The 81,631-nt window shown below is 66.2% G+C and carries 83 protein-coding genes, 1 other RNA gene and 1 pseudogene; 34 read left to right on the forward strand and 51 right to left on the reverse strand.

Annotation, left to right across the window (positions count from 1 at the left end):
- Window positions 1-113: 113 nt before the first annotated feature.
- From A5650_RS00875 to A5650_RS00960, 18 genes are all read right to left on the reverse strand, one after another.
- Window positions 114-887 carry an enoyl-CoA hydratase gene (locus tag A5650_RS00875; protein WP_067285366.1) on the reverse strand — a complete coding sequence of 258 codons (774 nt, stop codon included), beginning with the start codon at window positions 885-887 and terminating at the stop codon, window positions 114-116.
- A gap of 48 nt (window positions 888-935) precedes the next feature.
- Window positions 936-2,510, reverse strand: coding sequence for an NADH-quinone oxidoreductase subunit NuoN (gene nuoN, locus A5650_RS00880; protein WP_067285369.1), 1,575 nt, complete (start codon window positions 2,508-2,510; stop codon window positions 936-938).
- Window positions 2,507-4,075: an NADH-quinone oxidoreductase subunit M gene (locus A5650_RS00885; RefSeq protein WP_067285371.1), complete on the reverse strand. Its 1,569-nt coding sequence runs from the start codon at window positions 4,073-4,075 to the stop codon at window positions 2,507-2,509. The genes nuoN and A5650_RS00885 overlap by 4 nt, the downstream gene beginning before the upstream one ends.
- The gene (gene nuoL, locus A5650_RS00890; RefSeq protein WP_067285374.1) at window positions 4,069-5,949 is read right to left on the reverse strand and encodes an NADH-quinone oxidoreductase subunit L; all 1,881 of its coding nucleotides are present in this window, start codon (window positions 5,947-5,949) and stop codon (window positions 4,069-4,071) included. The genes A5650_RS00885 and nuoL overlap by 7 nt, the downstream gene beginning before the upstream one ends.
- Window positions 5,950-5,956: 7 nt before the next feature.
- A complete protein-coding gene (gene nuoK, locus A5650_RS00895) occupies window positions 5,957-6,256 on the reverse strand; it encodes an NADH-quinone oxidoreductase subunit NuoK (RefSeq protein ID WP_067285375.1) in 300 nt (99 codons plus the stop codon).
- Window positions 6,253-7,023: an NADH-quinone oxidoreductase subunit J gene (locus A5650_RS00900; protein WP_067285377.1), complete on the reverse strand. Its 771-nt coding sequence runs from the start codon at window positions 7,021-7,023 to the stop codon at window positions 6,253-6,255. The genes nuoK and A5650_RS00900 overlap by 4 nt, the downstream gene beginning before the upstream one ends.
- Complete coding sequence (gene nuoI / locus A5650_RS00905; protein ID WP_067285379.1) at window positions 7,020-7,565, reverse strand: NADH-quinone oxidoreductase subunit NuoI; 546 nt, start codon at window positions 7,563-7,565, stop codon at window positions 7,020-7,022. The genes A5650_RS00900 and nuoI overlap by 4 nt, the downstream gene beginning before the upstream one ends.
- Window positions 7,558-8,814, reverse strand: coding sequence for an NADH-quinone oxidoreductase subunit NuoH (gene nuoH / locus A5650_RS00910; RefSeq protein ID WP_067285382.1), 1,257 nt, complete (start codon window positions 8,812-8,814; stop codon window positions 7,558-7,560). The genes nuoI and nuoH overlap by 8 nt, the downstream gene beginning before the upstream one ends.
- Window positions 8,811-11,201, reverse strand: coding sequence for an NADH-quinone oxidoreductase subunit G (locus A5650_RS00915; protein ID WP_067285385.1), 2,391 nt, complete (start codon window positions 11,199-11,201; stop codon window positions 8,811-8,813). The genes nuoH and A5650_RS00915 overlap by 4 nt, the downstream gene beginning before the upstream one ends.
- A 52-nt stretch (window positions 11,202-11,253) precedes the next feature.
- Entirely contained in the window at window positions 11,254-12,570 is a 1,317-nt protein-coding gene (gene nuoF / locus A5650_RS00920; protein ID WP_067285387.1) for an NADH-quinone oxidoreductase subunit NuoF, read from the reverse strand.
- Window positions 12,567-13,430 (reverse strand): NADH-quinone oxidoreductase subunit NuoE, encoded by an 864-nt coding sequence (gene nuoE / locus A5650_RS00925; RefSeq protein ID WP_067285389.1) that lies wholly within the window; start codon window positions 13,428-13,430, stop codon window positions 12,567-12,569. The genes nuoF and nuoE overlap by 4 nt, the downstream gene beginning before the upstream one ends.
- Window positions 13,427-14,797 (reverse strand): NADH dehydrogenase (quinone) subunit D, encoded by a 1,371-nt coding sequence (nuoD, locus tag A5650_RS00930; protein ID WP_067285392.1) that lies wholly within the window; start codon window positions 14,795-14,797, stop codon window positions 13,427-13,429. Before nuoD ends, nuoE begins: the two co-directional genes overlap by 4 nt.
- Complete coding sequence (locus tag A5650_RS00935; RefSeq protein WP_067285394.1) at window positions 14,797-15,486, reverse strand: NADH-quinone oxidoreductase subunit C; 690 nt, start codon at window positions 15,484-15,486, stop codon at window positions 14,797-14,799. Before A5650_RS00935 ends, nuoD begins: the two co-directional genes overlap by 1 nt.
- Window positions 15,483-16,037, reverse strand: a complete 555-nt coding sequence (locus tag A5650_RS00940) for a NuoB/complex I 20 kDa subunit family protein (protein WP_067081948.1) — start codon at window positions 16,035-16,037, stop codon at window positions 15,483-15,485. The genes A5650_RS00935 and A5650_RS00940 overlap by 4 nt, the downstream gene beginning before the upstream one ends.
- Window positions 16,028-16,402, reverse strand: coding sequence for an NADH-quinone oxidoreductase subunit A (locus A5650_RS00945; protein WP_064402946.1), 375 nt, complete (start codon window positions 16,400-16,402; stop codon window positions 16,028-16,030). The genes A5650_RS00940 and A5650_RS00945 overlap by 10 nt, the downstream gene beginning before the upstream one ends.
- 166 nt (window positions 16,403-16,568) lie before the next feature.
- Window positions 16,569-16,970, reverse strand: coding sequence for an Rv3143 family two-component system response regulator (locus tag A5650_RS00950; RefSeq protein ID WP_067285397.1), 402 nt, complete (start codon window positions 16,968-16,970; stop codon window positions 16,569-16,571).
- Between the two features lie 15 nt (window positions 16,971-16,985).
- Complete coding sequence (locus A5650_RS00955; RefSeq protein ID WP_067285400.1) at window positions 16,986-17,519, reverse strand: YceI family protein; 534 nt, start codon at window positions 17,517-17,519, stop codon at window positions 16,986-16,988.
- A gap of 34 nt (window positions 17,520-17,553) precedes the next feature.
- Window positions 17,554-17,946: a nuclear transport factor 2 family protein gene (locus A5650_RS00960; RefSeq protein WP_067285402.1), complete on the reverse strand. Its 393-nt coding sequence runs from the start codon at window positions 17,944-17,946 to the stop codon at window positions 17,554-17,556.
- A 49-nt stretch (window positions 17,947-17,995) separates the two neighbouring features.
- Here A5650_RS00960 and A5650_RS00965 point away from each other — a divergent pair, with 49 nt between their 5' ends.
- Window positions 17,996-18,625: a class I SAM-dependent methyltransferase gene (locus tag A5650_RS00965; RefSeq protein ID WP_067285405.1), complete on the forward strand. Its 630-nt coding sequence runs from the start codon at window positions 17,996-17,998 to the stop codon at window positions 18,623-18,625.
- Window positions 18,626-18,679: 54 nt separating this feature from the next.
- Here the strand turns inward: A5650_RS00965 and A5650_RS00970 are convergent, their stop codons facing one another.
- The 11 genes from A5650_RS00970 to A5650_RS01020 all read right to left on the reverse strand — a co-directional run bounded on the left by A5650_RS00970 (window position 18,680) and on the right by A5650_RS01020 (window position 28,688).
- Entirely contained in the window at window positions 18,680-19,057 is a 378-nt protein-coding gene (locus A5650_RS00970) for a DUF6285 domain-containing protein (RefSeq protein ID WP_067285407.1), read from the reverse strand.
- The gene (locus tag A5650_RS00975; RefSeq protein ID WP_067285410.1) at window positions 19,054-20,025 is read right to left on the reverse strand and encodes a phosphotransferase family protein; all 972 of its coding nucleotides are present in this window, start codon (window positions 20,023-20,025) and stop codon (window positions 19,054-19,056) included. The genes A5650_RS00970 and A5650_RS00975 overlap by 4 nt, the downstream gene beginning before the upstream one ends.
- Window positions 20,022-21,260: an acyl-CoA dehydrogenase family protein gene (locus A5650_RS00980; RefSeq protein WP_067285411.1), complete on the reverse strand. Its 1,239-nt coding sequence runs from the start codon at window positions 21,258-21,260 to the stop codon at window positions 20,022-20,024. Before A5650_RS00980 ends, A5650_RS00975 begins: the two co-directional genes overlap by 4 nt.
- Window positions 21,261-21,280: 20 nt before the next feature.
- Window positions 21,281-21,901, reverse strand: coding sequence for a TetR/AcrR family transcriptional regulator (locus A5650_RS00985; RefSeq protein WP_067285412.1), 621 nt, complete (start codon window positions 21,899-21,901; stop codon window positions 21,281-21,283).
- A 6-nt stretch (window positions 21,902-21,907) separates the two neighbouring features.
- A complete protein-coding gene (locus A5650_RS00990) occupies window positions 21,908-22,822 on the reverse strand; it encodes a hydroxymethylglutaryl-CoA lyase (protein WP_067285414.1) in 915 nt (304 codons plus the stop codon).
- Entirely contained in the window at window positions 22,819-24,021 is a 1,203-nt protein-coding gene (locus tag A5650_RS00995; RefSeq protein WP_067285415.1) for a CaiB/BaiF CoA transferase family protein, read from the reverse strand. The genes A5650_RS00990 and A5650_RS00995 overlap by 4 nt, the downstream gene beginning before the upstream one ends.
- The gene (locus tag A5650_RS01000; RefSeq protein WP_067285416.1) at window positions 24,018-25,211 is read right to left on the reverse strand and encodes an alpha/beta hydrolase family protein; all 1,194 of its coding nucleotides are present in this window, start codon (window positions 25,209-25,211) and stop codon (window positions 24,018-24,020) included. Before A5650_RS01000 ends, A5650_RS00995 begins: the two co-directional genes overlap by 4 nt.
- A complete protein-coding gene (locus A5650_RS01005) occupies window positions 25,208-26,332 on the reverse strand; it encodes a homogentisate 1,2-dioxygenase (RefSeq protein WP_067285420.1) in 1,125 nt (374 codons plus the stop codon). Before A5650_RS01005 ends, A5650_RS01000 begins: the two co-directional genes overlap by 4 nt.
- 76 nt (window positions 26,333-26,408) lie before the next feature.
- Window positions 26,409-26,798, reverse strand: coding sequence for a nitroreductase/quinone reductase family protein (locus A5650_RS01010; RefSeq protein WP_067285421.1), 390 nt, complete (start codon window positions 26,796-26,798; stop codon window positions 26,409-26,411).
- Window positions 26,799-26,812: 14 nt separating this feature from the next.
- Entirely contained in the window at window positions 26,813-27,982 is a 1,170-nt protein-coding gene (locus tag A5650_RS01015; RefSeq protein ID WP_067285423.1) for an acyl-CoA dehydrogenase family protein, read from the reverse strand.
- Between the two features lie 136 nt (window positions 27,983-28,118).
- Window positions 28,119-28,688 (reverse strand): TetR/AcrR family transcriptional regulator, encoded by a 570-nt coding sequence (locus tag A5650_RS01020; protein WP_067285425.1) that lies wholly within the window; start codon window positions 28,686-28,688, stop codon window positions 28,119-28,121.
- A gap of 303 nt (window positions 28,689-28,991) precedes the next feature.
- Here A5650_RS01020 and A5650_RS01025 point away from each other — a divergent pair, with 303 nt between their 5' ends.
- Both A5650_RS01025 and A5650_RS01030 read left to right on the forward strand, forming a co-directional pair.
- Window positions 28,992-29,969, forward strand: a complete 978-nt coding sequence (locus tag A5650_RS01025; protein WP_067285426.1) for an esterase family protein — start codon at window positions 28,992-28,994, stop codon at window positions 29,967-29,969.
- Between the two features lie 68 nt (window positions 29,970-30,037).
- Window positions 30,038-31,036 (forward strand): acrylyl-CoA reductase family protein, encoded by a 999-nt coding sequence (locus A5650_RS01030; RefSeq protein ID WP_067285428.1) that lies wholly within the window; start codon window positions 30,038-30,040, stop codon window positions 31,034-31,036.
- Between the two features lie 82 nt (window positions 31,037-31,118).
- Here the strand turns inward: A5650_RS01030 and A5650_RS01035 are convergent, their stop codons facing one another.
- The 3 genes from A5650_RS01035 to hisN all read right to left on the reverse strand — a co-directional run bounded on the left by A5650_RS01035 (window position 31,119) and on the right by hisN (window position 34,654).
- Window positions 31,119-32,333, reverse strand: a complete 1,215-nt coding sequence (locus A5650_RS01035) for an acyl-CoA dehydrogenase family protein (protein ID WP_067285431.1) — start codon at window positions 32,331-32,333, stop codon at window positions 31,119-31,121.
- Window positions 32,334-32,356: 23 nt separating this feature from the next.
- A complete protein-coding gene (locus A5650_RS01040; protein WP_067285433.1) occupies window positions 32,357-33,760 on the reverse strand; it encodes an acyl-CoA dehydrogenase family protein in 1,404 nt (467 codons plus the stop codon).
- A gap of 96 nt (window positions 33,761-33,856) precedes the next feature.
- Window positions 33,857-34,654 (reverse strand): histidinol-phosphatase, encoded by a 798-nt coding sequence (gene hisN / locus A5650_RS01045; protein WP_067285435.1) that lies wholly within the window; start codon window positions 34,652-34,654, stop codon window positions 33,857-33,859.
- Between the two features lie 23 nt (window positions 34,655-34,677).
- Between hisN and A5650_RS01050 the strand changes: the two genes are divergently transcribed.
- Window positions 34,678-35,049: a hypothetical protein gene (locus A5650_RS01050; protein WP_067285437.1), complete on the forward strand. Its 372-nt coding sequence runs from the start codon at window positions 34,678-34,680 to the stop codon at window positions 35,047-35,049.
- Here the strand turns inward: A5650_RS01050 and A5650_RS01055 are convergent, their stop codons facing one another.
- Entirely contained in the window at window positions 35,050-36,414 is a 1,365-nt protein-coding gene (locus tag A5650_RS01055; RefSeq protein WP_067285439.1) for an FAD-dependent oxidoreductase, read from the reverse strand.
- 161 nt (window positions 36,415-36,575) lie between these two features.
- Here A5650_RS01055 and prfB point away from each other — a divergent pair, with 161 nt between their 5' ends.
- The 9 genes from prfB (at window position 36,576) to ssrA (ending at window position 43,461) form a co-directional block, all read left to right on the forward strand.
- The gene (prfB, locus tag A5650_RS01060) at window positions 36,576-37,682 is read left to right on the forward strand and encodes a peptide chain release factor 2 (RefSeq protein ID WP_067285441.1); all 1,107 of its coding nucleotides are present in this window, start codon (window positions 36,576-36,578) and stop codon (window positions 37,680-37,682) included.
- A 7-nt stretch (window positions 37,683-37,689) separates the two neighbouring features.
- The gene (locus A5650_RS01065; RefSeq protein WP_067285443.1) at window positions 37,690-38,667 is read left to right on the forward strand and encodes a mechanosensitive ion channel family protein; all 978 of its coding nucleotides are present in this window, start codon (window positions 37,690-37,692) and stop codon (window positions 38,665-38,667) included.
- Complete coding sequence (locus A5650_RS01070) at window positions 38,664-39,113, forward strand: Rv3103c family proline-rich protein (protein WP_067285445.1); 450 nt, start codon at window positions 38,664-38,666, stop codon at window positions 39,111-39,113. Before A5650_RS01065 ends, A5650_RS01070 begins: the two co-directional genes overlap by 4 nt.
- A gap of 36 nt (window positions 39,114-39,149) precedes the next feature.
- Complete coding sequence (gene ftsE, locus A5650_RS01075) at window positions 39,150-39,839, forward strand: cell division ATP-binding protein FtsE (protein ID WP_067285447.1); 690 nt, start codon at window positions 39,150-39,152, stop codon at window positions 39,837-39,839.
- Window positions 39,839-40,735 (forward strand): permease-like cell division protein FtsX, encoded by an 897-nt coding sequence (gene ftsX, locus A5650_RS01080; protein WP_067285449.1) that lies wholly within the window; start codon window positions 39,839-39,841, stop codon window positions 40,733-40,735. The genes ftsE and ftsX overlap by 1 nt, the downstream gene beginning before the upstream one ends.
- 2 nt (window positions 40,736-40,737) lie before the next feature.
- On the forward strand, window positions 40,738-41,244 hold the full coding sequence (smpB, locus tag A5650_RS01085; protein ID WP_067285451.1) for an SsrA-binding protein SmpB: 507 nt from the start codon (window positions 40,738-40,740) through the stop codon (window positions 41,242-41,244).
- Entirely contained in the window at window positions 41,241-42,086 is an 846-nt protein-coding gene (locus tag A5650_RS01090; RefSeq protein WP_082950545.1) for an EamA family transporter, read from the forward strand. Before smpB ends, A5650_RS01090 begins: the two co-directional genes overlap by 4 nt.
- A gap of 14 nt (window positions 42,087-42,100) precedes the next feature.
- Window positions 42,101-42,979, forward strand: coding sequence for a maleylpyruvate isomerase family mycothiol-dependent enzyme (locus tag A5650_RS01095; protein ID WP_502687030.1), 879 nt, complete (start codon window positions 42,101-42,103; stop codon window positions 42,977-42,979).
- Between the two features lie 113 nt (window positions 42,980-43,092).
- Window positions 43,093-43,461, forward strand: a transfer-messenger RNA (tmRNA) gene (gene ssrA / locus A5650_RS01100).
- 74 nt (window positions 43,462-43,535) lie between these two features.
- Here the strand turns inward: ssrA and A5650_RS01105 are convergent.
- The gene (locus tag A5650_RS01105; RefSeq protein WP_231992438.1) at window positions 43,536-43,979 is read right to left on the reverse strand and encodes a hypothetical protein; all 444 of its coding nucleotides are present in this window, start codon (window positions 43,977-43,979) and stop codon (window positions 43,536-43,538) included.
- Window positions 43,980-44,127: 148 nt separating this feature from the next.
- On the reverse strand, window positions 44,128-45,018 hold the full coding sequence (locus A5650_RS01110) for a beta-keto acid cleavage family enzyme (RefSeq protein ID WP_067285455.1): 891 nt from the start codon (window positions 45,016-45,018) through the stop codon (window positions 44,128-44,130).
- Window positions 45,019-45,150: 132 nt separating this feature from the next.
- Between A5650_RS01110 and A5650_RS01115 the strand changes: the two genes are divergently transcribed.
- Window positions 45,151-45,849, forward strand: a complete 699-nt coding sequence (locus A5650_RS01115; protein WP_067285456.1) for a mycothiol-dependent nitroreductase Rv2466c family protein — start codon at window positions 45,151-45,153, stop codon at window positions 45,847-45,849.
- A 73-nt stretch (window positions 45,850-45,922) separates the two neighbouring features.
- Here A5650_RS01115 and A5650_RS01120 read toward each other — a convergent pair whose 3' ends face one another.
- Complete coding sequence (locus A5650_RS01120; protein ID WP_067285458.1) at window positions 45,923-46,594, reverse strand: TetR/AcrR family transcriptional regulator; 672 nt, start codon at window positions 46,592-46,594, stop codon at window positions 45,923-45,925.
- A gap of 64 nt (window positions 46,595-46,658) precedes the next feature.
- On the reverse strand, window positions 46,659-47,582 hold the full coding sequence (locus A5650_RS01125) for a metal-dependent hydrolase (protein WP_067285460.1): 924 nt from the start codon (window positions 47,580-47,582) through the stop codon (window positions 46,659-46,661).
- Between the two features lie 72 nt (window positions 47,583-47,654).
- On the opposite strand from A5650_RS01125, the gene A5650_RS01130 reads away from it, so the two are divergent.
- Window positions 47,655-49,637 (forward strand): flavin-containing monooxygenase, encoded by a 1,983-nt coding sequence (locus A5650_RS01130; RefSeq protein ID WP_067285462.1) that lies wholly within the window; start codon window positions 47,655-47,657, stop codon window positions 49,635-49,637.
- A 2-nt stretch (window positions 49,638-49,639) separates the two neighbouring features.
- Here the strand turns inward: A5650_RS01130 and A5650_RS01135 are convergent, their stop codons facing one another.
- Window positions 49,640-50,539 carry an alpha/beta fold hydrolase gene (locus tag A5650_RS01135; protein ID WP_067285524.1) on the reverse strand — a complete coding sequence of 300 codons (900 nt, stop codon included), beginning with the start codon at window positions 50,537-50,539 and terminating at the stop codon, window positions 49,640-49,642.
- An 87-nt stretch (window positions 50,540-50,626) separates the two neighbouring features.
- On the opposite strand from A5650_RS01135, the pseudogene A5650_RS01140 reads away from it, so the two are divergent.
- From A5650_RS01140 to A5650_RS01155, 4 genes and pseudogenes are all read left to right on the forward strand, one after another.
- Window positions 50,627-51,178: pseudogene (locus tag A5650_RS01140) on the forward strand (hypothetical protein); the annotation flags it as partial.
- Window positions 51,171-52,079: an alpha/beta hydrolase gene (locus A5650_RS01145; protein WP_067285466.1), complete on the forward strand. Its 909-nt coding sequence runs from the start codon at window positions 51,171-51,173 to the stop codon at window positions 52,077-52,079. The pseudogene A5650_RS01140 and the gene A5650_RS01145, both read left to right, overlap by 8 nt.
- Window positions 52,080-52,088: 9 nt before the next feature.
- Window positions 52,089-53,210, forward strand: a complete 1,122-nt coding sequence (locus A5650_RS01150; protein ID WP_067285469.1) for an aromatic ring-hydroxylating oxygenase subunit alpha — start codon at window positions 52,089-52,091, stop codon at window positions 53,208-53,210.
- A gap of 13 nt (window positions 53,211-53,223) precedes the next feature.
- Window positions 53,224-54,963, forward strand: a complete 1,740-nt coding sequence (locus A5650_RS01155; RefSeq protein ID WP_067285471.1) for a DUF3556 domain-containing protein — start codon at window positions 53,224-53,226, stop codon at window positions 54,961-54,963.
- 39 nt (window positions 54,964-55,002) lie between these two features.
- On the opposite strand, the gene A5650_RS01160 is transcribed toward A5650_RS01155, so the two are convergent.
- From A5650_RS01160 to A5650_RS01175, 4 genes are all read right to left on the reverse strand, one after another.
- The gene (locus A5650_RS01160) at window positions 55,003-55,860 is read right to left on the reverse strand and encodes a mycofactocin-coupled SDR family oxidoreductase (protein WP_067285474.1); all 858 of its coding nucleotides are present in this window, start codon (window positions 55,858-55,860) and stop codon (window positions 55,003-55,005) included.
- Between the two features lie 70 nt (window positions 55,861-55,930).
- Entirely contained in the window at window positions 55,931-57,211 is a 1,281-nt protein-coding gene (locus A5650_RS01165) for a DUF427 domain-containing protein (protein ID WP_067285476.1), read from the reverse strand.
- Window positions 57,208-58,008 (reverse strand): SDR family oxidoreductase, encoded by an 801-nt coding sequence (locus tag A5650_RS01170; protein WP_231992439.1) that lies wholly within the window; start codon window positions 58,006-58,008, stop codon window positions 57,208-57,210. The genes A5650_RS01165 and A5650_RS01170 overlap by 4 nt, the downstream gene beginning before the upstream one ends.
- A 40-nt stretch (window positions 58,009-58,048) precedes the next feature.
- Window positions 58,049-58,660 carry a TetR/AcrR family transcriptional regulator gene (locus tag A5650_RS01175; RefSeq protein WP_067082079.1) on the reverse strand — a complete coding sequence of 204 codons (612 nt, stop codon included), beginning with the start codon at window positions 58,658-58,660 and terminating at the stop codon, window positions 58,049-58,051.
- 197 nt (window positions 58,661-58,857) lie between these two features.
- Between A5650_RS01175 and A5650_RS01180 the strand changes: the two genes are divergently transcribed.
- Window positions 58,858-59,667 (forward strand): SDR family NAD(P)-dependent oxidoreductase, encoded by an 810-nt coding sequence (locus tag A5650_RS01180; RefSeq protein WP_082950547.1) that lies wholly within the window; start codon window positions 58,858-58,860, stop codon window positions 59,665-59,667.
- Here the strand turns inward: A5650_RS01180 and A5650_RS01185 are convergent.
- The 7 genes from A5650_RS01185 to A5650_RS01215 all read right to left on the reverse strand — a co-directional run bounded on the left by A5650_RS01185 (window position 59,664) and on the right by A5650_RS01215 (window position 66,143).
- A complete protein-coding gene (locus A5650_RS01185; RefSeq protein WP_502687033.1) occupies window positions 59,664-60,854 on the reverse strand; it encodes an acyl-CoA dehydrogenase family protein in 1,191 nt (396 codons plus the stop codon). The two genes, A5650_RS01180 and A5650_RS01185, sit on opposite strands and share 4 nt — an antisense overlap.
- Window positions 60,793-61,452, reverse strand: a complete 660-nt coding sequence (locus A5650_RS01190) for a nuclear transport factor 2 family protein (RefSeq protein ID WP_067285484.1) — start codon at window positions 61,450-61,452, stop codon at window positions 60,793-60,795. Before A5650_RS01190 ends, A5650_RS01185 begins: the two co-directional genes overlap by 62 nt.
- Entirely contained in the window at window positions 61,449-63,098 is a 1,650-nt protein-coding gene (locus A5650_RS01195) for a class I adenylate-forming enzyme family protein (protein ID WP_067285486.1), read from the reverse strand. The genes A5650_RS01190 and A5650_RS01195 overlap by 4 nt, the downstream gene beginning before the upstream one ends.
- Complete coding sequence (locus tag A5650_RS01200; RefSeq protein ID WP_231992440.1) at window positions 63,095-63,835, reverse strand: enoyl-CoA hydratase-related protein; 741 nt, start codon at window positions 63,833-63,835, stop codon at window positions 63,095-63,097. The genes A5650_RS01195 and A5650_RS01200 overlap by 4 nt, the downstream gene beginning before the upstream one ends.
- A gap of 103 nt (window positions 63,836-63,938) precedes the next feature.
- Complete coding sequence (locus tag A5650_RS01205) at window positions 63,939-64,688, reverse strand: SDR family NAD(P)-dependent oxidoreductase (protein WP_067285491.1); 750 nt, start codon at window positions 64,686-64,688, stop codon at window positions 63,939-63,941.
- A complete protein-coding gene (locus A5650_RS01210; protein ID WP_067285529.1) occupies window positions 64,678-65,301 on the reverse strand; it encodes a TetR/AcrR family transcriptional regulator in 624 nt (207 codons plus the stop codon). The genes A5650_RS01205 and A5650_RS01210 overlap by 11 nt, the downstream gene beginning before the upstream one ends.
- A 2-nt stretch (window positions 65,302-65,303) precedes the next feature.
- Window positions 65,304-66,143, reverse strand: coding sequence for a MaoC/PaaZ C-terminal domain-containing protein (locus A5650_RS01215; protein ID WP_156743964.1), 840 nt, complete (start codon window positions 66,141-66,143; stop codon window positions 65,304-65,306).
- A 97-nt stretch (window positions 66,144-66,240) separates the two neighbouring features.
- Between A5650_RS01215 and A5650_RS01220 the strand changes: the two genes are divergently transcribed.
- From A5650_RS01220 to A5650_RS01270, 11 genes are read left to right on the forward strand one after another with little or no spacing between them, the layout of a single operon-like run.
- Window positions 66,241-67,314 (forward strand): LLM class flavin-dependent oxidoreductase, encoded by a 1,074-nt coding sequence (locus A5650_RS01220; protein ID WP_067082098.1) that lies wholly within the window; start codon window positions 66,241-66,243, stop codon window positions 67,312-67,314.
- The gene (locus tag A5650_RS01225) at window positions 67,311-68,804 is read left to right on the forward strand and encodes a class I adenylate-forming enzyme family protein (protein WP_067285492.1); all 1,494 of its coding nucleotides are present in this window, start codon (window positions 67,311-67,313) and stop codon (window positions 68,802-68,804) included. The genes A5650_RS01220 and A5650_RS01225 overlap by 4 nt, the downstream gene beginning before the upstream one ends.
- Window positions 68,801-69,970, forward strand: a complete 1,170-nt coding sequence (locus A5650_RS01230; protein WP_067285493.1) for an acetyl-CoA acetyltransferase — start codon at window positions 68,801-68,803, stop codon at window positions 69,968-69,970. Before A5650_RS01225 ends, A5650_RS01230 begins: the two co-directional genes overlap by 4 nt.
- A gap of 14 nt (window positions 69,971-69,984) precedes the next feature.
- Window positions 69,985-70,362 (forward strand): Zn-ribbon domain-containing OB-fold protein, encoded by a 378-nt coding sequence (locus A5650_RS01235; protein WP_231992441.1) that lies wholly within the window; start codon window positions 69,985-69,987, stop codon window positions 70,360-70,362.
- Window positions 70,359-70,760: a nuclear transport factor 2 family protein gene (locus tag A5650_RS01240; RefSeq protein WP_067285498.1), complete on the forward strand. Its 402-nt coding sequence runs from the start codon at window positions 70,359-70,361 to the stop codon at window positions 70,758-70,760. The genes A5650_RS01235 and A5650_RS01240 overlap by 4 nt, the downstream gene beginning before the upstream one ends.
- Window positions 70,761-70,817: 57 nt before the next feature.
- The gene (locus A5650_RS01245; RefSeq protein WP_067285500.1) at window positions 70,818-72,839 is read left to right on the forward strand and encodes an alpha-ketoacid dehydrogenase subunit alpha/beta; all 2,022 of its coding nucleotides are present in this window, start codon (window positions 70,818-70,820) and stop codon (window positions 72,837-72,839) included.
- Window positions 72,836-73,063 carry a lipoyl domain-containing protein gene (locus tag A5650_RS01250; RefSeq protein ID WP_082950551.1) on the forward strand — a complete coding sequence of 76 codons (228 nt, stop codon included), beginning with the start codon at window positions 72,836-72,838 and terminating at the stop codon, window positions 73,061-73,063. Before A5650_RS01245 ends, A5650_RS01250 begins: the two co-directional genes overlap by 4 nt.
- A complete protein-coding gene (locus A5650_RS01255; RefSeq protein ID WP_067285503.1) occupies window positions 73,060-73,905 on the forward strand; it encodes an enoyl-CoA hydratase/isomerase family protein in 846 nt (281 codons plus the stop codon). Before A5650_RS01250 ends, A5650_RS01255 begins: the two co-directional genes overlap by 4 nt.
- 16 nt (window positions 73,906-73,921) lie before the next feature.
- Complete coding sequence (locus A5650_RS01260; protein ID WP_067285505.1) at window positions 73,922-74,893, forward strand: NAD(P)H-dependent flavin oxidoreductase; 972 nt, start codon at window positions 73,922-73,924, stop codon at window positions 74,891-74,893.
- The gene (locus A5650_RS01265) at window positions 74,890-75,687 is read left to right on the forward strand and encodes an enoyl-CoA hydratase/isomerase family protein (protein ID WP_067285508.1); all 798 of its coding nucleotides are present in this window, start codon (window positions 74,890-74,892) and stop codon (window positions 75,685-75,687) included. Before A5650_RS01260 ends, A5650_RS01265 begins: the two co-directional genes overlap by 4 nt.
- Window positions 75,688-75,691: 4 nt before the next feature.
- Window positions 75,692-76,456: an enoyl-CoA hydratase/isomerase family protein gene (locus A5650_RS01270; protein ID WP_067285511.1), complete on the forward strand. Its 765-nt coding sequence runs from the start codon at window positions 75,692-75,694 to the stop codon at window positions 76,454-76,456.
- An 86-nt stretch (window positions 76,457-76,542) separates the two neighbouring features.
- Here the strand turns inward: A5650_RS01270 and A5650_RS01275 are convergent, their stop codons facing one another.
- Together A5650_RS01275 and A5650_RS01280 are read right to left on the reverse strand one after the other, a co-directional pair.
- A complete protein-coding gene (locus A5650_RS01275; RefSeq protein ID WP_067285514.1) occupies window positions 76,543-77,745 on the reverse strand; it encodes an acyl-CoA dehydrogenase family protein in 1,203 nt (400 codons plus the stop codon).
- A 1-nt stretch (window position 77,746) separates the two neighbouring features.
- Complete coding sequence (locus tag A5650_RS01280) at window positions 77,747-78,559, reverse strand: enoyl-CoA hydratase/isomerase family protein (protein ID WP_067285517.1); 813 nt, start codon at window positions 78,557-78,559, stop codon at window positions 77,747-77,749.
- A 91-nt stretch (window positions 78,560-78,650) separates the two neighbouring features.
- Between A5650_RS01280 and A5650_RS01285 the strand changes: the two genes are divergently transcribed.
- The 3 genes from A5650_RS01285 to A5650_RS01295 form a co-directional block, all read left to right on the forward strand.
- On the forward strand, window positions 78,651-79,847 hold the full coding sequence (locus A5650_RS01285; protein ID WP_067082133.1) for a cytochrome P450: 1,197 nt from the start codon (window positions 78,651-78,653) through the stop codon (window positions 79,845-79,847).
- On the forward strand, window positions 79,844-80,644 hold the full coding sequence (locus A5650_RS01290; protein WP_067285519.1) for an enoyl-CoA hydratase/isomerase family protein: 801 nt from the start codon (window positions 79,844-79,846) through the stop codon (window positions 80,642-80,644). Before A5650_RS01285 ends, A5650_RS01290 begins: the two co-directional genes overlap by 4 nt.
- A 5-nt stretch (window positions 80,645-80,649) precedes the next feature.
- Window positions 80,650-81,631, forward strand: a 982-nt coding sequence (locus A5650_RS01295) for a cytochrome P450 (protein WP_231992442.1), incomplete at its 3' end; no start/stop codon positions are given.

The following is an 81,631-nucleotide window of genomic DNA, read 5'->3' on the forward strand; positions in this document are numbered from 1 at the left end:
GGGGTGCAGCACTTCGTGCACGCTGGCGGGCGTCGAGCGTGCGCGTAGTGCTGCTTTGCCGCGGCGTGTCGTGTGCAGACACGCACGCTCGCGCGACGGGGAGAAAGAGGGGGTCAGCTGTCGATCTGGCTCTTGTTGCGCTTCGAGATCGCGGAGAACTGGTCTCCGAGGCCCTCGAAATCGCGGTGCTGGGCGTACGCGATCTTCTCCTCGGCGGCCAACGCGGGGTCGATCACCGCGGCGGCGCCGGTCGTGTAGATCTCCTTCAGGCCGCGCATGACGGACGACGGCACCTCGGCGATCTGCGTGGCCAGCTCGACGGCACGGTCGAGCAACCGCTCGTGCGCGACGACCTCGGTGACCAGCCCGATGCGTTCGGCGCGGGCTGCGTCGACCACCTCACCGGTCATCGACAGCCGGCGGGCCATGGCCAGCCCCACCACCTGCGGCAGCCGCGCGGTCATGCCGCCACCGGGCAGAATGCCGACCCGGGCGTGCGTGTCGGCGAAGACAGCCCGCTCCGAGGCGATCAGGAAATCGCAGCCGAGCGCCATCTCCAGGCCACCGGTGAAGGTTGCGCCGTTGATGGCGGCGACGATCGGCGTGCGCATGTTGCCCGTCGCGGCGATGCAACTCTGCGACCGGAACTCCTCGAAATAGCCGAGCCCGTCACGTTGGGCCTCCTTGAGGTCGACACCCGCGCAGAACGCCGGGTCGGCGCCGGTGAGGACGACGGCGTTGACGGACTCATCGGCGTCGGCCTCGGTGAGCGCGGTGTAAGTGGCCTTGATCAGTCCGCGGCTCAGCGCGTTTCGGGCCTCCGGGCGGTTCAGTGTCAGCACCCGCACCGGGCCACGGTCGTCGATGAGCACGAGCGAATCGGTCATGCGATGACCGTAACCCGGTGCCGCCGAGCACGAAAGGCGTGCCTGGCGCTAACGCAGGAACTGGTTGGCGCTGTCGGCCAGATCCAGAAGCGGTTGCGGTAGCGCGCCCAACGCGAACGTCACCGCCGCGGTCACCGTCACCACCGTCGTGCTGAGCGCGCTCGGCACCACCACGGTCGGTGCGTCCTCGGGCGGATCGGTGAAGAACATCAACACGATCACCCGGACGTAGAAATATGCCGCGATCGCGCTCGCGATCACGCCGACGATCACCAACGGGATCGCGCCGCCTTCACCCGCGGCCTTGAACACCGCGAACTTGCTGACGAATCCACTGGTCAGGGGGATACCGGCGAACGCCAGCAGGAAGAGCGAAAACACGATCCCCACAATGGGATAGCGGCGACCCACTCCCGCCCACCGCGCCATCGCGGTGTCCTCCTCGCCGTTGCGGTCGCGCACCAGGCCGACGACCGCGAAGGCGCCGACCGTGCTGAAGCCGTAGGCGAACAGATAGAACAGCGTCGACGAGAGTCCCGCCTCGTTGGCGGCGATCAGGCCGGTGAGGATGAAACCGGTGTGGGCCACCGCGGAATACGCCAACATCCGCTTGACGTCCACCTGCGTCACCGCGGTGACGGTGCCGACCACCATCGTCAGGATGGCGATCGCCCACAGCACCGGTCGCCAGTCCTCGTGCAGGCCCGGCACCGCGACGTAGAACACCCGCAGCATCGCGCCGAATGCGGCGATCTTCGTCGCCGCGGCCATGAACGCCGTGATCGACGTCGGCGCACCCTGATACACGTCGGGGATCCACGAGTGGAACGGCACCGCGCCGATCTTGAAGAGCACACCGACGAGCAACAGCGCGGTGCCGATCAGCGCCAGCGACGTCTTACCCGAACCCGCGGCGACGGCTTCGGAGATACCGACCAGGTCCAGCGTCCCGGCGTACCCGTACAGCATCGCCACGCCGTAGAGGAAGAACGCCGACGAGAAGGCGCCCAGCAGAAAGTATTTGAGCGCGGCCTCTTGGGACAGCAGGCGACGCCTGCGCGCCAGCCCGCACAGCAGGTACAGCGGCAGCGACAGGACTTCCAGCGCGATGAACATGGTCAGCAGGTCGTCGGAGGCGGGGAACAGCAGCATGCCGCCGACGGCGAACATCGTCAGCGGAAAGACCTCGGTCTGGATCACTCCGGACTTGGTGGCCAGTTGTTCGGCGACGCTTCCGGGCGTGGCCGATGCCTGAGGGGTGAACCCGTCGAGTCCGCGGCGCATCCCGGCACCGACCTCCGCGCCGACCTGCCGCTCGGCTATCAGCAGGACGCCGAGGACGCCGACGAGCAGGATCGTGCCCTGCAGAAACAACGCCGGTGTGTCGATGACGACGGCCCCCATGACCGCCGAGCGGCCCACGGCACCATGCAGATTCCGCGCGAGCACCACCACGGCCACCAGGGCGGCCGCCAACCCGCCGAAGCAGAGCACGAGTTGGCTGGCGTACCGGTGCTGTCGCGGGAGGAACGCCTCGACGAGCACGCCGGCGATGGCGACCCCGAAGATGATCAGTAACGGGCAGATCAATCCGTATTCGACGGTAGGCGGGGTGAGGGTCATGGTCTCGGCCCTTCCGCGAGTCTGGGTGCGGGATCAGGTTGGTCGATCGTGGTCAGAGTGTGGTCGACCGCGGGATTGATGACATCCAGCGCGGGTTTCGGATACACGCCCAGCACGAGCAGCAAGGCGATCAACGGCGCGACGACGACGAGTTCGCGCGGCACTAGATCGCGCACCCGCTCGTTGCCCTCGGTGACGGCCCCGGTCATCATCCGCTGATACAACCACAGGATGTAGATCGCCGAGAGCACCAGCGCCGTGGACGCGAACACCGCGAGCACCGGATACCGCGTGAATGTCCCAATGAGAACCAGGAATTCGCTGATAAACGGCGCCAGCCCGGGCAGCGACAGCGTTGCGAGGCCGGCGACCAGGAAGGTGCCCGCCATGACCGGTGCCACCTTCTGCACACCGCCGAAGGCCCGGATCACGCGGGTGCCCCTGCGCGACACCAGGAAACCGGCGATGAGGAACAGGGCCGCCGTCGAGAGGCCGTGGTTGATCATGTACAGCGTCGACCCGGACTGGCCCTGGCTGGTCATCACGAAGATGCCCAGGATGATGAATCCGAAGTGCGAGATCGACGTGTACGCGATCAGCCGCATCACGTCGGTCTGGCCGATCGCGAGGATCGCGCCGTAGACGATGCCGATCACCGCCAGCGTGACCACGAGCGGCTGGAAATACGTTGACGCGTCAGGGAACAACTGCAGGCAGTACCGCAGCATGCCGAAAGTCCCGACCTTGTCCATCACCGCCATCATGAGCACCGCACTGGCCGGGGTGGCCTCGACCGCCGCATCGGGCAGCCACCGGTGGAAGGGCCACAGCGGCGCTTTGACCGCAAAGGCGAACATGAACCCGAGGAATAGCAGGTTCATCACGGCGGGGTTCACGGCGAACTCGCCGCTGGAAACGGCGGTGACGATCTCGCGGAAGTCGAACGTGCCCGAGGCGAACGCGTCGCTGGAGGCCGTGACCACATACAGCCCGATCACCGCGGCCAGCATGATCAGACCGCCGAACAGGTTGTACAGCAGGAACTTCACCGCCGCCTTGCTGCGGTTCTCGCCGCCGAAGCCGCCGATGAGGAAGTACATCGGGATCAGCATCGCCTCGAAGAACACGTAGAACAGCAGGATGTCCAGCGACACCAGCGACATCAGGACCATGCCCTCGACGGCCAGCGTCAACGCCAGGTAGGTCTGCACCGACCGTCCGCGCAGACCGGTCTGGGCGTCGGCGTCGTTCCAGCCCGCGATGATCAGCAGCGGCACCAGAACCGCGGTGAGCACGACGATCGCCAGTGCGATGCCGTCGACGCCGAGGATGTAGCCGGTGCCGAACGACGGGATCCATCGGTGGGATTCGACGTACTGGTACTGCTCGCCGCCGGGCTTGAAACCGACCGCGAGGACGGCGGTGATGGCCAGCACCGCGATCGAGACGGCCAGCGCGAACCATTTGGCCAGCACCCGCTGGGCGGCGGGAACGAGGATCACCAGCGCGGCGCCGACGGTCGGCGTCGCCCAGAGCACCGTGAGCCAGGGAAAGTTGTTCACCAGAGTTGCACCGCCAGGATCGCCGCGACCACCAGAACCGCACCGGAAAGCATCGAAAGGGCATACGAGCGTGCGTAACCCGTCTGCACGCGCCGCAGGCCCGAAGACATGCGGGCGACGAGCCCGGCCAGGCCGCTGGCCGCGCCGTCGATCGCCTCGTCGTCGATCTCGACGAGCCCGCGGGTCAGCAGTTGGCCGGGCCGCATCAGCACCGCCTCGTTGAACGCATCGCCGTACAGGTCGTTGCGCGCCGCGTCGGTGAGCGCCGAACCGTCCGGGACGTCCTCTGGCACAGGCTTTCTTCCGTACATCCGGTAGGCGGTGACGATGCCCACCGCCACCACGGCCAGGATCACCGTCGTCACCACCCAGACAGGTGCGACGTGGTGCACCTCATGCGCGCCTACCACCGGTTCGAGCCAGTGTTCGAGCGTGCCGCCGATCGCGAACGCCGCACCCGAACCGACGGAACCGATGGCCAGAAGGATCATCGGCCAGGTCATCACCGCGGGGGCCTCGTGCGGATGCGCATTGTCCGCCCAACGTTTCTCGCCGAAGAAGGTCATCAGCATCACCCTGGTCATGTAGAAGGCGGTGATGCCGGCGCCCAAAATCGCCGCGCCGCCCAGGATGATTCCCTTGGCGCCACCTGCGCCGAGCGCCGCTTCGATGATCCCGTCCTTGGAGAAGAAGCCGGCCAGGGGCGGTACCCCGATGATCGCGAGGTAACCGAGGCCGAAGGTGACGAACGTGATCGGCAGCGCCTTGCGCAGGCCGCCGTAGCGGCGCATGTTGACCTCGTCGTCCATCGCGTGCATCACCGAACCGGCGCCCAGGAACAACCCGGCCTTGAAGAAGCCGTGGGTGAGCAGGTGCATGATCGCGAACGCGTACCCGACCGGGCCGAGCCCGGCGGCCAGCACCATGTAGCCGATCTGCGACATTGTCGACGCCGCAAGCGCTTTCTTGATGTCGTCCTTCGCGCAGCCGATGATCGCGCCGAACAGCAGGGTGACGGCGCCCACGATGACGACGCCCAGTTGTGCGGTGGGCGCAAGATCGAACACCGGTCCGGAGCGCACGATGAGGTACACACCCGCGGTGACCATGGTGGCGGCGTGGATCAACGCGGACACCGGTGTCGGACCCTCCATCGCGTCGCCCAGCCAGGACTGCAGCGGCACCTGCGCGGACTTACCGCACGCGGCGAGCAGAAGCAGCAACCCGATCGCGGTCAGCACGCCCTCGCCGGCGCTCGGCGCGGCGGCGAAGACGCCCGCATAGGAGATCGACCCGATGTAGGCGAACATCACCATCATCGCGATGGCCAGACCCATGTCGCCGACGCGGTTGACGACGAACGCCTTCTTGGCCGCCGTCGCGGCCGACGGTTTGTGCGCCCAGAAGCCGATCAGCAGGTACGACGCCAGGCCGACGCCCTCCCAGCCGACGTAGAGGCCGAGGTAGTTGTCGGCGAGCACGAGCAGCAGCATCGCCGACAGGAACAGGTTCAGGTACGCGAAAAACCGTCGCCGTCCGGGGTCTTCGGCCATGTAGCCGATCGAGTAGATGTGGATCAGGGAGCCGACACCGGTGATCAGCAGCACGAAACACATCGACAGCTGGTCGAGTTGCATCCCGAAGTCGACCTGCAGCCCGCCGACCGGCACCCAGGAGAACAGCGCCTCGTGAACCGCGCGGTGTTCGGAGTCCCGGCCCAGCATGTCCACGAAGAGCAGCGCGCCCACCACGAACGAGCCGATGGCGGCGGCACAGCCCAGCAGGTGGCCCCAGGCGTCGGTCCGACGGCCGCCCAGGAGCAGGATCGCCGCGCCGGCCAACGGCAGCGCGATGGTCAGCCAAACAGGAATCGTCATCGCGCCTCTAGTTCTTCAGCAGGCTGGCGTCGTCGACCGAGGCCGACTGGCGGGCACGGAAGATGCTCATGATGATCGCGAGGCCGATGACCACCTCGCACGCGGCGACCACCATGGTGAAGAACGCGACCACTTGGCCGTTGAGGTGGCCGTGCATGCGGGAGAACGAGACGAACGCGAGGTTCGCGGCGTTCAGCATCAGTTCGACGCACATGAACATCACGATGGCGTTGCGGCGCAACAGCACCCCGGATGCACCGATTGTGAACAGCAGCGCCGACAGATAGAGGTAGTTGTCGGGATTCATTCCCCACCTCCTCTGCCGTTCGTGACGGTGACCGTCCGCTTCTGCAGGATGGGGCTGACCGACAGGTCGGACCCCGAACCGTCCGGCAACCGGGCGGCGATGTCGACGGCGTTGTTGCGCGCGAACACACCAGGATTCGGCAGCGTTGTCGGGTACCCGCCCGGCTTGAACCGTTCTTCGGCGAGTTCGCGTTGGGTCTTGCGGCGCTCGAAGCGTTCCCGGTGCGCCAACACCATCGCGCCCAGCGCGGCGGTGATCAGCAGCGCGCTGGTCAACTCGAACGCCCACAGGTAGCGCACGAAAATCAGCGCCGCCAACCCTTCGACGTTGCCGCCGGCATTGGCCTGCGCGAGCCCGGTGAACCCGCCGGCCGAGACGTTGCCGATGCCCGCGATGAGCAGGATTCCGAAGCCGACACCGATGACGATGGCGGCAACCCGTTGTCCGCGAATCGTTTCCACGAGTGAGTCCGAGGAGTCGACGCCGATGAGCATCAGCACGAACAAGAACAGCATCATGACGGCGCCGGTGTAGACCACCACCTGCACGACGCCGAGGAACAGCGCACCCTGGGCGATGTAGAACACCGCCAGCACGATCATCGTCATGGCCAGAAACATCGCCGAGTACACGGCTTTCGGCGCGGAGATCACCCCGAGCGCGCCGAGCACCGCGACGGCGCCCAGCACCCAGAACAGCACGGCCTCGGTGGTCGTGGTGTGCCCGGGAGTGTCCGCGGCCACCGCCGCGAGCAGGTCGAGCCTCATCGGACGTCCCCGGTGACTTTCTGGGTCTCCGGTTCGACGGGCCCGACGTTGCCCAGGTAGTAGTCGTCGTCGGTGGCGCCGGGCGCCATTGGATGCGGCGGCGGCAGCATGCCGGATCGCAACGGCGCCAACAGCTTGTCCTTACCCCAGATGAGGTCGGCGCGGTTGTCGTCGGCCATCTCGTATTCGTTGGTCATCGTCAACGCCCGCGTGGGACACGCCTCGATGCACAGGCCGCAGCCGATGCAGCGGAGGTAGTTGATCTGGTACACGCGGCCGTAGCGTTCACCGGGCGAATACCGTTCGTCTTCTGTGTTGTCGGCGCCCTCAACGTAGATGGCGTCGGCGGGGCACGCCCAGGCGCACAGTTCGCACCCGATGCACTTCTCCAGACCGTCGGGGTACCGGTTCAGTTGGTGACGCCCGTGATAGCGCTTGGCGACGGGCCCCGGCTTCTCCGGATACTCCTCGGTGATCGGCTTTTTGAACATGGTCCCGAAGGTGACTCCGAAACCCTTTATCGCGTCGAGGAACTTAGGCATCGGCTCGCTCCTTGGTTGCGGTCGGCCCCAGACCAGGCTCTGTGCTGCTCGGCAGGGGCGGGACGGGGAAGCTTTCCGGATCCAGCTTCTGCTGCGGGATCTCGCGGACATTGCGACGGCGCGCCGACCGCCACAAACCGACGACGACCAGCAGCGCGACGATGGTGCCGAGAGAGGCGAGCGTGGTGGTCACCTGGCTGAAGCCTTCGTTGCGTAGCGCCCGCGCCGTGGCGACAATCATGATCCACGCCAACGAGAACGGGATCAGCACCTTCCAGCCCAGCGCCATGAACTGGTCGTAGCGCATGCGGGGCAGCGTGGCGCGCAGCCAGAAGAACAAGAACATGAACCCCCACACCTTGGCGACGAACCAAAGTAAAGGCCACCAACCGGTGTTAGCGCCGTCCCACATGTTGATCGGCCACGGGGCGTGCCAGCCGCCGAGGAACATCGTCGTCGCCAGCGCCGACACAGTCGTCATGTTGACGTACTCGGCGAGCATGAACATCGCGAACTTGATCGACGAGTACTCGGTGTGGAACCCGCCGACCAGTTCGCCCTCGGCCTCGGGCAGATCAAAAGGCGCGCGGTTGGTTTCGCCGACCATCGAGGTGACATAAACCAGGAACGACGGCAGCAGCAGGAAAACGAACCAGGTGCCGTCCTGGGCGGCGACGATGCCGGAGGTCGACATCGAACCCGCATAGATGAACACCGCCACGAACGACAGAGCCATCGCGATCTCGTACGAGATGACCTGTGCGCTCGACCGTATCCCGCCGAGCAGCGGATACGTCGAACCCGACGCCCAACCGGCCAACACGATCCCGTACACGCCGATCGACGTCGCGGCAAGGATGTAGAGGACGGCGACGGGCATGTCGGTCAGCTGTAATGCGGTGCGGTGACCGAAGATCGAGACCTCGCCGCCCATCGGGATGACGGCGAACGCGATGAAGGCGGGCACCGCCGAGATCACCGGCGCGGCGAGGTAGACGAACTTGTCCACCCCGGTGGGGACCAGGCCCTCCTTAAGGGCGAGTTTGACGCCGTCGACCAAAGACTGCAGGAGTCCCTTGGGCCCGACGCGGTTGGGGCCGAACCGCATCTGCATGCGCCCCAGCAGTTTGCGCTCGATCAGGATCGCCGAGAGAACCGACAGCATCAGGAACGCGAAGACCGCCACCGACTTGCCGAGGATCAGCCACCACGGGTCGTGTCCGAACAGAGTGGGATCGGGATGGATCACGGCTCGGCCCGCCCGATCGACACGACGTCCCCGGGCGAGACGCCGAGGCTGCGGTGGACCGCCGAACCCGGCGAGTTCAGCGGTAGCCAGAGCACACGGTCGCCCATGTCGGTGATGACCAGCGGCAGCGTGATCGTCCCGCGTGGCGTCCGCGCGGTGACCAGATCGCCGTTCTGAGCACCGATTTCGGCGGCCGTGGTCGCCGAGAGCCGGGCCACCGGCGTGCGCGCGGTGCCTGCCAGATGCGGTTCGCCGTCCTGCAGGCGGCCCTCGTCGAGCAGCATCCGCCAACCCGCGAGCACGGCCTGTCCCTCGACCGGAAGCGTGCGCTTCGACGGCGCGACGCTCGGTGCTTCGGGTCGCCGTCCCGCCCACATGCCCAGGCGGGAGATCTCGTCGCCGGCGGCCGACGCGGTCGGCAGGTTCAACGCCACACCGATCTCGTCGGCCAGGAAGTTCAGCACCCGCAGATCGGGGGTGGCATTGGTCTTGAGCGACGGCTGGAACGGGCGAAGTCGGCCCTCCCAGTTCAGGTATGAGCCGGCCTTCTCCACCACCGGCGCGATGGGGAAGACGACGTCGGCCGCCGCGGTGACCGCGCTCTCCCGCAGTTCGAGGCTGACGACAAAGGGCGCGGACTCGATCGCGGCCAGCGCCGCCTCGGGATCCGGTAGGTCGGCGACCTCCACGCCGCCGACGAGCAGGGCGCCCAGTTCGCCGCTGCGCGCGGCCTCCAGGATCGCGGTGGTGTCCCGGCCCGGCGCGCTGGGCAGCGCGTCGACGTGCCACGCCGTCGCGGTCTGCTCGAGGGCTGTGCCATCGCTGATCGGCCTGCCGCCGGGCAACAAGTTGGGCAGCGCACCGGCTTCCACCGCGCCGCGCTCACCGGCACGTCTGGGCACCCACGCCAGCCTCGCGCCGGTCGCTTCGGCCAATCTGCCTGCCGCAGATAGGGCTCCGGGCGAAATGGCCAGGCGCTCGCCGACCATGATGATTGCGCCGGGCAGCCGCAGCTGCGGGTCGCTGGCCAGCTCGTCGAGCGCGGCGGCCTCGTGTCCCGGGGCGGCCGTGACCAGCCGGCCGCGCAATTTGGACAGGCTGCGGGTGGCAAAGGGCGCGACGGCGATCACCTGCAGCGCCTTCTTGCGCACGGCCTTGCGCAGCCGCAGGAACACGATCGGAGATTCCTCTTCGGGCTCGAACCCGGCCAGCAGAACCGCCGGTGCGTTCTCGAGGTCGGTGTAGGTCACCGTCATCGGCTGACCCGCGACGTGGGCGGCGAGGAAGTCGGCCTCCTCGGCGCTGTGCGGCCGGGCCCGAAAGTCGATGTCGTTGGTGTTGAGCGCGATCCGGGCGAACTTGGAGTAGGCGTAGGCATCTTCGAGGGTCATCCGACCGCCGACCAGCACACCTGCGCTGCCGCTGGCCGCGGCCAGCCCGTTGCCGGCCACCACCAGCGCTTCGGACCAGGACGCCGGCCGCAGCTTGCCGTCCTCGTCGCGGATCAGCGGTGTGGTGATGCGGTCGCCCTGAGTGGTGTACGTGAACGCCCACCGGCCCTTGTCGCAGTTCCATTCCTCGTTGACCTCGGGTTCGTCACCGGCCAACCGGCGCATGACCTTTCCGCGCCGATGATCGGTGCGCTGGGCGCATCCCGACGCGCAGTGCTCGCACACGCTGGGGCTCGACACAAGGTCGAACGGCCGGGCCCGGAACCGGTAGGCCGCCCCGGTCAGCGCGCCGACCGGGCAGATCTGCACGGTGTTGCCGGAGAAGTACGACTCGAACGGCTCGCCCGGCGCGATGCCGACCTGTTGCAGCGCACCGCGTTCCAGCAGCTCGATGAACGGATCGCCGGCGATCTGCTCGGAGAACCGGGTGCAGCGCGCGCACAGCACACAGCGCTCGCGGTCCAGCAGCACCTGGGAGGAAATGTTGATCGGCTTCGGGAAGGTGCGCTTGACGTCTTCGAAGCGTGTTTCGGCGCGGCCGTTGGACATTGCCTGGTTCTGCAGCGGGCACTCGCCACCCTTGTCGCACACCGGGCAGTCGAGCGGATGGTTGATCAGCAGGAACTCCATGATGCCCTGCTGCGCTTTGTCCGCCTCCGCTGAGGTGTACTGCGTGCGCACCACCATGTCCGGGGTGCAGGTCGTCGTGCACGACGCCATCGGTTTACGCTGCCCCTCGACCTCGACCAGGCACTGCCGACAGGCACCCACCGGGTCGAGCAGCGGATGGTCACAGAACCGCGGGATCTGGATCCCGATCAGTTCGGCGGCCCGAATCACCAACGTGCCCTTCGGAACACTGACGTCGACGCCGTCGATCGACAACTGGACCATCTCGACGCCGGTGTCCGCCCCGGTATCAGCGGTCTGCGTCATTGTGCCCCCTTTTCGCCGCGAACACGCGGCCACTGCAAAGGATTCGTCCCCATCAGACCCCGACGCCTTCCGTCGCCATCAGCGTGGAGGCGTGCGGATCGAACGGGCACCCGCCGTCGAGGTGGGCGATGTACTCGTCTCGGAAGAACTTGATCGACGACATAATGGGCGCCGCCGCGCCGTCGCCCAAGGCGCAGAACGCTTTCCCGAAGATGTTGTCGGAGATGTCGAGCAGTTTGTCGATATCGGCCTCCGTGCCCGCGCCCGTCTCGAGACGTTCGTAGATCTGTGCCAGCCAGTAGGTGCCCTCGCGGCACGGTGTGCATTTGCCGCACGACTCGTGGGCGTAGAAGTCGGTCCAGCGGCGCACCGCGCGCACCACACAGGTGGTCTCGTCGAAGATCTGCAACGCCTTGGTGCCGAGCATCGTGCCGACGCTGGCCATCCCCTCGTAATCCAGCGGCACGTCGAGGTGTTCGTCGGTCAGCAGGGGAGTGGACGACCCGCCGGGCGTCCAGAACTTCAGCTGATGTCCGGCACGGATTCCGCCCGCGTACTCCAACAGTTCGCGCAGCGTGATCCCGAGCGGCGCCTCGTACTGGCCTGGATTGGCGACGTGACCCGACAGCGAGTACAGCGTGAAGCCCGGTGACTTCTCCGACCCCATCGAGCGGAACCAGTCGATGCCGTTGAGCAGGATGGGCGGCACGCTGGCGATCGACTCGACGTTGTTGACGACGGTCGGACAGGCGTACAAACCGGCCACGGCAGGGAACGGCGGCCGCAGCCTCGGTTGTCCGCGGCGGCCCTCCAGGGAGTCCAGCAGCGCGGTCTCCTCCCCGCAGATGTAAGCGCCCGCGCCCGCGTGCACGATCAACTCCAGGTCGAAGCCCGACCCCAGGATGTCGTTGCCGAGGAAACCCGCCTCGTAGGCTTCGGCCACCGCGGCGTGCAACCTCCGCAGCACGGGCACCACCTCACCGCGCAAGTAGATGAACGCATGATGCGCCCGGATCGCGTAGGCCGCGATGATCGCACCCTCGACGAGGAAGTGCGGGGTGGTCAACATCAACGGAATGTCTTTGCACGTACCGGGTTCCGACTCGTCGGCGTTGATCACCAGGTAGTGGGGCTTGGCACCCGCGCCGGTGTCGTCCTGGGGGATGAACGACCACTTCGTGCCGGTGGGGAAGCCGGCGCCGCCACGACCTCGCAGGCCGGAGTCCTTCACCAGCCCGATGACGTCGTCGGGACCCATCGCGAGGGCCTTCTCCAGGGCGCGGTAACCGCCGTGGCGGCGATACGTGTCCAGCGACCACGGTTCTGGCTCGTCCCAGAACCGGCTGAGCACGGGTGTCAGAGCTGTCATGCGCGTGAATCCGTTGCGTCCGGGCTTGTTTCGATGTTGTTCGGCTTGGGCGGGATGGTCGCCGACGGGCCGGGTGCGGGTGCGTTCGAGGTGGCTTCGGCGCCCGCCTTCGCGTCGTCGGGCGTCTCCGTCGAGGCCGCGGAGGCGTCGGCGTCGGGGGCCTGCATGCCGCGTTCACGGGCCACCCGTAGGCCCGCGAGCGTCGCGTCGCCGATCCTGCGGCAACCGGACCGCGGATCGGGCAGACCGGCCAGCGTGCGCGCCGTCTCCCGGAAGGTGCACAACGGCGTGCCGCGCGTCGGTTCGGGCGGGTTGCCCTCCCGCAGCGCGTCGACCAGATTCCGCGCCGACGACGGCGTCTGGCTGTCGAAGAACTCCCAGTTGACCATCACCACCGGCGCGTAGTCGCACGCCGCGTTGCACTCGACGTGTTCGAGCGTGATCCGCCCGTCCGGCGTCGTCTCGCCGGCGTGCACACCGAGATGCTCCTGCAGCGCATCGAGGATGGCGTCGCCACCCATCACCGCGCACAGCGTGTTGGTGCACACCCCGACGAGGTACTCACCGGTCGGCGTGCGCCGGTACATCGAGTAGAAGGTCGCCACGGCGGTGACTTCGGCGTCCGTGAGCCCCAACTGCTTTGCGCAGAACGCGATACCGGCCGGCGTGAGGCAGCCGTCCTCGGACTGCACGAGATGCAACAGCGGCAGCAGCGCCGAACGGGATTGCGGATAGCGCGCGATGATTCGTTCGGCGTCGGGGGCCAGTCGCGCCGCGACGTCGTCCGGATACGACACCGGCCCGTTGATCGGCGGGCCGGGTTCCTCGGGTCGCTGACCGAGTTCCAGGAATACGCTCACCTGTCCACGCCTCCCATGACCGGGTCGATCGACGCCACGGCGGTGATCAGGTCGGCGACCATGCCGCCTTCACACATCGCGGCGACGGCCTGCAGGTTGTTGAACGACGGGTCGCGGTAGTGCACGCGGTAGGGGCGGGTACCGCCGTCGGAGACCATGTGCACACCGAGTTCGCCTCGGGGAGACTCGATTGCGACGTAGACCTGACCGGCGGGCACCCGGATCCCCTCGGTGACGAGTTTGAAGTGGTGGATCAGTCCCTCCATCGAATGGCCCATGATCTTGGCGATGTGCTCCGGCGAGTTACCGAGCCCGTCCGGGCCGACCTTCAGATCGGCCGGCCAACCCAGTTTCTTGTCCTGGATCATCACAGGCCCGGGTCGGAGGCGGTCTAGCCTTTCCACACACTGCTCGACGATCTTCAGCGACTCGTGCATCTCCTTGACCCGGATCAGGTACCGGCCGTAGGAGTCGCACCCCTGATCGGTGATCACGTCGAAGTCGTATGTCTCGTAGCCGCAATAGGGTTGGGCTTTGCGCAGGTCGTGCGGAAGTCCGGTGGAGCGCAGGCACGGCCCGGTGATCCCGAGCGCCATGCACCCGGTCAGATCGAGATAGCCGACGCCGACCGTGCGGGCCTTCCAGATGTAGTTCTCGTTGAGCAGGTCCTCGAGGTCCTTGAGTCGCTTGGGCATCAGCTCGAGCAATTCGCGGATCTGCGGAATGGCTTCGTCGGGCAGGTCCATCGCTACCCCGCCCGGGCGGACGTAGGCACTGTTCATCCGCAGGCCGGTGACGGTCTCGAACACCGACAGGATCAGTTCGCGCTCACGGAATCCGTAGAACATGGCGCTCATCGCGCCCAGTTCCATCCCACCCGTCGCCAACGCCACCAGGTGCGAGGAGATCCGGTTGAGCTCCATCATCATCACGCGAATGACGCTGGCGCGCTCGGGGATCGCGTCGGTGACGCCCAGTAGCTTCTCGACGCCCAGGCAGTAGGCGGTCTCGTTGAAGAACGGCGACAGATAGTCCATCCGCGTGACGAACGTGACGCCCTGGGTCCAGTTGCGGAACTCGAGGTTCTTCTCGATTCCGGTGTGCAGGTAACCGATTCCGCAGCGGGCCGAGATGACCGTCTCACCCTCGATCTCGAGGATGAGACGCAGCACGCCGTGGGTGGAGGGGTGCTGCGGTCCCATGTTGACGACGATCCGCTCACCGGCGTGCGCGGCGGCGGCCTCCTTGGCGGCCTGCACCACCTGGTCCCAATCCTGGCCGCCGACAACGACAACCGTCTCGTTGTTGTCCGAGGCGTCCGGCGACGATGCGCCGCCCTGCGTGGGCGGAACGTGGGAGATGCTCATCAGTTGTAGGCCCTCCGTTGATCGGGCGGAGGGATCTCGGCGCCGTGGTACTCCACCGGGATGCCGCCCAACGGGTAGTCCTTGCGTTGCGGATGCCCGACCCAGTCGTCGGGCATCTCGATCCGGGTCAGCGACGGATGACCGTCGAAGATGATGCCGAAGAAGTCGTAGGTCTCGCGTTCGTGCCAGTCGGTTGTGGGATACACACCGAACAGCGACGGGATGTGCGGATCGGCGTCCGGCGTGGTGACCTCCATGCGAATCCGCCGTTTGTGCGTGATCGACATCAGCGGATACACCGCATGCAGTTCCCGCCCGACGTCGTCGGGGTAGTGCACGCCGCTCACTCCCAGGCACAGCTCGAAGCGCAACTCCGCGTCGTCGCGCAGGGCCTGAGCAACCGCAGGCAACTGCTCGCGCTGGATCTCGAGGGTGAGTTCGTCGCGGAAGACCACGACGCGTTCGATCGAGGCGGCGTAACCGTCCTCGCCGAGCACCTCCGCGAGCCGGTCGACGACCTCGTCGAAGTAGCCCCCGTACGGACGCGGGGAGCTGCCGGGCAGCGCCACCGGACGCACGAGTCGGCCGTAACCCGAGGTATCACCCGAGCCTCGTGCCCCGAACATGCCGCGGCGCACACCGATGATCTCGGGACCGCCGTGACCGTTGGTCCCGTTGGCCTCGCTCACCGCAACAGACCCTTGAGCTCGATGGTCGGCGTGACCGCCAGCGCCGCCTTCTCCGCCTCGCGGATGGCCTCTTCGCGGTGTACGCCGAGCGGCATTTCCTGAATCTTGTCGTGCAGCTTGAGGATCGCGTGCAACAGCATCTCCGGTCGCGGGGGGCAGCCCGGCAGGTAGATGTCCACCGGCACGACGTGATCGACACCCTGGACGATCGCGTAGTTGTTGAACATGCCGCCCGAGGAGGCGCACACCCCCATGGCCAACACCCATTTCGGCTCGGCCATCTGGTCGTAGATCTGCCGCAGCACCGGCGCCATCTTCTGGCTCACCCGGCCCGCCACGATCATCAGGTCGGCCTGGCGCGGAGTGGCGGAGAACCGCTCCATGCCGAACCGCGAGATGTCGAATCGCGGTCCCGCCGTCGCCATCATCTCGATCGCGCAGCAGGCCAGCCCGAACGTCGCCGGCCACAGCGAGCCCTTGCGGATGTATCCGGCCACCTTTTCGACGGTGGACAGCAGGATTCCGCCGGGCAGCTTTTCCTCTAGTCCCATGCCAGACCTCCCCGCCGCCAGACATAGGCGTAGGCCACGAACACCGTCGCCATGAACAGCAGCATCTCTACCAGCGCGAACAGCCCGAGGTTGTCGAACGCCACGGCCCACGGGTAGAGGAAGACGATCTCGATGTCGAAGATGATGAACAACATCGCGGTCAAGTAGTACTTGATCGGAAACCGCTGGCCAGTGGGCTGACCGGACGCGCCGCCGTGCGGCACGGGCTCGATCCCGCATTCGTAGGCCTCGAGCTTGGCCCGGTTGTAGCGGCGCGGGCCGACCAGCAGAGCAATGGCGACCGAGCCGACTGCGAACGCGGCCGCAATAGCGCCAAGCACCAGGATTGGCGTGTACAAATCCATACCGAGCAAACGCTCCCTCGTGGGCTGTTCGATGTGAGCTTACCCACACCCTAGCGCCCTTTGGGATGCGCGCCACACCTTTTGGTTAGTATCGCTATTAGCAACGCGTGGCTATATCGTCATGCCTCCAATAGGCAAGTGCGACAGCTGTTTACGTGTTTTCTGGCTATTGCACCAGCGTGCGCAGCAGCGAGGCCACGGCGTCGCCCAGCCGGATCGGATCGATCGGGTGGGGGACCGCGGCTTCGGCGCGCGACCAGCGGGCCAGCCAAGCATCATCGGGTCGGCCGGTGAGCACCAGGATCGGCGGGCAATCGGCGATCTCGTCCTTGAGTTGCTTGGCGATTCCCATCCCGCCGGTCGGGGCGGCCTCGCCGTCGAGGATCACCAGATCGAACCCGCCCTCGTCCATCTGGCGGATGACCATGGGTCCGGTCGCCACCTCGACGTAGGTCAGCTCCGGCAGCTCCGGGTGCACCCGCTTACCGAGCGCAAGTTGTACCTCTTCCCGGGTCCTGGGGTTGTCGCTGTAGACGAGGACCCGCAGTGGACGCGATGAGTCGGCCATGCGGTGATCGTACGGCTAACGGGTGTGCCGGAACACCAGGTCGCCGGAGATCGTGGCCTTGTCGCCGATCATGCCGACCAGGTTGCCGTCGACTCCGAAGTCCTGCCGGTTGACGGTGGCCTCGGTGGTCAGCCGCATCCCGCCGTCGCCCACCGGTGAGACCTTGGTGCGCAGTGTCAGCGGTTTCGTCGTCCCTTTGATGGTCAGCTCGGCGCGTAGATCGATGGTGTCGCCGTCGATGGAGTCGGCGCCGGTGACGAGCATGCTGATCTCCGGGAAGCGCTCGGCCTCAAAGAAATCGGCGGAGTGCAGGTGGTCGTCGCGTTTGCGGATACCGGTCCGCAGCGACGCCGCCTTGATGTCGACGTGCCCGGAAACCGTTTGCGGCGAGGATAGTTGGCCGTCGCCGCTGAACTCGGTGAACCTGCCCTTGACGGGCACGAGGCCCCACATCGACTTGCTCCGCACGACGATCGTCGACTGCGACGGGTCCAGCGTCCACGTGCCGGTCGAGGCTGGGTCGCTGAAAAGCTCGCTCAGACTTGCCATTTCGTCTCCTTGGAGGGTCGGGCTCGCCGAAAGGTCACTGTTCGGGTTCCAGTAGTGGAGCGATCTCCGCCGGGTCGAAGTACTCGTCGATTCGGCTGATGAGACCGTCGGCGCCGATCTTGATGATGATGCCGACGCGCATCGCGATCGCGCCGCCGTTGTGTCCGGTGGCGTGCAGGATGTGCTGCTGAACCAGACCGCCGTCGAACAGTTCGCGGTCGATGACCTCGTACCGACGCGCTGAGGTGGTGTCGATGAACCAGTGCAGCACTCGGAGCGCGCGGTCTTTGTCGCGGTCGCGGTCGGCCACCTTCCACACCACGATGTCGTCGTTCCATAGACGCGAGATCTCGTCGCGGTCGCCGGACTCGATCGCCCGGAAGAGGCGATCCGCCACTCCGGTGACGGTGTCGTCGGCAACGGTCACGGTGGTCCTCCTTGACCTCAACGCTGGTTGAGGTTGAACACTGGGCGGCATGGATGTGACACCTACTCTCTCGCTATTCGACGATGCCTACAAGAGCGGAACCGCGCCATGGGTTATCGGCGAGCCGCAGAAGGCCGTCGTCGACCTCGAACGCGCGGGCCTGATCCGCGGCAGGATCCTCGACGTCGGCTGCGGCGCCGGCGAGCACACAATCCTGCTCGCGAAGCTCGGATACGACGTCGTCGGCGTGGACTACGCACCGTCGGCGGTCGAGCATGCGCGCAGAAACGCCGAGGCCAAGGGCGTCGCGGCGCGGTTCGAGGTCGCCGACGCAATGGACCTCGGCAACGACGCCTACGACACGATCGTCGACAGCGCGCTGTTCCACATCTTCGACGCGACCGACCGCGCCAAGTACGTGCGCAGCCTGCACGCGGCGTGCCGTCCCGGCGGGCTCGTTCATCTGCTCGCCCTGTCCGACCGCGGCCGCGGATTCGGTCCGCAGGTCAGCGAATCCGACATCCGCGACGCGTTCAGCGACGGCTGGGTGCTGGAGTCGCTGGAGGAGACCACCTACCGCGGCGTGGTCCAGCCGTCCCAGGCCGAGGCCATCGGACTGGCGGCGGGTTCGCTGGTCGACGAACCGGCGTGGCTGGCCCGAATCCGCCGTCCCTCCTGAGCGATTTGTGCGCGATTCCGATCGCTCAGCGATCGTTTTCACTCACAAATCGCGTCAGTAGCCGGGGTGGTTGACGTCGAGCCGGTGCCGCACGAGCGTCCGCAGCACCGGCAACACGTCCGCGGCGCGACCGTCGAGGTCGCCCGAGCGGATCGCTGCCGCCAGTTGCGGTTCGTCGTCGTAACCGATTCCGCGTAGCGCAACGACGACCTCGCCGGCCGAGGTGTCGAGCAGTTCGCGTTCGACGATGCGCAACACGTTGGCCGCGACGCGGGCGTGGAAGTTGACCTGGCCAAGGTCGGCGAGCCGACTATCAGGTCCCACGTCGCCCCGGCCGTCGGGACCGGTGGCCTCGCGAACGTCCTTCTCCAGGAAGCCGGCGACGGCGGCGACGAGTTCCGCCGCGGTGGGGCGCCCGTAGAGCCAACTCATCGCGGTCCACCTCCTTCGAGCAGATCCAGGACGTCCCACTCGGTTTCGCTGACGCGACGCCCGATCGCGGCCAGCTCGACCGACTCCGTCTGACCCGACAGATGACGCTCGGCCTGATACCGGCAGATGACCCCCCACCGCAGGGTGGCCACCGTCAGCCACCACCGAAACGCCGCGCGGTCCAGCGGAACACCCGCCGCCGACTCGTAGGCCGACAGGAAATCCTCCACGCTGCCCAGGCCGCCGGCGCCGTGATGTTCGGGTGCGCCGAACCGCCACGCCCGGATGCAGAACCAGGCCAGGTCCTCGTAGACCTCGCCGACGTGCACGAGTTCCCAGTCCAGCACCGCCGCCAACCCGGTGTCGTCGACGATCAGGTTGCCCATCCGAAAGTCGCCGTGCACCAGCACCTGCGATGACGGGGGCGGCCGGTTGGCTTCGAGCCAGCGGAAAGCCCATTCGAATGTCGCTGTGGTGTCGCCCATTTCGTCGAGCCGCGCGCGCCACTCAGAGAGCTGGTCCGACGGCGGCACGTCGACGCCCCGATAGTCCGCGCGGTGAATGGAGGCGAGCGCCTGTGCGCACTGGTGCAGCAGCCGTTCGCGCCCGGCGTCGTCCAGTGCGCGATAGATCCGCCGCACGATGGTCTCGCCGCCGATCGCGTCGCAGATCAGGTACGGGTTGCCGAGCGCCGCAGAGGAGTTGTCGGCCGACAGGATGTGCGGCACCGGTGCTCCCGCGGCGGCCGCCCGCTGCTGAACGGCCGCTTCCAGTTCCATGCTGGCGTGGACGTCGTCGGGCGGGCCGGTGCGCAGGATCAGGGCACGGCGGTCGTCGGTAACCGCATCGAACGCCCATGTCGTGCGGCTCGCCCCGCCGGTGAGCGCGTGCAGGTTCTCGACGACGACGCCCTCGCCGAGCACCGGGCCGAGGACGCTGGTGAGGGCTTCGGCGAGTTCGCGGTTCAACGCTTGCCGAACCCGAACAACCGCTGCGCGACCCGCCGGATTTGGATCTCCTCGGCACCCTCGGTGATCCGGTAGCGGCGGTGGTGCCGGTAAATGTGCTCGAACGGTTCGTGCCTGCTATAACCGACGCCGCCGAATACCTGCATCGCGCGATCGGCGGCATCGCACACCAGGCGGTTGGCGCGGTAGTTGGCCATCGACACCTTGTCCGACACCTCCATGTGGTGGTTGCGGTCCAATTCCGTTGCCGCGTAATACACCAGAAGGCGCACCATCTGGGCCTCGGTCTGCAGCTCGACCAGCGGCCACTGCACGGCCTGGTTCGTCGCCAGCGGTTTGCCGAACACCTTGCGCTCTCCTGCATACTGGACGGCGCGGTCGATGCAGTACTGCCCTGCGCCGAGGCTGCTCGCGGCCTGACGGATCCGATTCTCGTGCAGGAACGTCTGACCTACCTCCAGGCCGCGGTCGACCTCACCGAGCACGGCGTCGGCGGGCACACGGACGTCCTTCAACTCCACCTCGCCGTGGTCGGTGGGCATGTTGAACGACCACCAGTAATAGGGAACGGTGAATCCGGGCGCGTTGGTGGGCACCAGAAATGCGGTGATACCGCGGGCCTGGCCGCGATCGCCCGAGGTTCGGGCGAACACCAGATCGTGGGTGGCCCGGTGCACACCGGTGTTGAACCGCTTGGCGCCGTTGATGACCCAGTCGTCGCCATCGCGCACCGCGGTGGTCTCCATCCACGTGGCATCCGAGCCGTGCCCGGGTTCGGTGAGTCCGAAGGCCATCGACCGTTCCCCGGTGATCAACGCCTCGGTCCACTCGGCCTTCTGCGCCTCGGTACCGAACCGGTCCATCATGATGACTTGGGGGAAGTTACCGACGATCGACGACTCGTTCTGCAGGTCGTTGTGCAGCCCGAGACCTTTGTGCGCGAGGTGTTCGCGGATCACCGCCATGTCGATGTTGCTGCCGTCGCGACCGCCGAACCGCGACGGCAACCCGTAGCGCAGCCAGCCCGCCGCGTCGGCGCGCCTGCGCATCTCGTCGAGCAGGTCCTCCCACTCGCGGCGCGGAATGCCGTCGTTGTCCCAGTCTGTGCGGGCGTTTTCGCGACGCTTGTCGAAGTACTGGATGTTCTCGCGTTCCAGCGGTTTGATCTCGGCTTCGATGAATGCGTCCATCTCCGCGAGAAGCCCGGGCAGATGGTCGGGCAGGGCGAAATCCACGTTGATTTCCTTTCCGGGGTTCAGAACCCGTACAGCGTCTTCTTCCAGATCCTCGACAGCGTCACGATCGCATCCTCGTCGGTCAGCTCGACACCGAGGCCCGACGTTCCGACGAAGACGGTGGTGAAGTTCTCGAACAGCAGCGCGATGGCCGCCGCGGTGTGCTCGGGATTGAGCTCGGCGCCGTAGCCCTGCTCCTGCGCCCGGCGCACCGAGGCGGCCACGATCTCCATCCCGAACCGACGAAACTCGTTCTGCACCGCGGCGAATCGGGGTTGTGTCGCGGCCAGCTGTGCGACCGCGATCATGATGCCGATGTTCTGCTTGAACATGTTCCAGTAGCCGGTGACAACGGAGCGGAAGAAGGCGTCGTCATCGGGTGATTCCGGCAGGTCGAGAGCCCCGCCGGACGGCGCCACCACCTCGCGGAGGAACGATTGCGCGAGCACCGCCAGCAGATCTTCCTTGTCGGCGAAGTACCGGTAGAAGGCCGCGGGCGACTTACCCGCCGCCGAGGTGATGTCGCCGAGCGTCGTCCCGTGAAAACCCCGTTCGGCGAACAGCTTCCGCGCGGCCTGCTCGATGGCCTCGCGAGTCTGACGGCCCTTGGCGCTCAGGGTGGTCGACGGTCCGGTGGGCACGTCGGCTCAGTTCAGGATTCGGTCGCCGGCGCGCAGCAGCGAGCTCGGTAGGTCGTGTCCGACCAGGCGCTGCGCGACACCCGCCGCCTCGATCGCGGCGCTGAGGTCGACGTCGACGCCGATTCCGCTGTCGCGCAACAGGTATACGAGGTCTTCGGTGGCGATGTTGCCGCTGGCGCCGGGCGCGAACGGGCAGCCGCCGAGCCCGCCCACCGACGCATCCAATCGGGTGATGCCCGCCGTTACCGCCGCGTAGGCGCTGGCCAGCCCGGCTCCGCGGGTGTTGTGGAAGTGCGCGCCGAGCGGGACCTCACCGATCAGCGGGTGCAGTGCTTCGATCGTCTCCGTCACCCGCCGCGGTGTCGTTGTGCCGATGGTGTCGGCGATCGCCAGCCGGTCGACCTCGCTCGACAGCGCGGTGGTCAGCACGTCGACGACGCGCTGGTGCGGGGTGGGCCCGTCGAACGGGCAGTCCCACGTGGTTGCGATGATGACCTCGACGGTCGCCCCGCTGTCGTGGGCGATCGCGATGATCTCCGGAATCAGCGCCGTCGCCTCCGCAGATGTGCGGCCTACGTTGGCTCGGCTGTGGCCGTCGGCGGCCGACACCACGTATTCGATCGACGACAACCCCGCCGCGATGGCGCGTTTGGCGCCGTTCGGGCTGGCCACCAGAGCCGAGAACTCGATGTCGTGCGAGTCGCGGTACTCCTGCAGATGCGCGGCCAACTCGGCGGCATCGGCGAGGGCGGGCACCTTCGACGGAGAGACGAACGCCGTCGCCTCCATCTCGCGCACCCCGGTGGCGGCGACCGCGGCGAGCAGTTCGAGCTTCGCCGACAAGGGAATCGGATCCTCGATCTGCAAGCCGTCGCGCAGCGAGACGTCGCGGATCTGTACGTGTTCGGCTAGCTGGTTCACAGCACTCCCTCCGCCCTCAGTGCGTCGAGTTCGGCGGGACTCCTGCCGAGCAGGCCGCGGTAGACCTCGTCGTTGTGTTGGCCGGGTGCGGCCGGCCCCGCATACCGCACTGTGCCGGGCGTCTCCGAGAGCACTGGCACCACACCGGGTCCCAGCACGGACCGCTCGACCCGCTCGTCCCAGTGCTCGACGAGCATCCCGCGGGCTCGCAGCTGGGGATCCTCGACGACCTCGGCGACCGTGTTGATCGGCCCGGCGATCACGCCTGCGGCACTGAGGGTTTCGATGATCTCGCCGGGCTCGCGTTCGGCGGCCCAGTCGCCGATGATCTTGTCCAGTTCGTCTTGGTTACGCCCGCGGGCGACATGGTTGGCGAACCGGTCGTCGGTGGCCAGCTCGGGGCGGCCCATGGCCCCGCAGAGTCGGCGAAAGACGGTGTCCTGGTTGGCCGCGATCACCACCCAGCTGCCGTCGGCGCTGCGGTAGATGTTCGACGGCGCGATGCCCTCCAGCCGCGTGCCCGACGGGCCGCGCACCACGCCGCCGACGTCGTAGTCGGGGATGGTGGATTCCTGCACCGCCAGACAGGCTTCGGTGAGCGCGGCGTCCACGACCTGTCCCTCACCGGTGACCGTGCGCCGGTACAGCGCCGCCAACGCGCCCTGCGCGGCGAACATTCCCGCGAGGCTGTCGCCCAGCGACAGCGCCAGCCGCGGCGGCGGACCACCGGGGAAACCGTTCATGTGTCGCAGGCCGCTGGCCGCCTCGGCGACCGAGGCGTAGCCGGCCTTGTGCGCCTCGGGACCGGTCTGCCCGTAGCCGGAGACGCGGACCAGGATGATTCCGCGATTGCGTTCGCGCAGTATGTCGTAACCGAGGTTCCACTTCTCGAGCGTGCCCGGCCGGAAGTTCTCGACGATGATGTCGGAGCGCTCGACGAGGTCGAGAAACAGCGCACGACCGCCGTCCGTCCGCAGGTTCAGCGTGACGGCTTTCTTGTTGCGTGCGTGCACGGTCCAGAAGAAGTGGTGCCCGTCGAGCTCAGCCTGCCCCCAGGTGCGCAGCGGATCCGGTGCGCCCGGCGGTTCGATCTTGATGACCTCGGCTCCCATGTCGCCGAGCAGTCGACCCGCGAACGGGCCGGAGATCAGCGTGCCGACCTCGATGACCCGGATACCGTCCAACGGGCCGGTGGTCATAGCGAGAACCCGTGCCTATGCAGCCAGTCCGTGCAGATCGCGACGGCCTCGGCACGAGTCTCGCGCTGATCGGGACCGGAGTAGTAGTGGTTGGCGCCCGGTATTTCGTACATCTCCTTGTCAGGATGCCCGATCGCCTCGTAGAGCCTGCGGGTGTGGCTAGGCGTGCAGGCGTCGTCGGCGAGGTTGCCGATCACCAGGGTGGGCACCGCGATGTCGGGCCCACACTTCACCGCGTCGCCGTTGGCGTCGTCGTAGCTCCACTGCGACAGCCAGCTGCGCAGGGTGCAGAATCGGGCCAGCCCCACCGGGCTGTTGTTCACCACCTGAGGATCACCCAGGTAGGTCATCCGCGGCGCCCGTTCGTTCGGATCGACCGCGGGATCCAGCCACCGCGGATCGGCCATCGTGCCGTGCACGACGAAGCCGAACTCGTCCTCGGGCCGTCCGGCGGCTTTCAGCTCCGCCAGTTTGTCCTTGACCCACGCGGTGATTCGGCGGTTGCGGGCGATCTGCGCCGCGCGGTAGCGCTCGAGGAACTCCTCGGTGTACGGCGGCTGGTTGGGGTTGTCCGGGTTGTACAGGTCCAGCTCGGGATCGCGCTTGGAGGGGTCGGACTCGTCGAGGATCGAGGCGTCCAGCCACTCGGTGAGCGTGCCGTGGCGGCTGACGTGCGCCGCGAGCAGCATGATCCCGTCGGCGGGAATCAGGTCGAGCTTGGTCAGGTCCGGGCCGTCGCCCGACGGGCTGGCGGTGATCGTGGGGTGTTGGGCCTGCTGCTGGTAGAACACCGACAGCGAACCGCCGCCGCTCCACCCGGCGAGCACCACCTTCGAGTAGCCCAACCGGTTCTTGGCGTCCTTGATGCACTCGCCCAGGTCCTCGACGACCTTCTCCATCAACAGCGCCACGTCCGTTCCGCGGAATCTGCTGTTGCAGTAGATGACGTGATGGCCGCCGCGGGCCAGCGCGTTGATCATCGGCAGGTAGGCGCCGCCGCCGATCGGATGCATGAACACCAGCACGGTGTCGGAGTTCTTGTCCTTAGGCCGCAGCAGGTAGCTCTCCATCACGACGAGCTCGGCGACCCCGCCGTAGGTGTCGCGAACACCCGAGTTGTTCTGGAAGGCAACGAGATAGGGGATGCGGTCGTATTCGTAGCGCACCGGCGGCTCGGTCGTCTGCGTCACGAGTGCTGTCCTGCGTTCGATGTCGCGGCCGTCGCCGCTCCGAGATCGTGCGCCAGCACCTCGGCCGACGGCGTCAGTCGCCTGGTGGTGTCGACCGAGATCACGTACCAACCGACGCGGTCCTGTTCGTCGAACTTGCGCCGCGCCCGCTCGCGCGCCTTCTCCGGTGCGCCGTGGTGTACGCCCTGCGGGGCGTGGCTGACGAGACCGGGCGGCATCGGAATGCCGAACAGGTCACCACCGTGGAAGAAGGAGACCTCGTCGTAGTCGACGTTGCGGTGATACCACGGCGGACGCTCGGTGCCGGGCACGCTCTCGGCGGGCCGGGGCAAGAAGTTCATCACCGCAACGCCCGTCGCCTGCATGAACAGGTGCACGGTTGGTGGGAGGTGCACGCTCTCGCTGGCGATCACGTTGTAGTCGGCGATGTTGAACGTGAACGGGAAGTTGTCGCCGCGCCACCCCTCGACGTCCATCGGATTGTGTTGGTAGAACAGCGATGTCGGTCCGCCCTCGTGGACGAGACGAACTTCGTATTCGGCGCGACCGTCGTCGTCGATCGGCTGCGGTTCGGGAACCGTGGCCTGCGACGGGTCGAACGGGAAGTGCCTGCCCAGCGGTCCCGGCGGGGGAACGCGGAACTCGTCGGTGGCCTCGATCATCAGCAGGGTGGTCTCGGCGTCGGGTATCTGCCGCCACGTCGTCGCCTTGGGCATGTAGACCCAGTCACCCTCGCGATAGCGCAGCGGGCCGAACTCCGTCTCGAGCAGACCCGTGCCGCGGTGCACGAACGACAGCAGGTCGCCGTCGACGTGGCGCACGTAAAACGGCATCCCCTCACTGCGCCGGCTCAGCGAGATCCGGCAGTCCGGGTTGCTGAAGAGCAGCAGGGGCGAGCCCGCGGGATCGGTGGCGTCGCTGGGCTTGAGCTCGCTGGTCATCACGTCGACCGGGCGCAGCGGCCCCGACGCCCGGTACGCGGTGGGGTCGTGGCGGCGGTAGATGTTCGCGGTGCGCCCGACGAATCCGCCGCGGCCGAGTTCGTCGTCCTTCAAGCCGTCGAGATCGGCGTGCAGGCGCTTGGGGGTGCGGCCTTTGCGCAGGTGAACAAACGATTCCATGGTTCGCTCCATCGACGGTGACGGCGGGCCCGACGCCCAGAACTAAAACTGACTTTAGTTTTACCTTAGGTGCGAGTCAATCCTCGAGGTCGACCCGGATGGTCAGCAGATTCGTGCCGAAGGTCCGCACCCCAAAACTGTTGAACTGCGGCAGCGAGCGCAACCGCTCATGCGGATCGTCGTCCGCGATGACGTGTGCGATTCCCTTGTGCCACTTGCCGTTCAGTCGAACCCGTACTGCGGGATTCGCCCGGATATTCTTGACATACTGCGAGTTGTCACCGAATTCGGAGACGAACCAGAACTCGTTACCCACCCGGCGGCCGCCGAGCGGGGTGCGCCGGGGTTGGCCGGTCTTGCGGCCCGTCGTCTCCAGCAACGTCTGGAACGGCAGATGCCGCATCACCCGGTTGGCCACGTTTTTCTGGAACAGCTTGGTGACTCGATCGCGCAAGTCCTCGGCCATGGTTATCCCTTCGGTCACACCATCGCGGTCCGTGACACCTTCATACCCAACCTCAGCGCTCCGGCCAGTTCGCGGCCGGTGTCGTAGTCGAAGACGACGTGACCGGCCACGACGTCGACGTCGCGCTTGATCCGTTGGAGCGGGTTGTCGACGAAATGCGCGCTGGCGCCCGAGGCTTCGAGCAGCAGCCCGATCACCGCCCGCGATTCGTGGACGATGTGCGCTGCCGCCATCCGGGCCGCGCCGCGCACCGGTCTGGGCACGGCGTCGCCGGCGGCGACGATCGTCTCGATCTCGCCGACGGTGTCGGTCAGCAGGCCACGCAGCGCCCGCAGCCGCACTTCGGCCTCCCCGAGGCGGGCCTGCGCGATCGGCTTGTCCTTCTGCATGACGCCCTCGTAAGCCAGCACCCGTCCCGCGAGCCGCTCGGCGTAGATCTCGGCGACACGTTCGGCGCTGCCCAGGGCCGGCATCGCGGCCAGGAGCGCGAGAGCCGGCACCATCGGCCAGCGGTAGGTGTCGGCGTCGTGCAGCGCCGACCCGGGGGCGGTGCCGGTGTAGATGTCGACGACCCGGACCAGCCGATGGTCGGGGACGAATACGTCGTCGATCACGACGTCGTTCGAACCGGTGGCGCGCATGCCGTCGGTGTGCCAGACGTCGTCGATCACGACGTCCTCGATCGGCAGCAGGGCGAGCGCGGGATATATGCCGGCCATATCGTCTTCAGGGCCGCAGAGCGCGCCGACCATGATCCAGTTGCCGTGCATCACGCCGGTGGCCCACGACCACCGGCCGCTCAGCCGTACGCCACCGTCGGTGGTCACGCCCCGACCCGTCGGCGCCAGGGGAGCTGGGGCGAGGAACGGGCGGGTCGCGAACGCCTCGTCCTGGGCGCGCTCGCCGAACAACGCCAGCATCCAGTTGTGCAGCATGTAGAAGCCGATCGTCCACGCGCTGGAGGCGCAGCCGTGAGCCATCCGCCGGACCGGATCGAAGATCGCCGGAAGCGGCGCCTGCATGCCGCCGTACCGCGCGGGCACCAGCAGGTCGGTCACCCCCGACGCCAGTAGCTCGTCGACCGTCGCCTGCGGCAACTGGCGCAATCGCTCCGCCTCGGTCGCCCGATCGGCGAGCCGGCCGACGAAATCGGCGTCGACCAGCGGAAAAGCCGAGGCGGTCATGGACCGCGACGCTACCATACTTTTTTGTATGGAACCCTTGGGGTCCGCCCTTTTGCGCCGAGCGAGCGTGTCTGCAGACGACACGCCGCCAAAATGCGGCAGTTTGTGCACGCTCGGCGCGCCCCAGCGTGCGGAACTAGCGCGCGAGCATGATGTCGAGGAACCGTTCTCGCCGCGCCACTACCTTCGCGCTGGCCCTCGCGCTCGCCTTCGACCCGGACAAGTGCAGAAAGCCGATACCGGCCGCGAAGGTGGCGTTGGCGCGCAGGTCGGCCTCCTCGGGGTCGAACCCGTCCTCGAGGAACGCCTGCCGGACGGCCTCGAGAACTCGCCGGTCCGAGGCGCGCACACCCGCGGCGACCTCCTCGTCGGTGCGGGCCCACTCCCGCATCGCCCGTTCCAGCGTCCGGTGCCGGGCGTCGACCAGCGCGCTCATCATGCGAGAGAGCCGCTCGCGCGGTGGCAGGTCGCTCAGCGCCGCGAAGTGCCGCCGGTCGTCGTCGCGCACCTCGCCCCATGCGCTGACCAGCGCCGATCGGTACCCGGCCATGTCGGTGAAATGCCAGTAGAAGCTGCCCTTGGTGGCGCCGACACGCTCACACAGCGCGTCCAGCTTGAGTGCCTTGATGCCTCGCTCGGCGAGGATCTCGTATCCGGCCTGGATCCAGTCGTCGACAGACAGTCGCGGCGTGCGGGCCGGTGCCATAGGCGGAAGCCTACGGGTGCGCACAGCGACCGCTGAGGCACGACAACGGGCGTTTTCGACCCTCCCGCGGGCAACAATTTGCTCACAGAAAGCGGCGCGCGGGACCGCCCAGGGTTTCTCCTGCGCTGATCATCATGTTTTACTGCACACGCGACAACTGAAATTTCTCGGTCCGTTCGACGGCCCCGGGTCCAGTCGAGCGGGCATGACAGCGCAGCAGCCGCTGCGGTGTCGATGGCGATCGCTCGATCGCAGACGGAACGGCCTCCTAAGTGGCAACCGGAAGATGGATGGACTTGCAGAATGAGCTTGATTGACAGAATTCGCGGCCCCTGGGCGCGGCGCTTCGCGGTGGCGGCCATCGCGGCGGCCCTGTTACCGGGTTTCGTGAGCCTCGCCGGCCAGTCAGCCTCCGCTGGGGCGTTCTCCCGGCCCGGCCTGCCGGTCGAGTACCTGATGGTGCCGTCGCCGTCGATGGGGCGCGACATCAAGGTGCAGTTCCAGAAGGGCACCGGCTCCAAGGCGGTGTACCTGCTCGATGGCCTGCGCGCTCGCGACGACTTCAACGGCTGGGACCTCGAGACCCAGGCGTTCGAATGGTTCTACGAGACGCCGCTGTCTCTGGTCCTGCCCGTGGGCGGCCAGTCCAGCTTCTACTCCGACTGGTACGCGCCGGCCTGCGGTAAGGCCGGATGCCAGACCTACAAGTGGGAGACGTTCCTGACCAGCGAGCTGCCGCAGTGGCTCGCCGCCAACAGGGGCGTGTCCACCACGGGCAACGCCGCGGTCGGCCTGTCGATGTCGGGTAACTCGGCGATGATCCTGTCCGTCTACCACCCGGACCAGTTCATCTACGCCGGCGCGCTGTCTGCATTCCTGAACCCGTCGGAGGGCCAGTGGCCGTTCCTGATCAACATGGCGATGGGTGACGCGGGCGGCTTCAAGGCCAACGACATGTGGGGTCCGACCGAGGATCCGAACAGCGCCTGGAAGCGCAACGACCCGATGCTGCAGATCCCGGCCCTGGTCGCGAACAACACCCGGTTGTGGGTGTACTGCGGTAACGGCACGCCGAACGAGCTGGGTGGCGCGAACCTGCCCGCCGAGTTCCTCGAGGGCCTGACGATCCGCACGAACATCGCGTTCCGCGACAACTACATCGCCGCGGGCGGCAACAACGGTGTGTTCAACTTCCCGCCGTACGGCACGCACAGCTGGGAGTACTGGGGCGCTCAGTTGCAGGAGATGAAGCCTGACCTGATCTCGCATCTCGGTTCGTAAAGCACGTCAAGAGTCCCCGGGCGCAACGCGCGTCCGGGGACTTTTGTCTGTGGTGAACAATGAGCGTCATGAGCGCAGTCAACGCCTTGGTCGCACATCAGGACTCCGGGGGAGAAATCTCTTTGCGGCACGAAGTCGTCGACGACACCTTCCTGCCCGACGGTGAGGTCACGATCTCTGTCGAGTACTCGGGGGTCAACTACAAGGATGCCCTGGCGGTGACGCCCAAAGGCGGTGTGGCCCAGTCGTATCCGCTCATCCCGGGGATCGACGTGGCCGGCACCGTCACGGCGTCGTCGTCATCGGACTTCGTGGTGGGTGACCGGGTCGTCGCGCACGGCTACGACATCGGCACCGGCAGGCACGGCGGATACGCCGACACCGCCCGTTTCCCGGCCGACTACGTGGTCAAGCTCGGCGGGTTGACGACCGGCGAAGCCGCCGCGATCGGGACCGCCGGATTCACCGCGGCCATGAGCGTCAACGCGATTCGCGCGCACGGCGTTCGTCCGCAGGACGGGGCGGTGCTGGTCACCGGTGCGACCGGAGGCGTCGGCAGCATCAGCGTCGACCTGCTGGCAGGGCTCGGATACGAGGTGATCGCTTCGTCGGGCAAGGCCGAGGCCCACGACTATCTGATGGGTCTGGGCGCGTATCAGGTGATCGGACGGCTGCCCGAGGAGGGGGAGAAGGTTCGCCCGCTCGGCAAGTCGAAATGGGCGGCGGTCGTCGACAGCGTCGGCGGCGACACTCTCGCCTATGCGTTGAGCACGTTGAATTACGCTGGTGTCGCGGCTATTTCGGGCCTGGCCCGGTCCGCTGACCTCCCGACGACGGTGATGCCGTTCATCCTGCGCGGTGTCACGCTCGCTGGAATCGACTCCGTCCAGCTCGCCATCGGACCGCGCCGCGAGATCTGGAAGCAGCTCGAAGGCGAGCTCAAGCCCAAGCACCTAGCGGACGTCACGAAGGACGTCACGATATTGGACGCTCCGCACACCCTGCGCACGATCATCGGCGGCGGCGTCACCGGCCGCACCCGTGTGGTCGTACACGACGGCTTCTGATTTCTTCGCGAGCAGACGCGAAACTGCCCAAAATCGCTGCGAAATGGGCAGTTTTACGTCTGCTCGGCGACGGTGGTAGGAGTTATTTCAACTCGGCCGACGACAATCCGAGCAGGCGCCGCGCGACCACGAGCAGCTGAATCTGTTGGGTGCCTTCGAAGATGTCGAGGATCTTGCTGTCGCGCGCCCACTTCTCCAGCAGCGTGACCTCTGAATAGCCGACGGTGCCCGCGAGTTCGACGGCTTTGAGGGTGATATCACTGGCCACCCGGCCGGCCTTCGCCTTACCCATCGACGCTTCCTTCGAGTTCGGAATGTCGTTGTCGGCCTGCCACGCCGAGCGCACCGTCAGCAGATACGCCGCCTCCCAATCGGATTCCATCCGCAAGAACTCCGCGGCCGGTGCACTTTGAGCATGCGACGGCTTGTCGTAGGAGATGTCGACACCGGCGTCGGTGAGCAGCTTGCGCAGCTCCTCCAGCGCGGCGCGGGCGATGCCGACGGCCATCGCGGCGACGACGGGCCGGGTGTTGTCGAAGGTCTCCATGACCCCGGCAAAACCCTTCTCCACCTGAATCTCCGGGCTGCCCAGCAGGTTCTCCTTGGGGATCCGGACGTTGTCGAACCGGATGACCGCGGTGTCGGAGGCCTTGATGCCGAGCTTGTCCTCGAGCCGTTCGACCGTCACACCGGGGTGTTCGCGCGGCACGATGAACGACTTGATCGCGGCGCGGCCCAGCGACTTGTCCAGCGTCGCCCACACCACTATGTGGGTTGCCCGCGAGCCCGCGGTGACGAAGATCTTCTCGCCGTTGATCACATACTCGTCGCCGTCGAGCTTCGCCGTCGTCGACACGGCCGCCGAATCGGAGCCGAAGCCCGGTTCGGTGATCGCCATCGCCGCCCACACATCCTTGCCCAGCCGCTCGAGCTGTTCAGGGGTGGCGACGCTGGAGATCGCGGCGTTGCCGAGCCCCTGGCGCGGCACCGAAAGCATCAAAGCCACGTCGCCCCAGCTGATCTCCATCACGTTGAGCACGGCCGACATGTTGGCGCCGTTGTGATTGACGTCCTTTGGCTCGTCGCCACCGGCGAACGCCTCGGCGCCGGCGAACGCGACGGTCTTGGCGCCCTGAATCCCCTCGAAGAGGGTGGCGAGGGTGTCGAGCTCCACCGGGTACTCGTGCTCGCGCAGATCCCACTTGCGGGATATGGGGCGCAGCATCTCGGCGGCTCCCTGGTGCGCTTTCTCAATGACCGCCTCGAGTTTGCGCGGCAGCTCCAGATTGATTGCCATGGTTCGACTTTCGCTCGTAAGACTCAGATGACTACAACGCCCTCGGCGACGCCGATGGCACGCAGATCGCGATACCAGCGCTCAACGGGGTGCTCTTTGGTGTAACCGTGGCCGCCGAGAAGCTGAACACCGTCCAGGCCGATCTGCATTCCCTTGTCGGTTCCCAGCCGCTTGGCCAACGCGGCTTCGCGGGCGAACGGCAGGCCCTGGTCGGCGCGCGACGCGCCGCGCCAGGTGATCAGGCGCAGGCCGTCGAACTCGATCGCCATGTTGGCGCACATGAAAGCGACCGCCTGGCGGTGCGCGATCGGTTCGCCGAAAGCTTGGCGCTCCTTGACATAGGGCACGACGTAGTCGAGCACCGCATGCGAGGTTCCGACGGCCAGCGCCGCCCAACCGAGCCGAGACAGCGCGAGCGCCTCGGAGTAGATCCGGTCTGTCTCTACCGCTGGCGCTTCCTCTTCGCCGAGTCGCGCCGACAGCGGCACGGTGACCCCGTCGAGCGACACCTGACCGATCGCGGCCCCGCGGATGCCCATACCCGGGTCCGGCGTGACGCTGAGCCCCTTCGACGAGGATTCGACGATGAACAGCGCGGGCTTGCCGGTGAGTTGTGCCGCGACGATGAACAATTCGGCGTTCGCGGCCGCCGGCACCAAGGACTTCACGCCGTCGAGGCGGTAACCGCTCGGCGTCCGCACGGCCGTGGTCTTCAATGCGGTCGGATCGAACAGCGGACGCGGTTCGGCGATCGCGACGCAGGACTGCGGGACGTTCTCGCCCGCGAACTCCTTGAGATAGGTCGCTTGCTGATCGGCGCTGCCCCAGTGCGTGAGCGCCGATGCGACGCCCGCGGGAGCCAGGATCGGCAGCGCAAGGCCCATGTCGCCGTATGCGAGTGCCTCGGCGACCAGGACATTGGTGACGGCAGCGCGGTGCGCCGCGATGCCCTCGAAATCCTCGGGCACGTTGATCGCGGTGATGCCGAGTTCGGACGCCTTGGCCACGAGGTCGACGGGGTAATCGGCGGCCTCGTCGGCCTCCCGCGCCGCCGGCCGGATGACTTCGTCGGCGAACTCGCCGATCGTCTCGACGATCATCTGCTGTTCGTCGTCGGGGGTGAGGTCGAAGTAGTCCGATCCGCTCTTCTTCAGCCGGGTCGGGCCGCTCTGATTACCCGAGACGCGCTTGAACTGTCGGTTGGCTGCGCCCGCGACGGAGAAGACCTGCTTGACGCCGTACTTCAACCCGCGGTTGAGCGGGTCGCGCAGGTGGTAGCGATCCAGGAACTCCTGACCGACCAGGGGGGTGACCAGCGCGAGCCCGAGATCGATCGCGGAGCGCTTGTGTTTCTTCAAGCCGACGGCGCTTTCCTTGCCGCTTCGCTTGGGCTTGGATCCGTTTTTCGACGGCAGGTTCTTGCTCATTTTGACTGCCTCGCTTTGATTGGGAACGTCCGAACTCGTCGAACTGACTCCAGAGTAAGGTATCGGAACTGACTCACAAGTAAGTTGTTGTCGAACTCACAGCAGCCGCCGCAGAACCTCATCGTGTAGCAGGCCGTTGGTCGCGACCGCGCTGCCACCGTGAGGCCCGTCCTCGCCATCGAGGTTGGTGAACCGGCCCCCGGCCTCACGCACCAGGACGTCGAGTGGCGCGAGGTCCCACGTTGAGACCTCGGGCTCCATCGCGATGTCGACGGCGCCCTCGGCGACGAGGCAGTAGTTGTAGAAGTCGCCGTAGCCACGTACCCGCCACACGGCGTCGGTCAGCGCGACGAACCGGTCGCGGATGCCGCGGTCGGCCCAGCCCGAGAGGCTGGAGAATGCCAGGCTCGCCGAGCCGAGGTCGTCGACCTTCGACACGCTCAGCCGTCGCTGCGATTGTCCGCTCACCCGCGCGAACGCGCCCCGACCGGCCACCGCCCACCACCGTCGTTGCAGCGCGGGCGCGCTCACCACGCCGAGCACCGGAACCCCGTCGTGCAACAACGCGATCAGCGTCGCCCACACCGGCACCCCGCGGACGAAGTTCTTGGTCCCGTCGATCGGGTCGACAACCCACTGCCTGCCCACGAATTCCTTCGTCCCGCCGAACTCCTCGCCGAACACCGAATCGTTCGGGCGCTCCCGCTCGAGTCGCAGCCGGATCATCGATTCGACTTCGAGGTCGGCATCCGTGGCAGGGGTCAGGTCGGGTTTGGTCTCGACGACGAGGTCCACCGCGCCGAAGCGGGCCATCGTCCTGGCGTCCGATTCGTCGGCCAGGGTAAGCGCCAGTGCCAGATCGTCCGCCCCACTCGCGCTCGCCTCGGAATCCATGCCTGTCGTCCTACCATGTCGGGATGTGGGAATTCGCGGTGATACTGCTGCTGGTCGGTGCGCTGGTGCTGCTGGCCCGGCCGATGCTGATGCGCCGCCGCGGCGCCCCCACCGATTGGCCGTCGGGTCAGCTGCTGGTCACCGGTGTCAGCCCGCGGCCGACTGACGTCACCGGGCCGCAATACGTGACGATCACCGGCGTCATCAACGGCCCCACGGTCAACGAGCACGTCGTGTACCAGCGGCTCGAGGTGGACGTCGACGACTGGCCGACGATGGGCCAGCTGTTCCCGGTCGTCTACTCGCCGAAGAACCCGGACAACTGGCGCTTCGCGCCGCAGGGCCTGCCGCCGGACGCCGCGCCGCCGCCTCCGCCGCCGCAGCCGTACACCTGATCAGCCGTGCCCGATCCGCAACATCTCGGCCACGCTGGTCAGCTTCACCCGCGGCCGTCCATGCGGTTCGCCCGCTGACCGTTCGTACTCGTCGATCAGCCGCCAGTGGTCGTCGGTGATGACCTTCGGCTGACGCTCGACCAGCCATTCCGCCAACCGTCTCGAATGGTTCTCGTCGAAGTCGGACAACTGCGCACCGGACAGATCGGCGATCAGCGTGTCGACCGTTTCCTGCGAGTCGCTCTTGTTGCTGCCGATGACGCCGGTCGGGCCCCGCTTGATCCAGCCGACAACGTATTCGTTGCGGCGGCCCTCGACGCGGCCGCCGGAGTGCGGGATCGTGCCGCTGCGCTCGTCGAACGGCAGACCGGGCGTCGGCACACCGCGGTAGCCGACGGCGCGCACCACCAGCTGGGCGGGCACCTCCTCGCGTTCACCGGTGTCCTTGGCGACGATGCGGCCGTTCTCCTCGACCAGCTCGTTGCGTCCGAGCACGATCGATTCGACGCGGCCGTCGCCCTTGATCTCGATCGGGGAGGTGCGGAACCGGAAGACGATGCGCCGCTTGGCATTCTTGGGTGTCTGCTCGGCGTAGCCGCGCAACACCCTGATGTTGTTGCGGACGGTCTTGCCCGCCGCTTCGAGGTCGTCGTCGGTGATGTCGGCGAAGTCGGCGGGATCGATGACGATGTCGACGTCGCCGAGGCCCTCGAGGTGCCCGAGCTCGCGCAGCTCCAAGGTGGTGAACGGCGCCTGCAAAGGACCGCGCCTGCCGACGACGAGGACCTCCTCGACCCCGCGGTCGTGCAGCGACTTCAACGCGTGGTCGGCGATGTCCGTCGCAGCGAGCACATCGGGGTCGGTGACGAGGATCCGCGCGACGTCGAGCGCGACGTTGCCGTTGCCGATCACGACGGCGCGGCCGCTGGAGATGTCCGGCGCGATCTCCTCGAAATGCGGATGCGCGTTGTACCAGCCGACGAAATCGACTGCGGCGACGCTGCCGGGCAGGTCTTCGCCCGGGATGCCCAGCGCCCTATCCGATTGAGCACCGACGGCGTAGATCACCGCGTCGTACTGTTCGGCCAACTCGGCGGGATGCACGTGCTCGCCGACGGCGACGTTGCCGAAGAACCGGAACCGCGGATCGAGCGCCGTCTTCTCGAACTGGGCGCTGATCGACTTGATCTTCGGATGGTCGGGGGCCACACCCGAGCGCACCAGCCCCCACGGGGTCGGGAGCATCTCGAGCATGTCGACGCGCACGTCGGCGTCTTCGCGAGAGTCGGCGAACTTGAGCAACGACGCGGCGGCGAAGTAACCCGAGGGCCCTGAGCCGACGATCGCCACGTGGTAGGGGCGCATGGATACCTTTTGTCGAGTTTCCTGTCGCTGTCCGGCCTCGCGCAGGGGGCTGTCGCGTCGGGGCCGGCCGGTTACGACTCCGATGCTAGAACGCTTACCGCATTCGTTGCCGCCAGTCGTGAGAACCGGCCTCGATCGGCACCCGGGTAACCTGAACTCCCGTGGATCCTGACCGTCAAGCCGACCTCGCCGCCCTTGACTCCACCCTGACCACGGTGGAGCGGGTGCTTGACGTCGAGGGCCTCCGCGGTCGCATCGAGAAGCTCGAGCACGAGGCCTCCGACCCGAACCTGTGGGACGACCAGGCGCGCGCCCAGAAGGTCACCAGCGAGCTGTCGCACGCGCAGGGCGAGCTGCGGCGCGTCGAGGAGCTGCGGCAGCGGCTCGACGACCTGCCGGTGATGTACGAGCTGGCTGCTGAAGAGGGCAGTGCCGACGAACTCGCTGAGGCCGACGCGGAGCTGAGCAAGCTGCGCGAGGATATCGAGGCGATGGAGGTCCGCACCCTGCTGTCCGGCGAGTACGACGAGCGCGAGGCAGTTGTCACCATCCGTTCAGGCGCCGGCGGGGTGGACGCCGCGGACTGGGCCGAGATGTTGATGCGCATGTACATCCGCTGGGCCGAACAGCACGACTACCCCGTCGAGGTTTTCGACATCTCCTACGCCGAAGAGGCGGGCATCAAGAGCGCGACCTTCGCCGTGCACGCGCCGTTCGCCTACGGCACGTTGTCGGTCGAGCAGGGCACCCACCGCCTGGTGCGCATCAGCCCCTTCGACAACCAGAGCCGAAGGCAGACGTCGTTCGCCGATGTCGAGGTGCTGCCGGTGGTCGAGACCACCGACCACATCGACATCCCGGAAAGCGATGTGCGCGTTGATGTCTACCGCTCCAGCGGGCCGGGTGGCCAGTCGGTGAACACGACGGACTCAGCGGTCCGCCTTACCCACATCCCGACGGGCATCGTGGTGACGTGTCAGAACGAGAAGTCGCAGCTGCAGAACAAGGTTTCGGCGATGCGGGTTCTGCAGGCAAAACTGTTGGAGCGCAAGCGCTTGGAAGAGCGCGCGGAGATGGACGCCCTCAAGGGCGACGGCGGCAGCTCGTGGGGCAACCAAATGCGGTCCTACGTGTTGCACCCCTACCAGATGGTCAAGGACCTGCGCACCGAGTTCGAGGTCGGCAACCCGGCCGCGGTGCTGGACGGGGACATCGACGGGTTCCTGGAAGCCGGGATCCGTTGGCGCAAGAGCCAATCAGACGATTAGCACCGAGATGAACAGCACCGTACTCGCCTTCGACTTTGCCGAGCGCTGGACTGGCTTCTGGGCCGGCAATATCGGAGTGTGGATCCTCGACCGCGGGGTGCGCATCGCGCTCCTGCTCATCGGCGGCGTGCTGGCAGCGCGGTTCATCAATTGGGGCGCAATGAAGGTCGTGCGCCGCCTCGACGCCGAGTACGCGGGCAGTGACCAGTTGGTGCGCTCGGAGACCACGAAGCACCGCCAGGCGGTCGCGTCGGTGATCTCGTGGGTTTCGGTCGCGCTGCTGTTCGTCATCGTGATCGTCGAGGTGACGGACATCCTCGCCATCCCGATCGGATCGCTGGTTGCGCCCGCCGCGGTGCTGGGCGCCGCCCTGGGCTTCGGCGCGCAGCGGCTCGTGCAGGATCTGCTCTCGGGATTCTTCATCATCACCGAGAAGCAGTACGGCTTCGGCGACCTGGTGTCGTTGACGGTGACGGGTGTCGCGGCGCCGGCCGAGGGCACCGTCGAGGACGTCACGTTGCGCGTCACCAAGCTGCGCTCTAGCGAGGGCGAGATGATGACGATCCCCAACGGTCAGATCGTCAAATCGGTCAACCTGTCGAAGGACTGGGCGCGCGCCGTCATCGACATCCCCGTCCCGACGTCGGCCGACCTGAACGAGGTCAACGACCTGCTGCACAGCGTCGCGGAACGCGCGTACGAGGATCCGGCGCTGCGTGATCTGTTGCTCGACGCGCCGCAATTGATGGGGGTGGAGAGCATCGAGCTCGACACCGTCAATCTGCGGATGGTGGCGCGCACCCTGCCCGGGAAGCAGTTCGAGGTCGGCCGCAGGCTCCGGGTCCTGGTCATCCGCGCGCTGCGGCGCGGCGGGATCTCGTCACCCGGTGACGAGCACAACCCGATGATCGCCGCGATCCCGCATCCGGCGGCCGTCCCCGAGGGCGGCGAGCCGACCCAACCATCGCCGGAGCAGAAGCCGTGAGGAACTGGTTCCGGGGCCGTCTGGGCCGGATGCGGGTGTCGACCGTCGTGCTGATGGTCGCGTTCGTGGCGCTGTTCTGGGTGAACCAGACCTTCGAGCCGCCACCCACCCCGCCGGCGGCGCCCACCGAGGCCGTGGTGCCGCCCGGTTTCGTACCCGACCCGAACTACACATGGGTGCCGCGCACCAACGTGCGGCGGCCCAAGGAACCACCCACCACGACCACAACCACCACCACGACGACCACGACGAGCCCGACGGGGACCACGGTCACCACGTCACCGACGCCGACGACGACCGTGATCGACCCCGACGGCCCCGGGCCGCGGCAGCCCACCACCGAGACCCTCGGACCGGAGACGACACCGACGACGCAGCCGCCCCTGTTCCCCCCGCTCCCGCAATTGCTGCCGTCGCCGGCACCGGCCCCGGGTCCGGTCAGCTAGGGCATCGCTGTTCCCCCGCTACACTGGCGTGCCGTGATGATCACCCTCAACAATGTGACCAAGCAGTACAAGTCGTCTGCGCGGCCCGCGCTCGACAATGTCTCGGTCAAGATCGACAAGGGTGAGTTCGTCTTCCTCATCGGGCCGTCGGGTTCGGGCAAGTCGACGTTCATGCGGCTGCTGCTGGCCGAGGAGACCCCGACCCACGGCGACATCCAGGTGTCGAAGTTCCATGTCAACAAGCTGTCGGGCCGGCATATCCCCAGCCTGCGGCAGGTGATCGGCTGCGTGTTCCAGGACTTTCGGCTGCTGCAGCAGAAGACCGTCTTCGAGAACGTCGCGTTTGCGCTCGAGGTCATCGGCAAACGCGCCGACACCATCAACCGCGTGGTGCCCGACGTACTGGAGATGGTCGGGCTCTCTGGCAAGGCCAACCGCCTGCCCGCCGAACTGTCCGGTGGCGAACAGCAGCGCGTCGCGATCGCCCGGGCTTTCGTTAACCGCCCGCTGGTGCTGCTTGCCGACGAGCCAACGGGCAACCTGGACCCCGAGACCAGCAAGGACATCATGGATCTGCTCGAGCGGATCAACCGCACCGGTACCACGGTGCTGATGGCCACCCATGACCACCACATCGTCGACTCAATGCGCCAGCGGGTCGTCGAACTCGAACTCGGCCGGCTGATTCGCGACGAGCAGCGCGGCGTCTACGGAATGGATCGCTAGTGCGCTTCGGCTTCCTCATCAACGAGGTCCTCACTGGATTTCGTCGCAACGTCACCATGACCGTGGCGATGATCCTGACGACCGCGATCTCGATCGGGCTCTTCGGCGGCGGCCTGCTGGTCGTGCGGCTGGCCGACCAGTCCCGCAACATCTACCTCGACCGCGTCGAGAGCCAGGTGTTCTTGACCAACGATGTCTCGGCCAACGACCCGTCGTGTGACGCCGACCCGTGCAAGGCGCTGCGCCAGCAGATCGAGGACCGCGGCGACGTGCGTTCGGTGCGCTTCCTCAACCGGGACGAGGCCTACGACGACGCGATCAAGAAGTTCCCGCAGTACAAGGACGTAGCGGGGCGCGATGCGTTCCCGGCGTCGTTCATCGTCAAGCTCGACAACCCCGAACAGCACAAGGATTTCGACCAGGCGATGGTCGGCCAGCCCGGCGTGCTCAACGTGCTCAACCAGAAGGAGCTCATCGACCGGCTGTTCGCGGTGCTCGACGGAATCAGTAACGCAGCGTTCGCGGTGGCGCTGGTTCAGGCGGTCGGCGCGGTTCTGTTGATAGCCAACATGGTCCAAGTCGCGGCCTACACCAGACGCACCGAGATCGGCATCATGCGACTGGTCGGGGCCAGTCGCTGGTACACCCAGTTGCCGTTCCTGGTGGAGGCCATGCTGGCGGCGTTGATCGGTGTGATCATCGCGATCGTCGGGCTGATAGTGGTGCGGGCGCTGTTCCTGGAGAACGCGCTGAACCAGTTCTATCAAGCGAATTTGATCGCCAAGGTCGACTACGCCGACGTGCTGTACTTCAGCGCACCGCTGATGCTGTTCCTCGGGCTGGCGATGTCGGGCATCACCGCGTACGTCACACTGCGGCTCTACATACGAAGGTAGCCGTGGCCAAAAAGGGCGCCAAGAAAGCCGATCCGTCACGCTCCGGGAACAACAGGGTTGTCGCGACCAATCGTAAAGCGCGGCATAACTATTCGATCCTGGAGACGTTCGAGGCGGGCATCCAGCTGGTCGGCACCGAGGTCAAGAGCCTGCGGGACGGACAGGCGTCGCTGGCCGACGCGTTCGCCACCGTCGACGACGGCGAGGTCTGGCTGCGCAATGTGCACATCCCGGAGTATCACCACGGCACCTGGACCAACCACGCGCCGCGGCGCAACCGCAAACTGCTGATGCACCGCCGACAGATCGATCAGCTGATCGGCCGGATCCGCGACGGCAACCTCACACTCGTGCCGCTGTCGCTGTACTTCACCGAGGGCAAGGTGAAGGTGGAACTGGCTTTGGCCCGCGGTAAGGAGGCCCGCGACAAGCGCCAGGACCTGGCTCGCCGCGACGCGCAGCGTGAGATCACCCGCGAGTTGGGTCGCCGTGCCAAGGGCATGACCTGATCGGAGTCGCGCTGGCGCTGGCGTCGGCGCTGGGGTACGGGATCAGCGATTTTGTCGGAGGGCTGGCCTCCCGCCGCGTCGCCGCGCTGCGCGTCGTGCTGGTCTCCTACCCGATCGCGATGGTGGTGCTTGCCGCGGTGGCGGTGCCGATCGGCGGTGACGTGTCCCGGGATGCAGTCGTGTGGGGCGTGCTGTGCGGGGTCTCGCAGGCGTTCGGGGTGTGGTGGTTCTACGCCGCGCTCGGCTCGGGACCGATTTCGGTGGTCTCGCCGCTGACCGCGATTCTGGTGGCAGGCATCCCCGTCGGGGTCGGGTTGGCGTTGGGGGAGCGGCCCGGGCTGATCGCGGGCGTGGGCGTCGTGCTGGCGCTGATCGCGGTGGTCCTGGTCAGCCGCGAGGCCTCCGACGAGGACGTCAAGGAGCACCGGTTCACGCCGAAGGTGGCGTGGCTGACGGTCGGCTCGGGCGTGGCGTTCGGGCTCAACTTCGTGCTGATCGACCAGGCGCCGGTGGACGCCAAGCTGTGGCCACTGGTGTTCGCACGGGCGTCGGCGACGGCGCTGGTGATCCTCATCGCGGGCCTGAGCAGAAACCTGCGCCCGCCATCCGGAGACCCGCTGAAATTGGCGGTGCTGGCCGCGTTCCTGGACGTCGGGGCGAACATCGCGATGCTCATGGCGCTGCAGGCGGCGCTGCTGTCGCTCGCGGGCGTGCTGATGTCGTTGTATCCGGCGGCGACGGTCCTGCTGGCGATAGTGGTGCTGCGCGAGCGGGTCACCCGATGGCAGGCGCTCGGAATGGTGCTGGCACTCGGCGCCGTGGCGATGATCGCCGCGGGTTAGCAGGTAATGAAGAAATGAGGGTGCTCACGGACGGCGGCGTGGCAGCATCACGGGTGATGACGCGCCCGGTGACTCGATTGGACAAAGCGGCTGTGCTCGACGCACTGTTCGCGCAGTGGGACGGCATCGGGGAAGTGGTCGACGGGCTGACCGATGCCCAGTGGCTGGCGCCGTCGCCACTACCCGGCTGGTCGGTTCGCGACGTCGTCGCGCATGTGGTCGGGACGGAGTCGATGTTGCAGGGCATCGGCACGCCGGAGGCCGACATCGACGTCTCCACGCTCAAGCACGTGCGCAACGACATCGGGGTCATGAACGAGCGGTGGGTCCGGCATCTGCGGGCCTTACCGGTCGAGGACCTGCTGAAGAGGTTCCGCTCGATCACCGGACAGCGGCGAGAAGCCCTGGCCGCGATTTCCGAGGGCGACTGGAACGAAGTCACCCTCACACCTGCGGGGCCGGACACCTACGGCCGATTCATGCGGGTGCGGATCTTCGACTGCTGGATGCACGAGCACGACATCCGCGACGCACTCGGGCAGCCGGTGAGCGACCGGGCGGGGCGGCCGTCGGAACTCGCGCTGGACGAGATGGCGGCCAGCATGGGCTTCGTGGTGGGCAAACTGGGCCGGGCGCCGGACGGATCCCGTGTCTCGATCGTGTTGACCGGGCCCCTTGGCAGGACGATCAACGTCGCGGTCGAGGGCCGCGCGCACGTCGTCGAGGACTTCGGCGGCGCCGAGCCGACGACCACCATCACGCTCGACGCGCTGCTGTTCGCCCGGCTGGCAGGGGGCCGGACCTCGTTGGCCCAGCACGCCGACGCCGTCGGATACAGCGGCGATGAAGGGATCGGCAGGCGCGTCGTCGAGCACCTCAACTATGTGATCTGACCTGCAGCGATGCGCCTGTGAGGGAATAAATGATTGTGGTGAGGTGCTGCAGGTCGCGTAGGATGGAATGTCCCGCCGGAGGTTGGCGGGCATGGTGTTGGACAACTCAACAAGGGGCTGAACGGTTTCGACTTCGAGCGTCGAATCAAGGGAAGCGTGCCGGTGCAGGCAAGAGACCACCGTAAGCGTCGTTGCAACCAATTAAGCGCCGATTCCAGTCAGCGCGACTACGCCCTCGCTGCCTAAGCGACGGCTAGTCTGTCAGCCCGGGGGAGCCCTCGACCCGGTGTCTGGCATCAGCTAGAGGGATAAACCGGTGAGTTCGGTCGCGGGACTCATCGGGACACCAAACAGCGACTGGGATCGTCATCCTGACTTGTTCGCGTGATCAGGAGATCCGAGTAGAGGCATAGCGAACTGCGCACGGAGAAGCCTTGAGGGAACGCCGTAGGACCCGGGTTCGATTCCCGGCAGCTCCACGACAGAAGGGCCACGTCCAAAGACGTGGCCCTTCTGGCTTTGTTCCGGACGGTATCCCAGCAGCCGTGGGAAAGACCTACTCCGGGAACGTCATGCTCCAACCGCGGTAGGTGTAGTTGGCGTCTCCCACACTGGGACTGGGCAGGATCTGGATGTTGCTCCCGTCGCCGTATCCCGGTGACAGGCCCTGGACGCCGGCGGATATGTACGTTCCGTCCCCGCGGGAAATGTCGATGTGGGGCCCCACGAATCCCTTACTGAAGACGAGTGCCCCACGTGGGGGATTTCTGTCGGTGTGGATCTTGCCTTGTTCGAGAAGAGCTTGATACATGGTCTCGGACGCGCCGTCCCAACCGAATTCGGCCTGCGACACGCCGAATGCGTGGGCCACCAGAGCTTCGCATCCGTAGATGCCGAATTCGTCTGTCCCAAGGAGGCTTTCGGCCTTGGCGATGGCGGCGTCGATATCGGGGATGGTGGACCGTGGTTCAGCGGGTGCACTCGGCGCGAAGGTTAGCATCGCGGCGAGCCATACGGCCGGCAGAAGCAGACAGTTTCGGAGGTTCATATCACCCGGTTCCAGTTCTCGACCTGCATGCTGACATTGTTTAGCCATCTGCCCGCCAGCGCATCACGTGGCACTTTGGTCAACCATCGACCGGTGTGGTCTACGGTTGTTCCTCCCCGCGCCCTCGTGGCAATCGCAGGATCCGCGCGGCCTGGTCGGGCGTGGCGACCGGCCGGCCCACCCGCCGGCACAGCGCCACGGCTTCGGACACCAGGTCGACGTTGGTCGGTGTGCGATCGCCGCCGTAGAACTCCAACCCCACGTGAAGATTTCCGCCGCGTTCGAGAGCCAGCTCGGCCAGCCGATCTGTGCACAGGTCACCGCCGACGAGGGAAGCCGCCCACGGGATATCGCATCCGTCGAGCAGCTCGAGGTATTTGTCAAGCGCGCGTTCGGTCGGGGGCAGCCCGAAAGGCGCACCGAGGTAACCCCTTTCGTTGGAGAAGTACAGCTTGATCATCGCGCCGGTGGGCAATCGGCCGGCGCGCCACCATGCGAGGGTCGCGCGCAGGAAGCCCGGTTCGTAGATCGCCAGACTCGGGCCCAGTCGTCCGTCGCGGCAGATGTCGAATGCGCGGCCGATCACCGCGAAGGAGTTGCGGTACACGAAGTCGCCAGACGGCAAGCCGTCGGCGTCCCTACCGCCCAGGTTCACCGAGCCCGGGTCGGTGATCCCGATACGCATCCCTGCTGCGGCCAGTGCGACCAGATGCTCGTAGGAGCATGCGCCGTCGGCGTCCAGATGAATCGTCGGATAGAGCAAGGCGTCGGGCCGGGCGTCGAGAATCGGGCGCCACCCTTCGAGGTACCGCTCGACAGCGCGCTCCACGCTGACACCGGGCAGATCGATGTGGTTGTGCACGATCGCGGCGCCGGCCTGTATGCAGGCGAGGGCGTCGGCGGCGATCTCGGGAGGTATGACGGGAACGTGCGGATTGGTGGCCTTCGGCGTCACGCCGTTGATCGCGCATTCGATGATGACGGGCTCCATCGACAACCTTTCGGACGCTCGAACCTGCGGAATCGAACTGAGCAAGCGGTTTACGATCGTCGCACGTCACACGACGTTCGTTGGCCGATCAGCGTCGTTGAGATGCTCGCCGCCGCGGCCTAGGGTTCACATGTGACGAGTCGCCCGGCCTTCGTCGATTTTCATTTCGACGTGATGTGTCCCTACGCGTATCAGACGTCGCTGTGGATTCGCGAGGTCCGGGACCTGACGGGCCTCGAGGTGAACTGGCGGTTCTTCAGCCTCGAAGAAGTCAACCGTCAGGAGGGCAAAAAGCACCCGTGGGAACGGGAGTGGTCCTACGGCTGGTCGATGATGCGCATTGGTGCGCTGTTGCGGCGACGATCGATGGCGGACATCGACGCGTGGTACGCCCGGGCGGGGCGGGCGTTGCATGTCGACGGGCACAAGCCCCACGAGAAGGCGGTCGCGCGCCACCTGATCGCCGAACTCGGTTTCGATCCGCACCTGGTCGACCAGGCGATCACGGACCCGACCACCGGGGACGAGGTGATGGCCGATCACCAGCGTGTGGTCGATGCCGGGGGATACGGCGTGCCGACGATGTTCTTTCCCGACGGCCAGTGCCTCTTCGGCCCGGTGCTCGTCGACCCGCCCACCGGCGACGCGGCGCTGCGGCTATGGGACGCCGTCGTCACCTGGACGGAGTTTCCCCACCTGTACGAACTTCAGCGGCCCAAGACCTCCGACGACGAGAAGCTGATCATCGACACCTTCCGCCCCTACCTGGAGGCTCGCGACTGGGTGTCCATCAATCGCGGTGAAGTCATCACCTTCGACGCCACCACCTGATCGGTTGGGCGGCTGCCGGCACCCGCCTGGATGTTCCACTGCGGCTTCGACTTACAGGGAATATCGCTGAAGGCTACGACGCCGGACGGCTCCGGGAGCGCCGTGGGAGGGCGACCTTGCTCACCGACTCCATGGCCACCGCGAATCGGGGGTAGATAACGGCTGGCCCCACCCAGCGTGCCAGGAAGGTGCGCAACTCCGCGCCGTTGCGGTGAGTTCGGGTGCTGTCGACCAGATATGAGTACAGGATCCGCAGGAGGAATTCGGACAGCCCGCTGAGGGCCTCTTCGTCGAAACCGTTTGCCTCCCAGTCTACCTCGTAGCGGTGGAGCATGGATCGGCTGAAGGCGAGCGCGGTGTCGGAGGCCAGCGAGGGTGCGAGCTCACCCCTGGACCGCTTGCTCAGGATGTAGATCATCCGGTCGTCGTTCGAAAGATGCTCGATCGCGAAGGCCAAGCCTTCGACGACCGCCGTGACGGCGTCGGTTTCGCCGGCGACATGGTTCGCCAGCTGCTCGAGGAAACCGTCGCCGGAGCGCATGACCGTCGCGAGCAGTAGCGCTTCGGTGCCGGGGAAATAGCGGTACACCGTTTGCCGGGTGACGCCCAACGACCGTGCGACGTCGGCGATCCGCATCGCTGAGCCACGCTCGGCGATGATGTCGTCGGCGGCGTCGAGGATGCGGTTGATCGCCTCCTCGTCCGAGGTCGGGGTGTTGCCCGACCAGCCGTGGCGCCGTGCCACTATTCGCCCATTTCCTCGGCCCGCATGCCGGCGATCATATCGGCGGCGGCGCCCCCACCCGCCCTCACTTCGAGCCCGCGCCGACGGAATACCATCGCGCAGCGCTCTTCGGCTCCTCGTCGTACCGTTTGCGCCACCGTCCCGCGAAGGGTGGGAGGTTCTCGTATGCCGGATCGTGGTGCGGCCCCTGCGAACGGACAAGGCCGGTGAGCATCGCTATCATCTCCCGCCTGGGCACGCCGGAATAGGTGCCCTGCCCGGGGCCGGTCAGCTGCCGGGCGGCTCGTGCCGCGGCCAGCATCGCCCGCGGTGTCAACCCATCTGGCAGCAACCGGCCGTACTGGCCACCGTCCGCTGCGGGCACGTGCTGTTGGAACCCACTCGAGACGATGGACAGGATCTCACCCATGTGCTTGATGACGGCGCCGATGGTCCTGGCGCGGTAGAGAAAGTCGCCGTGCACGGCGTCGTAGACCATCAACGCGGAGCTGCGATGTTCGATCTCTTCGACGAAGTGCCAGAGGAACAGCGACGCCACGCGTTCGTCGCCGGGCCAGAAGAGCTTGTCCTCGTGGTCGAGGAAGACCTTGAAGTAGGGCGTGAAGGTGTTCTCGATGACCGCGGTGTAGGCGAGCCGCCACGCCAAAGGCTTTGTCGCGGTGAGCCGGTCATAAGAGGCGATCACCTCGTCCATCGTCTCCTGCAACCCCGGCCAGCGCCGAACCAGCGCCCGGAAGTGGCTCATGTGCGCCGCCGAATGCTGCGCCTCCTGCCGCAGGTAGGCGTTGGCTTCCTCGATGTGTCGCGGATCGCGCATCAAGGGAATGGCCTCGCGGGTCGCGTCGACGATGAACTTCTCGAATCCCGGCGCGAAGAAGGTGATCAGGTTGCACTGCATCGCGAACGCCGGTCGCTGCGGATTCCAGTTGAACGGCACATCGTCACCCGTGAGATCGAATCGGATGCGCCGAATCTTGAGGTTCGTCATACGACTGATTCCTGCCGGTCGAGGTGATCGCGATTTAGACCATACGCTCCATGCGTTGTGTATGATTAGCGAATGCGCCAGTCGGCGGTAGAAAGTCCATCGATCATCGGCGAGGGCGACGCGCTGCTCGGTCTGCCGTTCGACGATTCAAATGACGTCATTCGCACCGCCGTCGCCGAGGCGAGTGTGCCGGCGCTGTTGATGTCGATGGTGCACATGACCGGCGACATGGGCCTGCTCGACGAGCTGCCCAGGCCGTACGCGCTCATCGCGATGGACCTGCAGGGCGCCATGAGCGAACCGGACAAGCAGAAGGTGCGCGATCGCGCAGTCGCGGTGGTTCGCGACTACCGTGATCGTGGCTGTCCGCCGCCGTTCGTGCCGAACGCCGAACAGATGCGGTCGATGCTCGACGTGATCTCGGCGGGAACGGTGACCGAGGAGTTCGTCGACTATGTCGCCGCGGATCTGCGGTTCACCGACGCCGACCAGTCCGGCCCACCACTGGCGTCGTCAGCGCAGCAGCGCCAAGACTTTCCCGTCGTCGTCATCGGCTGCGGCGAGGCCGGGCTGCTGGCCGGGGTCAAGCTCAAGGCGGCGGGTGTGCCGTTCACGATCGTGGAGAAGCGGTCCGCTGTCGGCGGCACCTGGCTGGCCAACCGTTATCCGGGATGTCGCGTCGACATCGCCAGTCAGTACTACACGTACTCGTTCGAACCGACCGATTACTGGCGCCATTACTACGCCGAGCAGCCCGAGATCCTGCGGTACCTCCAGGACGTCGCGACCAAGTACGACATCGTCCCGCACGTGCGTTTCGACACCGAGGTGACCGGTGCGGTGTGGGACGAGGCGTCGGCGCTCTGGCGGGTGACGATCCGGCGGGCCGACGGCCGCGTCGAAGAGTTGTCCTCGCGCGCCGTGATCTGCGCCGTGGGCCAGTTCAGCAACCCGGTGACTCCGGACATCAAGGGCGCCAACGGTTTCAGTGGGGCGGCTTTCCACACCGCGGACTGGCGCGACGATGTCGATCTGACGGGTAAACGCGTTGCCGTCATCGGCGCGGGGGCCAGTGGATTCCAATTGGTGCCTGCCATCGCGGACTCGGCGTTGCAGGTCGATGTCTACCAGCGCACCCCGCAGTGGATGGCGCCCAATCCGATGTACCACGACGCCGTTCCCGACGGCGCGAGGTGGGCCATGCGTCACCTTCCTTATTACGCACGGTGGTTGCGGTTCGTGTCGTGGTGGCCGATCGCCGACGCACTCGACGAACAAGTGAAGATCGATCCCGACTGGGACAACGGCGGACTGTCGTGCAACGCGTCGAACCACGCCATCCGCGAGATGTTCATCGCCTGGATGCGCGTGTTCTGTACCGACGAAGAACTGCTGGCGAAGGTCACGCCGAACTATCCGCCGATGGGTAAGCGGACGTTGCAGGACAACGGAACCTGGCTGACGACCTTGCAGCGCGACGATGTCGAGTTGATCGCCGAGCGCATCGCCGAGATCACCCCCGACGGTGTCACCACCGTCGACGGGGTGCATCGCCCAGCCGATGTGCTGGTGTGGGCCACGGGGTTCGATGTCAACCACCAACTGGGCCCGATCAACGTCAGGGGTGTGAACGGCGTCGAGCTCAACACCGCCTGGGGCGATTCGGCCTACGCCTACCTTGGCATCACGGTGCCGGGATTTCCGAATTTCTTCTGCCTGTACGGTCCGGGCACCAACGCGGTCAACGGCGCCAGCATCATCTACAACTCCGAGTGCCAGATGCGCTACATCATGGCGTGCATCGACATGGTGCTGGCGGGTGGTTACGACTGGGCGATGCCGCGGGCCGACGTGTGCGACGACTACAACCGGCGCAACCAGGAACGCCTACGGCAGATGGTGTACAGCCATCCCGCGGTGTCCAGCAGCTATTACAAGAACTCTTCGGGAGGGTTGCCCACGCTGTACGGCTTCCGCATCTTCGACTACTGGCGATGGACCAACCGCTGCAATCCGGCGGACTACGAATTGCGGCGCGCGGACGCGGCGCGCTGAACTCAGCCGGCCCGTAGGTACTCGAGGATGGCCGTGCCGACCGCTTCGGGCTGATCGATCTGGAGGAAATGCCCGGCATCGGGAATGGTGCGGACCCGGCTGCCCGGCGGCAGTGCGTCGATCGCGCCGTCGAGATAGCCCAATTGGATCGCGCCGTCCTCTTCGCCCTGCAACACGAGGATCGGATGGGTGGGCAACTTGAACCGGAAGCGGTGCAGACCCGCGTATTGCGATGCGGGGCGGGTGAATCGCGCTGCGGCGCGGTAGTACGCCACCGCCGCCCGACGGTGCGCGAGCGAAGGCAGAGCTTCCATCGTCTCGGCGACGCCGTCGCGAACGTGCGCTCCGCGTGGGGACCAGTCCTTCCAGAGCCGGGGTATCACGCGGTGCAGCACTCGCTCCGGTGCGGCGGGCAGCTGGAAGAACAGTACGTACCAACTTCTGCGCAATTGGATCGCCGACATTCGCAGGTGCTGACCCAGTCCGCGCCTCGAGTTGTCGATCGCGGCAAGGGGAGGAACCGCCATCGCGATATGTGCGCTGAATGGAGAGCCGGGATACGCCGCAAGCGCACTGGCTGTGAACGCGCCCCAGTCGTGGCCGATCAGCACGGCATCGGATGGCCGACCCAGTTGTGCGTACAGGTCGACCACATCGCTCATCAGGGCACCGATGGTGTAGTCACCGTCGGGAGCCGGCCCAGTCGGGCCATAGCCGCGCGTGAACGGTGCGATCACGTGAAATCCGTTGGCTGCCAGAATCGACGCGAGCTGTCGCCAGTTGTGCGCGCTGTCAGGGAATCCATGCAGGCAGATGGCCAATCGGCCATCGTCGGGCCCCCAGCTGAGCGCGCTCATCCGCAGGTGCGGCAGATCGTATTCGACGGCCCTGGGCTCGGTCATTTCGTGACCATACATTAAGGCGCAAGTGTATTGTAATCGTCGCGACCCCGACCGGAAGCGATGTGGAGTGGAGTTCCGATGAGCTTCGAGCACGGCCGCGGACTGCGCTGGCGCACCGTCATCTCGAACCACCGGCCCAAGGTCTTGAAAAAACTCGCGCTCAACCCCGGGGTGCAGGTCGGTTTCTCCGATGCCGGAGCCCACCTGCGCAACATGGCCTTCTACAACAGCGGGCTGCGGTTGTTGCGCCACGTACGGCAAAGCGCAGAAGCCGGTGCACCGTTCATGACCGTCGAGCACGCCGTTCATCGGTTGACAGGCGAACTGGCTGACTGGTATTCGCTGGATGCGGGCCACCTACGCGTCGGTGATCGCGCCGACGTCGCCGTGATCGATCCGACGCGCCTGGACGAAGCGCTCGATGCCTACGCAGAACAGCCCGTCGAACAGTTCGGCCTGAGCCGCATGGTCAACCGCAACGACGACGCGGTGGCCGCGGTCCTCGTCGGTGGCCGCACGGTCGTTCGGGACGGGGTCCCGACGGACCTGGTCGGCAATGTCCGGACGGGCAGCTTCCTCCGTGCCGGGCGAAAGATCGCGGCGCCGGCCGTTCCGTCAACGGTGGCGGTCGGTGGGTGACATCGATTACGCGCGGGTCGACCCCGAACTCCGGCGGCTGTCGCGCGTTCTACCGAAAGGCTATGCGCTGCACCGCGGTTTGTCGCTACCGCGTGCATTGATGAGTATCGTGGGACGGACCGGTCGTGTGCGGGGAGTCGAAGTGGCCCGTGTCAACACTGACGTCACCGTGAGGGTGCACCGCCCGTCCCACACCGACGCGCCCGGGCCGGCGCTACTGTGGATTCACGGCGGCGGCACCGTGATGGGCATTGCGGCGCAGGAGGATCGGTTCTGCCGGAAGCTGGTCAACTTCACCGACGTCGCGGTCGTCGCGGTGGATCACCGCCTCGCGCCGGAACATCCGTACCCGGCACCGCTCGAGGACTGCTACGCCGCACTGCAGTGGCTGACGCGGCAGTCATGGGTGGATCCGACACGAGTCGCGGTGGGCGGCGCCAGCGCCGGCGGCGGGTTCGCCGCCGCGGCGGCGCACCTCGCCCACGACCGCGGTGATGTCGATCTCGCCCTACAGATGCTGGTCTATCCGATGCTCGACGACCGGACGCCCGCAGAATCACGCCGGCGGGTGATGTGGACCGCTCGCGACAACCGGATCGCGTGGCGGTGGTACCTGGCAGGCGCCGACCCTGACGCAGCCGTCCCGGCCCGCCGCACCGATCTGTCCGGGTTGCCTCCGGCCTGGATCGGCGTCGGAACCCTCGACCTCTTTCACGACGAATGCCGCGACTACGCACGCCGGCTCCGGGAGCACGGTGTGGCCGTCCATGAGGAGATCGCAGACGGCGCATTCCACGCCTTCGATCTGATCGCTACCAATACCTCTGTTTCACAACGCTTTTTCGCCAGCCAGGTCCGTGCGCTGCGGACCGCCCTCGTCGACGACCCGGTCCGCTACTGAGGATCAGCCGTGCCCCGACAAGAAGCCCTCGATCTCACCCGCCGAGTCCTCAAGCATTTCGAGAACGACTCCCTCGATGTCGCGGACGAGGTCTGGCGTGAACCGCGCAGCGCCTACGTGGATCACGAACGTTTCGAGGCCGACGTCGCGATGCTGCGCAGCGTTCCCCACGTGATCGGCTGGGCCGGCGAAGTCGCCGTGCCGGGGTCGTACACGACGAAAGACGTGATGGGCACGCCTGTGCTGGTGACCCGGGGCAGAGAGGGTGTCCTTCGCGCGTTCATCAACGGCTGTGCGCATCGCGGCGCGCAGGTGGCCGACGGCTGCGGCAGGGCACGGTCACTCAGCTGTCCCTACCACGGGTGGACCTACGGTCTGGACGGTCGCCTGATGGGGGCTCCGGCCCGAAAGATGTTCGCAGGGGCGGATCTCGAGCGCCGCGGTCTCATCGAGTTGCCGGTCACCGATCAAGCGGGACTGATCGTCGTGGGGCTCTCAGCCGACGTCGACGTGTCCGCAGCGCTCGACGGAATCTCGGTACCGCTGTCGGAATACGGGTTTGACCACAACCACCATGCCGAAACCAGGCGCTACGACATCGCATGCAACTGGAAACTCGCCGTCGACGTGAATTTCGAGGGCTACCACTTCCCGTACGTACACGCCGACACCCTCGACCCGCTGGCGTCGAACAACTCCGTCTACGACATCTACGGCCGGAACATCCGCTGGGCGTTTCCGTTCCGCGACATCGTGCAGTATCGCGACGTTCCCGAAGCCAATTGGCCAGACCAATTCTTCGGCACCGTAGTGTACGGGCTGTTTCCCAGCTGTGTGCTGATCGAGGCACCGGGCACCTCGCAGATGTTGCGCGCATATCCGGGCAAGAGTCCCGGTGAGGCCGTGGTCTACCTGTCCATCGGGGCGCCAAAGGAGATCACCACCGAGGAGGAACGCACCTGGTACAAGATGGGAATCGACGGCGCCGCCCAGGTGCTCGACGGCCAGGACTTCCCGATGGCCGAGGCCTGTCAGCGTGGCCTGGAGGCAGGGGTCGACCACGTCGTGTTCGGTCGCAACGAGGCTCTGCTGCATCACCTCGCTCACATCCGCAACGACACGCTGACCTAGAGGGAAGAGCGCATTGGGCTTTCTGAAAGCGGATTCACCCGCGCTCGACCACCCGACATGGCGGCAGGGCAGCCGATCGGGGCGGCTCAAGCCTCTCGTGCGCCACATCGCGGAGCGGGGGATGGGGAACCCCGACGTGCTGTATGTGCTCTACACGGTGAAGATCGCGTTGTTCGTAATCGGCGGCGTGTGTTTCGCGTTGGCCACCAAGGGCATCGACGGGTGGGGAAACATCGCGTCGTGGTGGAGCGAGCCGATCGTCTTCCAGAAGGCCGTGCTGTGGGCGCTGCTGTTCGAGGTGCTCGGACTGGGCTGCGGATTCGGGCCGTTGACCGGGAAGATCAAACCGCCGATGGGCTCGGTGCTGTACTGGCTCCGCGTCGGGACCATCCGGCTCCCGCCGTGGCCGCGCTGGGTGCCGCTGACCGCCGGTGATCGCCGCGGTCCGCTCGACGTGGTGCTGTATGCCGGTCTGCTCGTTGCGACGCTCTGCGCGCTGCTGTCGGACGGCACGGGACCCGTTGCCGCTTTGGATACCTCGATCGGATTGCTGCCGACTCCGAACATCGCTGTGATTGTCGCGTTGCTTGCGATCGCCGGGCTTCGCGACAAGCTCATCTTCCTCGCCGCCCGCGGCGAGGTGTACGGGGCGTTGACGGTGACGTTCCTGCTGCCGGGGCAGGACATGATCGTCGCAGCGAAGTTGGTGATGGTGGCGATCTGGATGGGGGCGGCCACATCGAAGCTGAACAAACATTTTCCCTATGTTGTCGCGACGATGATGGGTAACAGCCCTCTGGTTCGCTCGAAGCGCTTGCGCACGTTGCTCTATCGCGGCTACCCGGAGGACGTTCGGCCCAGCATTATCCCGCGGCTGCTCGCGCATGGCGGCACCGTCGTCGAATTGCTTGTGCCGCTGGTGATGTTCTTCTCCCACGGCGGAGTGATCACCATCGTCGCGGCCACGGTGATGGTGATCTTTCACCTCGTGATACTGACGTCGATTCCTCTTGGGGTGCCTCTGGAGTGGAACGTCTTCATGATCTTCGGCATCGGGTCGCTCTTCGTCGCACATGCGGATCTCGGCCTCGGTGAGCTTGCGCAGCCGTGGGCGGTGGCCGCGCTGATGGCGGTGATCATCGCCGCAATCGTTCTCGGCAACGTCGACCCGCCGAAAGTGTCCTTCCTGCCGGGGATGCGCTACTACGCGGGCAACTGGGACATCTCCACCTGGTGTTTGACCGAGTCGGCCACCGCCAAGATCCAGGAGCGGGCCTCGGGACTCGGCTTGTTGCAGCACAAGCAACTCGAACGGCTCGCCGGTCCCGAGAATGCGGAGATCGCGATGTACCGCGGCTTGGCGTTTCGTGCGATGTACGCACACGGCCGCGCCGTCGTGACGCTGTTGAATCGCGTCATGCCCGCCGGGCGTGAGGATGAGTACGCCGTCGTCGAGGGCGAGATGGTCGCCGCGTATGCGCTCGGATGGAGCTTCGGCGACGGCCATCTGCACAACGAGAACCTGGTGCGAGCTCTGCACGCCCGCTGTCGTTTCGAGCCGGGCGAGGTTCGCATCATCATGATCGATGGTCAGCCGATCCATCGACAGCGGCAGCGGTATCGCCTCATCGACGCCGCGACAGGCGAGTTCGAACGTGGCACCTTCGAGATCGCTGATCTGATCGATCGCCAGCCGTGGGAGGACGACGTACCGATTACGGTGATAGCCGCAACGGCGGTCGACCGTCGCTAGGGGCGCATCAGACGCCATCGGCCCCGCAGGTTCGCGGGCTCAAATACCCATCTTGAGGCTGGCGCCGGCGTCGACGAAGAGTTGTTGGCCGGTCACATAGCGTGACTCGTCGGAAGCAAGGTAGACGACCGCATGCGAGATGTCTTCCGGCTCGACGTAGGGGATCGGCATCGCCTGGAGGACGGGAAAGACGAGTTCGGCATCATCACGCGAAGGATCGGCGAGATCCGGCCGGAATGTGCGATACATCGGCAAGTTGTGCAGCATGTCGGTGTTCACGTTCGTGGGATGGATCGCGTTGATCCGAATGCTGTGGGGTGCCATCGTCAGTGCGAGCGCCTTCGTGTACTCGCGGATCATCTTCTTGGCCATGCCGTACCCCGCGCCGCCGGGACCCTGCGGTCCGCCGCCGGTCGCGAGATCCTTTTGTTCGACGAGCCCCGCGATCGATCCGGTCACGATGATCGAACCACCCGGCCCGAGATGATCGAGGCTGAGGTGAATCGTATTGACGACTCCCACGAAGTCGACGTCGAAGGCGTCGATGAACCCGCGGTAGGGAATATGGCTGCCTTGCGGGCATATTCCCGCATTCGCGACGACGACGTGCAGACCGCCGAGCTCGGCAACGGCGTCGTCGAGCACCTTCTTCAGGGTGGGCCGGTCACGCACGTCGACTGCTGCAGTGATGACCCTGCGTCCGGCCTTCTCAACCAGTTTCGCTGTCTCGTCGAGGTCGGCGCGCGTCGCCAGCGAATATTCGTTCGAGGGGATATCCGCACAAATGTCGATTGCGATGATGTCAGCGCCCTCGTCGGCCATGTTCACCGCATGGCTGCGGCCCTGACCACGGGCTGCGCCGGTGATCGCGGCCACCTTGCCGCTGAGACGGTTCATCTAGCCCTCCAATGCGCTAAGACGCGGGCCTCCATGCCGGTTGGATGATAGAACAGATAGTGTCAACTTGTCACATAGCGGTACGACTGTCGTGCCCCATCGCTGCAGGATCGCGTTGGAACTCACGAACCATGGCCTGAATCGTGTAAGAAGCCGCCAGCCGGCCGTCCTCGGTAAAGACGTGACCGTCCCCCTGGACCAAGCCACGCCCGGCCCAGAACGCTCGATTGGCGTAGAGCAGCCAGTCGGTGACATCCACCTCCTCGTGAAAAGCGATCGTGGCCTTCATGATCCCGGTCGACAATGTGCGGTGCGCAAGCGCCTCGCCGAATCCGGCATGGGGGAGCATGCCCGCGGCGATGGTCCAATGCGTCGACGACTGGGCGAGAAGGCCCGTGTGGAGATACGGCTCATCGGGGGCTTCGCGGAACCGGACCCACGCATTGATCTCGGGCGGGCCCACCCGGTCGGGGTTGAGGTCGTAGGCCCCGTCGACGATCCTGATCTCGCGGCCGGGCATTCCGAAACCTTCGAACGGTTCTGCGTCCACGGGCTTCGCGACGTCCGGCATCGCCGCCACATGACTGATGACGTCATCGGATCCGGAGTCGCACAGCAGTATCGCGGCACCTCGCAGTGTGCCGTGTTGGGTCGCGCGTACCTCGGCGGTGGAGAACGTCCGCCCCTTGCGGAGCAGTTCGACGGTCAGATCGACCGGTGCCCCGAAGGAGGCCGCTTTGACGAAAACCATCGACGCAGACGTGACACGTTGCTGCGGAAGCCTTTTCGACACGGCGACGATGGCTTCTGCAAGTAGCTGCCCGCCTTCCACCACATCGCGGGCCGCGGGACCATGCGCGGGGCCGACAAACGTATTCGCATCGGTGGGTTGGACGTCGATCAGTCGCACCAACTCGGCGGCATCGCCCCACAGCGGAAACCTCACAGGTACCAAGGATCCGTCATGCCAACGCTCCACGACAACGACGCGCAGCCGCTCGTCGTAAAACGAAACGTGGCCGACGATCCCCGCTACCTCGGGCAGCGGAGTAGGATAGCTCCACGCGACGTTCTCGATCTCCTGGTCCCGGTGGCGCAGGCTCCAGTACGAGGCTTCGCCCTTGAACGGGCACACCGTGGTGTGCGCGTTGGGTACGAGCAGATCCCATTGGACGTCTTCCTCCGGAAAGTACAGCCGGTCAACGTGATCGGTTTCCGCAACGACGAGGCAGTTCTCACTCTCGGCGACCAGGGTGTCATCGAGCCACACCTGCCCGATGTAGGGACACGACCTGATGCCGATCCTGTAGTCCGGGTGCGACGGCCATGCCGACTCGATCTTCGTGGTCATGCCCGCATCGGACCTGTCGGAGACTTCACGACGATCGATTCCAAACCGACGTCCGGATGGTCGATGGCGCTGGCGTAGATTCCGACCAAGACATCCGCGACCGCCTCCGGGGCCATCAGGCTCTCCTGAACGAGGCCGCGCGAAAGCCATTCGGTGACTGCGGTATTCAGAAGGCTGGGATCGAAGGCGGACGTGAAGTCCGTCGGTACGGTTCCACTGACCTCGATGCAGCTGAACCGGTATCCCGGTTTCTCCAGGCGCCATGAGACCAGGCACCGTTCCAACGCTGCCTTGCTCGCCGAGTAGGCGCCGAGCGCGGTGTGCGGGTGGCGGACTGAATCCGACGACATCGCAGCCACGATCGCTGAAGGGGTGAGCGCGGGAAGCAGCGCGCGAATGATCTCGTGCACGCCGACCACGTTCGTTTCGAAGACGTCGAGCCAGTCCTGTGCATCGGTGTCGGCGAACATCTTCAGAGGTGCGTAGCCCGACGAGATCAACACGATGTCCACCGTGTCGAGGGTGTCCCGGGCGGTATCTGCGAGACGCGCGCAATCGGCCGATGTGCGGACGTCGACGGCGACCGCGACGCCTCCGCCCGCCTCCGCGACGACCTCCTCGAGTTTGTCGACTCGGCGGGCGGCGAGGACCAGTCGGGCGCCCTCCTTGCCTGCTCTGACGGCGAAGGCGCGTCCGATCCCCGCGGACGCGCCCACCACGACCACCCGTTTACCGGCCAGCGAACGCTCACCCATCAGATCTCTGCCCTCGCTCTCCTGCGCCGTCGGGGAGAACAATATTACAGATTATGTCTTACTGACTAGGGGTGCGCTCGGTTCACCGCAGACCGTTGACCGCGAACTTCTCGACGTAGCGGCGCACGGTCGCCGGTTTGGACATGTCGAAGGTCTGAGCTTTGTTGACCGTCGAGAACGAGTAGATGATCCGCGCGAGCCATTCACTAGCCGCTGCCACATCGACGCCCGCCCCCACCTCGCCTCGCTCCTGGGCCTCCCGCACGTAGGGCACCAGGAACTGGGTCGTGCGTCGCACCGCGGAGTCCCCATCGGAGATCATGTGCCGCATCAACTCGGCGTCGTCGGCCATCAAACGATTGCGGGTCCGATGGTCGAGCAGGATCTTGGCGTGGGTTTCGGCCATCGCGCCGATCTTTTCCGCCAGCGTCGGCTTCTTTGCCATCGCCGCCGCGACTTCCTTGTAGAACCTCTGCGCGCCGTACTCGATCGCCGCCTCGATCAGGATCGTGCGGTCCTCGAAATACCGATATACCGTCCCCCGCGACACATTCGCCATCCGGGCTACGTCCTGCACGCTGGTGCGCTGAATCCCCAGTTGCGCAAAGCAGAGGTTCGCCGCCTCGAGAATCTGATCTCGGCGGTCCGACTCCTCTTGCTCGTCGATCGCGGCCGCGGCCCGCTCAGTCGACATGTCGCCCCTCGTCCCAGAAAGCTGAGTCTGTCAAGGTCTCTATGCTACGCGACACCCAGTGTTCCGGTGTTCCGGCGCACCGTCGCCCACATCGCGAGGCTCGGAGAACACAGGGTGAACATAGTGACATCACTCGTCTAGATGTTTAGTCTCGCACGATATCGGTTGGCGTACTGACCGGCAAGAAGGGGGCCAGCGTGGATCTCGGGGTGTCCGGACGCAACTTCATCATTGTCGGCGGGACGACCGGCATGGGATTCGCCGCCGCCGAGGAGCTGGCTCGCGACGGCGCCAATGTCGCGCTCCTGGCGCGCGACGGCGAACGGGCAACCAAGAGGGCGAACCGGCTGTCCGACCGATATGGGGTGAACGCCGTGGGAATCAGCGTCGACGCCGCCGCCACCGGCGATGGCGTGCAGCGCGCCGTCGATGAGGCGGCCGACCGGCTCGGCCCACTGCGCGGCCTGGCCGTGACGGCGGGCCCGATGAGGCAGCAGGGCCCGTTTCTCGAGCACGGCGACGATTCGTGGGACTGGTACTACCAGATGATCCTGATGGCGACGGTGCGGTCATGCCGCGCGGTCATTCCCCATCTGCAGCGCAACGGGGGAGGGACGGTGGTGACGACGGCCGCGTATTCGGTACGGGCGCCGAAGATCCTCATACCGCCCTACAACGCGCTCAAGGCCGCCGTCCTGACGCTTTCCAAGATTCTCGCGAAAACCCATGGGCCGGACGGAATCCGGGTGAACACTATCTGTCCCGGCTTGTTCGACACCGAGGTGAACGATTTCATCCGTGCACAGCGCGCGACGGAATACGGCGTGCCGCTCGACGATGCGATTTACACGCACCTGGCCAGCAATCCGGCGTGGAACATGCGCGTCGCGCTCGACCGGGGTGGGCGCCCGCACGAAGCCGGCGAGTTGATCGCGTTCCTACTGGGCGAGCGGGCCGCCTACATGACGGGCGCCGTGATCAACATCGACGGCGGCACCGACTTCTAGATCCCGACCCGGTCGGCGAGCAGGCCGCGGTGGTACGTGGCGTCGCCCAGCAGCTGCGCCGACGACCTCGCTCGCTTGAAGTACAGGTGCGCGGGATGCTCCCACGTGAACCCGATACCGCCGTGGATCTGAATGTTAGCGGCGGCGGTCTTGGTGAATACGTCCGAGCAGTACGCCTTGGCCAGGGACGCCGCAGCGGGCAGTTCGCCCGCTTGTCCGGCCGCCGCCTGCACGGCGTATTGTGCTGCGCCGCGGGCACACTCGATCTCCAGCATCAAGTCGGCACACTTATGGCGGATCGCCTGAAACGACCCGATCGGCCTGCCGAACTGTCGGCGCGCCTTCGCATAGTCGACTGCCATCTCCAGGCAGCGCTGGGCACCCCCGACCTGTTCCACGGCCAGGCAGGCCGCCGCGATGTCCAGGGCATGTGACATCGCGGGCCATGCCTGCCCCTCGGCGCCGATCAGCTCTGCGGGGGTGTGCTCGAAGTCGATGCGGGCTTGGCGCCGCGTCGGATCCAATGTTGACAACGGCCGGCGGTGCAGGTTATCGGTCTCGTCGACCGCGAAAAGCGATATGCCCGCATCGGTGCGGGCCGCCACCAGCAGCAGGTCTGCGATGTGCCCGTCCAGTACAAATGTCTTGGTGCCGTCGAGGGTCCAGCGTGAACCGGTAAAACGTGCGCTGGTCTGGATGTCGTCGACATCCCACCGACCGGACTGCTCTGTCATTGCCAGCGCCGCAACCGTCAGTCCCGATGCGATGCGCGGCAGATACGTCGATTTGGCACCGGTGTCTGCGCAGCACATCAGAACGCTGCCGGCCAACACCACCGACCCGAAGAACGGACCGGGCAGCAGGGCACGCCCGAACTCCTCGACCACCAACGCCAGTTCCTGGATGCTGTACCCGCTCCCACCGAATTCCTCTGGGATGGCCAGACCCTGAAGCCCGAGTTGGTCGGCGAGCTGGAACCACACGTCACGGTCGTAACCGTCGGGAGTCCCCATGACACGGCGGACTTCGCTCTCGGAAGACTTGAGCTCGAGAAATGCACGGACCGTCCGGCGAAGTTCGTCCTGCTCCGGTGAAGGGGTGAAAACCCATGCGGTATCGCCCATCTCAGCCATCCCGCGGGTCGTCGTCGGAGTGGCCGGCGGGATGGACCCGCGGTTCGGCGGCATTGCGGCGCAGTGTGCGCAGCCACGCGCCCGCCGGTGCCGGGGCGGGTACCGGTTTGTCGGGACGGCCGGATTCGGCGTTGTGGAACTCCTGCCACGACGGAAACGCGTCGTGCCAGCCGCCGTCGTGGGGCGGGGTACCCGGCCACCGCATTTTCCGCTCGCCCAGCGGAGGATGGGTGATGTCGCTCTCGTACCAGAACAACGGCGTGCGCTTGACGAAGTACCAACGACCGTCCCGACGTTGATAGGTGTCCAGGTAAGCGAGCATCTCGATCAGCCAAACCGACTCTGTCTCCAAGTCATTGCGCGAATAGACGAGGCCCGTGGCGTTGTCGACGTCGTGGATGTCGATGACGTGGCCGTGCACACCGTGTGCGCTGCCCAACAGGTCGTGCCGCAGCTCGCGGTCGTACCAGGAGCGCAGCGCCGCGCGGCCGCGACGCTTTCCGGGAACCTTCACGTCGTCGACGAACAGATTGACCAGGGCATCGAGGTCCCGCATATCCAACGCGACCGCGTATTTCGCCGCGAGCTGGCGGATCTCGTCGAGCGCCTCCAGGCGTTCGATTCGGGCCTCGAGTTCGGCCAACGACGTCACGAGAGTTCTCCGGTCGCCATCAACTCGGTCAACCGTGCTTTGTCGATCTTGTTGGTCGTGGTGTAGGGCAAGCGGCGGGGGTCGGGGAGGATCACCCACTTCTTCGGCACCTTGTACGCCGCGATCTGCTCACGGCACGCGGCCGCCAGGTCCTCGGCCGATGCGGTGCGTCCCTCGTTGAGCACCACGGCGGCACTGACGATCGCGCCCTTGTCCGGATCTGGTATGCCCACAACGTAGGCGATGCGCACCGGGTCGATGCGAGCCAGTGCGGCCTCGACCTCCACCGGGGCGACGTTCGTGCCGGCGGTCTTGATCATCTCGTCGGTGCGGCCCGCGAAGTACAGGTGGCCGTCGTCGTCCCGATAGCCGGCGTCCCTGGTGTGCAGCCAGCCGTCATGGTCCACCACCTCATGCCAGTGCTTGCCGACCATTCCACGCAGCAATGCCGTTCCGCGCACACAGATCTCGCCGGTGACGCCGTTGGGTACTTCGTTGCCCGCGTCGTCGACGATCTTGTGCTCGTAACCGGGCGCTGCGACACCCAGCGACCCGCGCTTGGCCTCGGGCAGCTCCTCGTGCGGGGGCCACCACGTGTGCGAACTGCAGGTCTCGGTCATTCCCAGCTGCGCGACTCGCAGCGACGGGTCAGGCGTGCGTCGCCCGGGGGGTAGCAGCACCTGCTGGTAACCCTCGCGCAGGCTCGACAGATCGGTGGCGGCGAAGTCGGGATGATTGACCAGTGCGGGGCCGATATGAAGAAAACCCGTCGTGTAGGTGGCCTTTTCGCTTTCGAGGAGACGTAAGACCTCGCCCGCGTCAAACCGGTGCTCGGTGAGGATGGTCGCACCCACTTGCATGGGGCCGAGCATCCCGAAGACCAGTCCGGCGACCCAGAAGAACACCATGGGTACGTAGATTCGGTCATGGTGGTCCCATTCGTGGGCGGTGGCGATGAACCGGGAGTGGGTGATCGCTGTCCCGTGAGTGTGAATGATGCCCTTGGGATTTGACGTGCTGCCCGAGGTGTAGATGACAAGCAGGTCGTCCGCCGCCCGCACGGTGGATTCGCACGACCGGAGGAAACCGGTCGGCACTGGGTCGGGCCAGGCGCTCGGCCAGCGGCGGCCGGGCCCGCCCAGCGGAAGAACGTTACGCAACTGGGGTAGTCGCTCAATCCGCAGTTGTCCGTCGACCTCGTCGAAGTCCCCGGCGGCGTATTCGATGCGCTCCAACAGATCCTTGCCCAGCAGGGTCTCGACGGCCAGCAGCGTGTGGACGTCGGCATCGCGGAGCACCCAATGCAGTTCGCCGGGTTGGAAAAGGGTGTTGATCGGCACCGCGACCGCGCCGATTCGGGTGGCCGCGAGGAACGCGGTGACGAAGTCGGGGCCGTTGGGTGCCAGTATGCCGACTCGGACCCCCTTGGTGACGCCCGCGGCGAGCAGGCGGGCCGCCATGTCGGCGGATCGGGCCTCCACCTCTGAGTAGGTGATTCGTTCGACGGTGCCGTCGCCCGTCGTGGAGACGACGAAGTCGTTCGAGCCGTGACGGGAGGTGACGGAGCACAGCATCGCGGGCAGCACCGCGTCGTACGGGAGCGGGTCGTAATGAAATGTTCTGGCAGCCCCCGTCGGTCGAGTCATTCGACCACCCAGCGCGGTTCACGTTTCTCGGCGAACGCGGCCATTCCCTCTCGATAGTCGGGATGGGTCATCTGATGCTGCAGTACATAGCGGTAGGCCACGTCGTGCGCGGCGTGCAGGCCGACGTCGAGACTGGACCACATCGCCTTGATGGACGCTTGCACGGTGGCGGGAGACAGCTTGGCGATCGACAAGGCGATCTCGCGTGCGCGCTCCTGCAGGCGCTGTGCGGGCACCACCTCATTGATCAGGCCGATCTCGTGGCCCCGGTGCGCACTGATGCGCCCGTCCTTGGTCAGCAGTGCGAGCTGCATCACCATCGACAGCGGCATGCGTCGCAATAGAACCGCCGGCTCGAGCGCGAACACGTTGCCGACCGCCAGATGCGTGTCGATCAGCTCAGCGTGTTCCGCGGCGATGATCAGATCGGCGTCGGCGACCTGATGCAGTGCGCCGCCGACCGCCATACCGTTGAGTGCGCATATGACCGGCTTCCACACGTTGTGATGCAACCGCGAACCGGGAACCTTGTTGCGGATACCGCTCTGCGCCGTGGCTCGGATGTCTTGTCCGGCGCAGAACGCCCGGTCGCCGGCACCGGTGATGATCGCCACGCGGATGCCGTGGTCGTCACGCACCTGGCCCCAGGCCCATCCGAGCTCGGTTCGGGCCAGATCGTCGGTGGCGTTGAGCCGCTCGGGGCGGTTGATCGTGATCGTCGCGACGTGATCGCTCACGTCGAACAGAATTCTCTTCAGATCCACCGAATCCCCCGGGCTCGAGGCGCGAACAGCGGTAAACAGAGTAGCAGAAGATGTCTCATCGTTCTGTGAGTTGCGGTCATGGGATCCACTGCCCACCTGAGACCGAGATGAGCTGACCGGTGAGATGTTTGGCCTCCGGTGAGCACAGGAACGCGACCGTGTTGGCCACGTCCTGCGGCTCGCCGATGCGGCCCAGCAGCGTCGACGAACGCATGCGCTCCAGCTCGTCGTCGGTCTTGCGGGATAGCAGCCACGGCGTTGCGGTCGTACCCACGACCACCGTGTTCACCCTGATGCCGAACGGCGCCAACTGCACCGCCATCAGCCGGCTCAGGCCTTCCACTCCGGCCTTCGCGGCCGCGTAGGCCGGCGGCCCGGTCCGGACGCCGTGAGCCGACACCGAGCTGACATTCACGATGACTCCGGATTTCTCCTCGACCATCTGCCGAGCAACGACCTGCCCCATCACGAACGTGCCCTTGAGATTGACGTCGACGATGCGATCCCAGTCCTCGTCGGTTTGATCGAGAAAGCTGGCGGGCAGGGTCATTCCGGCGTTGTTCACCAGGGCGCGGATGGGACCGTGCTCAGCGGTGAGCTCGCGCATCGCCCGCTCGACTGACGGGCGGTCGGTGATCGACAGCTCCAACGGAACCAGCAGCCCCGCACGCCACGCGGGCGACTCCTTGGCACGCGCGACCGCCTTGGCGTTGACGTCGACCGCCGCGGTGCGGTATCCGGCCTCGATCAACGCCTCGACGATCGCTTCGCCGATGCCGCGCGCCCCACCGGTGACTACCGCTACGGGGCGTAGCTCATCCGACACGACGACTCCCGGCCTGCTTCGACTCGCGCTCGATTCGGTTGATCGACGGACGCAGCAGGTGCACGGCCTCCGACATCATGGCGGCCAAATCGCCTGTCCCACGGCCCGATACCCACAGGTCGATTGCCGTTCGGTTGGCACCGTTGACCAAGTTTGCGGCCAGCCGGGGACGCATGTCGACATCGGGCTCGACGCCCAGCCACCGCGCCACTTCGACCGTCATCTGGTCGATCCAGTCGTCGTTGATGCGCAGCATGGTGGCCCGCAGGGCCGGCAGTTCGCCGTACATCGCGGCGCGCACCAGGAAGATCTCCGGGTTCTCGGCGATGGCGGTGGCCACCGCTTCGGACGCTTCGGCCAGTGCGTCCCACAGCGAGCCGGAGTGAGCCGCGCGGAATCGCCGGATCGCCTCCGCCAGACGGTCGGCGTACCCGTGGAAGAGGATGTCGTCCTTGGCAGCGAAGTGGTGAAAGAACGTTCTCGGTGCGACGCCGGCCACCTCCGCGATCTGCTCGACAGTGGTTTGTTCGTATCCCCTGGTGGTGAAAAGCTCGATGGCGGCCGCGATCAGTGCCTCGCGGTTTCGCCGGCCTCGTGCGCGCCGTTGATCCATGCTCAGCATCCTGCCAATGTCGCGGTGCCGGAACGCAGGGAAACGACGTCGCCCTGCACGGTCCGGAAGCGAACGCGCGTGCCGTCGCGCCAGATTTCCGTGCGCAGTTGAGCATCGAGCTCGACCGGCTTTGCGAATCGGCAGCTGATGGAGGTCAGTGCCGCCGGATCGCCCCCGCCCGCGAGGGTGATCAGGGCACGTGCGGCGAACCCCAACGTGCATAGACCGTGCAGGAAGACGTCGTCGAAACCGAACTTGCGGGCCACGGCGGGATCGATGTGCAGCGGGTTGCGGTCACCGCTCAGCCGGTAGATCGCCGCCTGTTCGGGCCGGACGTCGTCGGTGTGGACCCCGTCGGGTGTGCCCTGCGGGGTGTCGACGGCAGCCGGTCCTCGCGATCCTCCGAAACCTCCCGCTCCGAGCACCATGGTCTGCGAGGACGCGCGGAAGAGGGGACCCTCGTCGTCGACTCCGACCGACGACACCTCGATGGCAGCGTGCTTGCCGGTGTCCCACAGCGCCGACACCTCCGCGGTGACACCCACCTCGCCGCTGGGGCGCAGCGGACGTTCGAGTTCCAGCGACTGGGCCGAATGCACGATCGGGGCCTGACCGAGTTGCAGCGTCGTACGCAGATCCTTGACCGCCCACCAGTTCGCGATCAGCGCGAAGGTGGGAAGGACCGCGGGCCCGCAGTGCTCATCGAGCAGCTGCCGTTCCGCCGGCGGGCGCGCCCCGACCCCGAGCGCGTAGAGGATGCAATCCGTCTCCGTCCAGCGGTAGGTCGTGGGGGCCAGGGTGGTGCCGACCATGCTGGCGGACAGGGTCGCGGATGCGGTCACATGGCCCTCCACGGCGATAGAACGGATTGACGTGATCTGTTCAATCGTGCAATATAGTCGCAGTAACTGCAACTACATTCTCAGCGGAGGCGTTGACATGCGGTTCGGCGTGTTCATCCTCGGTGACAAGCCCAATCACCTCAGCCACCAAGATGTCCTAGCCAATGTGCTCGAGGAGGTGCGGTGGGCCGAGGAACTCGGCTACGACGAGGTCTGGCTCGCCGAGCACCACTTCTCGCCCTACGGCACCCTCGCGGATCTGCCCCTGGTGGCTGCGGCGATAGCGGCGCAGACCGAACGGATCCGCATCGGTACCGCGTGCATGGTCGCCCCGTTCCACGATCCGATCCGTCTCGCCGAGCGCATCGCCATGGTCGACAACCTCAGCGGAGGGCGGTTCGATGCCGGCTTCGGACGCGGCTACCAGGCGCACGAGTTCAAGGGTTTCGGAATTCCGATGGATGAGGCCACCGCGCGGTATCAGGAATGCGTCGAGATCGTCAATTTGCTGCTGGCGCAGGAGAATGTCACCTACTCAGGTAAGTATTGGCAGCTGGAGGACGTCACCATTCATCCCCGACCGGTGCAGGATCCTATTCCCGTGTGGGGCACGGTGATGAAGACGCCGTCGAGCTTCGAGTGGTTGGCCGACAAGGGATTCGGTGCGATCATCGGCAATCCGTACCAGGTCGACCCCGACCTGCAGGGAGCTTTGGACATCTACCTCGAGACGCAGGCCAAGATGGGGCTCACCGCGGCCACCGGCAACGTTTGGGCATTATTGAACGCGTTCTGTCACTCCGACGACTCGTTCGCCAGAACCTATCCGCAGGAGAGCGTCGAGTTGTCCATCCAGACGCACCGCAAGTACTCCAGCCCGTTCGAGCGCGGCGGCGACATCCCGGCGGACTACAAGGCGTATGCCGACTGGTTCGACAAGCACGACAAACAAAGCTACGAGCAGGTTCTCAACTCGCATCTCACGCTGATGGGCAGCCCCGATCGCATCATCGAGAAGATGCGCACGGTCATCGACATGGGCTGGCGCAACATCATGTTGCGCATGTCGCGCGGTGGCGCGATGGATCGCGCCAAGGTCCACGATTCGATGAAGCTCTTCGCCGAAGAGGTGATCCCGGTGGCAAGCGAACTCGCGGCGGCGCCGGCTTGAGTCAGCAGCTCACCGCTCGCATTCGAGCCGTGCTGGCGCTGGACCCGGCGGCCCCCGCCGTCGAGTACGACGGGGTGTGGACCGACTGGGGTGCCATCGCTGACGTCGCAACCGAAGTCAAAAGGCGGTTGACGGCAGCGGAATTGGCTAACGGCGCGCCGATCGGACTCGTCCTGCGCAATCATCCGGCGATGGTGGCGGCGATGCTGGGCGTTCTGCTCGCCAACGCCTGCGTCGTCACGATCAACCCGTCGAACGGGGACACCCGGCTGGCCTCCGACATCGAGGAGCTGCGCCTGCCCGCCGTTGTCGCAACCTGCACCGATTGGCAGCGACCGTCGATGGTTGCGGCGGCTGCGGGCGCGGTCGGTCTCGAGGTGAGTACGACGCCACCGACCGTGGAGGTCGTCGCCGGCTTGGAGCATCCGGGCGCCGGGCCCTTCCGCACTGAACCACCCGGTGTGGCGGTCGAGATGCTGACCAGCGGCACCACCGGCCCGCCGAAGCGGGTTCCGTTGTCATACGACTCATTTGCACACACGCTGTCGGCAGCGGGTGCCCACTACGGCTCGAGTGACGCGGGAGGCGTGCGCCTGCGCTCGGGCGTCGCCATCGTCAGCTCGCCGCTGGTGCACATGTCCGGCCTGTTCCGCACCCTACTGAACCTCTGCGAAGGACGCAGGGTCGCACTGTTGGAGCGGTTCCGGGTGGCGGATTTCGTCGACCTCGTCGTGCGCCACCGGCCCAGAGCGGTGAGCCTCGTACCGTCGGCGCTGGCGATGGTGCTCGACGCCGATGTGCCACCCGAGGTGTTCTCCAGCGTGCAGGTGGTCACCTCCGGTACGGCGCCACTGCCGGTGCCCGTTCAGGAGGCCTTCGAGGCGCGGTACGACGTCGCGGTGTTGCCGTCGTACGGGGCCACCGAGTTTGCGGGCGGCGTCGCGGGCTGGAACCTGGCACTGCACCGTGAATGGGCAAAGGCGAAGCGGGGCAGTGTTGGTCGTCCGCAGAGCGGCCGCGAAGTGCGCGTCGTGTCGGTCGACGACGGCAGTGAGCTATCCGCAGGCGGTCAGGGCCTGATCGAGGTCCGGACTGACGGCGGCGAGTGGGTTCGCACCACGGATCTCGGCCGGGTCGACGAGGATGGCTTTCTGTACGTCGACGGCCGCATCGACGACGTGATCATTCGAGGTGGCTTCAAGATCGCCCCGGCGGACATCGTGGCCGCGCTGCGCGGTCACCCTGCCGTGCGTGACGCCGGAGTCACCGGACTTCCCGACGAGCGCTTGGGGGCTGTGCCGGTCGCCGCCGTGGAACTCGTCGACGGTGCGCAGGTCGAACCCGACGACCTGCTCGATTTCGTCGGCCAGCACCTCACCCGATACCAGGTGCCGGTGCAGCTGCGGATCGTCGACGAACTTCCGCGCACGCCGTCGTTGAAGGTGAGTCAGCCCGGGCTGCGCGAACTGTTCGAACAGGAGAACGTGTGAATCGCAACATTCGTGGCGCCGCCGCCGTCATCGGGGTCGCCGACGAGGTGTCACCGTCGGGTGTCATCGATGTGCCGCTCCGTGAGCTCGAAGCGCGTGTCATCAGCGCCGCGCTCGCGGACGCCGGCCTCTCGCTGCGCGATGTCGACGGTCTGTGCACATGCACCGGTGGTACGTTGATGCATTCGGTCGAGTTGGCCGAATACCTCGGGATCACACCGCGATTCACCGATGCGACGCAGACCGGTGGCGCGAGTTACGGGCTGTACATCGAGCACGCCGTCGCCGCGATCTCCGCCGGCCTCGCCGAGACCGTGGTGATCGTCTACGCCTCGACGCCGCGTGCGGCGCGCAAGCGCGGCGAGAAGGGACTGGGTGTGTTCGCCACACCCGAACGCCTCGAGTGGGAAACACCGTTCGGGGTGATGCTTCCGATCAGCGCGTACGCACTCGCCGCCAGTCGCCACATGGCGGCCTACGGCACCACGGCCGAGCAGCTCGCACAGATCGCGGTCGACACGAGGGCGTGGGCGGTGCGCAATCCGCGCGCACATCTGCGCGACGCGATCACCGTCGATGACGTCCTCGGCTCGGGCTACCTCGCCGAACCCGTCCACAAGCTCGAATGTTGTCTGGTCACCGACGGCGCAGCCGCGATCGTCATCACCAGCGCACAGCGAGCCCGCGATCTCGGCAGGCCCGTCTACGTGTTGGGCGCGGCGTCGGCGGCATCGCACGCGATGATCACCCAGATGCCCGACCTCACCGTCACTCCCGGTGCGGTGTCCGGTCCGACGGCGTTCGCCGCCGCGCGTCTGACGCCGGACCAGATCGACGTCGTGCAGTTGTACGACTCGTTCACCATCACCGTGCTGCTGGCGTTGGAGGATCTCGGATTCTGCAAGAAGGGGGAGGGCGGAGCGTTCGTCGCCGACGGTGTGCTCGCGCCCGGCGGCGCCCTTCCGGGCCAGACCACCGGCGGCGGGCTCGCGTACACACATCCCGGCGCGTTCGGGGCGTTCCTGCTCGTCGAGGCCGCCCGCCAGGTGCGCGGTGAATGCGGCGAACGACAGGTGCCCGGCGCGCAGACCGCCCTGGCGCACGGCACGGGCGGTGTGTTGTCCGCGACCTCCACGGTCATCCTCGGATCGGAGGCGACGCTGTGAGCGAAGGATTGCCGGTGCCCGAACCAACCGCGGTCTCGGCACCGTTCTGGGCGGCGACGCGGGAACATCAACTGGTGATGCAGCGGTGCGAGTCGTGTCTGCGACTGGTCTGGTACCCGCGACATGTGTGCCCGCACTGCGGCGAGTTCTCGTTGCGCTGGGAGCAGCTCAGTGGACGAGGCGTCGTCTACGCGGTGAGCGTGCACCATCGTGCCGCACATCCGGCCTTCGCGGACCGGGTGCCCTACTCGGTGGTGCTGGTCGACCTGGACGAGGGCGCCCGAATCATGTCGAACGTGTTCGGTCCACCCCCCGCGGTCGGGGATGGGGTATCGATCGCGTGGTTACCCCTGGACGACGGCCGCCACCTGCCCACCTTCCAGCCGCTATGAGTGGCGCCGACCTGCGGCGAATCCGCGAAGACACGGTGCTGCGCCACGTCGGGGGCGAGAACGATCGCGACCTCGAGGCGGTGATGGCCACCTTCGCTCGTCCACGTTATGAAATCGTGCCCACCGCAACGGTTTACGATGGTGATGCGGCGGTCCGCCAGATGATCCTGCAGCAGTGGGAGGAACTGCCGCGGATGCGTTACACCGCGGAGGGCATCTACCACGGTCCCGACGGGCTGATCCTCGAGACCAGGACGACCTGCCCGGGTACCGCCTTCGACATGCTCAGCGTCAACCTGTTCGGCTTCGACGAAGACCGGCTGATCCTCGAGCGATGCTATTTCGACCGGATGCTGTTCGCCGAGCAACTGAAGACAGTGAGCAAACAGAACGATTGAACACATTTCGTCATGTTGTAGAATCATGCAGCCGAAGTGTGCGGGCAAGGAGACTCAATGGCCACCCAGTTGGACACCGAGGCGCAATCAGCGACCACCGATCGCGCCATCGAGTTGTACCGCCGAATGAGCAAGGTTCACCATGCCGATCAACGCGTCCGAAAGGGCTTGTCGTCCGGTGAGATTGCGATGAGCTACTGGCCGGTGGACGGTCAGGAGGCGATGTCGGCGGGTGCGGCGCTGGCGCTGTCGGATTCCGATCAACTCGTGGCCACCTATCGCGGCCTGGGCGACGTCGTGGCCAAGGGTATCGACCTGGCCGGCTATTTCGGCGAGATCCTCGGTCGGGAAACCGGCCTGTCGCGAGGTAAGGCAGGGGCGATGGGGATCTCCGATCCCGACCATGGGATCGCCTGGACGACCGGCATCGTGGGGGCGGGCCCGCTGATCGCGAACGGCATCGCGTTGGCCGCGTCGATCCGCGGCACCGGACAGGTGGTTCTCGTCAGCTTCGGTGACGGCGCCACCAGCATCGGCTACGTCCACGAGGCCATGAACATGGCGGCGCTGTGGTCGCTGCCCGTGGTGTTCTTCTGCCAGAACAACGCCTGGGCGGAGTGCACGGCGATGTCGCGGTACACCCGGACCACGACGTTGTCGACACGCGCCGGTGGGTACGGAATGCCGGGTGTGACGGTCGACGGCACCGACCCGCAGGCCGTGTACGAGGCCGTGTCCGAGGCGGTCACACGCGCACGGTCGGGTGAAGGTCCCACATTCGTGGAGGCGCTCGCCTATCGACTGCAGGGCCATTATTTCGGCGATGCGATGGCCTATGCCGATCCCGACGAGCTCGCCGCCAAGCGCGCCGACCCGCCGTTCGCCCGCTATCGGCAGCGCCTGCTCGATGGCCGGATCGCCACCAGCGACACGCTCGACGCGATCGACGTCCAGGCGGCGGAGGAGATCGAGGCCGCCTTCGCCTCGGCGCGCGACGCCGCTCCGCTCGACGTCGACGAGTTGACTCGTGATGTCTTCGCCGACAACGGATCTGCATTGTCGGCACAGAGTCAGGCGCACCGGGGCGTGCCCGACGGCGACACCGAGGATCTCGGGCTGGTCCAGGCGATTCACCGGACCCTCGACCGTGCAATGGCCGTCGACGACTCGATCGTCCTGCTGGGTGAGGACATCGGCGATCGGTCGGGCGGGGGAATGTTCAAAATCACCGCGGGTCTGTCAGCGAAGTACGGGGAGAACCGGGTGCGCGACACCCCGATCGCGGAGTCGTCGATCATTGGCGCCGCCCTCGGCGCGTCGCTGGCCGGTCTGCGCCCCGTCGCCGAGTTGATGTTCATGGACTTTCTCGGCGTGGCGATGGATCAGATCGCCAACCACGCTGCGAAGGTCCGCTATATGTCTGGCGGCCGTCGGGGCGCACCGCTGGTGATCCGCACGATGGTGGGAACGGCTGCCGGACCGCAGCATTCGCAAGCCCTCGAGGCGTGGGCGATGCACACGCCGGGACTCAAGGTCGTCTGGCCCAGCACGGCAGCCGATGCGGCGGGGCTGCTCAACGCGTGCCTGCGCGAAGAGGATCCCTGTCTGTTCATCGAGTCGATGAAGCTCTACTACGGCGGGGGCAAGGGGCCGGTCCCGCTGGCGGATTACGTGATTCCACTCGGGCAGGCCGACGTCAAGCGGGCGGGCGCCGACGTCACCATCTGCACGTACGGCGTGATGGTGCATGCCGCCCTCGAAGCTGCGAAAGAGCTGGAAGGTCAGGGCGTTTCGGTGGAGGTTGTCGATCTGCGGACACTCGTCCCGCTGGATCTCGCGACCGTTTTGGACTCCGTTCGAAAGACCAAACGCCTTGTCGTCGCCCATGAATCGGTCGGCTTCTGCGGGCCGGGCGCCGAGATCGCGGCTGCCGTCGGCACCGAGCTGTTCGGCGTGCTGGCGGCGCCGATACAGCGGGTCGCGGGGACGTACACCCCGGTGCCCCGGGCCGCAACGTTGGAGGCGGCGTGCCGTCCGGGTGCTGCTCAGCTTGTCGAAGCGGTTGGGAGGATCGTGTGACCGAAGTTCGGATGCCTAAACCCGGTGACGCCATCACCGAAGCCGAGGTGACGCAGCTGTACGTCGCCGACAGGGAGTCCGCGACCGAGGGCGACCCGCTGTATGCGATTGCCACGGACAAGGTCGAAATGGACATCGAGGCACCGGCATCCGGTGTGGTGGCGTGGAAGGTCGAGGTCGGTGGCACCTACGACGTCGGCGAGCTCGTCGCCGTGATCTCGTGAGCGGACTGCCGGACTCCCTGCGGGTCGATCTCGGTGCACCGGAGCTGATCGGCGAGATCGCCGGTGACACATTCACCGTCACCATCAACCGTCCGGAGAAGCGCAACGCGGTGACCGCCGACGGCTACCACGGAATCAAACGTGCGGCGATGATCGTGGCCGACGAACCGGATCTGCAGTTCCTGGTCATCACCGGATCCGGCGACGTGTTCTGCGCGGGCGGCGACATGAACTCGGTGAGCAATCCCGATCGTTCGTGGGACTCGTTCACCGAGGCGTACGACGCTACGCCGTTCGAAGTGCTCGGCAGGATCCCGAAAATCGTGCTGTGCGCGGTCAACGGCATCGCGATGGGCGGCGGGCTGGTGATGACGCTGTTCGCCGATCTCGTGATCGCCTCGGATCAGGCCCGGATGCGGGTGCCGGATCTGACCCGCGGCGTGTACGAGGCGTTCGTCGCCGCACGCATTCCGCAACGCATCGGTACATTGCGCGCCAACCACATGATCTACGCGAACGACTGGATCGACGCCGCCGAGGCTGAGCGGATGGGACTCGTCGGCAAGGTCGTCCCGCACGACTCACTTGCCGCCGAGACGCAGACCCTGCTCGACCGGGTTCGGCAGACCGGGCCCGGCGCGCGGGCGGCGATGAAGCGCGAGATGGCGCGTGCTCTGCCTGCCGTGGACGTCAGCGGCTACTGGTCGTCGATCGGAACGTCCGAACAGATCGAGGCGTTCACCGCCTTCCTCGAAAAGCGCGCACCGCGTTGGTCGGTCAGCTCAGACCGTGATGCATTCGTCCATACCCGCAGACCGGCCTGGTTGCCGTCTGACTCCTGAGAGGATCTCGACACCGTTGATCACCACACGATTCACCGAGGCATTCGGCATCGAACACCCGATCGTGCAGGGCGGTATGCAATGGGTCGGGCGCGCGGAACTGGCCGCAGCGGTGTCGGAGGCGGGGGCGCTCGGTTTGATCACCGCGCTGACCCAGCCGACACCTGCGGACCTGGCCAACGAGATCGCCCGCGCCCGCGATCTAACCGACAAGCCGTTCGGGGTGAACCTGACGATTCTGCCGACTATCGACCCGCCGCCCTATGACGAATACCGGCGGGTGATCGTCGACGCGGGCATCAAGATCGTCGAGACGGCCGGGTCGAACCCGGCGCCGCATCTGCCGATGTTTCACGACAACGGGATCAAGGTGCTGCACAAGTGCACCTCGGTGCGGCATGCGGTCAAGGCGCAGAGCCTCGGTGTGGACGGCATCAGCATCGACGGCTTCGAGTGTGCGGGTCATCCGGGTGAGGACGACATCCCGGGGCTGGTCCTGATCCCCGCGGCTGCCGAGGAAATCGAGATCCCGATGATCGCGTCCGGTGGTTTCGCCGACGGCCGTGGTCTGGTGGCCGCGCTGGCGCTCGGAGCGGACGGCATCAACATGGGTTCGCGTTTCATGTGCACGGTCGAGTCGCCGATACATCAGAACGTCAAGGAAGCGATTGTCGCGGGCAGCGAACTCGACACCGAGCTGATCTTCCGGCAACTGCGCAACACGGGGCGCGTCGCCAGCAACGCAGTGTCACGTGAGGTCGTCGAAATCCTCGATCAGGGAGGTCAATTCGAGGACATCGCCCATCTGGTCGCCGGGAAACGCGGGGTGAAGGTCTACGAGACAGGCGATCTCGATGCCGGGATCTGGTGGGTCGGTACGGCGATGGGTTTGATCGAGGACATCCCGACAGCCGGCGAGCTCGTTTCACGTATTGTCGCCGAGGCTGAGGAGACCATCACCAAGCGACTGGCCGGGGCGCTGCGATGACAGAACTGTTGAACGGCACTTCGGAGCTCACCGGGTGCGACGAACTCCTGGTGGCCAACGATGGTCCGGTCCGGATCGTCACGCTGAACAACCCGGACAATGCGAACGCGGTGAATAACCGGATGCACGGCGCATTCACCCGGCTGTGGTCCGCGCTCGGGGAGGACCCGGATGCGCGCGCCGTCCTGCTGACGGGGACAGGCGACTTCTTCTCCGCGGGCGGCGATCTCGTCGAGTGGTTGCACACCCACGTCGAAAACCCGGTCACCCGCCGCGAGGGCATGCGCGATGCCCGTCGCATCGTGCGCGACATGGTGGATTTCCCGCTGCCGATCGTCGCGGCGGTCAATGGTCCTGCCGTCGGGTTCGGCTGCAGCATCGCCGTGCTGTGCGACATCGTATTGATGTCGGACAAAGCGTTCTTCGCCGATACGCACGTTGCCAGTGGCCTTGTCGCGGGCGACGGAGGCTCGGTGCTATGGCCGCTGATGATGAGCCTGATGAAGGCCAAGGAGTACCTGCTCCTCGGCGAGCGCATCCGGGCAGACAAGGCGGTCGAGCTGGGGCTGGCCAATCGGGTGGTGCCGCACGAGTCGATCAAGCAGGAGGGTCTCGCGCTTGCGCATCGGCTCGCGGACCTGCCGGCGCGCGCGGTGCAGGACACCAAACGGACCCTGAACCTGCACGCCGAGCGCGCGGTGACCGCCATCCTCGACTACGGGATCGCAGCGGAGACCGAGTGTTTCACCACTCCGGAACACCGGGCTGCGATCGACAAGTTCCTCAACCGGTAGCGAGATGTCCGGCGGCAGTGCACCACTGGTGCTACGTGAGAACAGGGGCGCCGTCGCCCTGCTGCTGTTGAATCGCCCGACGCAGCGCAACGCCTTGCGTTACGAGTCGTGGACCGAGTTGTCCGAGCAGCTGTCGGCCGTGACCGCCGATTCGGACGTGCGTGGCGTCGTTCTGGCCGGTGCAGGCGGATTCTTCTGTGCAGGCGGTGATCTCAAGACCGGCCCGGCGCAGGGTACCGGGCCACTCGCGCCGGCAGGCCGTGTCGAGCATGCGCAGCGGGTCATGGAGCAACTCAAAGCCGTGCCGGTGCCGACGGTCGCCGCGGTCGAAGGCGCAGCGGTGGGACTCGGCTGGAGCCTCGCCCTGGCGTGCGATCTCGTCGTCGCCGCATCGGACGCGTTCTTCAGCGCGCCGTTCGTTGCGCGGGCGGTCGTTCCCGACGGGGGATTGGCATGGCGGCTCACAAAGCAGGTCGGCAAACACCGCGCGGCGTCGCTGCTGCTGCGTGGCCACCGGATGACGGCGTCCGACGCGCAACAGGCGGGACTGGTCACCGACGTCGCCGAGCCCGGCTCGGCCGTCGACCACGCCATCGCCGTCGCTGTCCAATTGGCGGAATCCGATGCGGGCGCGGTCGAAATGACCAAGCGACTGATCCATTCGGCGGAGGCAGCGCAGTTGGCGGCCTTCCACCCGCTGGAGCTGGCGATGGCGGCCGTCGCCCAGCAGCGCTCATCGGCAGCTCAGGCGTGCGGCGAATTTTCCTAGAAACCTTCCTAGGTTCGAGCAGACGCAGAAGTGCACATTCTTCGATCGGAAACGGCCTCTGTGCGTCTGCTCGCGCCAGAAGGTGACTAGCGCGGCAGCCCGAGACCGGTGGTCGAGATCAGGTCGCGCTGAATCTCGCTCGTACCGCCGCCGATCGTGTGTATGAGCGACAACAGCAGCCCCTCCGAGAAGTGGCCGTCCAACACCGCGTCCGGATCATCGGGCATCAATGCCCCTCTCGGGCCGAGGATCTGGGCGCCCAGCGCACGCAGCTCCGCGGTCAACTCGGAGTGGTACAGCTTCGACAGCGAGGGCAGCGCCGGATCGAGCGCACCGGCCGCCTGCAGGTGGGCGACCCTGTAGGACAAGGCCCGCCCGACCTCGACGCGCTCGACCGCCCTGGCCAACGCGATGCGGTTCGTCGGATCGGCCAGCGGGTCATGGGCAGACCCCCGCTGTGCGTGGCACCAGTCAACGAGCTCATCGAGATAGCGCTGGGCCTGCGCAGCGCGCGTGACGTTGGAGCGTTCGGAGTCCAACAGAGCCTTGGCGACCTTCCAACCCTCACCCTCGGTGCCGACCATGTTGGTCGCAGGCACCCGGACGCCGTCGAAGAATTCCTCGGCGAATGTCGGGTATCCGGTCATCGACCTGATGGGGCGGCGAGTGATGCCCGGGCTCGACATGTCGACGAGGAAGAACGAGATGCCCTCCTGGCGTTTCTCGGCGACAGGTGATGTCCTCGCGAGCACGAAGATCCAGTCGGCCAGCACACCGTTGCTCGTCCACGTCTTCTGGCCGTCGAGGACATAGTGGTCGCCGTCGCGTCGTGCGGTCATCCGCAGTGCGGCCAGGTCGGATCCGGCCTCGGGTTCGGAGTAGCCCTGCGCCCACATCCGCTCCGAGCGCGCGATCAAGGGCAGGTGCTCCCGCTGTTGTTCGGGGGTACCGAACCGAAACAGCACGGGCGCCAACATGTTCACGCCGTTGGTGTTGACCAGCGGTGCGCCCGCGTAGGCCAGTTCCTCACGGATGACCACCTGCTCGACGACGCCGAGGCCGCCGCCTTCGAACTTCGCGGGCCAGTGCGGAACGAACCATCCCTGCGCGTGCAGGTCGCGGCAGAACGCCACGGCGCGTTCGTGTGCGTCGCGCGGCAGGTAGTCGGGGTTGGCCGCGGTGCGCCGAAACTCGTCGGGCAGGTTGTCGGACAACCAGTTACGGACGCGCGCGCGCAACTCTTCGACGTGCTCGCCGCCGCCGAACCGGACGATCGGCTGCAGTGGCACGTCAGACCCGGTCGGCGGGTTTGGCCGCCTTCTTCATCAGCTCCCGCATGTACTCTTGGAACTCCTTCGACCCGGTGACCACGGCCTGCAGATCGTTACTGGCCTGTTGATGGGTGCGGAACCCCATGGTCTCCCAGGCGCGCAGGATGCCGGCCTTGGTGGCCTGCAATGTGATCAACGGCGCCTTGGCGATCTTCGCGGCGAGTTTCTCGACTTCGGCCTCCAGTTGGTCGGCGGGCACCACCCGGTTCACCAGACCGAATTCCAGCGCCTGGTCCGCCGAAATCTTCTGCGCCGTATACAGGTACTCGGCGGCGCGCTTGTAGTTCATGAACACCCACGGCTCGAACATCGTCTCCGAGCCGGGCAGACCGAAGCCGGGCACGAGTGGCATCTGGAACCACGCGTCGTCGGAACATATGGTGATCTCCGGGATCAATGCCCAGGTGGTTCCGCCGCCGATCGCGTAGCCGTGCACCTGCGCGATGACCGGCTTCGGGAACTCCCACAGCTTCAGCACCGGCCACAGGAACAGCTGCGCGGCCGACCGCCAGACCTTGCCCGAGGCGTCGATTTCGGCCTTGAACTCCGGATAACTGCCGTCCGGCACATGGCCGGAGCAGAACCCCTTACCGTTGGCCTTGATGATGACGACCTTGATGTCGTAGTCGTACTGCGCGTCGTCGAGGGCTTCGTTGACGCTGTGCACCATCTCGGAGGTTTGGGCGTTGGCACGTTCGGGGTTGTTCAAGATGATCCGGGCGATCGGACCGTCCTTCTCGTAGATGACATGGTCCAGCGTTCGCGTTTCCAACCTGCCCGTCCTCCTCGACCTTTCTGTACTGTACAGAATGACGCAGAGTGTACCATTGTCTAGCGGTTGCCCCTCAGGAAAGGACCTGCCGATGGTGACAGCGGAGCTGCGCTGGGATCCGTTCGACCGCACCCTGCACAAGGATCCCTACGAGGTGTGGCGACGGCTGCGTGACGAGGCTCCCGTCTACTACAACGAGCAGTACGACTTCTACGCCCTGAGCCGGTTCGACGACGTGCTGGCGGCCTCCCTGGACACCGAGACGTTCTCTTCCGAGCACGGCATCACGCTGGATGCGATCACGCCCGAACCATGGTCGCCGCCGAAGGCGATGATCATGATGGATCCGCCAGACCATACGGCTATGCGAAAAATGGTTAACCGCACCTTCTTTCGTAGCAAGATCGCCGAGCTCGAGGACCGGGTGCGCATGCTATGCCGCGGATATCTGGACCCCCATGTCGGCAGTGGGGGATTCGACTACGTCCGTGACTTTTCCATGAAGCTACCGGTCATGGTGATCAGTTCGCTGTTGGGCTTCCCGGAAGAAGACCATGACAATCTGCGCGAGTGGACGGATTTGCAGCTCCACCGCGAGGAGGGCGCCGCGGAGCTCAGCGAGTTGGGCCAACAGGCCAACGAGAAGCTCTTCGGGTATTACAAAGAACAAATTCAGAAGCGCCGTGTGAACAGCACCAGCGATATCGTCAGCAACCTGATGGATTCCGACCTGGTGCAGCCTGGCCGAGAGACTCGTCGTCTCGACGACGGCGAAGTACTGTTCTTCATCGCGCTCATCAACGTCGCGGGCAACGAGACCGTCGCGCGACTGCTCGGCTGGACGGCGTTGACACTGGCGCGCTTTCCGGACGAACGCGCCAAGCTCGTCGAGAACCCCGGCCTCATCGGCGGCGCGGTCGAGGAACTGCTGCGCTACGAGGCGCCGTCCCCGGTGCAGGGCCGTTTCACTGTGCGGGACGCGGAATACCACGGCGCGGTTATCCCGGCGGGTTCCAAGGTCGCGTTGTTGACCGGATCAGCCGGTCGCGACGAGCGACAGTACCCGAACCCCGACGTCTTCGACGTCAACCGAACCGGCATCCGACACGTCAGCTTCGGTCACGGGGCCCACTTCTGCCTCGGCGCTGCGCTCGCGCGGCTGGAGGCCAGGGTCGCGATCGAAGAAACCTTGGCGAGGTTCCCGACGTGGCACGTCGACGAGGACGCCGTCGAATATGTTCACACCAACTCGGTGCGCGGTCCGGCGAGCGTACCGATCTCGCTGTGAGCACCACCGGGTTGACGACGCGCACCGAAGATGGGGTGCGCTGGCTGGTGCTGGACCGGCCGGACATGGGCAACTCGGTGACGCGGGCGATACAGCGCGACCTCATCGACAACCTCGTGCGAGCATCGTCGGACCACGAGATCCGTGCCGTCGTGCTGACGGCGGCGGGGACCAAGCACTTCTGTACCGGTCCCAACTTGCGGGACCCAGAGATGCGGCCAAGCCAGGATCGCATCGCCGGAGACGCCGCGCGGATTCTGCGCAACGGCTCGCAGGCGGTGGTGTCGGCGATCCTGGACTGTGAGAAGCCGGTGATCTGCGGTCTGAACGGAACCGCCGCCGGTGTCGGTGCGAGCATGGTGCTGGCGTGCGATCTGATCGTCGCCGCCGAAAGTGCCCGGCTCATCGAGCTTTTCGTCCGGCGCGGACTCGCCCCCGACGGTGGCGCCGCGTACCTGCTGGCGCGCAAGGTGCCGTTCAACATCGCCAAGGAACTGCTGATGTTCGGTGAGGAGATCACGGCGGGGGAGGCGCATCGCATCGGGCTGGTCAACAAAGTCGTCGCCGACGAACTACTCACCGACGAAGTGACCGCGTGGGCCAACCGCCTGGCACGCGGTGCGACGCGCGGCATCGCCGCCGCCAAGGCGATGCTCAACCAAGCCCTCGACGTGGACCGTGCCTCGGCGTTTCACGCCGAGGCGCTGCTGGTCGATCAGGTGGCGGGTACGGACGACGTCGCGGAAGGCATCGCGGCCTTCATGGAGAAGCGCGACCCGCAGTTCCGCGGACGGTAGCGGCGATGGCAGGCTCGCGGAACACTCCCGGTGTCATCGGCCCGTTCGTGCACGCGATTCGGATGAATGTCGAAGCGGCAGTGCAGGCCCGCGTCCGCGGTTATCGAGGGTGGACGGGTGCCGTCAACACCGAATTCGATCCGATGGACCCTGCCACGGCGTCCGACCCGTTCGGGGCATACCGAGAACTTCACCGCAGCGGACGCGTCCACTACAACCCCCGCCGCGCCAACTTCATATTGAGCCGACTCGAGGATGTCAGGGCCGCGCTGCGCGACACCGATCAGGTGACGAGCTCCGAAGGGGTCACGCGGCTGAAGTTCTCGGCGCCGCTCGCGGTGCTCACTGACGGAGACGAACATGCGCGGCTGCGCAAGCAGGTCCAGCCGGCGGTCAGCAAGGGCGCGATGGGCAGCTGGAAGGGGATGACCGAGAAGCTGGCCACCGAACTGATCACCGACGTGCTGGATAACCCCGGCTGTGATGTGGTGCAGCGTCTTGCGATTCCGATGCCCATCCGGATGATCGCCCAAATCCTCGGAGTGCCGGAGTGCGACGTCGATGATTTCCGGCGATGGTCGGAGGCCGGTGTGCGGATCATGGACTTCTCGCCGACCCCACAGGGTGTCATCGATGCGGGGAAGTCGATGGTGGCCATGGCCGCACTGCGCCGCTACTTCTTGAACCAATTCGCCCACGGTGGGCTCAAGGGGTCAGACACCGTCGTGGGTCGGCTGCTCGAACACAACAGCGACGGCACCCTGACCGACGAGCAACTGTTCCTCATCGCCATCGGAATGAGGTCGGGGTCGGCGCGAATCATGTCGTACTGGTCGGGGTTGCGCGCCAGCGTGTCGAACATGCCGCCGAGCAGGTTGGTGGTTGTCTCGTTGCCCGCGATCAGCAGGTGGATGGCGATGAGGAACAGTTGCTCGTCGGTCAGGGTGCCGTCGCTGTTGTGTTCGAGCAGCCGACCCACGACGGTGT

It is taken from the genome of Mycobacterium sp. 1164985.4, from assembly GCF_001668575.1.
GTDB lineage: Bacteria > Actinomycetota > Actinomycetes > Mycobacteriales > Mycobacteriaceae > Mycobacterium.

Bases quoted from the DNA above. Each gene is read 5' to 3' on its own strand.
- A5650_RS01040 (WP_067285433.1), bottom strand. From the start codon at position 33,760: ATGAGCAAGAACCTGCCGTCGAAAAACGGATCCAAGCCCAAGCGAAGC.
- A5650_RS01165 (WP_067285476.1), bottom strand. From the start codon at position 57,211: ATGACCACGAAGATCGAGTCGGCATGGCCGTCGCACCCGGACTACAGG.
- A5650_RS01245 (WP_067285500.1), top strand. From the start codon at position 70,818: ATGGCCACCCAGTTGGACACCGAGGCGCAATCAGCGACCACCGATCGC.
- A5650_RS01025 (WP_067285426.1), top strand. From the start codon at position 28,992: ATGAGCTTGATTGACAGAATTCGCGGCCCCTGGGCGCGGCGCTTCGCG.
- ftsE (WP_067285447.1), top strand. From the start codon at position 39,150: ATGATCACCCTCAACAATGTGACCAAGCAGTACAAGTCGTCTGCGCGG.
- A5650_RS00950 (WP_067285397.1), bottom strand. From the start codon at position 16,970: ATGGCCGACTCATCGCGTCCACTGCGGGTCCTCGTCTACAGCGACAAC.
- A5650_RS01005 (WP_067285420.1), bottom strand. From the start codon at position 26,332: ATGGAATCGTTTGTTCACCTGCGCAAAGGCCGCACCCCCAAGCGCCTG.
- A5650_RS00940 (WP_067081948.1), bottom strand. From the start codon at position 16,037: ATGGGACTAGAGGAAAAGCTGCCCGGCGGAATCCTGCTGTCCACCGTC.
- nuoL (WP_067285374.1), bottom strand. From the start codon at position 5,949: ATGACGATTCCTGTTTGGCTGACCATCGCGCTGCCGTTGGCCGGCGCG.
- nuoN (WP_067285369.1), bottom strand. From the start codon at position 2,510: ATGACCCTCACCCCGCCTACCGTCGAATACGGATTGATCTGCCCGTTA.
- A5650_RS01220 (WP_067082098.1), top strand. From the start codon at position 66,241: ATGCGGTTCGGCGTGTTCATCCTCGGTGACAAGCCCAATCACCTCAGC.
- A5650_RS01160 (WP_067285474.1), bottom strand. From the start codon at position 55,860: ATGAACCGTCTCAGCGGCAAGGTGGCCGCGATCACCGGCGCAGCCCGT.
- A5650_RS01265 (WP_067285508.1), top strand. From the start codon at position 74,890: ATGACAGAACTGTTGAACGGCACTTCGGAGCTCACCGGGTGCGACGAA.
- A5650_RS01135 (WP_067285524.1), bottom strand. From the start codon at position 50,539: ATGACCGAGCCCAGGGCCGTCGAATACGATCTGCCGCACCTGCGGATG.
- nuoF (WP_067285387.1), bottom strand. From the start codon at position 12,570: ATGACAGCTCTGACACCCGTGCTCAGCCGGTTCTGGGACGAGCCAGAA.
- A5650_RS00955 (WP_067285400.1), bottom strand. From the start codon at position 17,519: ATGGCAAGTCTGAGCGAGCTTTTCAGCGACCCAGCCTCGACCGGCACG.
- A5650_RS01125 (WP_067285460.1), bottom strand. From the start codon at position 47,582: ATGACGAACCTCAAGATTCGGCGCATCCGATTCGATCTCACGGGTGAC.
- A5650_RS00970 (WP_067285407.1), bottom strand. From the start codon at position 19,057: ATGAGTTGGCTCTACGGGCGCCCCACCGCGGCGGAACTCGTCGCCGCC.
- A5650_RS01240 (WP_067285498.1), top strand. From the start codon at position 70,359: ATGAGTGGCGCCGACCTGCGGCGAATCCGCGAAGACACGGTGCTGCGC.
- A5650_RS01270 (WP_067285511.1), top strand. From the start codon at position 75,692: ATGTCCGGCGGCAGTGCACCACTGGTGCTACGTGAGAACAGGGGCGCC.
- A5650_RS00965 (WP_067285405.1), top strand. From the start codon at position 17,996: ATGGATGTGACACCTACTCTCTCGCTATTCGACGATGCCTACAAGAGC.
- A5650_RS01030 (WP_067285428.1), top strand. From the start codon at position 30,038: ATGAGCGCAGTCAACGCCTTGGTCGCACATCAGGACTCCGGGGGAGAA.
- A5650_RS01095 (WP_502687030.1), top strand. From the start codon at position 42,101: ATGAGGGTGCTCACGGACGGCGGCGTGGCAGCATCACGGGTGATGACG.
- A5650_RS01010 (WP_067285421.1), bottom strand. From the start codon at position 26,798: ATGGCCGAGGACTTGCGCGATCGAGTCACCAAGCTGTTCCAGAAAAAC.
- A5650_RS00900 (WP_067285377.1), bottom strand. From the start codon at position 7,023: ATGAGGCTCGACCTGCTCGCGGCGGTGGCCGCGGACACTCCCGGGCAC.
- nuoI (WP_067285379.1), bottom strand. From the start codon at position 7,565: ATGCCTAAGTTCCTCGACGCGATAAAGGGTTTCGGAGTCACCTTCGGG.
- A5650_RS01105 (WP_231992438.1), bottom strand. From the start codon at position 43,979: ATGCTAACCTTCGCGCCGAGTGCACCCGCTGAACCACGGTCCACCATC.
- A5650_RS00945 (WP_064402946.1), bottom strand. From the start codon at position 16,402: ATGGATTTGTACACGCCAATCCTGGTGCTTGGCGCTATTGCGGCCGCG.
- A5650_RS01055 (WP_067285439.1), bottom strand. From the start codon at position 36,414: ATGCGCCCCTACCACGTGGCGATCGTCGGCTCAGGGCCCTCGGGTTAC.
- nuoD (WP_067285392.1), bottom strand. From the start codon at position 14,797: ATGAGCATCTCCCACGTTCCGCCCACGCAGGGCGGCGCATCGTCGCCG.
- A5650_RS01130 (WP_067285462.1), top strand. From the start codon at position 47,655: ATGCGCCAGTCGGCGGTAGAAAGTCCATCGATCATCGGCGAGGGCGAC.
- A5650_RS00995 (WP_067285415.1), bottom strand. From the start codon at position 24,021: ATGACCACCGGCCCGTTGGACGGTATCCGGGTCATCGAGGTCGGCACG.
- A5650_RS00875 (WP_067285366.1), bottom strand. From the start codon at position 887: ATGACCGATTCGCTCGTGCTCATCGACGACCGTGGCCCGGTGCGGGTG.
- hisN (WP_067285435.1), bottom strand. From the start codon at position 34,654: ATGGATTCCGAGGCGAGCGCGAGTGGGGCGGACGATCTGGCACTGGCG.
- A5650_RS01035 (WP_067285431.1), bottom strand. From the start codon at position 32,333: ATGGCAATCAATCTGGAGCTGCCGCGCAAACTCGAGGCGGTCATTGAG.
- A5650_RS01050 (WP_067285437.1), top strand. From the start codon at position 34,678: ATGTGGGAATTCGCGGTGATACTGCTGCTGGTCGGTGCGCTGGTGCTG.
- A5650_RS01285 (WP_067082133.1), top strand. From the start codon at position 78,651: ATGGTGACAGCGGAGCTGCGCTGGGATCCGTTCGACCGCACCCTGCAC.
- A5650_RS01210 (WP_067285529.1), bottom strand. From the start codon at position 65,301: ATGGATCAACGGCGCGCACGAGGCCGGCGAAACCGCGAGGCACTGATC.
- A5650_RS00915 (WP_067285385.1), bottom strand. From the start codon at position 11,201: ATGACGCAGACCGCTGATACCGGGGCGGACACCGGCGTCGAGATGGTC.
- A5650_RS01110 (WP_067285455.1), bottom strand. From the start codon at position 45,018: ATGGAGCCCGTCATCATCGAATGCGCGATCAACGGCGTGACGCCGAAG.
- A5650_RS01195 (WP_067285486.1), bottom strand. From the start codon at position 63,098: ATGACTCGACCGACGGGGGCTGCCAGAACATTTCATTACGACCCGCTC.
- A5650_RS01015 (WP_067285423.1), bottom strand. From the start codon at position 27,982: ATGACCGCCTCGGCTTTTCCGCTGGTCGACGCCGATTTCGTCGGCCGG.
- A5650_RS01185 (WP_502687033.1), bottom strand. From the start codon at position 60,854: ATGCCGCCGAACCGCGGGTCCATCCCGCCGGCCACTCCGACGACGACC.
- A5650_RS01065 (WP_067285443.1), top strand. From the start codon at position 37,690: ATGAACAGCACCGTACTCGCCTTCGACTTTGCCGAGCGCTGGACTGGC.
- A5650_RS01020 (WP_067285425.1), bottom strand. From the start codon at position 28,688: ATGGCACCGGCCCGCACGCCGCGACTGTCTGTCGACGACTGGATCCAG.
- A5650_RS01175 (WP_067082079.1), bottom strand. From the start codon at position 58,660: ATGTCGACTGAGCGGGCCGCGGCCGCGATCGACGAGCAAGAGGAGTCG.
- nuoK (WP_067285375.1), bottom strand. From the start codon at position 6,256: ATGAATCCCGACAACTACCTCTATCTGTCGGCGCTGCTGTTCACAATC.